The sequence below is a fragment of the Kitasatospora sp. NPDC097643 genome (assembly GCF_040302625.1).
Classification (GTDB): Bacteria; Actinomycetota; Actinomycetes; order Streptomycetales; family Streptomycetaceae; genus Kitasatospora.
This window is the reverse complement of sequence record NZ_JBEOSA010000009.1, coordinates 1-113,537: the sequence shown is the minus strand read 5'-3', so window position 1 is coordinate 113,537 and position 113,537 is coordinate 1. Positions and strand designations below refer to the sequence as shown.

Annotated in this window: 100 protein-coding genes and 2 pseudogenes (1 of these 102 running past the window's edge); 49 read left to right on the top strand and 53 right to left on the bottom strand. The window is 73.7% G+C overall.

The annotated features are described in order from the left end of the window. Together ABTY15_RS09065 and ABTY15_RS09060 are read right to left on the bottom strand one after the other, a co-directional pair. On the bottom strand, positions 1 to 529 hold the 5' portion of the coding sequence (locus tag ABTY15_RS09065; RefSeq protein ID WP_350578521.1) for a hypothetical protein. It extends 449 nt beyond the left edge of the window; only the first 529 of its 978 coding nucleotides appear in the window; the start codon lies at positions 527 to 529; its stop codon lies beyond the left edge, outside the window. Positions 530 to 574: 45 nt separating this feature from the next. Then, positions 575 to 1,276, bottom strand: a complete 702-nt coding sequence (locus ABTY15_RS09060) for an RNA polymerase sigma factor (RefSeq protein ID WP_350578518.1) — start codon at positions 1,274 to 1,276, stop codon at positions 575 to 577. Between the two features lie 254 nt (positions 1,277 to 1,530). Between ABTY15_RS09060 and ABTY15_RS09055 the strand changes: the two genes are divergently transcribed. Continuing rightward, positions 1,531 to 1,905 (top strand): hypothetical protein, encoded by a 375-nt coding sequence (locus ABTY15_RS09055; RefSeq protein ID WP_350578515.1) that lies wholly within the window; start codon positions 1,531 to 1,533, stop codon positions 1,903 to 1,905. A 132-nt stretch (positions 1,906 to 2,037) separates the two neighbouring features. Here ABTY15_RS09055 and ABTY15_RS09050 read toward each other — a convergent pair whose 3' ends face one another. From ABTY15_RS09050 to ABTY15_RS09020, 7 genes are all read right to left on the bottom strand, one after another. Then, positions 2,038 to 2,688: a GTP-binding protein gene (locus ABTY15_RS09050; protein WP_350578507.1), complete on the bottom strand. Its 651-nt coding sequence runs from the start codon at positions 2,686 to 2,688 to the stop codon at positions 2,038 to 2,040. 22 nt (positions 2,689 to 2,710) lie between these two features. Further along, the gene (locus ABTY15_RS09045; RefSeq protein WP_350578722.1) at positions 2,711 to 3,127 is read right to left on the bottom strand and encodes a DUF742 domain-containing protein; all 417 of its coding nucleotides are present in this window, start codon (positions 3,125 to 3,127) and stop codon (positions 2,711 to 2,713) included. A 5-nt stretch (positions 3,128 to 3,132) separates the two neighbouring features. Then, complete coding sequence (locus ABTY15_RS09040) at positions 3,133 to 3,543, bottom strand: roadblock/LC7 domain-containing protein (RefSeq protein WP_350578504.1); 411 nt, start codon at positions 3,541 to 3,543, stop codon at positions 3,133 to 3,135. Then, entirely contained in the window at positions 3,540 to 6,647 is a 3,108-nt protein-coding gene (locus ABTY15_RS09035; protein ID WP_350578502.1) for a sensor histidine kinase, read from the bottom strand. Before ABTY15_RS09035 ends, ABTY15_RS09040 begins: the two co-directional genes overlap by 4 nt. Before the next feature lie 54 nt (positions 6,648 to 6,701). Continuing rightward, positions 6,702 to 7,520, bottom strand: a complete 819-nt coding sequence (locus tag ABTY15_RS09030) for an MHYT domain-containing protein (RefSeq protein WP_350578499.1) — start codon at positions 7,518 to 7,520, stop codon at positions 6,702 to 6,704. Positions 7,521 to 7,864: 344 nt separating this feature from the next. Continuing rightward, on the bottom strand, positions 7,865 to 9,232 hold the full coding sequence (locus ABTY15_RS09025; RefSeq protein ID WP_350578496.1) for a cytochrome P450: 1,368 nt from the start codon (positions 9,230 to 9,232) through the stop codon (positions 7,865 to 7,867). A 148-nt stretch (positions 9,233 to 9,380) separates the two neighbouring features. After that, the gene (locus ABTY15_RS09020; protein ID WP_350578493.1) at positions 9,381 to 10,448 is read right to left on the bottom strand and encodes an RNA ligase (ATP); all 1,068 of its coding nucleotides are present in this window, start codon (positions 10,446 to 10,448) and stop codon (positions 9,381 to 9,383) included. Between the two features lie 361 nt (positions 10,449 to 10,809). Here ABTY15_RS09020 and modA point away from each other — a divergent pair, with 361 nt between their 5' ends. From modA to ABTY15_RS09005, 3 genes are all read left to right on the top strand, one after another. After that, a complete protein-coding gene (gene modA, locus ABTY15_RS09015; RefSeq protein ID WP_350578490.1) occupies positions 10,810 to 11,685 on the top strand; it encodes a molybdate ABC transporter substrate-binding protein in 876 nt (291 codons plus the stop codon). Then, entirely contained in the window at positions 11,682 to 12,587 is a 906-nt protein-coding gene (locus tag ABTY15_RS09010) for an ABC transporter permease (protein ID WP_502893454.1), read from the top strand. The genes modA and ABTY15_RS09010 overlap by 4 nt, the downstream gene beginning before the upstream one ends. A 142-nt stretch (positions 12,588 to 12,729) precedes the next feature. Beyond that, on the top strand, positions 12,730 to 13,800 hold the full coding sequence (locus tag ABTY15_RS09005; RefSeq protein WP_350578488.1) for an ABC transporter ATP-binding protein: 1,071 nt from the start codon (positions 12,730 to 12,732) through the stop codon (positions 13,798 to 13,800). Positions 13,801 to 13,945: 145 nt separating this feature from the next. Here the strand turns inward: ABTY15_RS09005 and ABTY15_RS09000 are convergent, their stop codons facing one another. Continuing rightward, positions 13,946 to 14,596 (bottom strand): response regulator transcription factor, encoded by a 651-nt coding sequence (locus tag ABTY15_RS09000; RefSeq protein ID WP_502893459.1) that lies wholly within the window; start codon positions 14,594 to 14,596, stop codon positions 13,946 to 13,948. A 46-nt stretch (positions 14,597 to 14,642) separates the two neighbouring features. Then, positions 14,643 to 15,887, bottom strand: coding sequence for a sensor histidine kinase (locus ABTY15_RS08995; RefSeq protein ID WP_350578485.1), 1,245 nt, complete (start codon positions 15,885 to 15,887; stop codon positions 14,643 to 14,645). A 199-nt stretch (positions 15,888 to 16,086) separates the two neighbouring features. On the opposite strand from ABTY15_RS08995, the gene ABTY15_RS08990 reads away from it, so the two are divergent. From ABTY15_RS08990 to ABTY15_RS08970, 5 genes are all read left to right on the top strand, one after another. After that, positions 16,087 to 17,055 carry an ATP-binding cassette domain-containing protein gene (locus tag ABTY15_RS08990; RefSeq protein ID WP_350578483.1) on the top strand — a complete coding sequence of 323 codons (969 nt, stop codon included), beginning with the start codon at positions 16,087 to 16,089 and terminating at the stop codon, positions 17,053 to 17,055. Between the two features lie 48 nt (positions 17,056 to 17,103). Further along, positions 17,104 to 17,856: a hypothetical protein gene (locus tag ABTY15_RS08985; RefSeq protein ID WP_350578480.1), complete on the top strand. Its 753-nt coding sequence runs from the start codon at positions 17,104 to 17,106 to the stop codon at positions 17,854 to 17,856. A 69-nt stretch (positions 17,857 to 17,925) separates the two neighbouring features. Then, the gene (locus ABTY15_RS08980; RefSeq protein ID WP_350578477.1) at positions 17,926 to 18,378 is read left to right on the top strand and encodes an SRPBCC family protein; all 453 of its coding nucleotides are present in this window, start codon (positions 17,926 to 17,928) and stop codon (positions 18,376 to 18,378) included. Beyond that, positions 18,375 to 18,773: an ArsR/SmtB family transcription factor gene (locus ABTY15_RS08975; protein ID WP_350578475.1), complete on the top strand. Its 399-nt coding sequence runs from the start codon at positions 18,375 to 18,377 to the stop codon at positions 18,771 to 18,773. The genes ABTY15_RS08980 and ABTY15_RS08975 overlap by 4 nt, the downstream gene beginning before the upstream one ends. Positions 18,774 to 19,169: 396 nt before the next feature. Next, positions 19,170 to 25,352, top strand: a complete 6,183-nt coding sequence (locus ABTY15_RS08970) for an RHS repeat-associated core domain-containing protein (RefSeq protein WP_350578473.1) — start codon at positions 19,170 to 19,172, stop codon at positions 25,350 to 25,352. Between the two features lie 103 nt (positions 25,353 to 25,455). Here the strand turns inward: ABTY15_RS08970 and ABTY15_RS08965 are convergent, their stop codons facing one another. The 4 genes from ABTY15_RS08965 to ABTY15_RS08950 all read right to left on the bottom strand — a co-directional run bounded on the left by ABTY15_RS08965 (position 25,456) and on the right by ABTY15_RS08950 (position 29,122). After that, the gene (locus ABTY15_RS08965; RefSeq protein WP_350578470.1) at positions 25,456 to 26,538 is read right to left on the bottom strand and encodes a HEAT repeat domain-containing protein; all 1,083 of its coding nucleotides are present in this window, start codon (positions 26,536 to 26,538) and stop codon (positions 25,456 to 25,458) included. A 130-nt stretch (positions 26,539 to 26,668) separates the two neighbouring features. Continuing rightward, positions 26,669 to 27,463 (bottom strand): peptidyl-tRNA hydrolase, encoded by a 795-nt coding sequence (locus ABTY15_RS08960; RefSeq protein WP_350578467.1) that lies wholly within the window; start codon positions 27,461 to 27,463, stop codon positions 26,669 to 26,671. Positions 27,464 to 27,534: 71 nt separating this feature from the next. Continuing rightward, positions 27,535 to 28,059, bottom strand: a complete 525-nt coding sequence (locus ABTY15_RS08955) for a hypothetical protein (protein WP_350578465.1) — start codon at positions 28,057 to 28,059, stop codon at positions 27,535 to 27,537. Positions 28,060 to 28,192: 133 nt separating this feature from the next. Beyond that, a complete protein-coding gene (locus ABTY15_RS08950; protein ID WP_350578462.1) occupies positions 28,193 to 29,122 on the bottom strand; it encodes a hypothetical protein in 930 nt (309 codons plus the stop codon). 123 nt (positions 29,123 to 29,245) lie between these two features. On the opposite strand from ABTY15_RS08950, the gene ABTY15_RS08945 reads away from it, so the two are divergent. Then, entirely contained in the window at positions 29,246 to 29,617 is a 372-nt protein-coding gene (locus ABTY15_RS08945) for a YbjQ family protein (protein ID WP_350578460.1), read from the top strand. A gap of 108 nt (positions 29,618 to 29,725) precedes the next feature. Further along, positions 29,726 to 30,922 carry a flavin-containing monooxygenase gene (locus ABTY15_RS08940; RefSeq protein WP_350578458.1) on the top strand — a complete coding sequence of 399 codons (1,197 nt, stop codon included), beginning with the start codon at positions 29,726 to 29,728 and terminating at the stop codon, positions 30,920 to 30,922. Between the two features lie 100 nt (positions 30,923 to 31,022). On the opposite strand, the gene paaE is transcribed toward ABTY15_RS08940, so the two are convergent. From paaE to ABTY15_RS08900, 8 genes are all read right to left on the bottom strand, one after another. Beyond that, on the bottom strand, positions 31,023 to 32,213 hold the full coding sequence (gene paaE / locus ABTY15_RS08935; protein WP_350578455.1) for a 1,2-phenylacetyl-CoA epoxidase subunit PaaE: 1,191 nt from the start codon (positions 32,211 to 32,213) through the stop codon (positions 31,023 to 31,025). Continuing rightward, positions 32,214 to 32,825, bottom strand: coding sequence for a 1,2-phenylacetyl-CoA epoxidase subunit PaaD (gene paaD, locus ABTY15_RS08930; protein ID WP_350578453.1), 612 nt, complete (start codon positions 32,823 to 32,825; stop codon positions 32,214 to 32,216). Then, positions 32,819 to 33,727 (bottom strand): 1,2-phenylacetyl-CoA epoxidase subunit PaaC, encoded by a 909-nt coding sequence (gene paaC / locus ABTY15_RS08925; RefSeq protein WP_350578451.1) that lies wholly within the window; start codon positions 33,725 to 33,727, stop codon positions 32,819 to 32,821. The genes paaD and paaC overlap by 7 nt, the downstream gene beginning before the upstream one ends. Before the next feature lie 13 nt (positions 33,728 to 33,740). Continuing rightward, a complete protein-coding gene (paaB, locus tag ABTY15_RS08920; RefSeq protein WP_350578449.1) occupies positions 33,741 to 34,046 on the bottom strand; it encodes a 1,2-phenylacetyl-CoA epoxidase subunit PaaB in 306 nt (101 codons plus the stop codon). Next, positions 34,043 to 35,029, bottom strand: coding sequence for a 1,2-phenylacetyl-CoA epoxidase subunit PaaA (gene paaA / locus ABTY15_RS08915; RefSeq protein ID WP_502893453.1), 987 nt, complete (start codon positions 35,027 to 35,029; stop codon positions 34,043 to 34,045). The genes paaB and paaA overlap by 4 nt, the downstream gene beginning before the upstream one ends. A 219-nt stretch (positions 35,030 to 35,248) precedes the next feature. Continuing rightward, on the bottom strand, positions 35,249 to 36,619 hold the full coding sequence (locus ABTY15_RS08910; protein WP_350578444.1) for a M20 family metallopeptidase: 1,371 nt from the start codon (positions 36,617 to 36,619) through the stop codon (positions 35,249 to 35,251). A gap of 760 nt (positions 36,620 to 37,379) precedes the next feature. After that, positions 37,380 to 38,039, bottom strand: coding sequence for a response regulator (locus ABTY15_RS08905; RefSeq protein ID WP_350578441.1), 660 nt, complete (start codon positions 38,037 to 38,039; stop codon positions 37,380 to 37,382). Next, the gene (locus tag ABTY15_RS08900; protein ID WP_350578438.1) at positions 38,036 to 39,415 is read right to left on the bottom strand and encodes a sensor histidine kinase; all 1,380 of its coding nucleotides are present in this window, start codon (positions 39,413 to 39,415) and stop codon (positions 38,036 to 38,038) included. The genes ABTY15_RS08905 and ABTY15_RS08900 overlap by 4 nt, the downstream gene beginning before the upstream one ends. Positions 39,416 to 39,687: 272 nt before the next feature. On the opposite strand from ABTY15_RS08900, the gene ABTY15_RS08895 reads away from it, so the two are divergent. The 4 genes from ABTY15_RS08895 (at position 39,688) to ABTY15_RS08880 (ending at position 43,412) form a co-directional block, all read left to right on the top strand. Beyond that, positions 39,688 to 40,416, top strand: a complete 729-nt coding sequence (locus tag ABTY15_RS08895) for a class I SAM-dependent methyltransferase (RefSeq protein WP_350578435.1) — start codon at positions 39,688 to 39,690, stop codon at positions 40,414 to 40,416. Between the two features lie 229 nt (positions 40,417 to 40,645). Continuing rightward, on the top strand, positions 40,646 to 41,581 hold the full coding sequence (locus tag ABTY15_RS08890) for an aldo/keto reductase (RefSeq protein ID WP_502893458.1): 936 nt from the start codon (positions 40,646 to 40,648) through the stop codon (positions 41,579 to 41,581). A gap of 143 nt (positions 41,582 to 41,724) precedes the next feature. Further along, positions 41,725 to 42,312, top strand: coding sequence for a TetR/AcrR family transcriptional regulator (locus ABTY15_RS08885; RefSeq protein ID WP_350578426.1), 588 nt, complete (start codon positions 41,725 to 41,727; stop codon positions 42,310 to 42,312). A gap of 182 nt (positions 42,313 to 42,494) precedes the next feature. Beyond that, positions 42,495 to 43,412, top strand: a complete 918-nt coding sequence (locus tag ABTY15_RS08880) for an ADP-ribosylglycohydrolase family protein (RefSeq protein WP_350578424.1) — start codon at positions 42,495 to 42,497, stop codon at positions 43,410 to 43,412. A gap of 188 nt (positions 43,413 to 43,600) precedes the next feature. Here ABTY15_RS08880 and ABTY15_RS08875 read toward each other — a convergent pair whose 3' ends face one another. Beyond that, positions 43,601 to 43,867, bottom strand: a complete 267-nt coding sequence (locus ABTY15_RS08875) for a GlsB/YeaQ/YmgE family stress response membrane protein (RefSeq protein ID WP_350578421.1) — start codon at positions 43,865 to 43,867, stop codon at positions 43,601 to 43,603. A gap of 223 nt (positions 43,868 to 44,090) precedes the next feature. On the opposite strand from ABTY15_RS08875, the gene ABTY15_RS08870 reads away from it, so the two are divergent. After that, entirely contained in the window at positions 44,091 to 45,335 is a 1,245-nt protein-coding gene (locus tag ABTY15_RS08870; protein WP_350578419.1) for a glycosyltransferase, read from the top strand. 86 nt (positions 45,336 to 45,421) lie between these two features. On the opposite strand, the gene ABTY15_RS08865 is transcribed toward ABTY15_RS08870, so the two are convergent. The 4 genes from ABTY15_RS08865 to ABTY15_RS08850 form a co-directional block, all read right to left on the bottom strand. Beyond that, entirely contained in the window at positions 45,422 to 46,930 is a 1,509-nt protein-coding gene (locus tag ABTY15_RS08865; RefSeq protein ID WP_350578416.1) for an NCS1 family nucleobase:cation symporter-1, read from the bottom strand. Between the two features lie 116 nt (positions 46,931 to 47,046). Beyond that, on the bottom strand, positions 47,047 to 48,060 hold the full coding sequence (locus tag ABTY15_RS08860; protein WP_350578413.1) for a TIGR03842 family LLM class F420-dependent oxidoreductase: 1,014 nt from the start codon (positions 48,058 to 48,060) through the stop codon (positions 47,047 to 47,049). A gap of 165 nt (positions 48,061 to 48,225) precedes the next feature. Beyond that, on the bottom strand, positions 48,226 to 49,656 hold the full coding sequence (hydA, locus tag ABTY15_RS08855; protein ID WP_350578410.1) for a dihydropyrimidinase: 1,431 nt from the start codon (positions 49,654 to 49,656) through the stop codon (positions 48,226 to 48,228). Between the two features lie 11 nt (positions 49,657 to 49,667). Continuing rightward, entirely contained in the window at positions 49,668 to 50,510 is an 843-nt protein-coding gene (locus ABTY15_RS08850) for a nitrilase-related carbon-nitrogen hydrolase (protein ID WP_350578407.1), read from the bottom strand. Between the two features lie 440 nt (positions 50,511 to 50,950). On the opposite strand from ABTY15_RS08850, the gene ABTY15_RS08845 reads away from it, so the two are divergent. The 10 genes from ABTY15_RS08845 (at position 50,951) to ABTY15_RS08800 (ending at position 62,484) form a co-directional block, all read left to right on the top strand. Then, the gene (locus ABTY15_RS08845; RefSeq protein ID WP_350578404.1) at positions 50,951 to 54,145 is read left to right on the top strand and encodes a hypothetical protein; all 3,195 of its coding nucleotides are present in this window, start codon (positions 50,951 to 50,953) and stop codon (positions 54,143 to 54,145) included. Between the two features lie 50 nt (positions 54,146 to 54,195). Then, positions 54,196 to 54,300, top strand: a complete 105-nt coding sequence (locus ABTY15_RS08840; protein ID WP_350578402.1) for a putative leader peptide — start codon at positions 54,196 to 54,198, stop codon at positions 54,298 to 54,300. A gap of 218 nt (positions 54,301 to 54,518) precedes the next feature. Continuing rightward, the gene (locus tag ABTY15_RS08835; RefSeq protein ID WP_350578399.1) at positions 54,519 to 55,082 is read left to right on the top strand and encodes a cysteine dioxygenase; all 564 of its coding nucleotides are present in this window, start codon (positions 54,519 to 54,521) and stop codon (positions 55,080 to 55,082) included. Continuing rightward, the gene (locus ABTY15_RS08830) at positions 55,076 to 55,462 is read left to right on the top strand and encodes a rhodanese-like domain-containing protein (RefSeq protein WP_350578397.1); all 387 of its coding nucleotides are present in this window, start codon (positions 55,076 to 55,078) and stop codon (positions 55,460 to 55,462) included. The genes ABTY15_RS08835 and ABTY15_RS08830 overlap by 7 nt, the downstream gene beginning before the upstream one ends. A gap of 432 nt (positions 55,463 to 55,894) precedes the next feature. Next, complete coding sequence (locus tag ABTY15_RS08825; protein WP_350578394.1) at positions 55,895 to 57,031, top strand: ABC transporter ATP-binding protein; 1,137 nt, start codon at positions 55,895 to 55,897, stop codon at positions 57,029 to 57,031. Further along, the gene (locus tag ABTY15_RS08820; RefSeq protein ID WP_350578392.1) at positions 57,021 to 57,689 is read left to right on the top strand and encodes an ABC transporter permease; all 669 of its coding nucleotides are present in this window, start codon (positions 57,021 to 57,023) and stop codon (positions 57,687 to 57,689) included. Before ABTY15_RS08825 ends, ABTY15_RS08820 begins: the two co-directional genes overlap by 11 nt. Beyond that, complete coding sequence (locus ABTY15_RS08815) at positions 57,686 to 58,363, top strand: ABC transporter permease (RefSeq protein WP_350578389.1); 678 nt, start codon at positions 57,686 to 57,688, stop codon at positions 58,361 to 58,363. The genes ABTY15_RS08820 and ABTY15_RS08815 overlap by 4 nt, the downstream gene beginning before the upstream one ends. Before the next feature lie 41 nt (positions 58,364 to 58,404). After that, positions 58,405 to 59,307 (top strand): ABC transporter substrate-binding protein, encoded by a 903-nt coding sequence (locus ABTY15_RS08810; protein ID WP_350578386.1) that lies wholly within the window; start codon positions 58,405 to 58,407, stop codon positions 59,305 to 59,307. Positions 59,308 to 59,545: 238 nt separating this feature from the next. Then, positions 59,546 to 60,175: a hypothetical protein gene (locus ABTY15_RS08805; protein ID WP_350578383.1), complete on the top strand. Its 630-nt coding sequence runs from the start codon at positions 59,546 to 59,548 to the stop codon at positions 60,173 to 60,175. 548 nt (positions 60,176 to 60,723) lie between these two features. Continuing rightward, positions 60,724 to 62,484, top strand: coding sequence for a glycosyl hydrolase family 18 protein (locus ABTY15_RS08800; RefSeq protein ID WP_350578380.1), 1,761 nt, complete (start codon positions 60,724 to 60,726; stop codon positions 62,482 to 62,484). A gap of 115 nt (positions 62,485 to 62,599) precedes the next feature. Here the strand turns inward: ABTY15_RS08800 and ABTY15_RS08795 are convergent, their stop codons facing one another. The 6 genes from ABTY15_RS08795 to ABTY15_RS08770 form a co-directional block, all read right to left on the bottom strand. Next, positions 62,600 to 63,976, bottom strand: coding sequence for a multidrug effflux MFS transporter (locus ABTY15_RS08795; RefSeq protein WP_350578377.1), 1,377 nt, complete (start codon positions 63,974 to 63,976; stop codon positions 62,600 to 62,602). 295 nt (positions 63,977 to 64,271) lie between these two features. Beyond that, positions 64,272 to 64,754 (bottom strand): hypothetical protein, encoded by a 483-nt coding sequence (locus ABTY15_RS08790; RefSeq protein WP_350578374.1) that lies wholly within the window; start codon positions 64,752 to 64,754, stop codon positions 64,272 to 64,274. Positions 64,755 to 65,180: 426 nt separating this feature from the next. Continuing rightward, a complete protein-coding gene (locus ABTY15_RS08785; protein WP_350578371.1) occupies positions 65,181 to 66,059 on the bottom strand; it encodes an alkaline phosphatase family protein in 879 nt (292 codons plus the stop codon). Between the two features lie 128 nt (positions 66,060 to 66,187). After that, on the bottom strand, positions 66,188 to 66,961 hold the full coding sequence (locus ABTY15_RS08780) for an ATP-grasp domain-containing protein (protein WP_502893457.1): 774 nt from the start codon (positions 66,959 to 66,961) through the stop codon (positions 66,188 to 66,190). Between the two features lie 68 nt (positions 66,962 to 67,029). Continuing rightward, positions 67,030 to 67,437, bottom strand: coding sequence for an ADP-ribosylation/crystallin J1 (locus ABTY15_RS08775; RefSeq protein WP_350578366.1), 408 nt, complete (start codon positions 67,435 to 67,437; stop codon positions 67,030 to 67,032). A gap of 93 nt (positions 67,438 to 67,530) precedes the next feature. Continuing rightward, positions 67,531 to 68,709, bottom strand: coding sequence for an acyl-CoA dehydrogenase family protein (locus ABTY15_RS08770; protein WP_350578363.1), 1,179 nt, complete (start codon positions 68,707 to 68,709; stop codon positions 67,531 to 67,533). 173 nt (positions 68,710 to 68,882) lie between these two features. On the opposite strand from ABTY15_RS08770, the gene ABTY15_RS08765 reads away from it, so the two are divergent. Next, on the top strand, positions 68,883 to 69,410 hold the full coding sequence (locus ABTY15_RS08765) for a GNAT family N-acetyltransferase (protein WP_350578360.1): 528 nt from the start codon (positions 68,883 to 68,885) through the stop codon (positions 69,408 to 69,410). Positions 69,411 to 69,557: 147 nt separating this feature from the next. Here the strand turns inward: ABTY15_RS08765 and ABTY15_RS08760 are convergent, their stop codons facing one another. Together ABTY15_RS08760 and ABTY15_RS08755 are read right to left on the bottom strand one after the other, a co-directional pair. After that, positions 69,558 to 69,866, bottom strand: coding sequence for an AzlD domain-containing protein (locus tag ABTY15_RS08760; RefSeq protein ID WP_502893456.1), 309 nt, complete (start codon positions 69,864 to 69,866; stop codon positions 69,558 to 69,560). Continuing rightward, positions 69,866 to 70,600, bottom strand: coding sequence for an AzlC family ABC transporter permease (locus ABTY15_RS08755; RefSeq protein WP_350578355.1), 735 nt, complete (start codon positions 70,598 to 70,600; stop codon positions 69,866 to 69,868). Before ABTY15_RS08755 ends, ABTY15_RS08760 begins: the two co-directional genes overlap by 1 nt. Before the next feature lie 184 nt (positions 70,601 to 70,784). On the opposite strand from ABTY15_RS08755, the gene ABTY15_RS08750 reads away from it, so the two are divergent. Continuing rightward, the gene (locus tag ABTY15_RS08750) at positions 70,785 to 71,366 is read left to right on the top strand and encodes a helix-turn-helix domain-containing protein (RefSeq protein ID WP_350578344.1); all 582 of its coding nucleotides are present in this window, start codon (positions 70,785 to 70,787) and stop codon (positions 71,364 to 71,366) included. 79 nt (positions 71,367 to 71,445) lie between these two features. Here the strand turns inward: ABTY15_RS08750 and ABTY15_RS08745 are convergent, their stop codons facing one another. Beyond that, positions 71,446 to 73,368 carry a cholesterol oxidase substrate-binding domain-containing protein gene (locus ABTY15_RS08745; protein ID WP_350578341.1) on the bottom strand — a complete coding sequence of 641 codons (1,923 nt, stop codon included), beginning with the start codon at positions 73,366 to 73,368 and terminating at the stop codon, positions 71,446 to 71,448. 298 nt (positions 73,369 to 73,666) lie between these two features. On the opposite strand from ABTY15_RS08745, the gene ABTY15_RS08740 reads away from it, so the two are divergent. Further along, positions 73,667 to 75,067 carry a class II fumarate hydratase gene (locus ABTY15_RS08740; RefSeq protein ID WP_350578338.1) on the top strand — a complete coding sequence of 467 codons (1,401 nt, stop codon included), beginning with the start codon at positions 73,667 to 73,669 and terminating at the stop codon, positions 75,065 to 75,067. Positions 75,068 to 75,164: 97 nt separating this feature from the next. Here ABTY15_RS08740 and ABTY15_RS08735 read toward each other — a convergent pair whose 3' ends face one another. Further along, positions 75,165 to 75,635 (bottom strand): SPW repeat protein, encoded by a 471-nt coding sequence (locus ABTY15_RS08735; protein ID WP_350578336.1) that lies wholly within the window; start codon positions 75,633 to 75,635, stop codon positions 75,165 to 75,167. Between the two features lie 186 nt (positions 75,636 to 75,821). Between ABTY15_RS08735 and ABTY15_RS08730 the strand changes: the two genes are divergently transcribed. Next, positions 75,822 to 76,379, top strand: a complete 558-nt coding sequence (locus tag ABTY15_RS08730) for a PadR family transcriptional regulator (RefSeq protein WP_350578334.1) — start codon at positions 75,822 to 75,824, stop codon at positions 76,377 to 76,379. Between the two features lie 168 nt (positions 76,380 to 76,547). Continuing rightward, entirely contained in the window at positions 76,548 to 78,248 is a 1,701-nt protein-coding gene (locus ABTY15_RS08725; RefSeq protein ID WP_350578717.1) for an acyl-CoA dehydrogenase family protein, read from the top strand. A gap of 90 nt (positions 78,249 to 78,338) precedes the next feature. On the opposite strand, the gene ABTY15_RS08720 is transcribed toward ABTY15_RS08725, so the two are convergent. Further along, positions 78,339 to 79,034 (bottom strand): response regulator, encoded by a 696-nt coding sequence (locus ABTY15_RS08720; RefSeq protein WP_350578327.1) that lies wholly within the window; start codon positions 79,032 to 79,034, stop codon positions 78,339 to 78,341. A 232-nt stretch (positions 79,035 to 79,266) separates the two neighbouring features. Here ABTY15_RS08720 and ABTY15_RS08715 point away from each other — a divergent pair, with 232 nt between their 5' ends. After that, complete coding sequence (locus ABTY15_RS08715; protein WP_350578324.1) at positions 79,267 to 81,588, top strand: GAF domain-containing sensor histidine kinase; 2,322 nt, start codon at positions 79,267 to 79,269, stop codon at positions 81,586 to 81,588. 176 nt (positions 81,589 to 81,764) lie between these two features. Here the strand turns inward: ABTY15_RS08715 and ABTY15_RS08710 are convergent, their stop codons facing one another. From ABTY15_RS08710 to ABTY15_RS08695, 4 genes are all read right to left on the bottom strand, one after another. Next, complete coding sequence (locus tag ABTY15_RS08710) at positions 81,765 to 81,947, bottom strand: hypothetical protein (protein WP_350578321.1); 183 nt, start codon at positions 81,945 to 81,947, stop codon at positions 81,765 to 81,767. 184 nt (positions 81,948 to 82,131) lie between these two features. Beyond that, positions 82,132 to 82,818 carry a cupin domain-containing protein gene (locus tag ABTY15_RS08705; protein WP_350578318.1) on the bottom strand — a complete coding sequence of 229 codons (687 nt, stop codon included), beginning with the start codon at positions 82,816 to 82,818 and terminating at the stop codon, positions 82,132 to 82,134. Positions 82,819 to 82,915: 97 nt separating this feature from the next. After that, the gene (locus ABTY15_RS08700) at positions 82,916 to 83,326 is read right to left on the bottom strand and encodes a pirin family protein (RefSeq protein ID WP_350578315.1); all 411 of its coding nucleotides are present in this window, start codon (positions 83,324 to 83,326) and stop codon (positions 82,916 to 82,918) included. Continuing rightward, positions 83,323 to 83,742, bottom strand: coding sequence for a hypothetical protein (locus ABTY15_RS08695; RefSeq protein ID WP_350578313.1), 420 nt, complete (start codon positions 83,740 to 83,742; stop codon positions 83,323 to 83,325). Before ABTY15_RS08695 ends, ABTY15_RS08700 begins: the two co-directional genes overlap by 4 nt. Before the next feature lie 266 nt (positions 83,743 to 84,008). Here ABTY15_RS08695 and ABTY15_RS08690 point away from each other — a divergent pair, with 266 nt between their 5' ends. The 5 genes from ABTY15_RS08690 (at position 84,009) to fahA (ending at position 90,231) form a co-directional block, all read left to right on the top strand. Further along, on the top strand, positions 84,009 to 85,400 hold the full coding sequence (locus ABTY15_RS08690; RefSeq protein ID WP_350578310.1) for a phosphoribosyltransferase family protein: 1,392 nt from the start codon (positions 84,009 to 84,011) through the stop codon (positions 85,398 to 85,400). A gap of 218 nt (positions 85,401 to 85,618) precedes the next feature. Next, a complete protein-coding gene (gene hppD / locus ABTY15_RS08685; protein WP_350578307.1) occupies positions 85,619 to 86,833 on the top strand; it encodes a 4-hydroxyphenylpyruvate dioxygenase in 1,215 nt (404 codons plus the stop codon). Positions 86,834 to 86,948: 115 nt separating this feature from the next. Further along, positions 86,949 to 88,151, top strand: coding sequence for a homogentisate 1,2-dioxygenase (locus tag ABTY15_RS08680; protein ID WP_350578304.1), 1,203 nt, complete (start codon positions 86,949 to 86,951; stop codon positions 88,149 to 88,151). After that, positions 88,148 to 89,014, top strand: coding sequence for a hypothetical protein (locus ABTY15_RS08675; protein ID WP_350578301.1), 867 nt, complete (start codon positions 88,148 to 88,150; stop codon positions 89,012 to 89,014). The genes ABTY15_RS08680 and ABTY15_RS08675 overlap by 4 nt, the downstream gene beginning before the upstream one ends. Continuing rightward, positions 89,011 to 90,231 (top strand): fumarylacetoacetase, encoded by a 1,221-nt coding sequence (gene fahA / locus ABTY15_RS08670; protein WP_350578298.1) that lies wholly within the window; start codon positions 89,011 to 89,013, stop codon positions 90,229 to 90,231. Before ABTY15_RS08675 ends, fahA begins: the two co-directional genes overlap by 4 nt. A 120-nt stretch (positions 90,232 to 90,351) precedes the next feature. On the opposite strand, the gene ABTY15_RS08665 is transcribed toward fahA, so the two are convergent. Then, positions 90,352 to 91,125, bottom strand: a complete 774-nt coding sequence (locus ABTY15_RS08665; protein WP_350578295.1) for an SDR family oxidoreductase — start codon at positions 91,123 to 91,125, stop codon at positions 90,352 to 90,354. Between the two features lie 55 nt (positions 91,126 to 91,180). Between ABTY15_RS08665 and ABTY15_RS08660 the strand changes: the two are divergent. The 3 genes and pseudogenes from ABTY15_RS08660 to ABTY15_RS08650 all read left to right on the top strand — a co-directional run. Continuing rightward, positions 91,181 to 91,462: pseudogene (locus tag ABTY15_RS08660) on the top strand (TetR family transcriptional regulator C-terminal domain-containing protein); the annotation flags it as partial. Between the two features lie 110 nt (positions 91,463 to 91,572). Further along, the gene (locus ABTY15_RS08655; RefSeq protein ID WP_350578289.1) at positions 91,573 to 92,622 is read left to right on the top strand and encodes an enoyl-CoA hydratase/isomerase family protein; all 1,050 of its coding nucleotides are present in this window, start codon (positions 91,573 to 91,575) and stop codon (positions 92,620 to 92,622) included. A gap of 158 nt (positions 92,623 to 92,780) precedes the next feature. Beyond that, on the top strand, positions 92,781 to 93,590 hold the full coding sequence (locus ABTY15_RS08650) for an enoyl-CoA hydratase (RefSeq protein ID WP_350578287.1): 810 nt from the start codon (positions 92,781 to 92,783) through the stop codon (positions 93,588 to 93,590). Between the two features lie 79 nt (positions 93,591 to 93,669). On the opposite strand, the gene ABTY15_RS08645 is transcribed toward ABTY15_RS08650, so the two are convergent. Then, positions 93,670 to 95,577 (bottom strand): NAD-binding protein, encoded by a 1,908-nt coding sequence (locus tag ABTY15_RS08645; RefSeq protein WP_350578284.1) that lies wholly within the window; start codon positions 95,575 to 95,577, stop codon positions 93,670 to 93,672. A 170-nt stretch (positions 95,578 to 95,747) separates the two neighbouring features. Between ABTY15_RS08645 and ABTY15_RS08640 the strand changes: the two genes are divergently transcribed. After that, entirely contained in the window at positions 95,748 to 96,347 is a 600-nt protein-coding gene (locus ABTY15_RS08640) for an HdeD family acid-resistance protein (RefSeq protein ID WP_350578281.1), read from the top strand. 96 nt (positions 96,348 to 96,443) lie between these two features. Here the strand turns inward: ABTY15_RS08640 and ABTY15_RS08635 are convergent, their stop codons facing one another. Further along, positions 96,444 to 97,094 (bottom strand): DUF6461 domain-containing protein, encoded by a 651-nt coding sequence (locus ABTY15_RS08635; RefSeq protein ID WP_350578278.1) that lies wholly within the window; start codon positions 97,092 to 97,094, stop codon positions 96,444 to 96,446. A 109-nt stretch (positions 97,095 to 97,203) separates the two neighbouring features. After that, positions 97,204 to 98,694 (bottom strand): CoA transferase, encoded by a 1,491-nt coding sequence (locus tag ABTY15_RS08630; RefSeq protein ID WP_350578276.1) that lies wholly within the window; start codon positions 98,692 to 98,694, stop codon positions 97,204 to 97,206. A gap of 252 nt (positions 98,695 to 98,946) precedes the next feature. On the opposite strand from ABTY15_RS08630, the gene ABTY15_RS08625 reads away from it, so the two are divergent. After that, complete coding sequence (locus ABTY15_RS08625; RefSeq protein WP_350578273.1) at positions 98,947 to 99,642, top strand: N-acyl homoserine lactonase family protein; 696 nt, start codon at positions 98,947 to 98,949, stop codon at positions 99,640 to 99,642. Positions 99,643 to 99,751: 109 nt separating this feature from the next. On the opposite strand, the gene ABTY15_RS08620 is transcribed toward ABTY15_RS08625, so the two are convergent. Continuing rightward, positions 99,752 to 101,002 carry a cytochrome P450 gene (locus ABTY15_RS08620; RefSeq protein ID WP_350578270.1) on the bottom strand — a complete coding sequence of 417 codons (1,251 nt, stop codon included), beginning with the start codon at positions 101,000 to 101,002 and terminating at the stop codon, positions 99,752 to 99,754. A 286-nt stretch (positions 101,003 to 101,288) separates the two neighbouring features. Here ABTY15_RS08620 and ABTY15_RS08615 point away from each other — a divergent pair, with 286 nt between their 5' ends. Further along, positions 101,289 to 102,167: a hypothetical protein gene (locus ABTY15_RS08615; protein WP_350578268.1), complete on the top strand. Its 879-nt coding sequence runs from the start codon at positions 101,289 to 101,291 to the stop codon at positions 102,165 to 102,167. A gap of 295 nt (positions 102,168 to 102,462) precedes the next feature. Here ABTY15_RS08615 and ABTY15_RS08610 read toward each other — a convergent pair whose 3' ends face one another. Continuing rightward, positions 102,463 to 102,825, bottom strand: coding sequence for a zf-HC2 domain-containing protein (locus tag ABTY15_RS08610; RefSeq protein WP_350578265.1), 363 nt, complete (start codon positions 102,823 to 102,825; stop codon positions 102,463 to 102,465). Positions 102,826 to 102,880: 55 nt separating this feature from the next. On the opposite strand from ABTY15_RS08610, the gene ABTY15_RS08605 reads away from it, so the two are divergent. From ABTY15_RS08605 to ABTY15_RS08590, 4 genes are all read left to right on the top strand, one after another. Further along, positions 102,881 to 103,444 (top strand): sigma-70 family RNA polymerase sigma factor, encoded by a 564-nt coding sequence (locus tag ABTY15_RS08605; RefSeq protein WP_350578259.1) that lies wholly within the window; start codon positions 102,881 to 102,883, stop codon positions 103,442 to 103,444. Positions 103,445 to 103,679: 235 nt separating this feature from the next. Next, a complete protein-coding gene (locus ABTY15_RS08600) occupies positions 103,680 to 105,053 on the top strand; it encodes an MFS transporter (RefSeq protein WP_350578256.1) in 1,374 nt (457 codons plus the stop codon). 85 nt (positions 105,054 to 105,138) lie between these two features. Further along, entirely contained in the window at positions 105,139 to 106,542 is a 1,404-nt protein-coding gene (locus tag ABTY15_RS08595; protein WP_350578253.1) for a cytochrome P450 family protein, read from the top strand. Between the two features lie 235 nt (positions 106,543 to 106,777). Further along, positions 106,778 to 107,713, top strand: a complete 936-nt coding sequence (locus ABTY15_RS08590) for an L-tyrosine/L-tryptophan isonitrile synthase family protein (protein WP_350578250.1) — start codon at positions 106,778 to 106,780, stop codon at positions 107,711 to 107,713. Here ABTY15_RS08590 and ABTY15_RS08585 read toward each other — a convergent pair. From ABTY15_RS08585 to ABTY15_RS08575, 3 genes are all read right to left on the bottom strand, one after another. Further along, entirely contained in the window at positions 107,698 to 108,561 is an 864-nt protein-coding gene (locus tag ABTY15_RS08585) for an ABC transporter ATP-binding protein (RefSeq protein ID WP_350578247.1), read from the bottom strand. The genes ABTY15_RS08590 and ABTY15_RS08585 overlap by 16 nt on opposite strands. Next, entirely contained in the window at positions 108,558 to 109,622 is a 1,065-nt protein-coding gene (locus tag ABTY15_RS08580; protein WP_350578245.1) for a FecCD family ABC transporter permease, read from the bottom strand. The genes ABTY15_RS08585 and ABTY15_RS08580 overlap by 4 nt, the downstream gene beginning before the upstream one ends. 119 nt (positions 109,623 to 109,741) lie before the next feature. Further along, positions 109,742 to 110,833 carry an ABC transporter substrate-binding protein gene (locus ABTY15_RS08575; RefSeq protein WP_350578243.1) on the bottom strand — a complete coding sequence of 364 codons (1,092 nt, stop codon included), beginning with the start codon at positions 110,831 to 110,833 and terminating at the stop codon, positions 109,742 to 109,744. A gap of 221 nt (positions 110,834 to 111,054) precedes the next feature. Between ABTY15_RS08575 and ABTY15_RS08570 the strand changes: the two genes are divergently transcribed. Both ABTY15_RS08570 and ABTY15_RS08565 read left to right on the top strand, forming a co-directional pair. Continuing rightward, positions 111,055 to 111,891, top strand: coding sequence for a helical backbone metal receptor (locus ABTY15_RS08570; protein ID WP_350578242.1), 837 nt, complete (start codon positions 111,055 to 111,057; stop codon positions 111,889 to 111,891). Between the two features lie 49 nt (positions 111,892 to 111,940). Next, entirely contained in the window at positions 111,941 to 112,993 is a 1,053-nt protein-coding gene (locus ABTY15_RS08565; RefSeq protein ID WP_350578241.1) for a transglycosylase SLT domain-containing protein, read from the top strand. Positions 112,994 to 113,113: 120 nt separating this feature from the next. On the opposite strand, the pseudogene ABTY15_RS08560 reads toward ABTY15_RS08565, so the two are convergent. Then, a pseudogene (locus ABTY15_RS08560) lies at positions 113,114 to 113,537 on the bottom strand (hypothetical protein); the annotation flags it as partial.

The window sequence follows — 113,537 nt, the reverse complement described above, 5'->3', positions numbered from 1 at the left end:
CCTCTCCCAAGCCCTCCCGGCCGGCCGGCAGGGTCAGCAGCGCGGTGCGCGCACCGCCGTGCGGCAGGTACTCGCGCACCCGCGTGCCCTCCTCCCACCCCGCCGTCTCCCACGGCTCCAGCACCAGCGGCACGCCCTCCGGGTCGGGCTCGGCCCCGTACGAGAGGTCCTCGCCGATCAGCACCCGGGTCTGGGCGACCAGTCGGCGCACCGCGGCCGGGACCAGCAGCGGGGCCAGCCGCAACCACGAGTGCCGGGTCGCCAGCACCTCCCAGAGCGGCCCGGCGTCGTGGTCGGCGACGCCGGCGACGGTGCCCGGGCCGCCGTCCCGGTCGAACAGCCGGACGGCCAGCTCGGGCGGCGCCGCGTAGGCGATGAGGTGGCCGAGCGGCGCGGTCACCGCGGCCGCGGACTCCTCGCCGGACCGCTCGACGGCGGCCGCCCGGTGCCGCCGGTAGGCGGCCAGCAGTTCGGGCCAGCGGCCGTCGGCGGCCAGGGCGCGGAGGCAGTGGTCCTCGTACGTGATCACGATTTTCAGCGTACGGGCCGGGGCAGCGCATCAGCTGACTTGCCGTCAGTTCGGTGCGTCGGGGCGCGCACGGCACCCCCGGTCGCGCCCACCGGGATCACGCCCCCGCTCGCACGCCCGCTTACCGTCGCTCGCCCGCCCACGCTCGCGCCCATGCCCGTGCTCGCGCACGTGCGTGTGGTCGCGCTCATGCCCGCGTTCGCGCTCGCGTTCGAGGGCGGCGCGCAGCCGCCCGTGGGCGCGGCGACGGGTGACGGCCAGGGTGCTGCGGTGCAGGCCGAGCAGCGCGGCGGCCTCGTCGACGGTGTAGCCGTCGAGGTCCACCAGGGCCACCGCGCGAGCCTGCTTGGCGGTCAGACACCCCAGCAGGCGGGCGACCTCCCAGCGCGCCTGCAACTCGACCAGCCCGCCGCCCAGCGGATCGGCCGCCGCCGCCCGCTCCCGTCCGGCCGACTCGGCCAGCAGCACGCGCCGGCGCTCCCGGCGCCACTGGTCGCGCAGGATGTTCGCCATCGTCGTGCAGACGTAGGCGTACGGCTGCGGATGGCCGAGGAACCGCTCGGGCCGGCGGGCGATCCGCAGGTACGCGTCGTGCAGCACGTCCCCGGCGGCGAGCGGACTCCCGGAACCTCCGGTGAGCGCGGCCGCCGCCCGATGGAGCCTGGGCAGCAGAGCCGTGAACGCCCGGTTGAAGTCCGCCGATTGGCGGCCACCCGACTCCGCACATCGACCATTGCATTCCGCCATGCCGCTCTCCCTGGAAATCGGCACCCTGGACGCCCGGTTGGGCCCGGCCACACCCCACCCGCCAGGGCTGTGACCCAAGTCACATCATAGTTCGTCGTCCCACCGTCCGCAGTCATTCGTGTGCAATACGTCACTGCCCGCGCGGGGGGCGGGAGTTCAGCACCCCCCCGGGCCCCGGGACACCGCCCCGGGCCCCGGACGGACGGGACGCACCGCAACGCCCGATGAGAACCGTTGAGCAAGGGGAAACCGCCATGCGAGGTCGCATCACCAGGAAGATCGCCACGTTCGGGATGACGGCTGCCGCCGCCCTCGGCGTGCTCGGCACCACCACCCTGCCGGCCGCCGCCGCGCCCGCCGCCGTGGACCAGAGCATCACCGCCGCGGCCGCGGCGGCCTCGCCCGCCGTCGCCGCCGCCTCCTACCACTGCGTGATCACCCACGACTACGGGTGGCGCTGGGAGGGCTACTGCAACGTCTACTCCGGCGAACTGCGCACCATCACCTACTGCGCCGACGGCTCCCACACCACCGGTCTGTGGATCGGCGCGCGGCCGCAGGCGTGGGACGTCTGGGGCAACTGCCCGGGCTCCAGCTGGACGCGCATCGTGTTCCAGAGCCGGGGCTGAGCCCTCGGGCCACCACTGCCGGGGTGCCGTCCCGCCGGGGCGGCACCCCGGCGGCCGGCCGGCTTGCGTCCGGAGGGCTCGCCGGACGCAGTGGCCTCGGCGAACGCAGCGGAGGCAGCCGACTCAGCGAGCTCAGTGGGCCGGCGCCGCCTCTGCGAGCAGCCGGGCCGCGTGCACCCGGCCGGCATGCTCGACCAGGTTCACCAGCACCTCCTTGCCCGAGGCCCGGCGGCGCGCGTCGCAGAGCACCACCGGCGTGCCGGCGTCCAGGTCCAGCGCGCGGGCGACCTCGTCCGGGCCGAACTCGCGCGTCCCGGCGAACCGGTTGACCGCCACCACGAACGGGATGCCCCGGTGCTCGAAGAAGTCCACCGCGGGGAAGCAGTCGGTCAGGCGGCGGGTGTCGGCGAGGACGACCGCGCCGAGCGCGCCCTGCGCCAACTCGTCCCACAGGAACCAGAAGCGGTCCTGCCCCGGCGTGCCGAACAGGTAGACGGACAGGCCCTCGCGGATGGTGATCCGCCCGAAGTCCATCGCCACCGTGGTGGTCGTCTTGCGCTCCACGCCGCCGAGGTCGTCCACGTCCCGCCCGGCCTCGGTCAACCGCTCCTCGGTGCGCAGCGGACGGATCTCGCTGACCGCGCCGACCAGTGTCGTCTTGCCGACCCCGAAGCCGCCCGCCACCAGGATCTTGAGCGCGAGCACCGTGCCGTCCGAATCGACGGCCGTTCCGGTCCTGATGCCGGTCCTGGTGCCGGTGCTGGTGACGGTGCTGGTGCGCATGCGGGTACCGTCGTACGGACGGTCAGAGTGCGCGGAGCCCATGGATGACCTCCTGGAGGATGCGCTCGTCGGGGAGCAGGGCGGGCGGGACGGGGCGGCTGACCCGGATGAGCCCGGCCGCCAGCAGGTCGCCGAGCAGGACGCGCACGACGCCCACTGGCAGGTCGAGTTCGGCGGCGAGTTCGGCCACGGACTGCGGCGTGCCACGGCAGAGGCCGAGGATCAGCGTCTGTTCGGGGCCGGCCGACGGTTCGGGCGTGTCCGGGGAGAGCGCCGGGTCGGGCAGGTCGCAGACCACCAGGGCGATCAGGTCGAACCGCTGCCCGCCGGGCCGGGTCCGCCCCCGGGTCATGGCGTACGGGCGCACCAGCGGGCCGGCCTCGTCGTCGTACCAGCGGGCCCGGTGGGCGGCGGCGAGCGGGTTGCGCGGACCGGACACCGCGGTCACCCGCCGTCCGCCGCGCGCGGCGGGGTGAACAGGTGCTCGCCGACCCGGCGGACCAGCCGGGCCATCTCGTACGCGATCAGGCCGAGGTCGGCCCGGGCGGTGGCGAAGACGGCCAGGCAGGTACCCTCCCCGGCCGCCGCCACGAGCAGGTAGCCGCCCTCCAACTCGACCATGGTCTGGCGGACTTCGCCCGCGCCGAAGTGTCGGCCCGCGCCCTTCGCGAGGCTGTGGAAGCCGGACGCGACGGCGGCCAGGTGCTCGCCGTCCTCGCGTTCGAGGCCCGCGGAGGTGCCCATGGCCAGGCCGTCGGCGGAGAGCATCACGGCGAAGCGGACCTCGGGGGCGCGCTGGACCAGCTCGTCGAGGAGCCAGTTCAGCTCCCCCGCGCGGTGGGTGGTGCCGATCACGGGCGCTCTCCTTCGGGTCGGTGCGGGGACAGGGGGTGGTGGAACCGCCGTTCCGTCGGCCCGCCCGGACTGTCGTTCGGACCGTCGTTCGGACCGGCGGGACGGCCGGGACCAGCGGGATCAACAGGACCAACGGGACGGCCGGGACCGTCCGGGGCCGGCCTGGTCGTCTCCGGGCGGGCGGGATCCGGGAAGGCCGGGTCGGGAAGGGCCGGGTCCGGACGGTCCCGGTCCGGTAGGGCGCCGCGTGCCCATCCGGCCTGGAAGGCGGACATCGCGGCGCGCGCCGCCTCGGGGCTGCGGCCGCCGCCGGGCACCGTGCCGGGCGTGGACCGTCGGGTGCGGGGCTCCGGACGGGCCGGGGCCTCCCGCAGCTGCGGCACCAGGCTCGCCTGCCGGACCCGGCGCGGCAACTCCTCGACGTCACCGCCGGGTTGCCGGCCGGTCGCCGGGCGCGACGGGTGTGACGGGTACGACGGGTACGACGGGTACGACGGCACCGGTGTCCCGACGACGGACGGGCCGGGCGTCGGCTCCGACGCCGGGTCCGACGTCAGGTCCGACGCCGGGTTGGGCCTCGGGACCGACCTCGGGGCCGGGCGGTACGGCCGTGTCGTCGTCGACTGCGGCGGGCCGGGCTGCGGACGGAAGGCGGCACCCGGGCCCCCGTCCGCAGCCGGTCCGCCCACCCGGGCACCGGAGGCCCGGAAGGGGGTGCGGCGCAGCGTGCCGGGGTCGCCGCCCCGGACGCCGAAGGGCAGCAGCGCCCCACCCTCCGGCGGCGGCCCACCCGCCGCCGGAAGCCTGTCGTCCTCGTCCTCCTCGCCGCCGTACTCCGAGCCCTCCTCGGCCGCCGGCGCCTCGTCCGGCAGTCCGTCGGCCAGGGTGAACGTCGGCTCGGGCCACGGCTCGGGCCACGGCGCTCGCGACGGCGCGAGCGAGGTTCCCCGGCCCGCCGGCTCCTCCTCGTCGGCCGCCCCGCCCTCCGGCATGACGTCCAACTCCGGTACGGGCTCGTAGTCTTGACCCGCAACCGCCGGGTCGACCGCCGTACCCGCCGCCGCCCCCGCCCGGTCGGCGAGCAGCGCGGTGGGCAGCAGGACGACAGCGGTCGTGCCGCCGTACGCGGAGGGCACCAGCGAGACCCGGACGCCCTGGCGGCGGGCGAGCCGGCTGACCACGAACAGGCCGAGCCGGTCGCTGTCGAAGAGATCGGTCTGTTCGGCGGCGGCGATCCGACGGTTGGCGGCGGCCAGTGCGGCCGGACCCATGCCGAGGCCGCGGTCCTCGATCTCCAGCGCGAAGCCGTTGCCGACCTGTTCGCCCCGGATGTGCACCCTGGTGTGCGGCGGGGAGAACCCGGTGGCGTTCTCGACGAGTTCGGCCACCAGGTGGGTGAGGTCGGCGACGGCCTGCCCGGTGACGGCGACGCGCGGCAACGGGTGCACCTCGATCCGGGCGTACTCCTCGACCTCGGACACGGCCGCGCGCACCACGTCCAGCAGCGGGACGGGCCGGCGCCAGGCCCGGCCGGGGGCCGCGCCGGAGAGGATGATCAGGCCTTCGGCGTGGCGGCGCATGCGGGTGGTGAGGTGGTCGAGCCGGAACAGGTCGGCCAGCTCGGACGGGTCCTCGGTGCGGCGCTCCATCGCGTCCAGCAGGGTGAGTTGGCGGTGGACCAGGACCTGGCTGCGCCGGGCGAGGTTGACGAACACCCCGGACACCCCGGACAGCACCTCGGCCCGTTCGACGGCCGCGGTCACGGCCGCCCGTTGGACGGTGCCGAGGGCCCGGTGCACCTGGCCGATCTCATCGGCCCCCTCGACCGGGCGGGGCGCCTCGGCTTCGATGTCGACCTCCTCGCCGGCCCGCAACCTGCGGATGGTGGCCGGGAGTTTGCGACCGGCGAGCTCAAGTGCCGAGTTGCGCAGGCCGATCAGCTCGGAGACCAGTCCGCGCCCGATCTGGACCGAGATCACCAGCGAGGCGACCACCCCGACGAGGCCGAGCAGCACGGCGATCCCCGCGGGGGTGAACAGGCCCAGGGCGTACGGGTCCTGGGCTTCGGAGGCGATCCGTCCGGCGCGGTCCTCGACGGCGCGCAGGTCGCGGGCGACGTTCCCGGCGGCGAGGGCCCACCGGTCCGGCGGTACCGCGGCGACGGCCGCCCGCCCGTCGGCGGCCGCCCGCAGCCGGTCCTCGTAGCCGGTCAGGTCGCGGTGGTCCTGGCCGTTCACGACGGCGAGCAGCGCCGCCCGGTCGTCGGCGGGCAGGTCGGCGGCGAAGCCCTGCTCGAACTGGCGCCGGGCGAAGGCCGATCCGGCGAACTCGCGCAGCTGCTCGTCGGTGAGCGCGCCGGAGAGCTGGGCGGAGCGCAGCAACGCGTCCTCGCGGGCGAGGAGTTCGCGGGAGCGGGCGAACTCCAGCAGCACCCGGGCGTCGGCGCCCGCCCGGTGGTCCTGCAAGGGGGTGAGCGCGCCGACGACGGCCAGCGCCCGGTCCACCGCGATCCCGTACGCGGCGTACGCCTCGGGCCAGCCGACACCCCGAGCCAGCACCCGGGCGCGCAGGTCGGGCAGCGCGCCGAGCGCGGCCCCGAGGGCGTCCAGCCGGGCGGCGGCGTCCGGGCCGAGGCCCTGGGCGTCGGCCCGGTTGTAGCCCTGGCCGGGGTGGAGCGGGTCGGGGAACAGCGGGACGAAGGCCCGGTCGGTGGCGGTCGCAGCCTCCCGCAGGGCGCTCTCCCGGGCGGCGCCGGGGGCTCCGGGAGCCGCTCCGGAAGTGACTCCCGGGGTGGCCAACAGCTCTCCGGCAGCGGCCCGTTCGGCCTGCAGTCCGCTGACGGTGGCGGCGACGGGGGTGAGCAGGGTGCGCTGGGCGTCGCGCACCCGGATGAGGTCCCAGACGTCCTGGGCGGTGGTGACGGTGGCGAACCCCCACAGTGCGAGGACCGAGACGACCGGGACCATCAGCAGGGCGACGATCCGGGCCCGTACGCTCCTCGGGCGCAGTCCGCGCAGCCGGGGGCCGGGGCGCGGTGGACGGGCGGGCGGCCCGGCGTGGGCACCCCGGCGGGCACCGGGGGCGGTACCGCGGTCTTCTCGCATGGGTGAGGAGCCTTTCGGGCGGGGGGAGTTGGCGGCTCGGTGGTCCGGGTGGCGTCAGGCGGCGCGGTCGTGGTCGCCGGGCTCGGGGCGCGCGGGCTCGGTGGGGAACTCCTCGATGGTCAGCTCGCCCGCCTCCCGGTAGCTGGCGCGCTCCTGGGCGGTCGGGGAGAGCGCGACGAAGGCGGAGGCGAGGAAGAGGAACGAGCCCAGGCCGACGGCGAGCGGGAAGACGAACTCCATCGGGCTGGCGCCGCCGAGGCCGGTCCGGGCCGGTTCCAGGTGGACGTGGACGGCGGCCATGCCGGTGTAGTGCATGCTGCTGACGGCGAGGCCCATGGCCAGCGAGGCGGCGGCCGCCGCGTACACGTTGCGGATGGTGACGGCGGCCCAGAGCGCGGCGGTGGCGGCACCGACCGCGATCAGCACGGACAGCGCGACCGTGCCGGCGTCGTACCGCAGGCCGCCGTGCATCCGCAGGGCGGCCATGCCCAGATAGTGCATCGCGGCGACGCCGAGGCCGGTGGTGACGCCGCCGGCCAGCAGGGCGAGGCCGCGATGCCGGCCGTAGCAGACCACGGTCAGCCCCAGCCCGGTGACGACGACCGCGACCACGAGGCTGAGCACGGTCAGCGGCACGTTGTAGCGCAGCTCGGTGCCGTCGACGGTGAAGCCGAACATCGCGACGAAGTGCATGGTCCAGATGCCGGAGCCGATCGCGGCGGCGGCCGTGAGCAGCCAGTTCCGGCGGGCGGCGCCGCTCGCCGCGAGGCCGCGCAGGGTGCAGCGCAGTCCGAGGGCGGCGCCGACGCAGGCCATCGCGTACGAGAGGGCGGGCGTCAGCCAGCCGAAACTCAGGTGGTTGAGGGTGCCCATCGGACCTCCGGTCGACCGGTCGGGCCCGGGGCGGGTCGGGATGCGCCCGGGCTCCCCGGACCGGGCGGACTCCGGGCGGCGGCCAACGACGATTGACAGGTCCATGGAAACTGTCGGTGTCATATGCCAGCCGCGCGTGCGCTCTCGGCCTGGGGTGCGTGGGACGCTATCGAGGGGCCTGAATCGGCCACTCGAAGATGTGAAAAGCTGCCCGCAGGGCGCGGGGGGTGTGTTCGAATGGGGCGGTCGTGTGCCGGGAGGCGGACGGCGAACAGATTTCAGCCGACAGATAACAGATTTCAAACTCTGTTATCTGTCGACTGTCAGCTGGCGGCCGCTAGCCGTCAGCTGCCGCCCCCACGCGCCGTCACCCGGATCCGCATCGGGCTGGCCGCACGGAGCGTGATGCCCTGGGCGAGAGCCACCCGCCGGTCCACCACCTCCACGTCGAAGTCCCGCAGCAGCACCCCCAGCGCCAGCACGGCCTCCAGCATCGAGAAGTGCTGCCCGATGCAGGCCCGCGGACCTCCGCCGAACGGGTACCAGGCGTAGCGGTGCCGCCCCTTCTCCTGCTCGGGGAGGAAACGGTCGGGATCGAAGCGGTCCGGGTCGTCCCAGTGGTCGGGGTGCCGGTGGGTGACCCAGGGTGCGATGACGATCTGCGCGCCGGCCGGAATCGTGTACCCGTCGATCACCGTTTCGGCGACCGCCCGCCGCCCGACCAGCGAGGCCGCCGGGTAGAGCCGCATGGCCTCCTTCAACACCCGCGTGATGTACGGGAGTTCCTCCAGGTCCGCGGCGGTCGGCGCCCGGCCGCCGAGCACCGAGTCCGCCTCCTGCTGGGCCAGCCGCCGCTGCTCGGGGTGCTTGGCGAGCAGGTGCAGCGCGAAGGCCAGCGAGGTGGCCGTGGTCTCGTGCCCTGCGAGCAGGAACACCAGTACCTGGTCGCGGAGTTCGGCCGGGTCGAGCCGCTCCCCGTCCTCGCCGCGGGCCCGGCCGAGCAGGGCCAGCAGGTCGTCCGCGTCGACGTCACCGCGCACCGCCCGCTCGGCGATGATCCGGTCGCAGATCGAGTACAGCGCCTGCTGGGCCTCGGCGCCCCGCCGGTTGGCCGGGGTGGGCCAGTGGCGCGGTATCCGGATCGGGGCGTAGCCGCGGTCCTGGACGTACGCGCCGAGCGCCGGGAAGCTCCGCTGCACGACCGCCACCGCCTCCTCGACGTCGGCGCCGAACAGGATCCGCGCGACCGTGCGCAGCGCGAAGCGCGACATCTCGTCCGCCGCGTCCACGACGCCGTCCGGCGTGCGGCGCCAGCGTTCGGTGAGCGACTGCACCTCCAGGCCGATCGCGTCCGCGTAGCCGTCCACCCGGCGGCGGGTGAACAGCGGCTGGATCAGCCGGCGTTGGCGCTGGTAGTCGCCGTCCTGACTGGTCAGCAGGCCGTTGCCGACGCTGGTCCGCAACTCGTCGTAGAAGGCGTTGTCCTTGCGGAAGTTGGCGGCCTCGCTGCCCAGGATCTGGTGGACGCCCTCCGGGGAGAAGATCGCGTAGAACTCGGCCCGCAGCCCCGGTGGTCCGGCGTGGAAGCGGACCACGTCCCCGTAGTCGCGGCGGGCGGCGAGGAAGGTGCGCAACGGGCGGTGGGTGAGGTCGAGAAACGAGCCGACCAGGGGCTTTCCGGCCGGCCCGGGTGCGGTGACGCCGGTGCTCATCGGTCCTCCTTCTGCACAACGGGAAATCCACGCTAACTGATCATGCGTCAGGACAGAAGGTGTGCGTCGGGGTGGGAGCGCTCCTCCGCGCTCCCGCCCCGACCCGGCGTCCCCGCCCGGGCCTCACCCGCTCCGGACCACCCGGGTTCTACTCGTACTCGGTGCCGCCCTTGCGGGTCAGGTAGGCGTCGCTGACCGCCTTGGCGATCGCCCGGCCGCCGACCACCGTGCTCCAGCGCTCGGTCACCGGCCGGACCACCACGCCTTCGCGCAGGTGGAGTTCACGTCCGGAGACGGTCTCGCGGCCCTGGGCGAGCGCCAGCACGGTGTCCGGGTCGAACGGCCCGCGCCACAGCTCGGGCACCAACGGCAGCTCGCCGTCGAGCAGTTCGGCGGCGGACAGCCAGCGCAGCTGCCCGTCCAGCACGGCCGACACGTCGAACGCGGCGTAGCCGGGCAGGTCGCTGCGCCCGGAGGCGCCGTAGGTCAGGTCCTGCACGCCGGCGCCGAAGACCTCGCCGAAGATGCCGACCCGTTCGGCGCCGAGCCGCTCGGCCAGCCGGGCCGCCACCGCCGGTACGCCGTGCGCGCGCACGGCCCGCCAGTAGAGGTTGCGCTCGTCCTCGACCAGCGCGAGCCCCTGCGCGCCGATCCCCTTGGAGGACACCTGCACCTCGCCGGTGGCGACGGTGTAGGTGAGCAGGCAGCAGCTGCCGTGCAGCTTCTCGGTGAGCACGACCGGCTCGCCGGGCTCGAAGATGTCGGGGTAGCGCTTGAGGTTCTCGATGTCGACCCAGGGCAGCAGGTCCGGGGCGGCGACCACCTCGCCGCTCATCGAGGTCGGCACCGGCGGCTGCCACTTGACGACGCCGAGCTGCTCGGCGAAGTCGGCGCCCTGCTCGGCGGCGGTCGCCAGGTCGGTGTCGGCCAGTGCGGCGGGTCGGCAGACGATGCCCTGGGACAGTTCGCCGCGCAGCCGGACGGCCCGGACCCGGTTCGCCGCGCTGCCGGCGAGCTTGCCGGTCAGGCCGAGCTCCGCGATCAGGCCCTCCGGGAGGACGGACTGTTCGGGGATGTAGACGGCGTGGTCGCCGGTCCGGTACACGCCCTTGGCGACCACCGCCCGGTAGAGGCCGACCTGTGCGAGCTCCAGCGCGTCGGCGTTGGGGTGCTCCAGGATGATCAGCTTCTCGGCGGTGACGCGCAGTGTGGACATGGACGGACTCCCCCCTCGGTGCGGCCGTTCGGCCGGTGTTGTCACGCGTTCGGCAGGCCCCCACTGTGGCCCGTCCGGCAGCTGCGGCGCGACGCAATTTCCACGCGCCGCCCACTCGCCCCACGCGCCCGCCCCCAAGACCGCGCGCCCGCCGGGCCGCTCCCAACCGGACCGCCACCGCTGGCGCGAACGGGCCCGTTTGCGCCTTCCCACAGCCGGGTAGCCACTCCCGTCGCGCCTCGACTGTGCAATGCGACAGCGGATTTATCGCTCGCATTTGCGGCACTATGATCACCTCAACGGCCGCACCTGCGGTCTCGTCTCCGCGCCCCTTCCGGCGCGTGCCATGGAGGGAAGCAAGATGAGCACCCGCACGAAGACCACCACCCGCAGACTCGCCGTCGCCGCCGCCGCGGCCCTCGTCCTCAGCCTCGGGGCCACCGCGTGCGGCAGCGACGGCGGCAGTTCCTCGTCCGGGTCCTCCGCCCCGGCCACCGCCGGTGCCGCCGGTTCCAGCGCCCCCGCCGCCGGCGGCGCGACCGACAGCAGCGCCCCGAAGGCCACCGGCGACATCACCGTGTTCGCCGCCGCCTCGCTCAAGGAGAGCTTCACCGAGCTCGGCAAGAAGTTCGAGGCCGCCAACCCGGGCGCCAAGGTCAAGTTCAACTTCGGCGGCAGCTCCGCCCTCGCCTCCAGCATCAACTCGGGCGCCCCGGCCGACGTGTTCGCCGCCGCCAGCCCCGCCACCATGAAGACCGTCACCGACGCGGGCGGCGCGAGCGGCGAGCCGAAGACCTTCGTCAAGAACACGCTCACCGTCGCCGTGCCCAAGGGCAACCCCAAGCACATCGCGGGCCTGGCCGACCTGGCCGGCTCCGGCGTGAAGGTCGCGCTCTGCGCGAAGGAGGTGCCGTGCGGCGCCGCCGCGCAGACCGCGCTCAAGGCCGCCAACGTCAACCTCACCCCGGTCACCCTGGAGCAGGACGTCAAGGGCGCGCTCACCAAGGTGGAGCTCGGTGAGGTCGACGCCGCCCTGGTGTACAAGACCGATGTGAAGGCCGATGCTGCGAAGATCGACGGCGTGGACTTCCCCGAGGCCGACAAGGCCGTGAACGACTACCCGATCGCCGCGCTGGCCAAGGCCCCGAACAAGGACGGCGCCGCCGCCTTCGTCGCCTACGTCCAGTCGGCCGAGGCCAAGCAGGTGCTCACCACGGCGGGCTTCCAGGCCCCGTGAGGAACCGCACCACCGGCCCGGACCCCGGCCCCGGCGACCAGCCGGGTGCCGGTCAGGGGGGCGGCCGTCCGACCGGCGCGGCAGGAGGGGGGACGATCGTCCTGCCGCGCCGGCGGCGGCGTACGCAGCGGGTTCCGGTCACGCTGCTGCTCCCGGCGCTGCTCGGGCTGGCGTTCCTGGTGCTCCCGCTGGTCGGGTTGCTGGTCCGCGCGCCGTGGAGCGCCCTGTCGGACGAGCTCACCAGCCCCGCCGTGTGGGAGGCGCTGCGCCTGTCGCTGATCTGCGCGACCGCGGCCACGGCGGTGTCGCTGGTCCTCGGGGTGCCGCTGGCCTGGCTGCTCGCCCGCACCGAGCTGCCGGGCCGACGGGTGATCCGGGCACTGGTCACCCTGCCGCTGGTGCTGCCGCCGGTGGTCGGCGGTGTCGCGCTGCTGCTGGTGCTCGGGCGGCGCGGCATCGTCGGCAGCTGGCTGGACTCGACCTTCGGCATCACGCTGCCGTTCACCACCACCGGGGTCGTGATCGCCGAGGCGTTCGTGGCGATGCCGTTCCTGGTGATCAGCGTCGAGGGGGCGCTGCGGGCCGCCGATCCCCGCTACGAGGAGGCGGCCGCGACCCTGGGCGCCTCGCGGCTGACCGCGTTCCGCCGGGTGACCCTGCCGCTGATCGCCCCGGGGATCGCCGCCGGGGCCGTGCTGGCGTGGGCGCGGGCACTCGGCGAGTTCGGCGCGACCATCACCTTCGCGGGCAACTTCCCTGGGCGCACCCAGACCATGCCGCTGGCGGTCTACCTCGCCATGGAGTCCGATCCGCAGGCGGCGATCGCGCTGTCGCTGGTCCTGCTGGTGGTTTCGGTCGCGGTCCTGGTCGGCCTGCGCGAGCGCTGGATGTCGACGCCGTGACGCCCGTCGCCCCCTCCGCCCCCGCCACATCGGCCACCGCCCCCTCCGCCACCGCCGTATCGGCCCACTGCGCGCCGATCCCCCGGATGCCGAGCCGAGGGACGCCGAGATCCTGTACGCCGAGCCGAGGGACGCCGACCGCATGAGCACCGCCCCCGCCCCCGCCCTCGACGCCCGGCTCCGGGTGGACCGCGCCGCGTTCACGCTCGACCTCGCCCTCACCGCCGCCCCCGGCGAGGTGATCGCGCTACTCGGCCCGAACGGCGCCGGCAAGTCCACCGCCCTGCGCGCCCTCGCCGGGCTGCTCCCCCTCACCGGCGGTCACCTGCGCCTGGACGGCCGCCTCGTCGAGGACCCCGCGCAGCGCCTGCACACCCCCGCCGAGGAGCGGCCCGTCGGCGTGGTCTTCCAGGACTACCTGCTCTTCCCGCACCTGAGCGCGCTCGACAACGTCGCCTTCGGCCCGCGCTGCCAGGGCCGCCCCAAGCGCGCGGCCCGCGCCGAGGCGGCCGCCTGGCTGGACCGGATGGGCCTGGCCGACCACGCCTCGGCCCGCCCCGGCAGCCTCTCCGGCGGCCAGGCGCAGCGGGTGGCGCTCGCCCGGGCGTTGGCCGTCCGCCCCCGCCTGCTGCTGCTGGACGAGCCGCTGGCGGCCCTGGATGCCCGGACGCGGCTCGACGTACGGTCGCAACTGCGGCGCCACCTGGCCGAGTTCGAGGCCGTGGCGGTGCTGGTGACGCACGACCCGCTGGACGCGATGGTGCTCGCCGACCGGCTGGTGGTGATCGAGGAGGGACGCGAGGTGCAGGCCGGTAGCCCGGCCGAGATCGCCCGGCGTCCGCGCACCGACTACATCGCCCGTCTGGTCGGGCTGAACCTGTACCAGGGCGAGGCGGACGGCCACCAGGTCACGCTCGCGGACGGCACGGTGCTGGCCACCACCGAGGACCTGTCCGGCCCGGCCTTCGTCGCCTTCCCGCCGTCCGCGGTGACCCTGCACCGGGAGCGGCCGGAGTCCAGCGCGCGCAACGTGTGGCAGGTCAAGGTCAGCGGTCTGGACCTGCACGGCGACCAGGTCCGGGTCGACCTCAGCGGCGACCTTCCGATGGCCGCCGACCTCACCCCGCCCGCCGTCGCGGAGCTGGACCTGGCCCCGGGGGCGGCCGTCTGGGCCTCGGTCAAGGCCACCCAGACGCACGCCTACCCGGCCTGACCCACCGCCCCGCACCCGGCCGCGCCGCCAACCGGCCGACCACTCCGACGAACCTCAACCGACGAACCTCAACCGACGGGGCCCAACCAGCGGCCCCCAACCGGCCGGCCACACCGACGGCCCCAGCCGACGGGCCGCCCACCCGCTACTCCGAGGGCTCGACGAAGCCGGACTCGTAGGCGGCGATCACCGCCTGGGTGCGGTCCCGCGCGCCGAGCTTCGCCAGCACGCTGCTGACATGGGTCTTCACCGTCTGCACGCCGAGGAACAGCTGCTCGGCGATCTCCCCGTTGCTCAGCCCACGGGCGACCAGCCGCAGTACCTCCGCCTCGCGCTCGGTCAGCGCCGCCCGGGCCATGGCCGCGCGCGCCGTCCGGTTGCCCTGACCGGCTGCCAGGCGGCGGATCGCGGCCGGGAACAGCAGCGACTCGCCCGCAGCCACCAGCCGGACGGCGTGCGCGATCTCGGCCGGGCGGGAACGTTTCAGCAGGAAGCCGTCGGCCCCCGCGCGCAGCGCCTGGTAGACGTAGTCGTCGTTCTCGAAGGTGGTGACGACGAGGATCTTCGGCGTCCTCTCCCCCGGCGCGCCCGGCCGCAGCAGTTCCCGGGTCGCGGCCAGCCCGTCCATCACCGGCATCCGGACGTCCATCAGCACGACGTCCGGGCGCAGCGCGCGGGCCAGCGCCACCGCGTCGGCGCCGTCGGCGGCCTCGCCGACCACCCGCAGGTCCCCCTGCGCCTCCAGCACGGCCCGCAGGCCGGCCCGGACCAGTTCCTCGTCGTCGGCGAGCAGCACATCGGTCACGGCCGCACCGCCGCGATCCCCACCCCAAGATCCATTGTCACGCTCCCAAGCGTAGGGGCAGCCGGACGGCCAGCACCCACTCGCCGGCCCGGCTCCCGTCCCGACCGCCGTCCCGGCCTTCGCCCGGCGCGGGCCCGGCCGTCGCCTCCCCGCCGAGCAGCGCCGCCCGTTCCCGGATGCCCCGCAGCCCCTTGCCCCCCTTGCGCACCCCGCCACCGCCGGCACCACCCAACGGCGTCCGGTTGACGCAGCGCAGCTCCAACTGCCCGTCCCGGACGACGATCCGAACGCCCACCTGCTCCCCCCGCGCGTACTTGAGCGCGTTGGTGACGCCCTCCTGGACGATCCGGTACGACTCGCGCGACAGCACCCCGGGCAGCCGCGCGCCCGCCAGGTCGATCGTCGCCTCGACCGGGCTGCCGGCCGCCCGCGCGGTGTCGAACAGGGCGGGCAGCTGGTCGATCCCGGGGTGTTCGGTGACGGTCGCCTCGGGGGTCTCGCGGAGCAGGACGAGGGTGCGCTCCAGGTCCTCCATGGCCTGCCGCCCGGTCTCCTCGATGACTTCGAGTGCCTTGGCCGCGAACGCCGGATCCCCGACCTCCCGCGCGGCGCCAGCCTGAAGGACCGTCACGGTCAGTGCGTGGCCGATGGAGTCGTGCAGTTCGCGGGCCAACCGGTTGCGTTCCAGCAGGCGTTCGGCCCGCAGCTCGGCCTCCGCCAGTCGCTCGGCCGGCGACGGTCCCAGCAGCCGTACAGCCATGGCGAGTTGGAGCCTCCCGGCGCCCACCATCAGCCAGCCGTAGCCGAGCATCAGCGGCACGGCGAGCGGGAGGTACCAGAGCGGGAGGTCCGGCCACGGGACGTCGAGGTCGCGCAGGAGCGGCTTCGGTCCGGCCAGCAGGTCGTAGCAGCCGCTGAGGCTGAAGAACGTGGCGAACCCGGCCGCCGAACCGAGTGCGACCCGGCCGATCAGCCAGAGCGCGGTGCGCCACCGGTCGGCCCAGCCCCGGGACGGCTCGACGGCGATGTCCTCCTCGCAGTCGGGCACCAGCAGCAGCCGCGCCTGGACCCCCTCGGCGCGCCGCACCGCGGGGACCAGGGCGACCAACGCGAGCAGGACGGTGTCCAGCGCGACGCTCGCCGTCACGATCTCGGCCAGGCTCTTGCGATACGTCCCGGGATAGACCATCAGGACGACTCCGGCGAAGATCCACCCGACCAGCAGGTGCAGCCACCGCGCGTACGTGGCGCCGTTCAGCAGCGGCGCGAGGATCCTGGGCATCCCGCCATCCTGCCAGGTCAACGACCTGCCGCAGGCCCCTCCCCGGTCCCCCGCGATCTCCCTCCCGGGAGGGAGGCGGCGCCCCGCCGCAGCGGGATCCGCCGCACCGCCCCGAACCGGTCGAATGGAGCCACCGGTCACCCACCGGCACCACAGCAGCCAGAACTGCGGCACCGCAGCACCGAGAGGAGAACCGGCCGTGATCGAGATCCAGGGCCTCACCAAGGAGTACGCCGGCAAGCGGGTCGTCGACGACCTGACCTTCCAGGTCCGGCCCGGCGTGGTGACCGGCTTCCTCGGCCCGAACGGCGCCGGCAAGAGCACCACCATGCGTCTGGTCCTCGGCCTCGACCGACCCACCGCCGGCCACGCCCTCGTCCACGGCCGCCGGTACGCCCAACTCGCCACCCCGCTACGGCAGGTGGGCGCCCTGCTGGACGCCCACGCCCTGCACGGCGGCCGGACGGCCCAGGGGCACCTGCGCTGGCTCGCCGCGAGCAACGGTCTCCCGGAGCGCCGGGTGGACGAGGTCCTCGACCAGGTCGGACTGACCGAGGCGGCCGGGCGGCGGATCCGCGGTTTCTCCCTCGGGATGCGCCAACGCCTGGGCGTGGCCGCCGCGTTGCTCGGCGACCCGCCGGTCCTGCTGCTGGACGAGCCGGTCAACGGACTCGACCCGGAGGGCATCCGCTGGATCCGCACACTGCTGCGCGGCCTGGCCGCCGAGGGCAGGGCGGTCCTGGTCTCCTCCCACCTGATGACCGAAATGGCGCTCACCGCCGACCACTTGGTGGTGATCGGCCGCGGCCGACTGCTGGCGGACACGGCCACCACCACGTTCATCGACCGGCACGGCCGCAGCCGGATCCGGGTGCGCGCCGTGGATCCGGACAAGCTGTCCGCCCTGCTCGGCGGCGGTGGCGACAACGGTAGCGACAGCGGTAGCGACGACGGCATCGGTGGCGGCGGTCACGGACTCACCGCCACCCCGGTGGGCGACGGCGCCTGGGAGGTGACCGGTGCCGAACCCGAGCGGATCGCCGCGCTCGCCGCCGCGCACGGTGTGGTGCTGTACGAGATCGCGGCCCAACAGGACTCGCTGGAGGAGGCGTTCATGCGGATGACCGCCGACAGCGTGGAGTACCGCACGCAGACGACCGCCGCATGAGCGCCCCCCTGAGCGCCAACTGACCACGAGAGAACGGGAGTACCGGAGATGACCACCAGCCTGTCCGGGGCCGTACGCGCCGAACGGATCAAGTTCACCACCCTGCCCTCACAGTGGGCGGCCCCGCTGGTCGCCCTGCTGCTGACGATCGGCATCACGGCGGCCGTCAACGCCGCCTACGGCGTGAAGGACCACTCCCTCAACGAGGACCCGGCCGGCGGGATCTTCTACGGGCTGCTGTTCGGCCACGTGGCCGTGGCCTGCCTCGGGATCCTGCTGATCGGGCAGGAGTTCAACACCCGCATGATCGACGTCTCGCTCACCGCCGTCCCCCGGCGCGGGCGGTTGTACGGCGCCAAGCTCGCGCTCGGCGCGGGCATCGGGCTGCTGCTGGGGATCGCCTCGACGGCGGGCTCCTTCCTCGCCGTCGCCACCACGGTCGGCCTGGACCTCTCGACCCCGGGCCTGACCCGCAGCTTCCTGGCCGGCGTGCTGTACCACCCGCTGCTGGTGGTGCTCTGCGTCGGACTGACCGCGATGCTGGGCAACTTCAGCGCCGCGCTCGGCCTGCTGGCCCCGATGCTGTTCCTCGGCACCACCTGGCTCGCGGCGATCCCCGGCGTGCGCGAGGTCGGCCAGTTCCTCCCCGACCGCGCCGGCCTCTACGCCACCCGCACCCAGGCCGAACCGGGCATCCACTACGGGCACTGGACCGGGCTGTTGATCATGGCGCTCTGGGCGGGCGCGGCCGCCTACGGCGGACTGCGGGCGCTGCGCCGGCGCGAGGCCTCCGGCGGATAGCAACCAATGGGTTGCACATCATTGGCCGGACGTGCAACCCTGAGGTAGCGAATCGAGGAGGTTCACGGCATGGTCGCCGACAGCATCGAACGTGAGATCGTCATCGCCGCACCGCGCGAGCGGGTCTGGGAGATCCTCACCCAGGCCGAATTCCTGGGCGCCTGGTTCGGCAACGGGACACCCGTCGAACTCGACCTGCGACCGGGCGGGCGGATTGTCTTCGACCACGGGGTGCACGGCACCCTGCCCGCCCGCATCGAGCGGGTCGAACGGCCGGACGTCTTCTCCTACCGCTGGTCCCAGGGCCCGGCCGGGGAGGAACCGGGCGAAGGCAACTCCACCCTGGTCGAGTTCACCCTGGCGCCGGTCCTCGGCGGCACCCGCCTGCGGATGGTCGAGAGCGGGTTCGCCACCCTGGCCATGCCCACCGGGGACGTCCGGGACCGCCACCGCCAGAACGGCGCCGGCTGGGACCGCAAGCTCCCCGAACTCGCCGCGGCCGCCGAGAAGTTGCCGGTATGACGACCGGGCCCGGCGTGGGCGCGGCCGACGACGGGCAGGAGGAGGAGTCGGGCGCTGCCGTCCTGGCGGCGCTCGCCGACCCGACCCGGCGCCGCATCCTCGACGCCCTGGCCTCCCGGGGTGCCGCCACCGCCACCACGCTGGCCGCCGAACTCCCGATCACCCGGCAGGCGGTGGTGAAGCACCTCGCCGTCCTCGACCAGGCGGGGCTCGTCACCGCCCACCGCATCGGCCGCGAGGTCCGGTACGAGCCCGCACCCCCGGTCCTCGCCGCCACCGCCCGCTGGATGGCCGGCCTGGCCGACGCCTGGGACCACCGCCTGCGCACCATCAAGCGGCTCGCGGAGGGCGCCGGCCCGACGGGGACGAGAGTTCAGGATTCCGACGACAGATGACAGATAACAGACGACAGCGAACAGATAACAGATGTTGAAATCTGTCATCTGTTTGCTGTTCGCTGTTTGCTGTCATCTGCCAGTCGCCCCCCCCTCACCGCACCGCACCGCGGCGTGCCGGAATCCAGCGCCCGGCTGCCCCGCCGTCAGTTATTCGCGCCCGAACAGCTCATCGAATCCTCAGATCCTCTGCACCAGACTCCGGCCCGCGTGGGACGGAGCCCTCACCGTGAGGGGTCCGCCCGGACCGAAAACGGTGATGACGCCCCGTACCGCCTCGGCCGGCTGCCGCCGGCCCGTGTTCAACGGACAGAGGAGAACGGGTAGATGTGGCCTGCAAGCAGTAGGGGGCCGGGTGCGTCCTCGGGAGGGGCGCCGCCCGGGAGGATGCGGCGTTTGTCCGCCGCCCTGGCGCTGGTTCTGGCGGCCGAGGCGGCCGTCGTGGTGGTGTCCACCGGACAGGCCGTGGCGACCGCGCCACGGCAGACGGCCGGTTCGGCGGTCGGTTCGGCGGCCAAGCCGACCGGTCCGTTGTCGGCTCCTGACCTCGCGTCGGCGATCGCGACGGCGCGGTTGCGCAACGTCCAGGTGGAGGTGCTCGGTGAGGCCACCGAGCAGACCAAGACGTGGGTGAATCCGGACGGTTCGCTGACCACGGACTCCTATGCGGTGCCGTTCCGGTTCAAGCGGGACGGCCAGTGGGTCGAGGTGGACACCACCCTCCGGGCCGGCCCGGACGGGACGGTGGCGCCCAAGGGGCACGCCGAAGGCCTGAAGCTGGCCGGCGGCGGCAAGGACGTGACGCTGGCGGCCGAGGGCGAGGGCGCGCAGCAGGTCGCGGTGGGCTGGCGCGGTGAGCTGCCGAAGCCGTCGCTGGAGGGGGACACCGCGACGTATGCGGACGTCAGCCCGGGCACGGATGTGACCGTGCAGGCGACGCGGAACGGCTTCGAGGAGAACGTGGTCCTCAAGTCGCGCCCCTCGGCGGGCTATCAGGTGACGGTCCCGGTCTCCGCCAAGGGGTTGGTCGCGGAGCGGACCAAGGACGGGTCGGTGGTGTTGAAGGACGCCGCCGGCAAGGCGGCCGCCTCGATTCCGGCGCCGCTGATGTGGGACGCGACGGTCGACGCGAAGTCGCTGGAGCACCCGCACCAGGCGCCGGTGTCGATGGAGGTCTCGCAGTCCGGGGACACCGTGCTGCTGACCCTGACACCGGACGAGAGCTTCCTGGCCGACCCGGCCACGAAGTACCCGGTCACGGTGGATCCGTCCACCAGCCTGGCGCCGGTGTTCAGCACCTTCGCGCAGACCAGCCTCGGCACGCCGCAGTACGCGAGCACCGACCTGAAGGTCGGCACGTACAACGGCGGCGGCGACGTGGCGCGCTCGTACCTGCAGTTCCCGGTGCAGAAGCTGTACAACACCAGGATCCAGTCGGCCTCGCTGAAGCTCTGGGAGTACTGGTCCGCCAACTGCACCCAGAGCTCCTGGGAGCTGTGGCAGACCCAGCCGGCCGACAACACCACCGTCTGGTCCAACCAGCCGACCTGGAACACCAAGTACGCGGCGACCACGCAGACGGCCGGCTACCCGGCCAACTGCGGCGGCTCGATCCCGGCGGGCTGGGTGTCCATCGACCCGTCCGCGTTCCTCCAGGCCGCGGGCGACAACGGCTACTCCTACGCCAACATCGGGCTGCGGGCCACGGACGAGACCGACTCCAACAGCTGGAAGCGGTTCAACTCGCCCAACGCGGCCGCCAATGTGCCGGTGCTGAGCGTGACGTACACCGCGTACCCGATGTCCTCCGTTCCCACGGTCGCACCCGGCGTCGCCGCGGTGTCGGGCGCGACCACGACGCTCTTCACCAACACGGCCACCCCGCAGCTCCAGGCGACCGTCACCAACGCCGACGGCGGCAACGTGATGGCGCAGTGGAACGTCTTCGACACGACCGGCGGCGGCAACACCCAGGTCATCGCCAACCTGAACGGCTCCTGGACCGCCTCCGGCGGCATCTCCGCCGCCACCGTCCCGGCCGGAAAGCTCCAGGACGGCCACACCTACACCGCCTGGCCCTGGGGCTACAACGGCACCCTGTGGTCACGCCAGACCGTCCCGAACGGCCTGGTGTTCACCGTCAGCACCGCCAAGCCCGCCTCCCCGGCCCTCGCCTCCACGGACTACCCGTCCGGTGGCTGGGCCCTCGGCGCGGGCCAGAGCGGCACCATCACCGTCACCCCGCCGTCCGGCACCGGCACGGCCGGCATCGTCTGGCAGCTCGACTCCGGCACCCAGACCACCGTGCCGACCACCGGTTCGCCGGTGGCGGTGCCGGTCACGCCGGCGACCGACGGCCCGCACACCCTGACCGCCTTCACGCAGAACCTCGCGGGGAGCCTCTCCGACCCGGTCGGTTACACCTTCAACTCCGGTGGCGGCTCGGTCACCTCGCCGAGGCTCGGCGACCGCAGCTCGCGCCGGTTCACCCTGGCCGCGGCCGGACCGTCGAGCTCGACCGCGGTGAAGTTCCAGTTCAGGCGCGCCGGCGCGGACGCCTGGGCGGACATCCCGGTCGCGCACGTCACCAACGGCGGCACGGCGCTGGCGGCCTGGCCGGTGACCATGACCGGCGGCGCCTCGCCCGCGCTGGTCTGGGACGCCGCCTCGACCCTGACCGACGACGGAGCGGTCCAGATCCGCGGCGAGTTCACCACCGCGAGCGCGCCGTACGACTCCTCGGCCGTCACCGCCACCCTGGACCGCAGGTCCTCCGGTGCGGCCACCGCGCCCGTCGGCCCGGGGACGCTCAACCTCTCCACCGGCGACTACCAGCTCCCGGTCACCGACACCTCCGAGTTCGGCCTGATCGTGACCCGCACCGCCTCCTCGCGCAACCCGTCCGGTGGCGCGGCCTCCGGACAGGTCGCGCCGTTCGGCCCGCAGTGGTCGATCGGCGGGGTGTCCGAGCAGGCCGCGACCGACTATCTGCAGATCCGGCCGGTCACGGCGACCGCCGTCCAGTTGGTGCGCTCCGACGCCGCCGAGGTCGCGTTCACCAAGAACCCCGACGCCACCTGGTCGCCCGAGCCGGGCGCCAAGGCGCTCGCCCTGTCCTACGACGCCGCGGCCGACCAGTACACGCTGACCGACACCGGCGGAACCGTCACGGTGTTCGCCAAGTCCGGTGCCACCGCGGGAGTCTGGACGGTCGCCTCGACCACTCCGTCCGGGTCCGGAAACACCATCCGGTACCGGTTCGACACCGTGGCCACCGGCTCGACCACCTCCGTCCGGCCGGTCCGGATGGCGGCACCGACCTCGGCGGTCGGCGATCCGACCGCGTCGTGCCTGAGCCCCGCCACCCCGGCGGTGGGCTGCCGCGTCCTCGAACTCGGCTACGCCACTGCCACCACCGCGACCCCCGCCCTGTTCGGCGACTACGCCGGGCAGGTCGCGAAGGTCACCCTGTGGGCGACGGACCCGGCCACCGGCACCGAGACCGCCACCGTCGTCGCCCAGTACAGCTACGACACCAACGGCCTGCTCCGCACGGTGTGGGACCCCAGGATCACCCCGAACCTGGTCACGTCCTACGGCTACGACGCGGCCGGCCGGGTCACCACCGTCACCCCGCCCGGCCAGCTGGCCTGGAACCTCGCCTACGGAACCGCGGGCACCGACGGCGACACCAACGCCGGACGGCTGCTGAACGCCTCCCGCCCGACCCTCACCCCGGGCTCGGCCGCGCAGACCAACGGCACCGCGACCACCACGGTGGTCTACGGCGTCCCGCTCACCACTGCCGCCGCCGGGCCGTACGCCATGGGGACGACCGACGTCGCCGCGTGGGGCCAGACCGACGTGCCCACCGACGCGACCGCCGTCTTCCCGGCCGACCAGGTCCCCGCCGGCAACACGGGGACGGGGAGCCTGACCTCGGCCTCGTACGGCCGTGCCTCCGTCCACTACCTCGACGTGACGGGGCGGCAGGTCGACACGGCGGTGCCCGGCGCGCACATCACCACCACCGAGTACGACTCGTACGGCAACACGGTCCGCACACTGACCGCGGCCAACCGCGAACTCGCCCTCGCGGACGCCGGCAACGCCGAGTTGAACGCCCTCGGCGTGGCCGGCATGACCACCGCCCAGCGGTCCGTCCTGCTGTCGACCCAGCACGTGTACGACACCACCGGTCTGCGCCGTACCGACACCTACGGGCCCCTGCACAAGGTCACCCTGGAGCGGGCCCTCGCCGCGTCCGGCACCTCGGCCGCGCTGAACGCGGGCACCGTGGTCAACGCCCGCAACCACACCCAGAACACCTTCGACGAGGGCCGCCCCACCGACGGCTCCGCCAAGGCCGCCAACCTGGTCACCAGCACGGTGACCGGGGCCGCGGTGAGCGGCTACCCCGGCGACGCGGACACCCGCACCACCCAGGCCGCCTACGACTGGGCGCTCGGCAAGCAGGTCAGGACCGTGGTCGACCCGGCCGGGCTGGCGCTCACCACGGCGACCACGTACAACGCCATGGGCGAGGTCACCTCCAGCTCCCAGCCCGCCTCCACCGGGGCGGACGCCGGCACCACCACCACCGTCTACTACACCGCCACCGGCGCCGCCCCGTGCGGCGGCCACCCGGAGTGGGCCGACCTGGTCTGCCGAACCGCACCCGCGGCGGCGGCCACCGGCGGTGGCACCAACCCCACCCAGCTGGTCACCGCCACGACCACCTACAACCTCTACGGCGCCGCCGCGACCCTGACGGAGACCGCCAACAACACCACCCGCACCACCACCAGCACCTTCGACGCGGCGGGCCGCAGGACCCAGGCCGCGGTCTCCGGCGGTGTCGGCCAGGCGGTGCAGACGAGCACCACCGGCTACGACCCGGCCACCGGCCTGCTCGCCTCCACCTCCACCCCGGACGGTAGGAAGATCACCCAGGCCTACGACCAGCTCGGCCGCCCGACGACCTACGCCGACGCCGACGGCAACACCTCGACCACCCAGTACGACGCGCTCAACCGGCCCACCCAGGTCACCGACTCGGCGCCCTCCACCACCGCCTACACCTACGACACCACCAAGGACCCCCGGGGCCTTCCCACCTCCAAGACCGACTCCAACGCCGGCACCTACGCCGTCACCTACGACGGAGACGGCACGCCGGCCACCCAGGCCCTGCCCGGCTCGGTGACCCTGACCGAGACCGTGGACGAGACCGGCCGGAGCACCGCGCGCGTCTACACCAACGCCACCGGCAGCGTCCTGGTCTCCGACCAGGCCGGCTACTCCGCCAACGGACAGAAGCTCACCGGCGCCCTGTCCACCTCCGGCGGACTCGGCCTCAACGACACGTACGGCTACGACGCCCGCGGTCGCCTCACCGCCACCGGCGAGACGGTGATCCAGGGCCAGTCCAAGGCCTGCACCGTGCGGACCTACGGCTTCGACAAGAACACCAACCGCACCAGCCAGACCACCGCCACCGGCACCACCACCCTCAACGGCTCCACCCCGGCCTGCCCCACCGGCGGCGGCACCACCCTCACCCACTCCTACGACAGCGCCGACCGGCTCACCGACACCGGTTACAGCTACGACGCCCTCGGCCGCACCACCAACGAACCGGGCGGCACCACCACCGCCTACTACACCAACGACCTCGCCTACCAGCAGACCTCCGGCACCACCCGCACCACCTGGCAACTCGACCCGGCCGGGCGCTTCCGCGCCCACACCACGGAGACCAACTCCGGCGGCGCCTGGAACCAGACCGCATCCCGGGTCAACCACTACAACGGCCCCGGCGACTCGCCGTCCTGGACCGTCGAGAACACCACCACCAACGCCTACACCCGCAACATCGCCGACCTCCGCGGAGAGCTCGGCACCGTCTACAGCTCCGCCACCGGCGACGTCACCCTGCAACTCACCAACCTGCACGGCGACGTCACCATGACCCTCCCCACCAACAACCCCAACGCAGCCGTCACGGTGATGGCCGCCGACGAGTTCGGCAACCCGCTCACCGGCACCTCCACCGCGCGCTACAACTGGCTCGGCAGCAGGCTGCGCTCCACCGAGACGCCCACCGGCGACCTCCTCATGGGCGTCCGCCTCTACAGCCCGGCCCTCGGCCGTTTCCTCTCCGTCGACCCGGTGCGCGGCGGCAGCGCGACTGCCTACGACTACGTCGACCAGGATCCGCTGAACGACTTCGACTTCGACGGACGGGCGAAGGGCGGCAAGCAGAACAAGTCGAGCTCCGAATTCCTGGGCGTGGGCGACGACGAGCTGAAGGCGATGGAGAAGACCGCCACCGGCGAGCAGAAGCGGAAGATCCAGACGGAGCTGAAGTCGCGGAGGCTGAAGCACAGCAGCCTCAGCGGCAACCAGAAGAAGCCCAAGAGCGCCAGGGCCCAGATGCACCCGCCGCTGAACATCCGGGGCGGCTCGGGGCTGGGCTGGGGAGCGGCCTTCGCCGGCGGAGGCCTCCTCTGGTGGCTCGGCAAGGCCGCCTCTCCCGCGTGCGGCCCCGCCCTGCCCGTCTGTGCGGTCGTGCTGTGAGCCGCCCGCTGACGGACAGTCGCGTCCGGTAGAAGCCGGAAGCCGGTGGGGTGTCTCGGCCGAGACACCCCACCGGCTTCATCGCGCGGTCCACGCGGTCCGCTCAGTCCGCTCGGTCCGCTCGGTCCGCTCGGTCCGCTGTGTCCGATCGGTCCGATCGGTCCGACGTCGCATCGGCGACCACCAGGGCGGCGGCCCGCCCCGGATCGCCGCCGCTCCGTTCCAGCAGGGCACCGACGGACCAGCTGAAGGCATCTCCGGCGGTGGCCAGGTCCAAGGTGAGGCCGGCGTCGAAGCGGGGCGCGCACAGGGAGACCTTCGCCTCCGGCAGCCGCTGCTGGACGGTGCCGAGCAGCTCCCAGGCGGCCTCGTCCTGGCGGGCGCGCAGGACCGGGTCGCAGGCCGTCAGCGCCTCGGCGACCCAGGGACTCTGCGGATCGTAGTTCTCCAGGTGCGGCAGCAGCTCCCGGGCGCCCAGGACCGCCGCCGCCTCGAAGGTGTGAAGGTCGGCGCCCTCGTCGTCGTCCAGGAGCTCCGCCAGCGGCCCGACGGCTCGTTCGTCATGGCGCCTGGCCAGTCCTCGGATGCCCTCCTCGCGGGCATCGCGGCAGTCGTCGCCGAGCCGCTCCCACAGGGCGGCCCTGACCGCGGGCGTGTCGACATCGACGAGGAAGCCCAGCCCGAACGTCGCCCAGTTCCGGACGTCCGGGTCAGGATCCCCGGTCAACCGGATGAGGACCGGGATGCCGGGATCCTCCGGAGACGGGGTCACCACCGACGGCAGCGACGAGGCGACCTGGAACCGCACGTCGGGATCGTCGTGCTCCGACAACGACACCAGGACCGGCAGCGCCCGCTCGTCCTGGGTGGCACCGAGGGCACGGGCGATGGACCACTGCACGTCGTCGTCGCTCTCGCCCGCGGCGAGCGACACCATGGCGCTCGCCGCGTCCCCCCGAACCGATTCGTCGCGGTCACTCGCCAGACCCAGCAGATCGCAGCCCGTCGCCCGGGCAGCGGGATCGGCCGAACCGAGCAGTCCGGTACCGAGCCGCAGCGACAGCGCGGCATCCGCGGCGAGCGGCTCCAGGAGCGCCCAGACCGCCTGGTACTCCTCGGGACAGGTGACCGTACGGGCCACCTCGACGGCTTGCACGAGCACAGCCGCCGCATCGTTCGGTGTCATGTCCGCATTCTCCCAGTTCAGGCACTCGACGTTCCGGTACCTGCGCTCTCCCAACTCCACGACAGACCTGGAGACTTCCCGAACGAACCTGAGGATTCGGTGAGGGCGGTCGCCGGCCGGCGTGGTGCGGCTACGGGTGTCGCAGGCGCGGAAGCGGGCAGTAGCGCTCGCCGCCTTCCACCGCAACGGTCGGCCCGGGGGCGATCTCCGTGAAGCCCGCGTCACGGACCACCGGCAGACCACTGGCCACCAGCTCCTCCCACAGCTGCGGGGTGGCGGTCCGGACGGCGAGGGCGAAACCGGCCTCGGCCCACTCCTTGCGCTGCGCCTCGTCCAGCCGCCACCAGGCGAGCTGGGCGGCGTGGCCGGTCTGCGCCATGGTCTTGCCGGCGGTCATCTCCAGCTCCGGGTTGAGCCACAGCACGGGGACACCCGGCTCGGGCGCGCCGGGCTCGGCCGTGTCCTCCAGGTCCGTCCCGGACACCTGGAGCTTGGCGAGCTCCTTCGGCCAGCCGTCCAGCGGAACCGGCGGGAACACCCGCACCTCCGCCTCCCGGCCGTCGACCGTGATCCCCGGCAGCTCACTCGCCCGGCGCCACTCCCCGCCCCGGGCCCGCCGGACCACCTTGCGGATCCGGGCGTCCTCCCAGGCCGCGACCCGCTCCGCCCACTCGCCGTCCGCGTCGGTGACCCGCGGATCGGCCAGCAGCGTGAGCACCGCCCGGGCCGAGGTCTCCAGCGCGTCGGTCCGCCCGGGCGGCGTGGCCCGCTCCAGCCGGACGACCAGCGGCAACACATACTGCGGCCGGGCGTCCCGGTCCTCGGGGTCGGGTACGGCCTCGGGGTCGGGTACGGCCCCGGAGGCGGGTACGGCCCCGGAGGGGGAGTCGGAAGCGGGGGCCGGGGCATCGAACGGAGAAGTCACCCGCCCAGCATGCCAGCCCCACCGAACCGGTGATCACACGAGCCCCGGCCTCCCCCGCCCGCGGGCCCGGCTCAGCGCAGCCGCTGCCGCAGTTCGTCGACGGCCGTCCGGATGCCCGCGCTGTACGCGTCCTCGGGCAGCGCGTCCAGACTGCGGGCGGCCCGCTCCAGCTGCTCGCGCGCGAGGGCGGGTTCGCCGAGCTTGAGGTAGTCGGACGCCAGGTTGAGGTGGAGCGACGGGTAGAAGGCGCGCACCTGGAGGGCGGAGCGGTAGGTCTCGGCGCGTTCGGCGGTCAGCGAGTCGGCGGCGGCCAGCGCCCTCCGGTCCCACTCCAGCTCGGCCACCGGATCGTCCTGGAGGTCGGCGAGGTAGTGCGCGAGGACGCACCGATGGAAGACGTCACCGCGCTCGCCCAGCGCCTTCCAGAGCGCCTCGAAGCTGGCCCGCGCCTCGGCCGTCCGACCGCGCTGCGCCGCCTGGACGCCGTCCAGCCCGAGCGCGATCCGGGCCAGCACGGGATCGTCCCGGCCCGCCGGCGAGCCGCCCGCACCGCCCCAATCCCCGGACGTACCACGCGCATCAGACACATCGGACATGTCCGCAGCCTAGCCGCCGAGCCGCCGCCGCACCCGTCGAGACGCCTGCCGGGACACCTGCCGAGACACCTGCGGAGACTGCCGCCGAGCCCGCGGGTGCGCGGGCCCGCGGACCCGCGCACCCGACAACCGGTCAGCGCCGGTAGCCCCGCTGCGCGTCCCGCTCCTCCGCGTCCTCGTACACGAGGAACCAGCCCTCCGGGTGGGTGGCCGCCAGCAGCAGCTCGGTGCGCTGTTCGGCGCCGAGCTCGGGGTCGCCGTCGTCCGGCCCGAAGACGCCGAACAGTTCGTCGTGGCAGCCCTCCCAGTCGTAGTCGTAGAGGTCGGCGGGCAGGTCGCCCATCATGTCGGCCACCGACTCGGGCTGGGCGCCGAGCAGGGCGCGGGCGTCGACGAGCGCCATCCGCAGCGCGATCTCCTCGGCGAGGCAGCGCGGCAGCGGCCACTCGCCGAGCGCGAGGTCGTCGGCCAGGTCGTCGAAGGCCCGGGCCATCGCGCGGCGCCAGCCCCGGTGCAGCCGCCAGGTGCGCTGCGGCAGCCTGGCGAAGACCGTCCAGTCGGTGTCCTCGCCCTCGACGACGGGTTCGTCCCCGTGCTCGTCCAGGTCGTCGTAGGCCGCGTCGGCCAGGCCGATCAGCTGGGCGTGGAGGAGGCACGCGGTGCGCGGGGTGAGCGTCCAGTCCACGCCCGCGCCGGCGTCGTCCTCGTCGCCCTCCAGCGGGAACAGTTCGGCGAAGTCCGGCGCGAAGTCCTCGGTGACGCTGATCTCCAGCGTCCCGCCGATCGCCTCGACACCGGGGATCGCGGCGACCAGCCGGTCGGGGTGGAGCAGCGCGCCGAGCGCCGCGTTGGCGTCCTCGGCCACCTCGCGCAACAGTTCGCGGCGCTGGCCGGCCGGGTCGATGCCCTCGAAGACCAGGTCCTCGACCGCCGCGATCGCGGCGGCGCGCAGCGCCGGCCAGTCGGTGATCCGCAGGCCCAACACCACCGTCGCCTCGATCTCCTGCGCGCCGGAGTCCTCCGCCGCGCCCGGCCCCTGTGGATGATCGCTTCGCTCGCCCATGGGGCTACGGTACGGCTTTTCGGCCGCCCGATCACAGGTCTGAACCGGCTTCCGATCGCCTTCTCCACCGCCGTCCGGCCGTGCCTCTGTCACCAGGACGCGTGACACCGGCAGGATGGGCGCATGGCTGACATCAACGAGTACGGCGGCGGGCAGGGCCCGAACGCCGACGTCCTGGTCGTGACCACCAACGACATCCCCGGCTTCCGGGTCGACCACGTGATCGGCGAGGTCTTCGGGCTGACCGTGCGCAGCCGCCACGTCGGCAGCCAGATCGGTGCCGGGCTGAAGTCGCTGGTCGGCGGCGAGCTCCGGGGGCTGACGAAGACCCTGGTGGAGAGCCGCAACGAGGCGATGCAGCGGCTGATCGAGCAGACCAAGGCGCGCGGCGGCAACGCTGTCCTGATGATGCGCTTCGACGTGACCTCGGCGGCGGACGTCGGCACCGAGGTGTGCGCCTACGGCACGGCCGTGGTGATCTCCCCGGCCGCCTGACGAGGATCCGGGCGCGGCCTGCGCGCTCGGCCCGCTCGGGCGGGCCGGCCGGCCCGCGCGCCGTGCTGCGGCGGGGAACACCCGGCGCACCCCTGATGTTTCACGAGCATGACTGTTTACGGTGCAACCAACGGTGGGCAGCGGCGGGTGGACGTCCTGGTGGTGGGCGCCGGGCAGGCGGGCCTCTCCGCCGCGTACCACCTGCGCCGCCGGGGCTTCGCCCCGTACCGGGAGGACGCCGACGGGAGGGGAACGGGCGGGGCGGGTACCGAAGGGGCGGGCCGCTTCGTCGTGCTGGACGCCAACGCCGCGCCGGGTGGCGCCTGGGCGCACCGTTCGCCGTCGCTGCGCATGGCCACCGTGCACGGCTTCCACGACCTGCCGGACGCCGAGCTCCCGGCGCCCGATCCGCGGTCCCCCGCTCGCAAGGTGGTGCCGGGGTACTTCGAGGCGTACGAGTCCCGGCACGCGCTCCCCGTCGTGCGCCCCGTCACGGTTCGCGCGGTGCGCGCCGAGTCACCCAGCCCGGACTCCCGGCTGCTGGTCGAGACCGACCGCGGCACCTGGTCCACCCGCGCGCTGATCAACGCCACCGGCACCTGGACCCGCCCGTTCCTGCCGCACTACCCGGGCCACTTCGCCGGCCGCCAGCTGCACTACGCCGAGTACCGCGGGCCCGAGGAGTTCGCGGGCAGGCGCGTCCTGGTGGTGGGCGGCGGCGCCTCGGCGATCCAGGTGCTGTCGGAGGTCGCGGCGGTCGGCGAGACGGTCTGGGTGACCCGGACCCCGCCCGTCTACCACGACGGACCGTTCACCCCCGAGTACGGGCGCGCGGTGGTCGCCCAGGTCGAGGAGCGGGTCCGGCAGGGCCTGCCGGTGCGCAGCGTGGTGAGCGTCACCGGCCTCGGACCGTCCGTCGCCTACCGGCGCGCCGAGGAGCTGGGCGCGCTGCACCGGCGTCCGATGTTCGACCGCCTCACCGAGCACGGCGTCGCCTGGGGCGAGGAGGAGCTGGCCGTGGACGCGATCGTCTGGGCCACCGGCTTCCGCCCAGAGGTCGGCCACCTCGCCCCGCTCGGGCTGCGCTCCCCCGGCGGCGGCATCGCGCTCACCGGGACCAGGGCCACCGCCGACCCGCGGGTCCACCTGGTCGGTTTCGGCCCGTCCGCGAGCACCATCGGCGCCAACCGGGCCGGGCGCGCCGCCGTCAACGACCTCGTCCGTCTGCTCGGCGAGCCGGCTCGGGCTGCGCATCCGGTCCTGCTCCCGGCGCCTGCCTCGGCCCCGGCCCCGGTCGGGGCGTAGCCGCCCGAACCGGCCGTCGGACGCCGGCCGCGTGGCGCCAGGCGTCGGGCGTCAGGCGTCAGGCGTCGGGCCTCAGGCGTCAGGCGTCGGGCCTCAGGCGTCAGCGATCGAAGTCGACCGTGACCCGGTCGGTGAGCGGGCGGGCCTGGCAGGTCAGGACGTAGCCGGCCGCCAGCTCCTTCTCCTCCAGCGCGAAGTTGCGGCGCATCTCCACCTCGCCCTCCGTCACCAGGGCGCGGCAGGTGCCACAGACGCCGCCCTTGCAGGCGAACGGCAGGTCGGGGCGGGAGCGCTGGGCGCCGTCCAGGATCGAACGGTCGCGGGGCAGGGCCAGCGTGCTGCCGCGGCCGTCCAGGACGACGGTGACCTCGCTGTGCGCGCCGTCGGCCGCGGCGTCCGCCGAGTCCAGGTCCTCGTCCCGCTCGGCGAGCGGTTCGTCCTCGGCGTGGAACAGCTCCTGGTGGACGCGCTCGCCCGGCACGCCCAGTCCGACGAGCAGTTCCTTGGCCCCGGCGACCATGCCGAACGGGCCGCAGAGCCACCAGTGGCCGACCGCCTGGACATCCACCAGCGCCTTCAGCAGGGCCTCCACGCGTTCCGGGTCCAGGCGTCCGCTGAGCAGTTCGGCGTCCCGGGTCTCCCGGGAGAGGACGTGGACCAGCTGGAACCGGCCGAGGTAGCGGTCCTTCAGGTCGGCCAGCTCGTCGGCGAACATGACGGTGTCGCTGCGCCGGTTGCCGTAGAGCAGGGTGACGGTGGAGCGGCGGTCGGCGGCCAGGACGGACCCGGCGATCGACAGCATCGGGGTGATGCCGGAGCCCGCCGCGAGCAGCACGTGGTCGGCGGGGACGCCGAGCTCGGGGCTGAACAGGCCCGTCGGCGTCAGGACGTCCACCTCCTCGCCGGGCTGCGCGTCCCGGACCAGCCAGCGCGAGAACAGCCCGCCGGGCACCTCCCGGACGGCGATCCGCAGCGGACCGCCGACGGGGGCGCAGATCGAGTACGAGCGGCGCTCGTCGGTCCCGTCCACCACCTTGCGCAGCGTCAGGGTCTGCCCCGGGCGGAAGGCGAACTCCGCGCTCAGCCCGTCCGGCACCGCGAAGGTCACCGCCACGGCGTCCTCGCACAGGCGCTCCACCCGCTCGATCCGCAGCCGGTGGAAGGTCGGCCGACGGGCGGCCCGCACGGCGGGCTCGACGGCCCCGACGGACTCGACGGGCTCGGTGCCGGGCGCGGCGGCCACGGGCTCGGCCGTGGGGGCGGTGGAGGCCTCGGGGCGGACGGCGGACATTCAGATCTCCTTGACGCGTTCGAAGGGCTCCCGGCAGGCGCGGCAACGCCAGAGCGCCTTGCAGGCGGTGGAACCGAAGCGGGACAGCTCCTCCGTGTCCGCGCCACCGCAGCGCGGGCAGACGACGGGTGCGGCGGCCGTGGCGGGACCGGGGCCGCGGGTGGGGCCGAGGGTGAGCAGGACCGGCCCGGGCGCGGCGACGGCCGAGGTGGGGCGCGGCGGGGCGATGCCCGCCTCGGCGAGCTTGCGGCGGCCCTCGGCGGTGATCAGGTCGGTGGACCACGGCGGGTCCAGCCGCAGCCGGACCCGGACGTCCTGGAACCCGGCCGCGCGCAGCCGCCGGTCCACGTCCGCGGCCATCTCGGCGACGGCGGGGCAGCCCGAGTAGGTGGGGGTGAGCCAGGCGGTCACCACGTCCCCGGGGCCCTCCCCCTCCGGCGCCGTCACCTCGACCCCGGCGAGCACGCCGAGGTCGGCGAGGGTGAGCATCGGCAGCTCCGGATCCGGAACGGCCGCAGCGACCTCCCAGGCCCGCTCGCGGACGGCGGCGGCCTGGTCGGCCGGGGCCGTGCCGGTCGGGACGGTGCCCGCCGTCGCCGTGCCGGTCACCACGTCGCCCCCGGGTGTGCGCGGGCCACCACCTGGAACTCGGCCAGCAGCGGCCCGAGGGCCTCGGTGTGCACGCCGTCCCGGCCGGCCCGGCCCAGGACGGTGGCCAGCGGCGGCACCTCCGGTACGGTCAGCCCGGCCTCGGCGATCACCGCGGTGAGCGAGCGCAGCACCGGTTCGCGCAGGGACGCCGGGTCGACGCCCGCCCGCAGCTCCACCGGGTGGGCGGTGAACAGCTCGTCCAGCAGCGGCCACACCGCCACCAGTCCGGCCTGCATCCGGGCGGAGGAGTACGGCGTGCCGTCGCCCAGCCGCAGCGTCCAGGCGGTGGCGTACTCGCGGTGGTACGCCAGTTCCTTGACGCCCCGGGTGGCGACCGCCGCCAGCACCGGGTCCGGGTGCGTGCTCAGCGCCTCGTACAGGGCGCCGCGCGCGGTCGCGAACAGCAGCAGCCGGGCGACCGAGTACGCGAAGTCGCCGTTCGGCGTCTCGACCAGGCGGACGTTGCGGAAGTCGTGCTCCTCCCGCCAGTACGCCAGGTCGTCCTCGGTGCGGCCGGAACCGTCCACCTGGCCGGCCCGGGTGAGCAGCAGGCGGGCCTGGCCGAGCAGGTCGAGGCCGAGGTTGGCGAGCGCGACCTCCTCCTCCAGTTCGGGCGCCCGGGTGCACCACTCGATCAGCCGCTGGGCGAGGATCAGGGCGTCGTCGCCGAGCATCAGGCAGTAGGCGGCGAGGTCGGCGGCGTCCAGGCCGGCGGGCAGCGCGGTGTCCACGCCGAGCAGCGGGTCGGCGAAGCCCGTCCCGTACGCCCAGCGGCCCTCGCCCTCGGGGCCGGGGGTGGCCTCGGCGAGGCTGAGGTACACGTGGTCGTCGGCGGTGTCGGCCGGTGCGGTGTGGTCGTGCATGGCGGTTCCCCCGTCAGATGTGCGGGACATCCTCGGGGATGTCGTAGAAGGTCGGGTGGCGGTAGACCTTGTCCCCGCTGGGCTCGAAGAACGGGTCGCGCTCGTCCGGGGTGGAGGCGGTGATCGCGTCCGAGCGGACCACCCAGAGGCTGACGCCCTCGTTGCGCCGGGTGTAGAGGTCGCGGGCGGCGAGCAGGGCCATCCGGTCGTCGGCGGCGTGCAGCGAGCCGACGTGGACGTGGTTCAGCCCGCGCCGGGGGCGCACGAACACCTCGTACAGCGGCCAGCCGGCCTTGGACCCGGCCTTGGACTCAGTCACTTTCCGTTCTCCTGTTCCGCGTGTGCACGCTGTTCCGCGTCTCGCTTGGCCGCGTAGGCGACGGCCGCCTCGCGGACCCAGGCGCCGTTCTCGTGGGCGGCGCGGCGGCGGTCGATCCGCTGGGCGTTGCACGGGCCCTGGCCCTGGATGACCCTGGTCAGCTCGGACCAGTCCGGCTCGCCGAAGTCCCAGCCGCCGCGCTCCTCGTTCCAGCGCAGCTCGGGGTCGGGGAGGGTGACGCCCAGGTGCTCGGCCTGCGGCACGGTCATGTCGACGAAGCGCTGGCGCAGCTCGTCGTTGGTGTGCCGCTTGATCCGCCAGGCCATCGAGCGGGCGGTGTTCGGCGAGTCGGCGTCGGAGGGGCCGAACATCATCAGCGACGGCCACCACCAGCGGTCCACCGCGTCCTGCACCATCCGGCGCTGCGCCTCGGTGCCGCGCATCAGCGTCATCAGGAGCTCGTAGCCCTGGCGCTGGTGGAACGACTCCTCCTTGCAGATCCGCACCATGGCGCGGGCGTACGGGCCGTAGCTGCAACGGCAGAGCGGGACCTGGTTGCAGATCGCAGCGCCGTCGACCAGCCAGCCGATCACGCCGACGTCGGCGAAGGTGAGGGTCGGGTAGTTGAAGATCGAGGAGTACTTCTGGCGGCCGGAGATCAGCTTCTCGGTGAGCTCGGCGCGGTCGACGCCGAGGGTCTCGGCGGCGGCGTAGAGGTAGAGGCCGTGGCCGGCCTCGTCCTGGGCCTTGGCGAGCAGGATCGCCTTGCGGCGCAGCGACGGGGCGCGGGTGAGCCAGTTGCCCTCGGGCTGCATGCCGATGATCTCGGAGTGGGCGTGCTGGGCGATCTGGCGGATCAGGGTGGCCCGGTAGGCGTCGGGCATCCAGTCCCTGGGTTCGATCCGCTGCTCGGCGGCGATGACCGCCTCGAAGCGGTCCTGCTGCTCCTGCGCGGGGACCGCCTCGGCCACCTCTGTTGTCACCACGGTCCCCTCTCGTGTCCTGCTCTGGCGCTCGTGTCCCGCTCTGGCGTCCGGGCGCCAACCGACTGACCGTTCGGTCGGTACCATTCTGCGCGGCGAGGTGGAGGGATGGCAAGGGAGGGGCGCGGGGAGGGTGGCGCGAGGGACCGCCGACGAACAGATAACAGCTGACAGATTTCAGAATCTGTCAGCTGTTATCTGTCGGCTGTCATCTGTTGCTCATCCCTCCGTACGGTCCCGCAGCCGCGGCAGCGGAACGGCGAAGAGCGCGGCCAGCAGAGCGATCCGGGGGGCCAGCTGGTCGAGACGGATGTGCTCGTGCCGGGCATGGGCGCCGGCGCCGACCGCACCGAAGCCGTCCAGCGTCGGAAGCCCGCGCGAGCCCGGCAGATTGGTGTCCCCGGCGCCGCCCGCCGGGCCGCCGTCCAGCTGCTGCCCGAGCACCGCGGCGAGTGAACGGACGTGCCGCAGCAGCGGGTTGCCGGTCCGCTCCGGCCACGCCGGACGACTGGACAGCACCTCGGTGCGCACCCGGGCACCCGGGCGCAGCGCGGTGAGCCGGGCCAGGTGGTCGAGCGTGCGGCGCTGCGCCTCGGCGGTGGCGAACCGCAGGCCCAGCTCGGCCTCGGCCCGACCCGCGACCACGTTGGCGCGCGAACCCCCGCTGATCCGACCGGCGTTGAGCTCGGTGCCGGGCTGGCCGGCGAGCCCGCGGACGAGCACGAGCTGGTCGACCAGCTCGTCGACCGCGGACACCCCGTCGTGGGCGTCGTTGCCTGCGTGGGCCTCGCGGCCGGTGACGGTGAGCCGGACCCGGGTGCTGCCGCGCCGGGCGGTCTTCAACCGGCCGTCCGGGTGCGGCGGTTCGAGGCCCAGCACCGCGGCCGCACCGCGCAGTTGGCGCTCGACCAGGCGGCGCCCGTCCGGGCTGCCGACCTCCTCGTCGGAGACGACGACCAGGCGGACGGTGCGGTGCGGTCGTTGTCCGAGGTCCGCGAGCAGGGCGAACGCGCCTTCCAGGATGGCGAGTCCGCCCTTCATGTCGACGACGCCGGGGCCGCTGAGGGTGCCGTCCTGCTCGGTGACCGGCCAGTCCGCGAGGGTGCCGGCCGGCCAGACCGTGTCGTGGTGGCCGACGATCAGCAGGTGGGGCAGGGTTTCGTCCTGGCCCACCCACTCCAGGACGAGGTGGTCGCCGGCCGGGCCGGCTTCGCGCCTGGCGGTGGCACCGGTGGCACGGAAGCCTGCGGCCAACTCCTCGGCGAGGGCGTCGAGTCGGGGAGCATCCCCGGTGGGCGACTCGATCCGGGCGAGGTCGGCGCAGCGGCGCCGGACGGCTCCGGCGAGGGTACGGGCGCGGGCGCTGAGGGCCTGCGGGAGACCGGGGAGCGCGGCGGTGGCACTGGCCGTGGCACTGGCCGCGGCGGCAGCGGTGGCAGCGGTGGCACTGGCGGTAGCAGCAGCGGTGGCGGCCGGGGCGTCGCCGTCCGGTCCGGCGGCCGTGGCCCGCTCGGCGGTCTGCGTGGTGGTCTGGGCGGCGGTCTGGGCGGCGGTCTGCGCGGCGGGCGACCCGACGATCTGGGGACTCAACGCTCGCCTCCGCGGCCGCCGCCGGTATTCAGCGGCCGCACCGGCCGACCGGTCCAACCCGGGTGCCAGACCCGGCCGACCCCGACCCGTCGACCGGGATGAGGTGCCATACGTCGGGACGGGCCGTCTGGCCCAAGTGCGGTGGAACGGCTGGGCGGCGTGCTTGGCATTGCGTCCTCCTCGCTCGATCCGGTGGCCCCGGTCCGCCCGGAGCCCCGTGGACGGCGGCTTCCTGGCGGCGGGCGCAGTGGCCGGACCGCCGCAGGGAAGCCGAGATGTGAGCCTAGAAGAACCGTTCGGTTTCCTGCGAGGTGGCCCTGCTCTCAGCGTGCCGGGACCGGGCCCAGCCTCGGGCACCCGCCTGCGATCGGCGATGGGCGCTCGGCGCGCGGGCCTGGATCGGCGCGCGGGCGCGGTCGCCGGATCGCGCCCAACTCCACGATGGACCCGCCGCCCGGGTTCGGCAGCGCAAACGGCCAAGGCACGGGAATTCCACGCCGGATGGGTGACAGCAGCTCAGCACACGGTACGAACCGGGGGCACGGACCGGCTCAGGGGAGCCCGGTCCGACGAGGCGGGAACGCCCACGTGAACTCCTTCCGAAGTTTCGCCGTCGCCACCACCGGAGACGCCGTCCACCGCCCCGGCCCCGCACGCATCTCGGGTCCTTCGCACACCGCCGGCCCGGCCGGCACCGTCCCGTAGCGTCCCCGTCCTGTCGCTGTCCCGTACCCGTCCCTGCCCGGACACGGCCCGCGGCTCAGGCGCCGTCCTCGAGCAGCCCCGCGTCGCGGGCGAGCAGCGCGGCCTGCACCCGGTTCCCGACACCGAGTGCCGTCAGGATGCGGCTGACGTGTGCCTTGACGGTGCTCTCGCGCATCCCGAGGACGCCCGCGATCTCGGCGTTGGAGAGCCCGTCGGCGAGTTCGCGCAGCACGTCGGTCTCGCGCGGGGTGAGCCCGGCGACCCGGTTGCGGGCCGCGATGGACCGGGGCGCGCCGGTGCGGTGGTAGCGGTCGATGAGGCGACGCGCGGCCGCCGGGTGCAGCATGCCCTGGCCGCCGGCGACGACGTGGACGGCCCGGGCGATCTCGGCGGGCGGGGTGTCCTTGAGCAGGAAGCCGTCGGCGCCGGCGGCCAGGGCCTGGTACACGTACTCGTCGAGGTCGAAGGTGGTGAGCGCGATGACGCGCGGGGCGTCGGGCAGTTCGCGCAGCCGTCTGGTGGCGGCGATGCCGTCGAGCCGGGGCATCCGGATGTCCATCAGCGCGACGTCGATCCGCCGCTCGCGGGCGAGTTCGACGGCCTGCATGCCGTCGGCGGCCTCGGCGACGACGGTGAGGGCCGGGTCCTGGGTGAGGAGGTCGACGAGGCCGAGCCGCACCAGCGCGTCGTCGTCGACCACCATCGTGCGGATCATGCGGCGTCCTTCGGCTGCGGGGGCTGGGTAGGTGCCGGGGTTCCGGGTGGTGGACCGGCTGGGGCAGGGGGTTGAGGTTGGGCAGGGGCCGGGGTCCGGCCCGGTCCGGCCACCGTCTGCGGCGGGCGCTCCGGCGCAGGCAGGCGGGCGGAGAGCCGGAATCCGCCGCCTCCGTCGGGGCCCGCGTCGAGGTGGCCGCCGAGCGCGCCGACCCGTTCGGTGAGCCCGACCAGGCCGTAACCGCCGCCGCTGCCCGGGCCGTTGAGTGCGGCCTCGCCCGGCCCGTTGCGCACTTCGACGGTGGTCGCCGGCGTGCCGTAGCTGACCCGGACGGTGACCGGTGCGGCGTGCGCGTACTTGCGGGCGTTGGTGAGCGCCTCCTGGACCAGACGGTGCACGGCCAGCCGGTGGGTGGTGGGGACGGTCTCCGGGTCACCGACGAGGGCCAGTTCGACCCGCTGACCGGCCTGGGTGGCCTCGCCGACGAGTTCGGTGAGGTCGCGCAGGGCGGGCGCGGGGACACGCGTGGTCCCGTCCGGTACGGGCGGCCCGGCCGCGCCGGCCACGCGCGCCACACTCGCCGCACCCGCCAGGCCGCCCGCGCCGCCCGCGTCGGTCGAATGGGGCGGCGGGTCGGCCCGCAGCGCGCCCAGGACGTCGCGCAGGTCGTCGAGCGAGCGGGCGGCGGTCGTGCGGAGCAGTTCCAGCCGGTGGGTGAGCCGGTCCGGATCGGCGGCGACGGTGCCGGCTCGGGCCTGGTCGCGCAACACCCCGGCGTGCAGCACCAGGAGGCTGAGGCGGTGGGCGAGCACGTCGTGCATCTCCCGTGCGATGCGGGCGCGTTCGGCCGCCCTGGTCTGTTCGACGCGCAGTTCGCGCTCGCGGCGCAGCGCGTCGACCTGCTCGTGCAGGGTCCGGATCAGCACCCGACGGCCGTGCAGCCACAGTCCGACGGACAACGTGGCGGCCTGGACGAGGAGTTCGGATCCGGTGGTACCGGCCCAGCCGACCAGCGAGTCGGCGCGGGTGGCGCTGAGCAGGGCGAGGACGGTGCCGGCGGCCACGGCCTGGCCGGTGCGGCCGAGAGAGGCGAGGTGGTAGACGCTGAACAGGCCGGGGAAGGCTCGGTTGAACAGGCCGCCGGTGAGCACGGGCAGCACGGCGGCGGCCACCGGGTGGCGGCGGGCGAGGAGCAGGGAGAGCGAGGTGAGGGCCGCGACGGCGGTCCGCGGCAGGCGCAGCGGCTCGTCGGCGCGGGTCCACTGGACGACGGTCTCCTCGGCGGTCAGGGCGAGGATGCCGAGGAGCAGCAGCGTGTCGGTCCACGGGCGGCGGTCCGGGCCGTACCAGCCGAGCAGGTCCGTGCGCGTGAACACCGCTCCCTCCCCTCCCCCGCCCTGTGACCGCTCACCCGTCCGTTCATCAAACCGTTCGTCGGGCCGTTCACCACGCCGTTCACCACGCCGTTCATCGAGCGGCTCATCAAGCCGTTCATCGAGCCGCCCTGGGCCCGTTGGGCTCGATGCTACGGGCGGGGCGCGGCGCGGCGCCCCCTTCTCCCGGGCGGGCCCGTCCTCGACTTTCGTCGGGGGTCGGCGGGGCTCGTCGGCCGATCCGTGGCGCGGACGGCCTGCCTAGCGTCGACGGCATGACGACCGAACAGCTCCGCCCCCGCCCCGACTCCCTTGTCCCGCACAGCACTTCGCCCTTCGGCGGGGACCGTCTGCTGTTCCTCGCCGAGGCCCTGCGCACCTTCCACGACACGGGCGCGCTGGCGCCGAGCAGCGCGGACCTGGTGAACGCGCTGGTGGTCCCGGTCACCAGCCGTCCGAACCGGCCGCTCTCGGTGCTGGAGGTCGGCGCCGGCACGGGCGTGGTGACCCGCCGGCTGGCCCAGGTCCTGCGCCCCGGCGACCGGTTGCACGTCGTCGAGGCGAACCCGCGCTTCGCCGACCGGCTCCGGGAGGACCCGGCGCTGGCCGCGCGCCGTCCGGGGATCGGGCTGCGGCTGTCGGCCTGCCGGGTCGAGGACCTGCCGCGGCGCGAGGGCGAGGACGGTACCGCGGGCGAGCGCTACGACGTGATCGTGTCGGGGCTGCCGTTCACCAACTTCGCGCCGGCTCGGGTGCGGCTCCTGCTCGACCTGTACCTGCGGCTGCTGGTGCCCGGGGGCGAGCTCACGTACTTCGGGTACCTGGGCACGAGCACCGCCCGCACCCTGGCATCGGGCCCGCGCCGGGGCGCCCGCCACCGGGCGGTCGTGCGGCTGCTGCGCAGCTTCGAGGCCGCGTACGGGCTGGGCGAGCGGACGGTATGGCGAAACGTTCCGCCGGCCCGCGCCTACCTGCTGCGCTCGCCGGGCGGACGTGATCAGTAACAACTAACAGATGACAGCCGACAGATTTCAGATAACAGACGACAGCGAACAGATTTTGAAATCTGTTCGCTGCCGTGCCATAGTGGCATCCGGAGCACCCCACTCCCCGCCACCTCTCCGGCGGGCCCGCACCCCACCCCCTGGAGCCCCTGTGTCCACCACCTCGCGCCCCGCCCAGCGCCCGCTCGGCACCTCCGGCCCGGTGACCTCCGCCCTCGGCCTCGGCTGCATGGGCATGTCCGACCTCTACGGCCCGGCCGACGAGGCCGAGAGCATCGCCACCATCCACGCCGCGCTCGATGCCGGGGTCACCCTCCTCGACACCGGCGACTTCTACGGCATGGGCCACAACGAGCTGCTGATCCACGACGCGCTGCGCGGCCGTGACCGCGAGAGCGTGCAGATCAGCGTGAAGTTCGGCGCCCAGCGCGGCCCGGACGGCCAGTGGCTCGGCTACAACGCCAGCCCCGCCGCCACCAAGACCGCGCTCGCGTACACCCTGCGCCGCCTGCGCACCGACTACATCGACGTCTATCGCCCGGCCCGCCTGGACCCGAACGTCCCGATCGAGGAGACCGTCGGCGCCATCGCGGACCTGGTGAAGGCCGGCCACGTCCGCCACATCGGCCTGTCCGAGGTCGGCGCCGACACCCTGCGCCGGGCCGCCGCCGTCCACCCGATCAGCGACCTCCAGATCGAGTACTCGCTGATCTCCCGCTCGATCGAGGAGGCCGTCCTCCCCGCCGCCCGCGAGCTCGGCATCGGCATCACCGCCTACGGCGTGCTCTCCCGCGGCCTGCTCAGCGGCCACTGGAGCAATGAGCGCACGCTCAGCGGCACGGACTTCCGCGGCCACAGCCCGCGCTTCCAGGGCGACAACCTGACCCACAACCTCGCCCTGGTCGAGGCGCTGCGCGAGGTCGCCGCCGCGAAGGGCGCGAGCGTCGCCCAGGTCGCCATCGCCTGGGTCGTGTCGCGCGGCGCGGACATCGTGCCGCTGGTCGGCGCCCGCCGGCGCGACCGCCTCGCCGAGGCCCTCGGCGCGCTCGACGTCACCCTCACCCCGGCCGACCTCGCGGCCATCGAGGCGGCCGTCCCCGCCGGTGCCGCCGCGGGCGACCGGTACGCTGCCGCTCAGATGGCCCACCTGGACAGCGAACACTGACCGACCGGGCCGACGCCGTACCCTCCCGACGGCACGCACCACCCCTGGCCGCACGCACACCCCGACCGACCGCACCACCCCGACCGCACCAACCGCCCGCCGCCCCCCTCGGCGGACGCACCCCTGTAAGGACGGACCTCCCCGTGACCACGGAAACCACCCTCACCGCCGAGCAGATCCTGATCGCGGCGGAGGACGTCCTCCGACGGTTCGGCCCGACCAAGGCCACCGTCGTGGACGTCGCCCGCATCCTCGGCGTCAGCCACAGCAGCGTCTACCGCCACTTCCCGAGCAAGGCCGCGCTGCGCGAGGCGGTCACCCAGCGCTGGCTCGACCAGGCGCACCACCAGCTCGCGTTCATCTCGACCGAGCCGGGCCCCGCCGAGGAGCGGCTGCACCGCTGGCTGGTGACGCTGTTCGCGGCCAAGCGCAAGAAGGCCCTGGACGACCCGGAGCTGTTCGCGACGTACATGGTGCTGGTCGAGGAGAACAGCGCCACCGTCGACGCGCACATCGAGACCCTGGTCGGCCAGATCTCCCAGATCGTCCAGGACGGCATGGACGCCAAGGACTTCAGGCTCGCCCACATCCAGAACACCGCCCGCGCCGTGTTCGACGCCACCGCGCACTTCCACGACCCCGCCTACGCGGGCGAGTGGTCCACCCCGGGTACGGACGACCGCTTCGAGGCCCTCTGGAAGCTCATCGTCGGCGGCCTGCGCGCCAAGTGACCCGCCGCGGCGAGATACGACCGCCCGTGTGACCACCCGCCGGAGGCCCTTCGGGGCGAGGAGTGCTGAGAAGCGCCCCTCGCCCCGGAGGGCCTCCGGCCTTCCCGGCGATATCCCCTCGCGGACCGGCCGGGTCACCGGGCAGACTGCGCACACACGGTTGATCTCACTCGGAGGATGACATGCGTGCGGCCGCCCCGGTCCTGGACAGCCTTCAAGGCCTCGCCCTCGGCGACGCCTTCGGCGACCGCTGGTTCCAGGTCCCGCTCGACGAGGCCTCCGCGGCCGTCGCCGGGCGCCAAACCCGACTGGCGCCCTGGCACTGGACCGACGACACCGCGATGGCACTGGTGCTGCTGCGCCACCTGACCACCCACGGCGAGGTCCGACCGGACGCGCTGGCACGGGAGTTCGCCGAGGAGTACGCCCGGGACCACGCACGCAAGTACGGCCCGTCGATGCACCGGGTGCTGCGCGGGATCGGCGCCGGCGGGGACTGGCGGGCCATCACAGCGGACCAGTTCGAGGGCCAGGGTTCGCACGGCAACGGCGCCGCGATGCGGGTCGCCCCGCTGGGCGCGTGGTTCGCGGACGACCTGGACGAGGTCGCCCGGCAGGCCGAACTCCAGGCGCTCACCACACACTTCCACCCGGAGGCCGTCGCCGGCGCGGTCGCGGTCGCGCTGGCCGCCGCCCTCGCGGTCCGGCACCGGGGCCAGACCCCGCCCGGGCGCGGCGAGTTGCTGACCGAGGTCGCCGGACGGCTGCCGGACTGCGACGTCCGCTCCGGCCTGCGGATCGCCGCCCGGCTGCCCGGGCACACCAGTGTCCGGCACGCCGCCCACGTGCTCGGGTCGGGGCTGATGATCTCCGCCCCGGACACCGTCCCGTTCGCCCTCTGGTCCGCCACCGGGCACCTGGACTCACTGCCGGACGCGCTCTGGTACACCTTGGAGGGCTGCGGCGACATGGACACCACCTGCGCCATCGCGGCCGGGGTGGTCGCCGCCCGTACCGGACTCGCCGACGTTCCGGCCGGCTGGCTCACCGCCCGCGAGGAACTCCCCGGCTGGGTGGACGACTTGGCAACGGCCACCTGAACCACGCACCCGGGCGGCGCCGCACGAATCGGACCTGCGACGCCGCTCCCCCGCGACTCCGGACTCGCCCGGGGCGAGCAATCGCCTCAGGGGGCACTCGTCCCGGGGGTCGGCTCCGGTCCGGCCCCTCGCCACCCGGGGCCACCCTCAGCGATGGGATCCCCCGGCCTCCGCGGCGAACTCCGGTGTCAGCGCCGGGAGTTGCCGAACAGCAGCCGGTAGGCGATCAGCAGCACCAGCGCACCGCCGATCGCCGACACCCAGGTGGCCAGGTCGAAGAAGTGCGTCGTCACCGACTTGTGCAGGAAGTGCGAGGCGATCCAGCCGCCGACGAAGGAGCCGGCGATGCCGATCAGGGTCGTCACGATCAGGCCGCCCGGGTCCCTCCCCGGCAGCAGCAGCTTGGCCAGGGCTCCCGCGATCAGGCCCAGCACGATCCACGCGATGATGCTCATTCGTCCTCCCGTCAACGGCGTGACGGCCCCGTTCCGCCCGCTCTGCCCCGAAGGACGCCACCGTCCGGCCCACGGTTCCGGCGTGCGACTCCAGCGCGCGATTCCGGCTGACGGTTCCGGCGCATCCGGCGGCGCCACGGGCAGGCCCTCCGCCCCCACGGCCCCACCCATCGGGCGGCGCGGCGCCCTCCTCACGGGCCGCCCGCACCGCGATACTGCGGCCATGCGCATCCTGATCGCCACCGCCGGCTCCCGGGGCGATGTGGCCCCCTTCACCGGCCTCGGCGTACGCCTGCGGGCCGCCGGCCACCAGGTGGCGGTCGCCACCCACACCACCTTCGCCGACCCGGTCCGGGCGGCCGGGCTCGAGTTCCGCCCGCTCCCCGTCGACCCGCGCGCCGAACTCGCCTCCGCCGAGGGCCGCCGCCTCCTCCAGGCCGGGACCGGGCCGCAGGCGATCCTGCAACTGCTGCGCCTGGGCAGGAAGTTCATGCCGGCACTCGGCGACGGCATCGCCGATGCCACCGCCCTCGGCACCGACCTGCTGCTGACCACCAGCACCACCAGCGCACTCGGCCAGGTCGCCGCCGAGGCCGCCGGCGTCCCCAGCATCGGGCTGTACCTGCAACCCCTCTCCCCCACCCGCGAGTTCGCCCCGGCCGTCACCGGCACCCGGTCACTCGGCGGACCGGGCAACCTGCTCGCGGGGCACGCCGTCCAGGCCGCGACCGACCAGCTGTTCGCCCCGGCCGTACGCGGGCTGCGCCGGCGCCTCGGCCTGCCGCCACTGCGGATCGCCCGGGCGCGGCGGGCCCACCCCGTCCTGCACGGGTTCTCGCCATGCGTCGTCCCCCGACCGGCGGACTGGCACCCCGGGCTGGACGTGGCCGGTTACTGGTGGCCGGTTTCCGAGCCGCTCTGGCGACCCCCGGACCGGCTGCTCGACTTCCTCGCCGCCGGGCCGCCGCCGGTCTTCGTCGGGTTCGGCAGCCTGGTCGTCCCGGAGCCCGAACGGCTCACGGCCACCGTGCTGGCCGCCGTACGCGCCGCGCGGGTACGCGTGGTGATCCAGTCGGGCTGGAGCGGCCTCGCGGCCGAGGACGCGGAGGACGTCCTGACGATCGGCGAGGCCCCGCACGAGTGGCTGTTCCCGCGCACCGCCGCCGTGATCCACCACGCGGGCGCCGGCACGACCGCCGCCGCCCTGCGCTCGGGCGTACCGACCGTGCCGGTGCCCGCCCAGCTCGACGCCCCGTTCTGGTCCGCGCGGGTCGCCCGGCTCGGCACCTCCCCCGGGCCGGTGCCCCTGCGGACCCTCACCGCCGCCCGCCTCGCCGCCGCCATCCGCCAGACGCTCGACGACCCCGGGTACCGCGACCGCGCCCGGGCGGTGGCCGCCGCCCTGGCCGCCGAGGACGGCACCGCGAAGGTCCTGGCGGCCATCGACCGGGCGATGGCCGCCAGCTGACGAAGAACGGCTGACGGCTGACGGATGACAGACGACTGGCGACTGGCGACGGCGAACAGATAACAGCTGACAGATTTCAAAATCTGTCAGCTGCTCGCCGTCGTCCGCCCGAGCACCAGGTACAGCACGAACGCGGCCCCGAACCCGACCGCCCAGCCGTAGTCGGCCAGCGGCTTGAGCACGGGCAGCAGCCCGTCCGCCGGGAACGGCCCGCCGTACGAGCCGCCCACCGCCAGGACGCCCCCGACCCCCAGCGCCGTCACGGCCCGCCAGTTCCATCCGCCCGCGTACCAGTAGGCCCCGCCGGGCCGGTACAGCTCGGCGAGCTGGAGCCGGGTCCCGCGCAGCACCCAGTAGTCGGCGATCAGGACCCCGGCGACCGTGCCGAGCAGTCCGCCGACCACGCCCAGCCAGACGAAGATGTACACGTGCGGGTCCTCGATCAGCTTCCACGGGAAGATCGCGATCCCGACCACCCCCGTGATCAGCGCCCCGGTGCGGAAGTTGATGAACCGGGGCAGCAGGTTGGCGAGGTCGTAGGCGGGCGAGACCACGTTGGCGGCGATGTTCACGGACAGCGTCGCGACCAGGACGGTCAGCAGCGCGAACAGGATGCCGACCGGGTTCTCCATCTTCGCCGCGAGCTTGATCGGGTCCCACACCGGCTCGCCGTAGACGGCCTGGGAGCCCGAGGTGACCAGCACCGACAGCAGCGCGAAGAGCGTCATCGTGGTCGGCAGCCCGAGTGCCTGCCCGCGGATCTGGGCCCGCTGGCTTCCGCCGAAGCGGGTGAAGTCGGGGATGTTCAACGCCAGCGTGGACCAGAACCCGATCATGCCCATCAGCGCCGGGAAGAAGACCTTCCAGAAGCTGCCGCCCCAGCCGAGCTTGGACGGCTGGTCGAGCAGCGGCCCGAGCCCGCCCGCCTTGACGGTGATCCACACCAGCAGGGCGAGCGCGCCGACGATGACGAACGGTGCCGCCCAGTTCTCGAAGCGCCGCAGGGTCTCCATCCCCCGCGCGATGATCGCCATCTCGATCAGCCAGAACAGCAGGAACGCGAGCCACTGCGTCCACGGGTAGCCGCCGAACTCCTCGGCCTTGAGCCAGGATTCACCGAACAGCTTGCCGGCGAGCAGGAAGATGCCCTCGCCGCCGATCCAGGTCTGGATGCCGAACCAGGCGCAGGCCACCGCCGCCCGGACGAGGGCGGGCAGGTTGGCCCCGCGCAGTCCGAACGAGGCCCGGGCGAACACCGGGAACGGGATGCCGTACTTCGTCCCGGCGTGGCCGGTGAGCAGCATCGGCACCAGCACGATCAGGTTGGCGAGGGCGATGGTCAGGACGGCCTGCTTCCAGTCCATGCCGAGCGCGACCAGGCCCGAGGCGAGCGTCCAGGACGGGATGTTGTGGGCCATGCCGACCCAGAGCGCGAGGAAGTTGTAGGTGGTCCAGGTGCGCCGTGCCACCGGGACCGGCCGCAGGTCGTCGTTGGTGAAGCCGTTGGATGGCAACTCCCCCGAGGCCGGGTCGAGTTCGACCCGGCCGTCGGGGTGCTGCCACTGTCTTGCGCCGCTGGTCGCGGTGTCGGCCATGGGCACGCTCCCGTCCGTCACAACTGGACTTCACAACCGGATTCACACGTGGGGTCGAGCCCCGGAAGCACGCCCCGGAAGCACGCCCCGGATCACGCCCCGCGATCACGCCCGAGTCACAACTGCGGGATGACGTCGGTCCCGTAGGCGTCGATGGTGGTCTCGACGGCGTCGTGCATGGCGTAGACGGCGAACTGGTCGACGCCGAGGGAGCGGAGCTGTTCGAGGCGGGCGCGCTGGGTCTCGACCGGTCCGATGAGACAGAAGCGGTCGACGATCTCGTCCGGCACGAAGGCGGTGTCCGGGTTCCCGGCCCGGCCGTGGTGGCTGTAGTCGTAGCCCTGGCGGCCCTTGATGTAGTCGGTGAGGGCCTCCGGGACGAGGTCGGAGTGTTCGCCGTAGTGCGTGACCAGGTCTGCGACGTGGTTGCCGACCATGCCGCCGAACCAGCGGCACTGCTCGCGGGCATGGGCGAGCGCGGCGGGCGAGTCGTCGGCGGTGACGTAGGCGGGGGCGGCGACGCAGATGGTGAGCGTGTCCGGGTCCCGGCCGGCCTCGGTGGCAGCGTTGCGCACCGCCTTGATCATGTACTCGGTGAGGTACGGGTCGGCCAACTGGAGGATGAACCCGTCGGCCTGACGACCAGTCAGGGCGAGTGCCTTCGGCCCGTAGGCCCCCATCCAGACCGGGAGTTCGGCGCCGGGGCGGACCCACGGCAGGTGCATCTCGGTGCCGTCCACCTCGATGGTGCGTCCTTCGGCCAACTCCTTGATGGCGTGCATGGCCTGGGAGAGCCGGGCGAGGGTGGCGGGGTGGCGGCCGGCGACGCGCATGGCGGAGTCGCCGCGGCCGATGCCGCAGACGGTGCGGTTGCCGTACATGTCGTTGAGGGTGGCGAACAGGGAGGCGGTGACCTCCCAGGTGCGGGTGGAGGGATTGGTGACCATCGGGCCGACGGTCAGACGCTCGGTCTCGGCGAGGATCCTGCTGTAGATGACGAACGGTTCCTGCCACAGGACGCAGGAGTCGAAGGTCCAGCCGTGGCTGAACCCGGCCTGTTCGGCGCGGATCATCCGGTCGATGAGCAGGCGCGCGGGCGGGTCGGTCTGGAGGACGAGGCCGATGTCCATGGGTGGCTCCGGGAGAGGTCGGGCCGCCGCCCGGCGACCGGTTGGCGGGTCCGGGCGGCGGCACATGGAAGCGGGAGAGAAACTGGAGAGAGCCGGGAGAAAAGCAGGAGAGAAGCGGGAGAGCAGCCGGAGAGTCGACCGGAGGGGCAGCCCCTCAAGCGGTTCTCAGGTCAGGTACTGGCAGGTGTCGCGCCGCAGGAAGGCGCCGTGGCCGGCCCGGCCGAGCCAGTTGCCGTCGTCGAGCACGACGGTGCCGCGTGACAGCACCGTCCGCACCCGGCCGGTGAGTTGGCGCCCTTCGTAGGCCGAGTAGTCCACGTTCATGTGGTGGGTGGCGGCGGAGACGGTCTGCACGGCGTTCGGGTCGTAGACGACGAGGTCGGCGTCGCAGCCCGGCGCGATGGTGCCCTTGCGCGGGTGCAGGCCGAACATCCGGGCGGGGGTGGTGCAGGCGATCTCGATCCAGCGCCGGCGGGTGATGTGCCCGTCGACGACGGCCTGGTGGAGCAGGTCCATCCGGTTCTCCACGCCGGGAAGGCCGTTGGGGATCTTCGAGAAGTCGCCGCGGCCGAGTTCCTTCTGCCCGACGAAGCAGAACGGGCAGTGGTCGGTGGAGACCACCTGGAGGTCGTTGGCGCGCAGTCCGCGCCAGAGCGCCTCCTGGTGCTCGCGCGGCCGAAGTGGCGTGCTGCACACGTACTTGGCGCCCTCGAAGCCGTCGGCGCCGGGCTCAGCGAGGTTGTCGGTGGAGAGGAACAGGTACTGCGGGCAGGTCTCGCCGAAGACGTTCAGCCCGGCCTCGCGGGCCTGGGCGATCTCGGCGAGGGCGGAGGCGGCGGAGACGTGGACGACGTAGAGCGGGCTGCCGGCGACCTGGGCGAGCTTGACGGCCCGGTGGGTGGCCTCGGCCTCCAGCAGTTCGCGGCGGACCTCGCCGTGGTAGCGGGGGGCGGTGTGTCCGGCGGCGAGGGCCTGTTCGACGAGGACGTCGATGGCGATGCCGTTCTCGGCGTGCATCATGATCAGCCCGCCGTTGCCGGCGCCGCGCTGCATGGCGCGCAGGATGCGGCCGTCGTCGCTGTAGAAAACGCCGGGGTAGGCCATGAAGAGCTTGAAGGAGGTGGACTCGCCGGAGTCGACGAGGGCGTCCATCTCCTTGAGGACGCCGTCGTTGACGTCGGAGACGATGGTGTGGAAGGCGTAGTCGATGGCGCAGTTGCCGTCGGCCTTGGCGTGCCAGGCGTCGAGGCCCTCGCGCAGGGCGCCGCCGACGGGCTGGACGGCGAAGTCGACGATGGTGGTGGTGCCGCCCCAGGCGGCGGCGCGGGTGCCGGTCTCGAAGGTGTCGGCGGCCGCGGTACCGCCGAAGGGCAGTTCCATGTGGGTGTGCGCGTCGACGCCGCCCGGGATGACGTAGTGGCCGGTGGCGTCGATGACGGTGTCGGCGGTCCAGGCCTCGGCGGCGGCGCTGCCGGTGGTGGCGAGGGCGACGACGCGTTCGCCCTCGACGAGGACGTCGGCGTGGAGTTCGTCGGCGGCGGTGATGACGAGGCCGCCGCGGACGATCGTGCGCTGCTGCGGGTCGCGGGTGGTCATCGGGGTGCTCCTCACGCCTCGGCGAGCGGTCCGTAGGCTTCCGGGCGGCGGTCGCGGTAGAACGCCCACTGCTGGCGGACCTGTTCGATCAGATCGAGGTCGAGGTCGCGGACGACGAGTTCCTCCTCCTTGTCGGAGGCGACGTCGCCGACGAACTGGCCGCGCGGGTCCACGAAGTAGGAGGTGCCGTAGAAGTCGTTGTCGCCGTACTCCTCGGTGCCGACGCGGTTGATGGCGGCGACGAAGTACTCGTTGGCGACGGCGGCGGCGGGCTGTTCGAGCTGCCACAGGTAGGCGGACAGGCCGCGGCTGGTGGCGGAGGGGTTGTAGACGATCTGCGCACCGGCGAGGCCGAGGGCGCGCCAGCCCTCGGGGAAGTGCCGGTCGTAGCAGATGTAGACGCCGACCTTGCCGACGGCGGTGTCGAAGACGGGCCAGCCGAGGTTGCCGGGCTTGAAGTAGTACTTCTCCCAGAAGCCCTTCACCTGCGGGATGTGGTGCTTGCGGTACTTGCCGAGGTAGCTGCCATCCGCGTCGATGACGGCGGCGGTGTTGTAGTAGACGCCGGTCTGCTCCTCCTCGTAGACCGGGACCACGATGACGAGGCCGAGCTCGCGGGCGAGGTCCTGCATGCGGCGGACGGTGGGGCCGTCGGGCACGGCCTCGGCCCAGCGGTAGTGCTCGGGTTCCTGGACCTGACAGAAGTACGGGGCGTTGAAGACCTCCTGGAAGCCGATGATCTTCGCGCCCTGGGCGGCGGCCTCGCGGGCGTACCGCTCGTGGAGGGCGATCATGCTCTCCTGGTCGCCGGTCCAGCGGGTCTGGACGAGGGCGGCACGGACGATCTGCGACATGGGTACCTCCGCAACTCCGCGGTCCGGCCGTGGGGTCGGGCCTGCGGTCTGAGGGTTGACGGGGCGGCGGGTCTCGCCTGCGGGTCCACGGCGGACCCACAGGGGTCTACGTGCGTAGAAAGCGATCTGTAGACCGTAGGCCGGGCTTCGGTGGCCTGACAATACGTTGGCGGTAACGCGTCTGGGGCGATCTTGTTACGCGGACACGCGGTCGGTCCTGGGTGGGATGAAACGGTCATCTACCCCGCAGGTGCGCTCCTTACTCATTCGAGTGAATACGGCTGCTCCGGGTGCGACATTGGCCATGCCGGGGTAAAACGCGCCTGAACGCCGCTGCGGACCGTCACCCGACGGCGGCTCAGCGCAACAACGGGGACTGCGGGACAGCGGGACTGCGGTCCGGGATTCGGTACGAGGGGATGCGGGGGGAGGTGTGGCGGATGACGACGACGCCGCCGGAGCGCGGCCTCGGCCGGCTGCTCGGGTGGGCCCGGCGCGACGCCCGGGCAGGTGGGCCACCTACCGTGCCCGCCTGGGCCGGCCTGCTGCTCGCGCTCGGCGCGCTGCTGCCGCTCACGCTCGGCGGGCTGCTGTTCCGCCACTGGGCGCCCCCGGTGCGGGACGTCGCCCTCCAGCTGGCCGGCTCCCGGACGGCCGCCGGGGCCGTGGTCGGCGGCCGGGCCGAGGAGTACCTGGCCGCGCTGCGGGCCGACGGCTGGCTGATCGGCGGCTACGCACTCACCCTGACGGCCGCCGCCCTGCTCGGCGGGTACGTGTTCGGGCGGCCGCGCTGGCGGCTCACCGCGCTCGCGGCGGGCGGCGCCGCGCTGCTCGCCGCCGGGTGCGACATCGGCGAGGACGTCCTGCTCGCCACCGGTCTGGACGGCGGCGCGACCGGCTCCGACGCGCCCTTCGCCACGGCCACCGCGCTGGCCACCGTCAAGTGGCTGTTACTTCTGCCCGCCGGGGTGATCGGGGCCGGCGTGCTCCTGGTGGCCGGCACCCGGGCGGTGCGCGGGCTGCGCGCACCGGCTGCCAAAGCCACGGCCCCGGACTCGGCTGCGGACGCGGCCGACGACGACCCCGACCGTCCCGCGCTCATCCCGCCCTGGCCGGTGGCCGCCCCGCGCACCGGCCCTCCGCCGTCCGGCCCGTACCCACCCGACCACCCCACCGTCACCTCCGGCCCGCACCCGCCCGACCGCCACACCCGCTGGCGCGACGGCGCCCGGGTACCACCGGGCCGCGAGCCCGCCGAGCTCGGCTTCTGCGCCTCGGGCGGCGGCGTCCGCTCGGCCTGCGTCACGCTCGGCGCCCTCCAGGCACTGCGGCCGTGGCTGAAACGGGCCCGCTACCTGGTCTCCGTCTCCGGCGGCGGGTACACCGTCGGCGCGTTGCAGCTCGCGCTCACCGACTCCGAGCCCGGCACCCCCGTGCACGCCGTGTCGGGGCTGACCGCCGACACCGTGCTGGAGCCCGGCTCCCCGGAGGAGGACCACCTGCGCCGCCACGGCAAGTACGTCGCCGACGGCGCCGGTGAGTGGCTGGTCGCCCTCGGGACGCTGCTGCGCGGTCTGGTCTCGGCGTTCACCCTGCTGCTCGCCGCCGTCCTGGTGCTCGGCCTCGGGCTCAGCCGCTTCTACCACCACGTCCCGCTCACCGACCTGAACGCCCTGGCGGCGGCCGGTCTGCGCACCGCCGGCGCCGTACCGGGCCCACTGGAGTTCCGCGCGCCCGCGCTCGCCGCCCTGGCGCTGCTGCTGGCGACGGCCGCCGCGTGCTGGCTGCTCTGGCTGCTGGCCTTCCCGTCGCTCGGCTGGGGCGCCGCGCTCCCGCGCACACTGCGCCGGCTCTACTCCGCGGCACTGGCGCTGGCCGGGCTGCTGGCCGTCGGGGTGCTGGCGGTGCCGGGCCTGGCCTGGGGCGCGATACGGCTCCAGCAGGCGCTGTCGGCGGGCCCGCAGCTGACCGGCGCCGGGCTCAGCCTCACCGTGGTGCTCAGCTACCTGGCGCTGCTGCTCGGCATACTCTGGCGCGACCGCCGCACGATCCGCCGGGGCGCGGCCGCAGTGGGCGGGGCGCTGCGCGGCGTCGGCCGGCTCGGCGGCGGCCTGCTCGCCAACCTCCCGCAGTACGTCGTGGTGTGGGCCGCGCTGACGGCGCTGTCGGCGGGTGCGCTGCTCGCCCTCGGCTGGGCGGTCGCCACCGGGTACGCGTGGCCGACGGCCGTCCAGGTGCTGCTGCCGCTGGTGCTGGGCACGGTCGGGCTCAACCTCGACCAGACCTGGATGGGGCTGCACCCGTTCTACCGGCTACGGCTGGCCTCGGCGTTCGCGGTCCGCCGGGTGACGGAGGGAGGGCACGCGTTCGCCCGGCCGTACGACTTCTTCCGGGAACAGACCTGGCTCAGCCACTACGGCGCCCGGCACCCCGACTTCCCGCAGGTGATCTTCGCCGCGGCGGCCAACCTGTCCGGCAACTCCCGTACGCCGCCGGGCCGTCGGGCGGCCTCCTTCTCGCTCTCGTACGACTACGTGGGCGGTCCGGACGTCGGGTACGCGCGGACCGACCTGCTGGAGCGGCGCACCCGGCGGCACATCGCCCGGGACCTCACCGTGCAGTCGGCGATGGCCGTCTCCGGCGCCGCGTTCTCCTCGGCGATGGGCAGTCAGTCCCGGGTTTACCAGGGGCTGTTCGCGGTCACCAACGCACGGCTCGGCACCTGGCTGCCCAACCCGGCCGCGCTCGGCCCGGCCTGGTTCGGCGCCCCGGACTGGCGCCGCCCGGCGGAGCCGGCCGTCCGCCGCCTCCCGTACCAACTGCGGGAGCTGACCGGGCGGTTCCCGGCGGACGACCGCTTCCTGCTGACCACCGACGGCGGGCACTACGAGAACCTCGGGCTGGTGGAGCTGCTGCGGCACGGGGTGCGGACGGCGGTCTGCATCGACGCCAGCGGCGACTCCGGTTACGCCGTCAACCTCGCCGCGGCGATCACCCTGGCGCGCGAGGAGCTCGGCATCGTCATCACCCTGCACGAGCCGGAGCTGTTGATCCCGGGCAGCGGCGCGGACGGTTCGGACGGTTCGGACGGTTCGGACGGTTCCGGCGGCGGGCGCACCCCGTTGCGCGGGCTGGCGGCGCAGCTGTCCGGCCGGCTCTCGGCCCGGGCGGTGATCACCGGGTCCATCCGCTATCCGGAACCGTTCGGCACCGGGCCGTCCGGCGGTACCGAGGGTGGTGGTGAGGGTGGCGAGGGCGGTGGGGGCGGCTCGGTCGACGGGACGCTGATCGTCCTCCAGGCGGTCCTCACCGCCGGGCTGCCGTACGAGCTGCACTCGTACGCGGTGGCCAATCCGGCGTTCCCGAACGACACCACCAGCGACCAGTGGTTCGACCACCGCCAGTTCGACGCGTACCAGACCCTCGGCCGGTACCTGGGCGAGCAGGCCGCGCCGGTGATCGAGGCGGCCCTGGTCGCCGCGGGCGCCATGGGCGGCCCGGTGCCCGCGCAGCCGCCGGGCGACACCCCAGCGGACCGGCCGACGTCGGCCACCGCACGAGCCACGGCACCGGCCCCGCTGCCCGCCGTGCCGCCCGCCACACCACCCGCGCCGCGCCGGCCCGCCGAGGGGTAGCCCGCGTGCGGCAGGACGACCGGCCGGGGCCGGCCCAGGCTTGACTCGGCATGGTTCGGTCGGGAAGGATCCGGAACATGGACTCCGGCACCACTCTGGTCTGCCGCCTGCACGTCGATCTGCGACGCCAGGCGAGTTCCATCTGTGCCCGCTGACCTGGTCTCTTAGCGCCTGACCCGCCCTGTGACGCCTGCCAGGGCCGGTACCGCGCACCCGCATCCGCAGTTCTGACCCCGCCCCGCCCGGCGCACCCGGGTGTGCGTGTCGTGTCGTCCGTGCCGCTCCCGTCGGCCCGCGCCGCGCCCGCACCCGCACGCGCCGTCAGGTCCGGGCGCACCCACCGACGTTCCCGCCGCAACCGAGGACGCCTTTCATGAGCCTGCACCTCGTCCCCGACCACCCGACCACGAGCGCCACCAGTGCCACCAGTGCCGCAAGCACCACGAGCACCTCGACCGCACCTGAGAGCAGGGCCTCCGTCGCGCCGCTCACGCCGAGCGCCCTGCGCACGATCGTCCGCGACCTGGCCGAGCGCCCCGACCAGTGGATCCACCACGTCCGCCTCAGCACCAAGGAGCGCTGGTTCCGCCGGCTGGTGGCCGAGGACGACCACGAGGTGTGGCTGATCAGCTGGTTGCCCGGCCAGTCGACCGGTTTCCACGACCACGGCGGCTCGCGCGGCGCGTTCACCGTCGCCCTCGGCGAGTTGGAGGAGCTCTCGCTGGGCGGGCCGGACCAGCGCCTGCTGATCCGCCGGGTCCCGGCGGGTACGGCGCGCGCCTTCGGCCCCGAGTACGTGCACGACGTGCGCAACACCGCGTCCGGTCCGGCCGTCACCCTGCACGCCTACTCGCCGCCGCTGAGCTCGATGGCGCACTACGACCTGCGGGCCGGCGGGCTCGTTCGCACCTCGGTGGAAGGACCGGAGCAATGGTGACCACGATCGACGACCTGTTGGAGCGGGCGCGCGAGGGCGTGTACCGTCCGCGCGCCCGGGAGGCGTACCAGGCCCAGCTGGACGGCGCGTTGCTGGTGGACATCCGTCCGGCGGCGCAGCGGGCGGCGGAGGGTGAGATCCCCGGGGCGCTGATCATCGAGCGCAACGTGCTGGAGTGGCGGTTGGATCCGACGGGTGGTCACCGGATTCCGGAGGCCTCGGGTTATGACGTCGAGGTGATCGTGGTCTGCTCGGAGGGGTACGCCTCCAGCCTGGCCGCGGCCTCGCTGCGCGAGCTGGGTCTGCACCGGGCGACCGATCTGGACGGCGGTTTCGTCGGCTGGGCGGCCGACGGACTGCCGACCCGTCAGGCGGACTGAACCGGCCGAACTTCCTCCCCGGTAGGGCATCTGACCTGCCGGAACGTCCGGCGGTCGGGGGTGCTCGGCCGCCGGGCGACCGGCCCGGCGAGGAGGCGGGCGAGCCGGTGGCCGAGCCCGAACCCGTGGCCGTGACCGTGGCCGTGGCCGTGCCTGTGGCCGGGTCGGCGGGCACGCGGGCTCAGCCGGCCCGGCGGTAACCATGAGACAGGAGATGACGCAGGTCATAGTCTGATCTGAGTTTCCGCCGGTCCGAAGCTGGGCAGCCACGCGGGCGGAAGAACGCCCGGGCGGTTGGTCCGACCGAGGTCGTCGCGGCCCACGCGACGACCCTTTGTCGACAAACCGCCACCGACCCAACCCGTCGAACCACCGAACGACCGACCGACACAGGCGCCGCCTCCCCGGGGCGCCCTGACGAGGAAACACCCCGTGATCAGATTCGAGGGCGCCGGCAAGCGCCATCCCGACGGCACCATCGCCGTCGAGGGCCTGGACCTGGACGTCCCCACCGGTCGGATAACCGTCCTGGTCGGACCGTCCGGGTGCGGCAAGACCACCCTGCTGCGCATGGTCAACCGGATGGTCGAACCGACCTCGGGCCGGGTGCTGCTGGACGGCACGGACGTCGCCGCGCTGGAGCCCGCCGGGCTGCGCCGGGGCATCGGGTACGTGATCCAGCAGGCCGGGCTCTTCCCGCACCGCAAGGTGATCGACAACATCGCCACCGTCCCCTACCTGCTCGGCTGGGACCGGAAGAAGGCCCGCGCCCGGGCCGCCGAACTGCTCGAACTGGTCGGGCTCGCACCGGAGACCGGGCGGCGGTACCCGTTCCAGCTGTCCGGCGGCCAGCAGCAGCGGGTCGGCGTGGCGCGCGCCCTGGCCGCGGACCCGCCGGTGCTACTGATGGACGAACCGTTCAGCGCGGTCGACCCGGTGGTGCGGGCCGGGCTCCAGGACGAACTGCTGCGGCTCCAGTCCGAGCTGCACAAGACGGTGCTGTTCGTCACCCACGACATCGAGGAGGCCGTCCGGCTCGGCGACCAGGTGGTGGTGCTGCGCGAGCAGGGCCGGATCGCCCAGCTGGCCGACCCGCACACCCTCCTCACCGCCCCCGCCGACGACGGCGTGGCCGCCTTCCTCGGCCGCGACCGCGGCCTGCGCGGACTCGGCCTGCGCCCGGCGAGCGTCGTCGCCGCCCGCCCGGTGGCCGACGGACTCCGCTACGGCGGCTGGGAGTTGGCCCTGGACGACGAGCGCCGCCCGATCGGCTGGATCGACCGCGACGCCCCCGCCGCAGAACTGCACCCGGCGCCCGGCTACCGGCCGGACACCGACACCCTGCGCACCGCGCTGGACGCCGCCGTCCTCTCCCCCGCAGGGGTCGCCGTCGCGCTCGACGCCGACGGCCGGGCCACCGGCACCGCGAGCCGCGAGGCCGTCCTCGCCGCCCTGTCCACGCCGCCCTCCCCGGTGGCGCCGCCCGTACCGGGCGCGTCGGGGTACCCAGCCCTGTCAAAGAAGGACGCCGACGGCAGGCAGAAGGACGGAGCCACCGGTGGACGATGAACCGATCGTCCGCTGGTACTGGATCGGCGACCACCTCGGCTACCTCGGCGACCTGCTCGCCGACCACGCGGTGATCGCCCTCCTCCCCGTCCTGATCGGCCTGCTGCTGGCCGTCCCGCTGGGCCTGGCCTGCACCCGCTTCCCCCGGCTCTACCAGCCGCTCGCCGCCGTCTTCAACATCGTCTACGCGCTGCCCTCGCTGGCCGTGTTCGTGGTGCTGATCCCGTACACCGGCCTGGCCACCCAGGCGACCGTGATGATCCCGCTCACCTTCTACGCGCTCGCCGTCCTGCTGCCGACCACCGTGGACGGCCTGCGCGCCGTCCCGGACGCCGTCCGGCAGGCCGCCACCGCGATGGGGTACGGGCCGTGGCACCGGCTGACCTCCGTCGAGCTGCCCGCCGCCGTGCCCTACCTGATCGCCGGGCTGCGGGTGGCCGCGGTGTCCAGCATCTCGCTGGCGAGCGTGGGCGCGCTGGTCGGGCGCGGCGGTCTCGGCTACCTGTTCATCGACGGCTTCCAGCGGACCTTCCCGACCCCGATCGTGGCCGGCATCGCGCTGATCGCCGCGCTCGCGCTGGCCGTCGACCTGCTGCTGGTGGGCGCCCGGCGGGTGCTGGCGCCGTGGGCCGTCCGGGAGAAGGGGGCGGGTCGGTGAACTGGCTCTCCTGGCTGGGCGACTTCTTCTCCGCCCCGGACCGCCGCAGCGGCCCGGGCTCGATCGCGCACCGGATCGCCGAGCACCTGCTGCTCTCCGGCGAGGCCCTGCTGTACGCGGCGCTACTGGCCGTGCCGCTCGGGCTGCTGATCGGCTACACCGGGCGCGGCGTCACGGTCGTCACCTCCTTCGCGGGTGCCGCCCGCGCCCTGCCGACGCTCGGACTGGTGACGCTGGCGGTGCTGCTCGCCGGGGTCGGCGACACGGCCGTGCTGGTGCCGCTGGTCGCGCTCGCCGCGCCGCCGCTGCTGGTCGCGGCAGTCGAGGGGGTGCGCGGCACCGACCCGGACGTCCGGGACGCGGCCCGCGGCATCGGGCTGACCCACCCCCAGGTGCTGTGGCAGGTCTGCCTGCCGTCCGCGGCGCCGACCCTGCTCGCGGGCCTCCGCACCGCGACCGTCCAGGTGATCGCGACCGCCACGGTGGCCGCGTACGTCGGACTGGGCGGCCTCGGGCGCTACGTCATCGACGGGCTGGCCACCCGCAAGTACGCGGTCACCGTGGGCGGCGCGCTGCTGGTGGTGCTGCTCGCCGTCGGCGCCCAGCTGTTCTTCGCCCTGATCGCCCGGTTCCTGCTCCCGCCCGGGGTCCGCGCCCGGCGCCAGGGCCGCTGAATCCCGGTTTTCCCATCATCCCCGGAAGGACACCTGTCACCATGTCGACAATCCCCAGAACCCGGCGCGCCGTCCTCCTCGGCACCCTCGCCGCGCTCGCCCTCGGCGCCACCGCCTGCGGCTCCTCCGGCGGCGACCCGCTCGGCGGCGGCGCCGGCTCGACGGTGGTCGTCGGCTCGGCGAACTTCCCGGAGAACGTCCTGCTCGGCTCGATCTACTCACAGGCGCTCAAGGCCAAGGGTGTCAAGGTCCAGGAGAAGTTCAACATCGGCAGCCGCGAGGTGCTCTACGGGCAGTTGCAGAGCGGCAGCCTGACCGTCCTGCCCGAGTACAACGGCGCGCTGCTCGCCTACCTGGACGCCAAGTCCACGGCCGTCAGCAAGGAGGACGTGAACGCGGCGCTGGCCAAGACACTGCCCGCCTCGCTGGCGGTGCTGGACTCCTCCCCCGCCGAGGACAAGGACTCGCTCAGCGTCACCCAGGAGACCGCCGACAAGTTCGGCCTCAAGACCGTCTCCGACCTCGCCGCCAAGGCCGGCGAGCTCACCATCGGCGGTCCGCCGGAGTTCGAGTCCCGCCGCGAGCAGCAGTTCAAGGACGTCTACGGGCTGACGTTCAAGGAGTGGAAGCCCACCGGTGACACGACCGCGAACGCGCTCAAGGACGGCACCGTGCAGGTGGGCAACGTGTTCACCACCGACCCGAAGATCGTCCAGCTGAAGCTCGTACCGCTGGCCGACCCGAAGAACGTGTTCGGCGCGCAGAACGTCACCCCGCTGGTCAACAAGGCCGGGGTGGACGCCACGGCGACGGCGGCGCTCAACGCGGTGTCGGCCAAGCTCGACACGGCGGGGCTGACGGCGCTGATGAAGCGCGTCGCGGTCGACAAGGAGGACCCGTCGGCGGTGGCCAAGGACTGGCTGAAGGCCAACGGCCTCGGCTGACGGCCTCGGCTGACGCCCCCGCGCGCAACCGGGCGCGGCCCGGGAGGAACCTCCCTCCCGGGCCGGCCCTCCGCGGGCGCCGGGAGGCGTCCGCGGGCGTCTGCGGGCGTCTGCGGGCGGCGCCGGGTGTCCGCGGGCGTTTCGCAGACCTCCACGGCGTCCGCAGGCATCGGTGGGTGTCCGTAGGGCCCGCGGCGGGACCTTCCCTTCCGCGCCGCGGACATGACAGTGTGGCGCAATGCGTACTCGACTCCTCGCCGCCACCCTCACGGCCTTCGCCGCGGTGAGCCTCGCTGCCTGCTCCAGCTCCGGATCGGGCTCCAGCGCGTCCACCGCCGCGGCCGGCTCCCCCACCACCCCGGCCGCCGCCTCCGCGCCCTCCACGGCATCCGCCGGCGCGTCCGCCTCCGCCGCCGCGTCCGGGCCCGGTACGGCCGCCCCCTCGGCCGCCGGCGCCGCCAGCCCGGCGGCGTCCGCACCCGCCAGCCCGGCGCCCACCGCCCCGGACGCCGGCTCCCCCGACGGCTCCGGCACCTCCGCCTCGCCGGGGGCACCCGCGCCCGCCAAACCCGCGCCGCCCGCCGACGCCGGGCTGCCCACCAAGCCGGGTACCGACCTGACGGCCAAGCTGGTCGCCGCACTCGACGCGATCGACCCGGCCATCGTCGGCGGCAAGCCCGACCAGGCCGTGGACCGCGCCCGCAACCAGTGCCAGGCGATGTACCAGTTCCCCAAGGACAAGTCGAAGCTGGTCGAGCTGGCCAACCAGCGGTTCACCACCCCAGACCACCCGCAGGGTTTCGGCCTGGACACCGCCGCGAAGATCAACGACGTGCTGCGCGCCACGCTCTGCCCGCCGGCGGCGTGATCCACCGCCCCACCCCCGGACGCCCGGTGTCCTGAGCGCCGGGCCGCCGTGGCCGCGCCCCGCACGCCGGGTGCGCGGCCACGGCACCTGCCGAGCAGCCCCCCATGAGCCGATCCCGGTGACGCCCCCCGGTGACGACCCCCCGGCCCCGGCCGCTCCCTCCGCTGCCGTCCGCTCCCGTTGACTCCCCCGCCGACCAGGGCGGTGTGCTGACGAACTGTTAGGACCCTTGACAGACAAGTGGTCTAGTCCAACCATATGCATGTCGATCCGACCGGGATGCACTGTGGGGGTGTGACCACCGGCGGCTGAGGCACTGCCCTGCCCTGTTCCGCTCCGCCCCCGCTCCGCGCGGCGTACACGCACCCGCACCGCCACGCGCCGCCGTGCGAGTCGTGGGCTTCCACATGCCCCACCACCGCCCCCAGCCACACTTCCGCGCAGCCACACCCCCACCCGCCCGGACGTCCGCACACCTGCACGTCCACCGCGTCCGGATCGTCCGCACCTCCCCAACGTCCTGCCCCACCACGTCTGTTGGAGAATCCATGCGCGCACTGCGCCCACTGCGCCTACGCAGAGCCGTCCAGGCGACCCTGACGGCCTGCGCCACGCTGGCCGCCTCGGCCGGCCTGGTCGCCGTCGGCACGGGCCCCGCCCAGGCCGCGACGCCGCTGCCCAGCCGGGTCTTCGCCCCCTACTTCGAGTCCTGGACCGGCCAGAGCCCCGCCACGCTGGCCGCCCAGTCCGGCGCCAAGCACCTCACGATGGCGTTCCTACAGGCCGCCACCAAGGGCTCCTGCACCCCGTACTGGAACGGCGACACCTCCAAGCCGGTCTCCTCCGCCACCTTCGGTGCCGACATCGCCACCATTCGGGCCAACGGCGGGGACGTGATCCCCTCCTTCGGCGGCTACACCGCCGACAACACAGGCACCGAACTGGCCGACAGCTGCACCGACGTCAACCAGATCGCCGCCGCCTTCGAGAACCTCGTCACCACCTACGACGTCAGCCGGATCGACCTCGACATCGAGGACAACTCGCTGACCAACGCCGGCGGGATCGACCGCCGCAACAAGGCGATCAAGCTCGTGCAGGACTGGGCCGTCGCCAACGGGCGGAACGTCCAGTTCTCGTACACGCTGCCGACCACGACCAGCGGACTGGCCGACAACGGGCTCGCCGTCCTGCGGAACGCGATCAGCAACAACGCCCGGATCGACGTCGTCAACATGATGACCTTCGACTACTACGACGGCGCCAGCCACGACATGGCCGCCGACACCCAGACCTCCGCGCAGGGCCTGTACAACCAGCTCGCCCGGCTCTACCCGGCCAAGTCCCCCGCCCAGCTGTGGGGTTCGATCGGGATCACCGAGATGGTCGGCATCGACGACTACGGCGCGGCCGAGACCTTCACCGTGGCCAACGCGACCACCGTGTACAACTGGGCGGTGTCGAAGGGCATCAACACGCTGTCCTTCTGGGCGTTGCAGCGCGACAACGGCGGCTGCCCGGGCAAGGCCGGGGACGACTCGTGCTCCGGGATCAGCCAGAACGCCTGGGACTTCACCCACATCTTCGCGCCGTTCACCAGCGGCTCCACGGTGACCAACGACTTCTCCGTGGCGGTGAACCCCAACTCGGCCACGGTCACTGCCGGTTCGTCCACCACCGCGACCATCGCGACGGCGGTGACGGCCGGTTCGGCGCAGAACGTGAACCTCTCCGTGAGCGGCGCCCCGGCCGGAGTCACCGCCACCGTCACCCCGGGCAGCGTCACCGCCGGCAGCAACGCCACCCTCACCATCACCACCACCACGGCCGTGACACCGGGCACCTACCCGCTGACCGTGACCGCCACCGCGCCGTCCGGCACCCACACCGCCGGCTACGCGCTGACCGTCACCGGGACCACCCCGCCGTCCGGCCTGGTCAACGGCGGCCTGGAGAGCGGAAGTCTGGCCCCGTGGACCTGCCAGAGCGGTGGCGCCGTGGTCTCCACCCCGGTCCACTCCGGCTCCCACGCGCTCCAGGCCGCACCGACCGCCGGCCAGACCGGCGAGTGCTCGCAGACCGTCACCCTGAAGCCCAACACGAGCTACACGCTGACCGGTTGGGTGCAGGGCAACTACGCCTACGTCGGCGTCACTGGCGGCGCCACCGCCAGCACCTGGGCCAACTCCTCCGGTTGGACCAAGCTGACCGTCCCCTTCACCACCGGCGCCTCCGGCACCGTCACCGTGTACCTGCACGGCTGGTACGGCCAGGGCAACGTCTACGGGGACGACTTCGCGATCGCCTGACCCCCGCCCGGGCCCGGAGCGGCCGACCGGCGGGCGGCCGCTCCGGGTGACGGCCGACAGGTGACAGCCGACGGAAAACAGAAAACAGATAACAGCTGACAGATTTCAATATCTGTCAGCTGTTATCTGTTACCACGCCCTTCGCGGCTGCGCCCGCCTCCACGGCTGATGCCTCCGCCGCCGCTCTCGCCTGCCCGAGCCGCGACAGCGTCACGTACGCCACCGTCGCCAGCACCCCGCACACCAGGACCACCACCGCCAGCAGCGTCGCGGACGGCCGCCCGCCGAGGCTGCTCAGCGGGGCGACAACCGCGCCGACCAGGAAGTTGCCGGTGCCGAGCAGCGCCGAGGCCGAACCGGCCACCTTCGGCTCGACCAGGCTGAGGGCCTGCGCCGAGGAGTTCGGGAGCACCACGCCCATGCTCCCCATCATCACGAACAGCGGCGGGCAGAACCCGAGCAGCCCGAGGTCCCAGACCGCCGTCGTCAGCACCAGCACCACCCCGGCGGCCACCGCCGTCCCGAGCCCGGCCAGCATCAGCGCCCGCGCCGTGAAACGACGTGCCAGCACCCGCCCGTTCAGCTGGGTCATCACGACGATGGCCAGCGAGTTCGCCCCGAACAGCAGGCTGTAGGTCTGCGGCGAGACCCGGTACACGTGCTGGAGCACCGTGGACGAGCCGCTGATGTAGCCGAACAGCGCGCCGAAGGCGAACGCGCTGGTCAGCGCCAGCCCGAGGAACGGCAGGTTGCGCATCAGCCGGCCCATCGTCCGCAGGGTCGCGACCACCCCGCCGCCGTCCCGGGCCTGCGGCGGCAGCGTCTCGCGCAGCGCGCCGAACGCGGCCAGGGTGAGCAGCAGCCCGAGCGCGGTCAGCGCGCCGAAGGTGCCGCGCCACGAGGTGAAGCGCATGATCTGCGCGCCGAGGATCGGCGCCAGGATCGGCGCCAGCCCGGATATCAGGCTGATCGAGGCGAGGAAGCGCAGCATGGCCACGCCCTGGAAGCGGTCCCGGGCGACGGCCCGGCCGATCACCAGTCCGGAGGATCCCGCCGCGCCCTGGACGAAGCGGGCGGCGATCAGCACCGGCAGGGTCGGCGCGATCGCGCACACCACGCTGGCCAGGGTGAAGAGGACGAGCCCGGCGAGCAGCGGCGGGCGGCGCCCGAACCGGTCGCTGAGCGGTCCGAAGAGCAGCTGGCCGGCCGCGACCCCGAACATCGAGAAGGTGAGGGTGAGCTGGACGGCGGCCGGTTCGGCGAGCAGTTCGTCGGCGATCTCGGGCAGCCCGGGCAGGTAGAGGTCCGTGGTGAGCGGGCCGAGTGCGACGAGGCCGCCGAGGACGGCGATGGTGGCCCGTCCGATGCCGGCCCGGCCCGTCGGGGCGGCGGACGCGGCGGAAACGGCGGACGGGGTGGAGGAGGACGGGGTGGTCGGATCGTTCGGGGCGGTCGACGTCTCGCCGGCGGGGCCGACGGTCGGGCCGGGCATGGGGCTCCTCACGGGACGGGGACGGACAGGAACGGCGCGCCCCTGCCCACGCTCCGTCCTATCGCGGCCCGGCCTGCTACCGACAGCGGGGGTCCACCGCGCGGATCACCCGCCGTACCCGAACCGGCCGGAATTGCCGCGCCCCGAGCGACACCCGACGCCCAGCCCCGCCTGGCGGCACCCGGCAGCCGGCACCCGCCCACGACGACGGCCCGCCACGCGCCGAGCGGCGCGTGGCGGGCCGTGTCAGCCGGTCCCGGCCCTGGGCGGCCACCCCCGCGGGCGACCGGTGAGGTCAGTGCTTGGCGGGCCGTTCCGCGCGCAGCGCCGCCTGCACGGCCGCGCCGTCCTGCCACGCGTAGAGCTGGTTGCCGGTGAGCGAGACGTTGTAGTGGCCGCAGGTGCCGCTGGCCTTGGTGGCGACGCCCTCCGGGAACCAGCCGACCTTGAGGTTCTGCGGCACCGGGTGGGTGGCCTTGCCGGGCAGGCCGGTGGTGCAGCCGAGGGGCAGCCGTCCGTCCGGGAGGGTGGCGCGCAGCAGGCGGTCGTCGCCGGTGGTGGACATCAGGTACTTCACCGAGGAGGCGTTGTCGGGCAGCCAGGTGGGCATCGAGCGGCGGTCGGCCTTGGCCTGGCTGCCGCTCTCGTAGGAGGCCTGTTCCTGGTGGCGTCCGTCGTACCACTCGGACACCCGCGGGCCGACCGCCACGGCGGCCACGGCGACGGCCATGCCGGTGCCCGCGACTCCCAGCGCGACCTTGCTCACGATGCCCTTCATGCCCGTCTGCCCTCTCCCTGTGCGTGCCTGCGTCGATGTCCCGCGTCCGGGTCCGTCCCGGAACTCGTGCCCGTCACCGGACCCGTCCCCGTCCCCGTCTCCGGGTCCGTCCCCGTCCCGGTCGGCGGGGACCGCCGTCCGGGTGTATCCATCGTGGCCTGCCCCGCCCCGCCGGATCGTCACCACGAGGTCGCGATCTTGTCTCCATCCCACGGGGTACCTTCTCCACCTTCAGAGGTATGTCCCGCCGGCCGGCCCCGGGCCGCGAGCCGTTCCGGCGCTCAGCGTGGCACGCCGTCTTCGAGTGCCGTCCGAGTCCCGATCGAGCGTCGCTCAAGCGGGGCTCCGGCGCAGCCCGGCCTGCTGCACCCGGGCGCATCGGCGCACGCCTTCCGCCGTCGGCGGTTGTGCTGAGGCTTCGCCAGGTCAGACGGTGGCGGGCACCGGCCGGGCGACCGGGAAGGGGCGGCCGTCGAGCGTCCAGTGCGGGTCGATCGGGCGCAGCAGCGAGGCGTACACCTGGGCGGCGACGTCCGGGTGGCGGATCTCCCCGGTGGGCGGGCCGGCCGGGATGTCGTGCCCGGCGCAGGCGACCCAGGCGGTGCGCTCCTCGGCGGTGCGGCCGCCGTGGCCGCCCGCGTCGACGTGGCCGTGGTCGGTGACGACGATGACGGTCCACTGCTCGTCGGCGTAGCCGGCGCGGCCGCGGACGGCGTCGAGGAGTCGGCCGAGCCGTTCGTCGGCGGTGCGCATGGACGCCCGGTACTCCTCGCCGCAGCCGAGGAAGTGGGCGGTCTCGTCAACGGCGCCGAGGTAGACGAAGGAGGCCTCCGGGTCGGCGGTGCCGAGGACGTGGACGGCCTCCCGGGTCACCTCCTCGTCGACGGTCTCCCAGGCCTCGGGGGTGTCCTCGGCCGGGGCTACGTAGGAGAGCCGGCCGGGGGCGCGGAACAGCGGGCCGCCGGCCTCGTTGATCACCAGCGGGTCCCAGCCGGCGGCGACGAAGGTGCGGCGGCGGTCGCCGCGGTTGAGCCGGGTGGCGAAGTCGGGGAAGACGTCGAGCCGGTTGCCGCTGAGGTGGTTGCCCCAGACGCCGTGCTTGGCGGGCTCGACGCCGGTCACGATGGTGGCCCAGCACGGTCCGGACATGGTGGGCGTGCCGTCGTCCACGGTCACCGGCACCAGGAACCCGGCCTCGGCGACCTCCTGGAGCCGGGGCATCGGCACGTGCTCCAGGTAGTCGTGGCGGACGCCGTCGATCCCGACGACGAGGACCCGGGGGCGGGGCCACTGGGCAGTGGACATGGCGGTGGTTCCTTTCGGTCGTGCGCACCCGGCCGCGCCCTGCCGAGGGCGCCGCCGACCGCGCCATGTTTCACCGCCCGCCGTACCATTCGGCGTCCACCCGCCGAACGCCAGGTGTCTCCGGGGTGTCAGGCAGTCGACCTGACGAACCGCCGGTCCGCGGTGGCCAGCTCGGCGGCCGGGCCGGCGGAGCCCAGTACGACGTCGAGGACGCGGTCCGGGTCCGCGGCGTAGCAGTGCGCGAACCACGGCAGGTTGGCCTCGACGACGGCCCAGTGCTCGGCCGGGTCGTACGGGTCGGCGATCGGGCCGACGTCCAGGGCGACGGCGCTGGGCAGGGTGTCGCCGACGGCGGTCAGCAGGCGCCGGGCGAAGGCGGTGGCGTCGGCGGTCAGCGGCGCCGGGTCGAGCCGGCCGAAGCGGGCGTAACGGCTGCCGGTGAGTACGTCTCCGTCGCGGACGAACAGCCGGTACTCGGCGGTGAAGGTGACCGGTTCGCTGACGAGTACGGGCGTGTCGGGGCCGATCCGCTCGCCGGTGCGCGGCAGCCGGGTGCCGTCCGGGTAGACGGCGGGCGGCAGGGACTTGTCGGCGGGCGGTTTGACGAAGGCCGGGTGGCGCAGCGTCCACGCCTCGGCGAGGGTGGTGAGTTCGATGCGGCGGCGGGTGAACTCCCGGGGCAGCCGGGCGAGCCAGTCGTCGTCGGGTTCGAGCAGGGCGAGGCCGAGCGGTCCGGCGATCCGGGCGGCGGTGAGCGGTCCGCCGTACCAGTGGACGGGCCGCCCGGCGAGCCGCTCGACCGTGCCGGGGCCGCCGAGGACGGCGGTGGCGAGCCCGCGCCGGGCGGCGGCTTCGGCGAGCAGGGTGGTGGTGCTGGTCTGCTGGGCGGAGACGAGCAGCACCCGGTCGGGCTCCGGCGCCGGGCGCGCCGCCGCCGGCGCACCCGTCGTGGGCTTGCGCACGGTCGTGCTCACGGCTGTGACTGCGGCTGGGGCGGCGGCTGCGGAGCGCGGAACTCGTGGACGACTTCGATGCGTCCGACGATGTGGCGGTTGAACTCCGCCAGTTCCTCGGCCGGGACCCACAGTTCGAGGATGGTTCGGCCGCCGGCCTGCCGTACGGGGTAGCGGGCGAGGAAGGCGGTGTCGACCTCGAACCGGGTGACGTAGCCGACGCCGGAGGCGGGGACGTTCCAGTCGCGTGCGATGCGAATCGCGTAGTCCTCGTTGAGGACGGGGTAGAAGATCGGCTGGTCGGGCAGGCGGGGTGGCCAGGCGCGCCGGTCGGCCGCCTCGACCAGGGCCAGTTCCTCGGGGCCGGTGGGGCGCCAGAGGGTGGTGGTCGGGGCGGGGTGCACGGGGACGGGCCTGCTGGTCATGGCAAGGGACGGTAGCCGGGCCGCCGCGGGCCCGGCCACCGGATTTCCCTTGCGTTCCGGGCTTCCCCGGGCCTCCCCGAGGTTGGGGGCCCGTCAGCGGTAGGCGGACTCGCCGGTGATGGCCTCGCCGAGGACGAGGGTGTGGATCTCGCTGGTGCCCTCGTAGGTGAGGACCGACTCCAGGTTGTTGGCGTGCCGCAGCACCGGGTACTCGGTGGTGATGCCGTTGGCACCGAGGACGGTACGGGCGCTGCGGGCGATCTCCAGCGCGGTGCGGACGTTGTTGAGCTTGCCGAAGCTGATGTGTGCCGGGCGGGCCGCGCCCTCGTCCTTGAGCCGGCCGATCCGCAGGGCGACCAGATAGGCCTTCTCGACCTCCAGCATCATCTCGACGAGCTTCTGCTGGGTCAGTTGGAAGCCCGCGATCGGGCGGTCGAACTGGATGCGGCTCTTCGCGTAGTCGAGGGCGGCGGTGTAGCAGTCGCGGCCGGCGCCGACGGTGCCCCAGAGGATGCCGTAGCGGGCCTCGTTGAGGGAGGAGAGCGGTCCGCGCAGGCCGGTGACCCCGGGGAGGACGGCGTCGGCGGGCAGGACCACCTCGTCGAAGGCGAGTTCGCTGGTGACGGAGGCGCGCAGGGAGAGCTTGCCGTGCACGTCGGTGGCGGTCAGGCCGCGGGTGCCGCGCTCGACGAGGAAGCCGCGCACGCCCTCCTCGGTCTGCGCCCAGACGACGGCGACATCGGAGATGCTGCCATTGGTGATCCACATCTTGCTGCCGGAGAGCACCCAGTCGCCGCCCTTGCGCACCGCCCTGGTGCGCATGTTGGCGGGGTCGGAGCCGAAGTCGGGCTCGGTGAGGCCGAAGCAGCCGATCAGCTCGCCGGCGGCCATGCCGGGCAGCCAGCGCTGCTTCTGCTCCTCGGAGCCGAACGCGTGGATCGAGCGCATCGCGAGCGAGCCCTGCACGGAGACGAAGCTGCGTAGGCCGGAGTCGGCCGCCTCCAGCTCCATGCAGGCGACCCCGTACGCGACGGCGCTGGAGCCGGTGCAGCCGTAGCCGTCCAGATGCATGCCGAGCACGCCGAGGGCGCCGAGTTCGGGGGCGAGTTCGCGGGCGGGGAAGACTCCGCGCTCGAACCAGTCGCCGATGTGCGGGCGGATCCGCTCGTCGGTGAACTTCCGGACGGTGTCGCGGATCAGCCGCTCCTCGTCGGAGAGGAGGTCGCCGACGGCGAGCAGGTCGGACGGGTCGATCCGGGTCGGCTTCGTCATTGAAGCTCCTTGTAGTCTCGGCGGAACACCGACGATCGGTGGCCGCGGCCGGTGGCCGGCGGTCGTAGCTGGTGGCCGATGGTCGGTGAGCAGTGGTCAGGGACGTTCGACGGGCTACCGGGGAGTATTCCGCACGCGGCCGGGCCGTGGGCGAGTGGGAGCGGGGAAGCGGGATGTACGCGGTCAGCAGGGTGACGGCCGAGGAGCTGCACGGCGCGGCGGAGGAGCTGGCGGGGCTGCTGGTGGACACCGTCCACGGCGGTGCCTCGCTCGGCTTCCTGGCCCCGCTGGACCGGGCCGAGGCGGCCGGGTGGTGGCGGGCGCTCGCCCCGGACGTCGAGGCCGGGCGGCTGCTGCTGTGGACGGCCCGAGCAGCGGCCGACGGCCGGCTCGCCGGGACGGTGCAGCTGCGCCCGGCCGTACCCGCGAACGGCCGGCACCGGGGCGAGGTGGCGAAGCTGATGGTGCACCCGGCGGACCGGGGGCACCGGCTGGCCGGGCGGCTGTTGACGGAGCTGGAGGCGGGCGCGGCGGGGCTGGGGCTGCGGCTGCTGGTGCTGGACACCGAGACGGACAGTCCGGCGGAGCGGATGTACGAGGCGGCGGGCTGGACCCGGGTCGGCTCGGTGCCGGACTACGCGACCGACCCGGCGGGCGTCCCGCACCCGACCACGATCTTCTTCAAGGCGCTGACGGGGTGACCACGGGCGGCGGCGAACAACAGACAGCGAACAGATAACAGATTTCGAAATCTGTTATCTGTTCGCTGAAAGTTGTCATCTGTCAGCTGTCAGCCGTCGACGGTCGAGCGCCAGCCCGGCCGACGGCCCGCCGCCCATATCCCACCCTCACCCCACCCCGCACAGCCGCAGCACCGCCGTCGTGGCCGCCCCGGCGACCACCACCACCGGGAACGGCGCACGGCGCAGCGCGAGGACACCTGCGACCAGCACGCCGGCCGGGCGGGCCCAGCCGGCGAAGTCGTGGCCCTGGGTGAGGGCGCCGGTGGCGACCAGCGCGACCAGCAGGACGGCCGCGGCGACGGCGAGCAGGTGGCGCACCCGCTCGGAGAGGGCGAGCCGGTGCCCGAGGAGCGGCCCGGCGAGCCGGAAGGCGTACGTCCCGCCGGCCAGCAGCAGGACGGCGTACAGCGGCATCATCGGGCCTCCTCCTTCAGCACTCCCCCGGTCACCAACTCGCCGTCCCGGTGCGGCACTTCCTCCGGTCGCGGCCGGCCCGCGAACAGCAGCCCGACGAGGGCGAGCAGCACGGGGAGCCCGGCCGGGACGTACGGCGTGGCCGCGACGGCGACGACGGCACCGACCAGGGCGGCGACGCGGGTCCGCCGGTCGGCGAGCGCGGGCAGGACGAGCGCGAGCAGGACGGCCGGGAAGGCCGCGTCGAGGCCCAGCACGTCCGTGTCACCGATCAGCCCGCCCGCGGCGGCGCCGAGCAGCACCGAGACGTTCCAGACCGCGAACAGCGCGACCCCGCAGAGCCAGAACGCGGCCCGGCGGCGCCGTCCGTCGTTCTGCTGCAGGGCGAAGGCGGCGGTCTCGTCCGTGATCAGCTGCGCGCCGAGGAGGCGCCGCCACCACGGCCCGTCGAGCACGTCGGCCACGGTGAAGCCGAACGGCAGCAGCCGGGCGTTGAGCACCAGCCCGGTGGCGACGGCCGCGAGCGCCCCGCCGCCGGAGAGCACCACGCCGACGGCGGCGAACTGGGAGCCGCCCGCGAAGACCAGGACGGACATGGCGACCGGCACCCACAGGGGCAGGCCGCCGGAGACGCTGATCGCGCCGAAGGAGGCGCCGACCAGGGCGTCGGCGAGGCAGACCAGAGCGATGTCACGGAGGGTGGCATGCTCCAGTGTTCGAAGGAGCGAACGCATGTCCAACAGAGTGAACCCGCCACCCGCAGTTCGTCAAGCCGAACGGACGGTCCGGCAGAGCGAACGACCGAGGCGCGGGCGGTCGACGGCAGGAGTGGCAGCATGAACGGCACGAGCAGTGCAGGACCGGGAACCAGCAGAAGGGGCCGGGAGAGAGCGTGAGTGGCAAGAACGGACGGCCGGCATGAGCGAGCGCACCACCCCGCCGGCGGCCTCCGGCGGTGAGCTGATCGGCCTGATCGCCGCCTCCATCCGCCGTGAGCGGGAGCGCAGCGGGCTGTCGATGGCCGAGCTGGCCCGACGAGCGGGCATCGCCAAGTCGACGCTCTCCCAACTGGAGTCGGGGGCCGGCAACCCCAGCGTCGAGACGCTCTGGGCGCTCGGCGTCGCGCTGAACGTGCCGTTCAGCCGACTGGTCGACCCGCCGCGACCGGCGGTGCGGGTGATCCGGGTCGGCGAGGGTCCGGTGACCCACTCCGAACGCGCCGACTACGCGGCGACGGTGCTGTCCTCCTGCCCGCCGAACGCCCGTCGCGACATCTACCGGATCGAGGCGCAGCCGGGCGAGACCCGGGCCTCCGACCCGCACATGCCCGGCACCGTCGAGCACGTGCTGATCGGCGCGGGCCGGGCCCTGGTCGGCCCGACGGAGGCGCCGGTCGAGCTCGGCCCGGGCGACTACGTGAGCTACCCGGGCGACGCCCCGCACGTGTTCCGCGCTCTGGCCCCGGACACCCTGGCCGTCATCGTGATGGAGCACATCTGAGAACACACCCGAGAGCGCATTCGAGAGCACGTCCGGCGGCCTGACGGACCGCCGGACGCCCGGCCCGAACCTCCGGGGACTACTTCAACAGCCCGTCCAGGAAGGGGTTTCCGAACACCCGGTGCGGGTCGTGCCGGTCCAGGACGGCGACCGCCTCGTCCCAGCCGGGACCACCGCCGTCACGCAGGCTCGCCGGAATGACCCGGCCGAGCAGGTCCGGGTCGGCCCAGGCGGCGTCGGCGGTGTAGGCCCAGCCCTTGGACCACTCGACGCGCAGACCGGCCCGGGTGCCGTCGAAGGTCCGCAGCAGCCACTGCTCCAGGTCGCGGGCGAAGCGTTCCAGGCCGGGGGTGCCGGGGAAGGCTAGGACGTCGAGCCAGACGGCGGTGTCCCAGTCGGGGCGGTCCGGGCGCGGGCGCAGCGCGGACAGCAGCGGCGGCCGGGCGCCGGGGACCCCGACGTAGCCGGGGTCGTCCAGTCCGGTGACCCGGATCTCCACCGCGCCGTTCACCGGGTACTCGCCCCGGGCCTGGTAGTCCGCGAGCAACTGCCGGTAGTAGGCGGCGAATTCGCCGACCACCCACTGGAGGTCGGCGCGCCGGGTGAGGACGGCGTAGCCGTTCGCGGTGACCCGCAGGGTGGTGGGGCGGACGTACTGGAGCAGGGTGCGCGAGGGGCCCCAGAGGTCGGAGCGCAGGCCGCCGGCGAGGAGGTGGGTGATCAGGTCGCCGGAGAGAAGGTCGCGCAGGAGTCCGCCGGAGAGCAGGACGTCCGTGAGGTCTCCGGTGAGCGCCACTTTCGCGATGAGATACTGGAGTTGGCCGAACAGCGGGGCCGATCCCCAGGCGCCGGCGACGATTTGGCCGGCGAGCCGGGCGACCGGTTCCGGAACGCTGTCCGAGAAGGGGTAGTTGTAGGGCTGGTCGACGGCCCGGGAGGCGAGCGGCTTGGCCGGGGTGACGCTCCAGGTCTTGAGCCAGGGGTAGTCGGTGTAGGCGAACCAGATCGCCTCGGCGCGGCCGTCCCGGTCGACGAACTCGGCGAAGGTGCGCGGGCCGCCGCCGCCCGTCAGCACGCCCGTCACGCCGCCCAGGATGCCACCGAGGAGTCCGCCGCCGTCGGTGCCGCTCGTCCCGCCCGTGCCGCTGCCGGGGCGGGCGAAGAGTTCGCTCGCCGGGATGTCGAGGCGGCTGACGCAGCGCAGCGGCCGGTCGGCGCCCGCCCGCAGGACGACCTCGGTGAGGAACGCCCGGCCCAGGTGCACCAGGAAGGCGGCGCTGTCGGCCTCGGCCCGGTCGAAGGTGCGCAGCGTGTACCGACCGGTGGCCGGGTCGAGGACGACGGCGGTGAGCCGGACGACCTGGTTGCTGACCGAGCCGTAGCCGTCGCCGTCCGGCCGCAGTTCGCCGGTGGCGGGTACCGCGGTGCCGTGGCCGCCGATCGCGAGCACCCCGCCGACGGTGAGCTCGCCGGGGGCCGGGCAGGCGGTCAGGCCGAGGCCCCGACCGGCCAGGTGGGCGAGCAGATCCTCCATGGTGGCGCCGGTCTGGACCCGGACGGTGGTCGGCGAGTCGGCGGCGATCGCGGTGAGGTACCGGCTGGTGTCGACGAGGAGGACGCGGGCACTGTCCGGGGTCCCGTTGGCGACGGTGAGCGGCGCCCAGGTGTGCCGGTAGCCGGTGGCGCGCAGTCGCCAGCCGTTGGCGTGGGCCCAGTCGGCGAGCGCGGGGACCTCCTCGGCGGTGCGCGGTGCGCAGGTCCACAGCTGGTCGGTGCGGATCTCGCCGGACCAGTTCTGGAACACCCGCTGGTACAGCTCGGTGCCGGCGGGCAGGCCGGGCGGTACGGGGGTGGTGGCCTCGGCGCTGTCCGGGCCGATGGTGCCGCGCAGCAGCCAGGCCGCGCCGCCGAGGGCCGCCGACGCGCCGAGCAGTTGCCGCCTGGTGAGTCCGCCCGCAGGGTCCTGCCGGCCGGTTCCGGCCGCGCCGCGTCCTGTGGTCATCTGTCCGCCCCCTTGGTCATGTGTCCGCCCCCCGTGGTGATCGTCCGGGCAGGAGCGTACGAAGCGGCGTACGGCCGTTTGAAGCGCCCCCGCGATTTCTCACCCGTTCGAGTGATCAAGGTCGACGGAATGAACCTCCCCGGAATGAACGCTCGACGGAACGAACCGCGCCGGAACGAACCGAAGCGTGACCGGACCGGAGGCCGGCGGAAATACCCGGGGCCTCCGCGCGGCTGTGGTGATCGAAGACCGCTCGGAGCCGGGGCCGTCCCGGCCCGTTCAGGAGGTGCAGCGCGCGATGGGTGACGTGCAGGAGCAGGAGTACCGGATCGAGCACGACTCGATGGGCGAGGTCCGGGTGCCGGCCGCCGCGAAGTGGCAGGCGCAGACGCAGCGCGCCGTGGAGAACTTCCCGGTGTCCGGGCAGCGGCTGGAGCGCGCACACATCGCCGCGCTGGCCCGGATCAAGGCGGCGGCGGCCCGGGTGAACGCCCGGCTGGGCGTGCTGGACGAGGAGACCGCGGCGGCGGTCGCGGCGGCGGCCGAGGAGGTCGCCGAGGGGCGCTGGGACGGGGAGTTCCCGGTGGACGTGTTCCAGACCGGCTCGGGCACCTCGTCGAACATGAACACCAACGAGGTGATCGCCACCCTGGCCACCGAGCGGCTGGGCCGGCCGGTGCACCCGAACGACCACGTCAACGCCAGTCAGTCGTCCAACGACGTGTTCCCGTCCTCGATCCACATCGCGGCCACCGCCGCCGTCACGCACGACCTGATCCCGGCGCTGGAGCACCTGGCGGAGGCGTTGGAGCGCAAGGCCGCCGAGTTCGCGCAGGTGGTCAAGTCGGGCCGGACGCACCTGATGGACGCCACCCCGGTCACCCTCGGCCAGGAGTTCGGCGGGTACGCGGCGCAGGTGCGGCACGGGCGGGAGCGGCTGCTGGCGACGCTCCCCCGGGTCGCCGAACTGCCGCTCGGCGGTACGGCGGTGGGCACCGGCATCAACACGCCGCCCGGGTTCCCGGCGGCGGTGATCGAGGAGGTGGCGCGCACCACCGGCCTGCCGCTGACCGAGGCCCGGGACCACTTCGAGGCGCAGGGCGCGCGGGACGCCCTGGTCGAGCTGAGCGGCCAACTGCGGACGGTGGCGGTCGGGTTCACGAAGATCGCGAACGACCTGCGGTGGATGGGCTCTGGCCCGCGCACCGGTCTGGGCGAGATCAACCTGCCGGATCTGCAGCCCGGTTCGTCGATCATGCCGGGCAAGGTGAACCCGGTGCTGCCCGAGGTGGTGCTGATGGTCGCCGCCCAGGTGGTCGGCAACGACGCGACGGTCACGCTGGCCGGCGCGAGCGGCAACTTCGAGCTGAACGTGATGCTCCCGGTGATCGCCCGCAACGTGCTGGAGTCGGTGCGCCTGCTCGCCAACAGCGCCCGGCTGCTCGCGGACCGGACGGTGGACGGCATCACCGCCAATGTCGAACGGGCCCGGGAGTACGCCGAGTCCTCGCCGTCTGTGGTCACCCCGCTGAACCGGTACATCGGGTACGAGGAGGCCGCGAAGGTCGCCAAGCAGGCGCTGGCCGAGCGCAAGACGATCCGCCAGGTCGTGCTGGAACGCGGCTACCTGGAGCAGGGCCTGCTCACGAGTGCGCAGTTGGACGAGGCGCTGGACGTGCTGCGGATGACCCACCCGTAACGCCCGCAAGTCCCCGGGGGCGGTGCGCGGGGGCCGTGCGCCGGGGCGCGGAGGGTGGTTGGGCCCTCCACGCCCCGGGCTCGGGCTGCGGGGAAGATCAGCCCTTCGCTCGGCCGGCCCGGCCGAGCCGCATCGCTGCTCCGTTCGACGTGATCGTGGCCATCGAGATCGCCGCGAGTCCGAGCAGGAACATCACGGCACCGGTGATGACGCAGGTGGTGATGTTCTTGCCCTTCGCGGGCAGTCCGGAGACGGCCCAGGGGGAGATGATCGTCCAGAGGCCGAGCGCTGCTGCCGCCCAGGCCCTCGCGTGTGTGCGTTCGTAGGCCGATCCGTATCCCGCCATCAGCAGGCAGTAGGCCAGACCCACGATCAGGCAGGTCACGGTCAGCGTGGTGAAGGCGAAGAAGCCGACGATCCATGGCGATGCCGCCAGGAAGAGACCGGCCAGTACGGCCAGGGCTTCGACGCCCTGGGCGCGGGGGGTCGAGGTGACCCGCTCGTAGTGCTCCCGGAGTTCGACGATGTCCGGGTGGTGCTCCATGCCGGTGGGCATATGGGTTGCCACCGATACCACCTCCTGTGGTCCGGAACATGGAAGGCGGTTGCCCCGTACCCATTCTGGCGCTTATCTAACGCTTCGCACTCAATTGTCCGAAATGATCGATAACCATCCGATCACGCCGGTGACCTGCGTCTCACCGTTCCCGGGGCCCATTGCCTATGCAACTCGTTGCATAGCAGGATGCCGGACATGGCACTGGAGCACGCGATCCTCGTCTCACTGCTGGAGCAACCCGGTTCCGGCTACGAGCTGGCCCGGCGCTTCGACCGCTCCATCGGCCGCTTCTGGACCGCCACCCACCAGCAGATCTACCGGGTGCTGCGGCGGATGGAGGCGGACGGCTGGATCGCCGCCGAGCCGGTCGCCCAGGACGGCCGGCCGGACAAGAAGGTGTACTCGGCCGCGGAGGCCGGCCGGGTCGCGCTGGCCGGATGGCTGCGCGAACCGGTCGAACCGGAGACCGTCCGACACGAACTCGCGGTCAAGATCCGCGCCGCCGCCTTCGACGACCCGGCCGCGCTGATCTCCGAGGTCGAACGCCACCGGGACGGACACGCCGCCCTGCTCTCCCGCTACCTGCACGGCGAGCAGCGCGACTTCCCCGACCTCACCTCGCTGGACACCCGGCAGGAGCTCCAGCACGTGGTGCTGCGCGGCGGCATCGAGTACGAGCGGATGACCCTCGCCTGGCTCGAAGACGTGCTCGCCACCCTGCGCCGCCTCGCCGCCGACACCCGGCGGCCCTGACGGGCCGACAAGTGGCGGATGACGGATAACAGATGACAGGTAACAGACTCTGAAATCTGTTATCTGTTATCTGTCGGCCGTCATCCGTCACCCGTCAGCCGCCACCCCCGCTCGGCCCCACCCGTGCCCAGCCGCCGACCCACCACCCTCGACCCCCGGGAGCCCGTGATGCTCTTCAACCCGCGTTCGTACGACCCCGCGCAGTTCGACGAGCCGACCCGTCGGCTGCTGCGCGCGACCGTGGACTGGTTCGAGTCCCGCGGCAAGAAGGCGCTCCTCGACACCTACATCGACCGCACCTGGTACGCCGACTTCCTCGAATTCGCCGCCAAGGAAGGCCTGTTCGCCGAGTTCCTGACCCCCTCGTCGGCCGACGCCGACAAGCGCTGGGACACCGCGCGGATCGCCGAGCTGAACGAGATCCTGGGCTTCTACGGCCTCGGCTACTGGTACACCTGGCAGGTCACCATCCTCGGCCTCGGGCCGGTGTGGCAGAGCGACAACGAGGCCGTCCGGGCCCGCGCCGCCCGCCTCCTGACGGAGGGTCACGTGATGGCGTTCGGCCTCTCCGAGCGCACGCACGGCGCCGACATCTACTCCACCGACATGATCCTCACCCCGGACGGCGAGGGCGGCTTCACCGCAACCGGCTCCAAGTACTACATCGGCAACGGCAACGTGGCCGGCCTGGTCTCGGTGTTCGGCCGCCGCTCGGACGTCGAGGGCCCCGAGGGCTACGTCTTCTTCGCCGCCGACAGCCGTCACGAGGCGTACCACCTGGTGAAGAACGTGGTCAACGCCCAGATGTACGTCAGCGAGTTCCGCCTGGAGGACTACCCGGTGCGCGCCGAGGACGTGCTGCACACCGGCCAGGCCGCCTTCGACGCCGCGCTGAACACCGTCAACGTCGGCAAGTTCAACCTCTGCACGGCTTCGGTCGGCATCTGCGAGCACGCGATGTACGAGGCGGTCACGCACGCCCAGAACCGGGTGCTGTACGGCAAGCGGGTCACCGACTTCCCGCACGTGCGGCGCGAGTTGACCGACGCGTACGCCCGCCTCGTGGCGATGAAGCTGTTCAGCGCGCGGGCCGTGGACTACTTCCGCAGCGCCTCCCCCGAGGACCGCCGCTACCTGCTGTTCAACCCGATGACCAAGATGAAGGTCACCACCGAGGGCGAGAAGGTCATCGACCTCATGTGGGACGTCATCGCGGCCAAGGGCTTCGAGGCGGACACCTACTTCGACAAGGCGGCGAAGGACATCCGCGGCCTGCCGAAGCTGGAGGGCACCGTCCACGTCAACCTGGCGCTGATCCTCAAGTTCATGGGCAACTACCTGTTCGCCCCGGCGGACTACGCCCCGGTGCCGAGCCGGCTGGACGCCGCCGACGACGCCTTCCTGTTCCGTCAGGGCCCGGCCCGCGGCCTCGGCGCGATCCGCTTCCACGACTGGCGCGCCGCGTACGACCGCCACGCGCAGCTGCCGAACGTCGCCCGCTTCCGCGAACAGGCCGACGGCTTCTGCGAGTTGCTGCTCACGCACGCGCCGAGCAAGGAGCAGCAGGCGGACCTGGACTTCCTGCTGGAGATCGGCCAGCTGTTCGCCCTGATCGTCTACGGCCAGCTGGTGCTGGAGCAGGCGGAGCTCACCGGTCTGGACGCGGACGTGCTGGACCAGATCTTCGACGCGCTGGTCCGGGACTTCTCCGCGCACGCGACCGAGCTGCACGGCAAGGCCTCGACGACCGAGGAGCAGGCCGCCTGGGCGCTGGCGAACGTCCGCCGGCCGGTCGCGGACGCGGAGCGCGCGGCGAAGGTGTGGGCGCGGGTCGAGGCGCTGTCCGGCGCGTACGAGATGCAGCCGTAGCCGCGGCGACGCGGAGCAGGACCCCCGGGGGTGCCGGTCGGCGGACCGGCACCCCCGGGTGCGTCGGGCGGCGGCGGGCCGGGCGGCGCGTCAGCCGTCGCCGAGGCCCATGTCGCGCGCCCGGGCGACCGCCTCGGCGCGCGTGGCGACGTGCAGCTTCTCGAAGATGTGGGTGACGTGGTTGCGGACCGTCTTCTCCGCGACCACCAGCTCGCGGGCGATCCGCCGGTTGTCCAGGCCGCGCGCGACGAGGTCCAGCACCTCGGCCTCGCGGGCGGTGAGCTCGGGGAAGAGCTGCCCGGCCTCGCGCATCCGGGCGCCCGCCAGCAGTGCGGTGATCCGGCCCGCCACCTCGCCGCCGAAGACGGCGCCGCCGGCCGCGACCGTCCGTACCGCGTGCAGCACCTCCTCCCGCCCGGCGCCCTTGACCAGGTAGCCGCGCGCGCCGGCCTGGAGCGCCGCGAGCAGGTTGCCGTCGTCGTCCGACATGGTCAGCATCAGCACCGGCGGCGCGTGCTCCCGCGTGGAGAGCCGGCGCACGGCCTCCAGCCCGGAGCCGTCGGGCAGCGAGAGGTCCATGACCACCACGCTCGGCAGGCACCGGGCGACCACCTCCGGCACGTCCGAGACCCGCTCGGCCTCGGCCACCACGGTGACGCCCTCGGCGCTCTCCAGCGCCGCCTTGAGCCCCTCCCGGAAGAGGGGGTGATCGTCGACGATCAGTACACGGACGGGCGAGGCGTCGTCGGCCCGGTCCGGGGGTGCCTCCGGCAGCTGTTCATCCACCCGGCCGACACTACCAGCGATGATCTCGTGACTTTCCGTGACATGCTCGGGGAGTCGCGGTCCTGGATCGGGCAGGCCACGGACCGGGTGGTCCCGGCCGGGATGCGAGACCCGTGCCTCATGCGTCCGGGACATCCGGCCGTCGAGACTGGGTCAAAGCGCCCGGCGTACCCCCTCGGCCGGTCGGCCGATCGGGATCCGTTCCGCCGGCTTCGTCCTGCTGCGAGGTGCCATGATCACGGTGACGTCCCTCCGCCCCGGCGTGCCCGCCCGGCCTGCACCGGTCCGTTCGTACGCCCAGCGCCAGCTCGCGGCCGCCGCGACCGTCACCTCGGTCTGCCTGGTCGTCTCCGTGCTGTGGGCCTGCTACGTGCTGGTCCACCTCGGCGACCCCACCGTGACGTACGCGCGCAACGAACTCAGCGTCCTGATCTACGCGCTGCCCAGCGCCGGTGCCGGGATGCTGCTGCACGCCCACCGGCCGGGCAGTCCGCTCGGCTGGGTGATGCTGCTGTACGGGCTCACGCTGATCCTGCCCAACGCGGCCTCCGCGCCGGTGTGGGTGGAGGTGTCCGCCCCCGGCATCGTGGCCGCGACGGTGGTGCTGCGCGCGGTGTGCGACGTGGTCAGCGCGACGCTGTTCTACGTCCTGCCGCTCTGGCTCCCCTCCGGGCGGCTGACCGGGCGCCGCTGGTGGTGGTACATCGGCGCGGTCGCGCTCTGGGAACTCCCCGACAACCTCTGGTTCCTGAACCGCGTCAACGCCTTCGGCCACCCGAACCCGCTGGCCGGCGCCGCACCGGGATCCTTCTTCTGGCACCTCGCCGCCCGGCTGCACGACGTGTACCCGCCGGTCAACTACCTGCTGATCGCCGTCCCGGCGACGGTCCTGCTGGTGCGCCTGGTACGGCTGCCGCACCAGCCGGCACCCGACACGGGCACGGGCCCGAGCACGGGCACGGGCCCGAGCACTGGCGCGGGCACCAGCGCGACGCCGCGACGCCGGGCTCACCTGGCCGGGCTGCTGGGCGCGTACCTGTTCCTCGCCGGGATGCAGGACTTCTACACCCGCAACTACCAGGACTCGTACTGGCTGAGCCTCGCGCTCTTCTCCACCGCCGGCGCGGTCTGGGCCGTCGCCGTCGCCTACCTGGTGATCCGCGACGGCGGCTGGCGGCTCGACCGGGCGGCCCGCAACGCGCTGGTCGGGCTGCTGCTGGCCACCGGCTTCCTCACGATCTTCGTGCTGCTCGCGACCGTACTGTCCGACTGGCTGGTGCCCGGGCACAGCGGAGCGGCCCTGCTGCTGATCGGGCTGGTCTTCGTGCTCGGCGCCGGCCTGCCCACGGCCACCCGCTGGGCGGTCTCCCTGATCGACCGGCTCTACTACGGCGAGCGCGCCCACCCCTACCAAGTGCTGCGAACCCTGGCAGGCCAGGTCCGGCAGGTCGCCGACCCGCAGCGGCTGCCGGCCGAGCTGTGTGCGACGGTCGCGGAGGAACTGCGACTGCCCGGCGTCGCCCTCACCGTCAGCACCCGGGCCGGACAGCGCCCGCTGGCCACCGTGGGCCGACTGGACGGGCAGCGCCGGGACTTCCCGCTCGTCCACCACGGCTCGCCGATCGGCGAACTGACGGTCGGGCTGCGGGAAGGCGAGACGGAGCTGGACGCCAGTGACGTCGACATCCTGCGCTCGCTGGCCGACCAGGCCTCGCCCGCAGTCGCGTCCCTGCGGCTCCAGGAGGACCTCCAGGCCAGCCGGGAACAGATCGTCGCCGCCCGCGAGGAGGAGCGGCGCTGGCTGCGCCGGGACATCCACGACGGACTCGGGCCCGCCCTGGCCGGGCTGCGGCTGCGGGTCGACAACGCCGCCTCCGTCGCCGGCTCCGACTCCGGCTCCGGGGGCGGGGGCGGGGGCGGGGGCAGGGGCAGGGGCGGGGGCGAGGAACTGGGCGACACGCTGCGCGGGATCTCGGGCGACCTCGCGATGGCGATCAAGGAGGTCCGCCGGATCACCGACCGGCTGGGACCGGCCCCGCTGCGCGAGTTCGGGCTGACCAGGGCGCTCCAGCAGCTGGCCACCGCCTTCGGCGGCAGCGAACTCACCGTCACCGCCGACCTGGACCCCGACCCGCTGCCCGAACTGCCGGCGGCGGTGGAAGTGGCCACCTACCGGATCACCGCCGAGGCGCTGAACAACGTCCTGCGCCACGCCCAGGCCCGTACCGCACGCGTGACGGTGCGGGTCGACGCGCAGGCGCTCACGCTGACCGTGCGCGACGACGGGGTGGGGGTGGGCGGCGAGGGGCCGACGGGGGAGGGCACGGAACGGCGGACTCCCGATGCGGACGGCGCACGCGGAAACGGCGGGGTCGCAAACGACGGGTTCGGAAACGGCGGCGTCGGTCTGCGCTCGATGGCGGACCGGGCGGCGGAGATCGGTGGACGCTGCACGGTGGAGCCGCTCCGGAGCGCGCACGGCACCCAGGTGGTGGCCGTGCTGCCGCGCACACCCGCTGCCGGTGCGGCCACCGACGGGCGCGCCGTCGGGTGAACCGGCTACGGGTGAACCGTCCGCGAGTGAACCGGCTACGGGTGAACCGGCCGCAGATATACCCGCTGCGAGTGAACCGGCCGAGCATGCCGAAGGCCCCCGGCACTGGCGGTACCGGGGGCCTGAGGGGAATCGGTGACGGGTTCGCCGCCACGGGCTTCACTTCTCGGTGAGGGTCACGGCCCGCCGCAGTCCGGTTGGCCGCTGGTGCAGCGGGTCGGCTCCGGCGACTTGGCGGCCGGCTTGCCGGGCTTGGGCGCCGCGGCGGCACAAGCGTTCTTGAAGGCGACGGCTGAGGCGATCGCGCCGGCCAGAGCCGAGGCCAGGCAGAGCGCCTTGGTCGCGGTGTTCGTTGCCATGGGGTGGTTCTCCTGAATCTTTCGAGCGACCGATCCGGTCGATCGCCTTGCATCCACCATGCGTACCGGTACGCCCCGGATGCATGGGCCCGCCGTCCCATTCCGGTCCCAGAAACGGTGTCGGCCGGATGGAACGGCGAGTCGTCGGTGCACGTCGGTGCAGGTCAGTGCAGGTCAGTGCGGGTCAGTGCAGTTCGTTGCGGGCCAGTACGGACCGAACGGTGTCGGCGGTGTCGGCGGTGTCGGCGGTGTCGGCGGTGGCCACGATCCGGCCCAGGACGGCGGTGACCGGTCCACGCGGACCGGCCCGGAAGCCGTGCCGCTCGCCCGCCCGGACGTAGACCAGGTCGCCGGGGAAGAGAGACCTCGCGCCGTCCTCACCGAGGACCGTGGCGGCGCCCGAGAGGAGCACCAGGAAGACGTCCGCACCCGGGTCCGCGGGCGGCTCGTAGCCGTCGCCCGGGGCGAAGGTGACGGTGTCCACGCTCACCCGCGCGCCACTGTCGACCGCGAGCGAACCGGCGCGCTGGGAGGGGATGTTGGCGCCCGCGGCGACCGGTGAGACCGTCGCGACCGGTCGGACGGTGAGCAGCGCGGTCGGTGCCCCGCGCACGGCGGTGAACCGGCAGTCACTGCCGGGCCGGTGGTGCAGCACCTCGCCCGGGGAGAGGATCCGACCGTCGGCACGCAGGCGCCCCGAGAGCACCACGGTGACGAACTCGGCTTCCTCGCAGGGTCGTTGCTCGACGTGGACGCCGGGCGGCAGGACTTCGACGGTCAGTGCGCCGAGGACGGACGGGCGCTGCCCGGGGTCGATGAGCCGTTGGAACGCGGGCGCGGTGCGGGGGACGGCAGCAGGGACGAGGATCACGCCGGATCCCCTCCGTTCGGTTGGTAACAGGCTTGTTGTTGCGGCCAGTTGATCACGATGACTGAGTGATCGCGGCCGGCCGGTCGCGGCTGGGGGGTCACGGCCGGTTGCGGCGCTCGGCGCGGCGCCGGGCCAGGGCGGCCCGGGTGCCGGCGGTGCGGTGGGGCGCCGCGAGGGTGAGGCAGAGCAGTTCCACGCCGAGCGGTCCGGCCTCCAGGTGGAGCGCATGGCCCCTGCGGGCCAGCAGGAGGTCGCCGTCCGAGGCCAAGTAGTCCGGTTTGCCGGAGAGTTGGCCGACGACGGCGGCTCCGCGCAGGACGTGCAGGACGGTCTCGGTATCGGGCCGGCCGGTCAGGACGTGGTGGGCTCCGGGGCTCAGCCGCAGGTGGTCGAAGGACTCGCAGGCGCTCGCGAGCATGGAGCGCCTGGCGAGGGAACGGACCCGTACGCGTTCGCTGTTCGGGCCGAGGAGGACCATGGCGGAGCCGCTGTCGGTGGTGACGATCACCTGGGTTCACCTCCGTTCGGGGATTCCGGAGAGTCCGGGGAGTTCGGGGCCTCGGTGCTGTCCGGGTCCCCGGCCACCGCGCCCGCCGGGACGGCGAGGACGGCGTGGAAGTACTCCAGCCCGGCCGTACCGGCCGTGAGGACGGTGCGGGAGCCGAGCGGGAGGACGACGGCGGTGTCCTGGACCAGCGGGATGCCGCTGTCGTCGGCGCCGTCCCGGAGGGCCTCCTCGGGGGCGGAGGCCAGGCCGGAGCCGGCGGTGACGTAGAGCGCGTGCTCGACGCCGTCGGAGGTCACCTCGGCGCTGTGGCCGGGTTCGAGCCACTGGAGTCCGACGACGCGCAGCGGGCCCGAGAGCAGGCGGCCGGGGTCGACCGCGCCGCGTTGCCGCAGGTCGGTGATGACGGTGCCCGGCATTTCGGGGTTCCTTCCGGTCGCGGGCGGGCCCGGCGGTCCGCCTCTGCGACCAACCGTGCGCCGCCCGTTGTCCCGGCCACACGGGGGCCTCGTCCCCTCCCCTTCCCGACCCGTTCCCGGCCTTGTCCCTGCCGGCTCCCGGCCCGGTCCCGGCCCCGTCCCAGCCCCGTCCCGGCCCACTCCCGACCGCTCGCCCGACCGCTCCCCCGCATACGGCACAACGGCCCACCCCGCAACGGCGTACGGTGGAACGCGGAGGCCGTGTCATGCACGTCACCGGTACCCACTTCACCGATCGCACCGACGCGGGCCGCCGTCTGGCCGCCCACCTGGGACATCTGGCCGGACCCGGCACCGTGGTGGTGGCGCTGCCCCGCGGCGGGGTGCCGGTGGCGGCCGAGGTGGCGGCGGCGCTCGGCGCGCCGCTGGACATCTGCGTGATCCGCAAGCTGGGCGTGCCGTACCAGCCGGAGCTGGGCATGGGCGCGATCGGCGAGGACGGCGTACGCGTGCTCAACGACGACGTGATGCGTCTGGCCGGGATCACCGACCAGCAGCTGGCCGAGGTGGAGCGGCAGGAGCGGGCCGAGCTGGCGCGGCGGGCGCGCCGCTACCGGGGTGACCGTCCGGCGGCCGATCTGCGCGGCCGCACCGTGCTCGTGGTGGACGACGGCATCGCGACCGGTTCGACGGCGCGGGCCGCCTGCCTGATCGCCCGGGCCCGGGGCGCGGCCCGGGTGGTGCTGGCGGTGCCGGTGGCGCCGAGGGACTGGACGGAGCGGCTGTCGGAGGTCGCGGACGAGCTGATCTGCGTCGGCATGCCGTCGCCGTTCTTCGCGATCGGCGAGTTCTACGACGACTTCTCGCAGACCGGGGACGACGAGGTGCTGCGGCTGCTGGCCGAGGCCCGGGGCGGGCGGCCGCCCGCCCCGGTCGCCGTGGACCGTGAGCTGGCGCTGGCGGCCGCCGGGGTCCGGCTGGCGGGGCACCTGACCGTCCCGGCGGGTGCGCGGGGCCTGGTGGTGTTCGCGCACGACAGCGGCAGCGGCCGGCACAGCCCGCGCAACCGGCACGTCGCCCGGTACCTGAACCGGGCCGGGCTGGCGACGCTGCTGTTCGACCTGCTCACCGAGGCCGAGGAGGAGGACCGGCGGAACGTCTTCGACGTGGAGCTGCTCGGCTCCCGGTTGACCGCGGTCTGCGGGCGGCCGGGCGCCCTGGCGGAGACCGGCGCGCTGCCGCTCGGCCTGTTCGGCGCCAGTACCGGCGCGGCCGCCGCGCTGCACACCGCCGCGGAGCTGGGCCGGGCCGTCGGCGCGGTGGTGTCCCGGGGCGGGCGGCCCGACCTGGCCGGGCCGGACGCCCTGGCCCGGGTGATCGCGCCGACGCTGCTCGTGGTCGGCGGCCTGGACGGCACGGTGATCGAGCTCAACCGGCGGGCGCGGACGCGGCTGCGCTGCGAGAGTGAACTGGCGGTGGTGCCGCACGCGGGCCACCTGTTCGAGGAGCCCGGCACCCTGGACCGGGTCTCCGAGCTGGCCGGGGACTGGTTCCTGCGCCACCTCGCCGGCCCGGACGGCACCGGCACCGGCACCCGCCCAGACGGCTCCGGCACCCGCTCGGACGGCACCGGCAGCGACGACGGCGGCATGGGCTGACCGGTTATGCACACATCGTGAATCAACCCCGGAGTGCAGCGCATTTTGCCCAGCCGGACCCCTGATTTCCTGGTCGGCTTGTACACATTGAACAGCGAAATCCCGACCTGTTGCCCAACCATCCCGACAGGAGCAAGCTCTGCGCTCAGCCGCACCGTCCCACCCATCCACGGCGAGCGGATGCCTCAGAGCCGAGGCCCAACATGGAGGAACGACCGATGACCACGCAGTCCCACGCCCTTGAGCTGACCCCCGAGGAGCGCGCGGCCGGTCTCGACGCCGACCAGCTCCGCCGCCTCGTCGGCCTCGTCGAGCACGACCCGGCCACCGACCCGTTCCCGGTGACCGCCCAGGACGCGGTCGTGTTCGTGGTCGGCAACGCCACCCAGACGGCCCAGTTCTACCAGGCCGTGTTCGGCATGGAGCTGGTCGCCTACTCCGGCCCGGAGACCGGCCGCCGGGACCGCAAGGCCTTCGTGCTCCGTTCCGGCTCCTGCCGCTTCGTGATCAAGGGCGGTGTGCTGCCGGACAGCCCGCTGCTGGACCACCACCGCCGCCACGGCGACGGCGTCGTCGACCTGGCGCTGGAGGTGCCGGACGTCGACAAGTGCATCGAGCACGCCCGCGCGACCGGCGCCACCGTCCTGGAGGAGCCGAACGACGTCTCGGACGAGCACGGCACCGTGCGCCGCGCCGCCATCGCCACCTACGGCGAGACCCGCCACACCCTGATCGACCGCTCCCGCTACAGCGGCCCGTACCTGCCGGGCTACATCGCCGCGGAGAGCCGGGTCAAGCACCCGGAGGGCTCGCCGAAGCGCCTGTTCCAGGCCCTCGACCACGCGGTCGGCAACGTCGAGCTGGGCAAGATGGACGAGTGGGTCTCGTTCTACAACCGCGTCATGGGCTTCGTGAACATGGCCGAGTTCGTCGGCGACGACATCGCCACCGACTACTCCGCGCTGATGTCCAAGGTCGTCGCCAGCGGCAACCACCGGGTGAAGTTCCCGCTCAACGAGCCGGCGATCGCCAAGAAGAAGTCCCAGATCGACGAGTACCTGGAGTTCTACACCGGCCCCGGCTGCCAGCACATGGCGCTTGCCACCAACGACATCCTCACCACCGTGGACGTGCTGCGTTCGCGCGGCGTGGAGTTCCTCAACACCCCGGACTCGTACTACGACGACCCGGAGCTGCGCGCCCGGATCGGCAAGGTGCGGGTGGACATCGACGAGCTGAAGAAGCGCGGCATCCTGGTCGACCGGGACGAGGACGGTTACCTGCTGCAGATCTTCACCAAGCCGATCGGCGACCGTCCGACCGTCTTCTACGAGTTCATCGAGCGGCACGGTTCGCTGGGCTTCGGCAAGGGCAACTTCAAGGCGCTGTTCGAGGCGATCGAGCGCGAGCAGGACGCCCGCGGCAACCTGTGACCGCCGGGGAAGTCTGAGCGGGACACCGCGGGAAACAGCGGGACACTCTGGGTACGGTCGAACCGCACGGGCCACCGGCGCGGTCGGCCGTACCCGGTCGAGGAGGAGCAGGGAGATGGCGTACTACCGGCAGCTGGGCAGCATCCCGCCCAAGCGGCACACCCAGCACCGCACACCCGAAGGCGGGCTGTACTACGAGGAGTTGATGGGTGAGGAGGGGTTCTCCTCGGACTCCTCGCTGCTCTACCACCGGGGCATCCCGTCGGCCGTGGTGAACGCGGTGCCGTGGGAGCTGCCGGACCAGTCGACGGTGCCCAACCACCCCCTGCTCCCCCGCCACCTCAAGCTGCACGAGCTGTTCGCGGGCCAGGAGTGGAAGTCCGCGGACGTCGTGGCGAGCCGCCGCCTGGTCCTCGGCAACGCGGACGTGCGGATCTCGTACGTCGCCGCCGGGGCGCCGAGCGAGCTGTACCGCAACGGGCTCGGCGACGAGTGCGTGTACATCGAGTCCGGTACGGGCACGGTCGAGACGGTCTTCGGCTCGATCGAGGTCGGCCAGGGCGACTACGTGATCATCCCGCGGGCCACCACCCACCGCTGGGTGCCGTCCGGGGACGAGCCGCTGCGCGCGTACTGCATCGAGGCGAACAGCCACATCACCCCGGTCAAGCGCTTCCTCTCCAAGTACGGCCAGCTGCTGGAGCACGCGCCGTACTGCGAGCGGGACTTCCGCGGCCCGGTCGGCCCGCTGCTCGTCGACACCCCCGGGGACGTCGACGTGCTGGTCAAGCACCGTGGCCCGAACGGGATTTCGGGCACCCGCTACACCGTGCCGCACCACCCCTTCGACGTGGTCGGGTGGGACGGCTGCCTGTACCCGTACGCCTTCAACATCAAGGACTACGAGCCGATCACCGGCCGGATCCACCAGCCGCCGCCGGCCCACCAGGTGTTCGAGGGGCAGAACTTCGTGATCTGCAACTTCGTGCCGCGCAAGGTGGACTACCACCCGCTGTCGATCCCGGTGCCGTACTACCACGCCAACGTGGACAGCGACGAGGTCATGTTCTACTGCGGCGGCGACTACGCGGCCCGCAAGGGCTCGGGCATCGGCCAGGGTTCGATCTCGCTGCACCCCGGCGGGCACACCCACGGGCCGCAGCCGGGCGCGTACGAGCGCAGCATCGGCGTGGACTTCTTCGACGAACTCGCCGTCATGGTGGACACGTTCCGCCCGCTGGAGCTCGGCGAGGGCGGCCGGGCCAGCGAGGACGGCAACTACGCGTGGACCTGGGCCGGTCGGGGGCCCGGTCGATGAGCGTGATCACCGGGGCCTGGCACGGCCTGTTCGCCGGGCTCTTCGACGACGCGGCGGTGTTCCCGCCGGGGAACCTGCCGCTCGCCGAGGCGGTGCCCGCGCACCGCGCCCACCGCACTGCCTGGTACGCCGACGCGGTCGGGCCGCTCCTCTGCGGGGCGGGCCGGCTGGGCGAGTTGGCCGCCGCGACCGCCTCTTCGGCGGCCGACGGCGCGCCGCTGCGGGTCGGGCTCGTGCTGCCGGGGGGCAGCGCGGAGCTCGCCCCGGCCCTCGCCGCCGCCGCGCCGTTCGAGGTGGCCGGTGTCGAGCTGGCCACCCGGGACGCCCGCGAGGCCGTCGCCGAACTGGACCGGCTGCTGCCGCCGGACGTGCCGGCCGCCGTCGAGCTGCCGCGTGAACTCCTGCGCGGCGACGGGCTGGACGAGACGCTGGACGTCCTGGTCGACAGCGCGTACCGGGCGAAGTTCCGCACCGGCGGGCTGGCCGCGGACGCCTTCCCGGGCGAGGAGGAGCTGGCCGGCTTCCTCACCGGCTGCGCGCAGCGCGGCCTGCCGTACAAGTGCACGGCCGGGCTGCACCACGCCGTCCGACACACCGATCCGGTCACCGGCTTCGAGCACCACGGCTTCCTGAACGTGCTGCTCGCCGCGCAGGAGACCGACCGGTCCGCCGCCGCAGCGGTGCTGGCGGAACGCGACGGCGAGGTCCTCGCCAAGGCCGTCCGCGCGCTGGACGACCGTCAGGTTACGGTGATCCGCAACTCGTTCACCGCGTTCGGCACCTGCAGCATCGCCGAACCCCTGGACGACCTGGCCGCGCTCGGCCTGCTGTCGCCCAGTCCACTGCCCCAGGAGGACCGTTGAGCACCCCCCGCAGCTGGCTCGCCAGCGCCCAGGACTCGCCGTTCGGCGTGCACAACCTGCCGTACGGCGTCTTCACCGCCGACGACCAGCCCGGGCGGCGCCGGATCGGCGTGCGCATCGGGGACTTCGTGCTGGACGCCGGTGCGGCCGCCCGCGCGGCCGGGGCGCCGTCCGTCCTGCTGGACGCGGACTCGCTCAACCCCCTGATGGCGGCGGGGCGTTCGGTCTGGACGCAGGTGCGGGCCGACCTGACCGACTGGCTGACGGACGAGTCCTTCCGGGCGGCGCTCTCCCCGGCGCTGCTGCCGGTCGGCGAGGTCCGGCTGCACCTGCCGTTCGAGGTCGCCGACTACGTCGACTTCTACGCCTCCGAGCACCACGCCACCAACCTGGGCCGGATCTTCCGCCCGGGCGGCGAGGCGCTCACACCCAACTGGAAGCACCTGCCGATCGGTTACCACGGCCGGTCCGGCACCGTCGTCGTGTCGGGCACGCCGGTGGTGCGCCCGCACGGGCAGCGCAAGGCGCCCGCCGACGCTGTGCCGACCTTCGGCCCGACCCGCCGGCTGGACATCGAGGCCGAGGTCGGCTTCGTCGTCGGCACGCCGTCGGAGCTGGGGCGCCCGGTCGTGCTGGACGACTTCCGCGAGCACGTGTTCGGCGTCTGCCTGGTCAACGACTGGTCGGCGCGCGACATCCAGGCCTGGGAGTACGTGCCGCTCGGCCCGTTCCTCGGCAAGTCGTTCGCGACTTCGGTCTCGCCGTGGATCGTCCCGCTGGACGCACTGCAACACGCCCGGGTCAGCCCGCCGGAGCGGGACGTCGAGCCGCTGGCGTACCTGGACGACCGCGGCGGCGAGCCGTGGGGCCTGGACCTGGCGATGGAGATCCGGCTCAACGGCCACCTGGTCTCCCGCCCGCCGTTCGCCTCCATGTACTGGACGGCGCAGCAGCAGCTCACCCACATGACCGTCAACGGCGCCTCGCTGCGCACCGGCGACCTGTTCGCCTCGGGCACCGTCAGCGGGCCCGAGCCGGACACCCGGGGCGCGCTGATCGAGCTGACCTGGAACGGCGAGGAGCCGCTGAAGCTCCCGGACGGGACGACGCGCACCTTCCTGGAGGACGGCGACGAGGTCGTCATCACCGCCACCGCGCCGGGCCCGGACGGGACCGTCGTGGGCTTCGGCGAGGTCGCGGGCCGGGTCGGGGCGTAGCGCGGAGCCGGCGGCGGGGGCGCAGGGCCGCCGCGAGCAGCGTCGGCGAGTAACAGATGACAGCCGACAGATGACAGCTGACAGATTTCATCATCTGTCAGCTGCCATCTGTTTTCCCACCTACAGCCCCGCGCCCCCCGTGGCGTCGACGACCCGCCCGGTCACCCAGCGCGCGTCGTCGGAGGCGAGGAAGGCGACGATGTCCGCGATGTCCGTCGGCTGCCCGACCCGGCCGAGCGCGGCGACCGAGGCCGCGTAGGCCTGCGCCTCCTCGTTGCCGCGCAGCCACCCGGCGTTGACGTCGGTGTCCACGATGCCGGGCGCGACCGAGTTCACGGTGATCCCGCGCGGCCCGAGCTGCTTGGCGAGGTTGAGTGTGAAGGTGTCCAGCGCCCCCTTGGTCGCGCCGTAGGCGATGATCTCCGGCATGGCGAGCCGGGCGGCACCGCTGGAGATGTTGACGATCCGGCCGCCGTCCCGTAGCCGTTTCAGCCCGTGCTGCACCACGAAGAACGGCGCGCGGACGTTGACGGCGAAGACCTGGTCGAAGTCCTCCTCGGTCAGCGACTCGAGGTCCGAACTGCGCCCGATCCCGGCGTTGTTCACGATGATGTCCACTCCGCCGTCCGGCGCGTGCGCCCCGATCCCGGCGTCGAAGGCCGCCCACAGCGCGGCCGCGTCGCCGTGCCGGCCGAGTTCGGCCCGCACCGCGAACGCCCGTCCACCGTCGGCGCGGATGCCCGCCACCACCTCACCGGCCGCCGCCTCGTCGCGGACGTAGCCGATCGCCACGGTGGCGCCGTCCCGCCCGAGCCGGCGCGCGATGGCCCGACCGATCCCCCTGCTGCCGCCCGTGACCAGCGCGGTCTTGCCCCGAAGCCCGTACGCACCCATGGCAGGGCCCCCTTCTGTCAACATGCCCGATTATTTTTGAGCCGACCCGTCCCACCCGGCCGGCTGCCTGGTGATCTCCGCCGCCACCAACGTCTCCGCCCAGGACGCCGGCATCCAGGCCCACCTGCGCGAGCTGCGCAACGGGAACACGCTGGTCTTCGAGGCGCGGCTGCGCCGGGCCCGCGAGGAGGGCGAACTGCCGCCCGAGGCCGACCCGAAGGCACTGGCCGGCTACCTCGCCACCGTCATCCAGGGCATGTCGCAGCAGGCCCGGGACGGTGCCACCGCCGCCGACCTGTCCCACGTCGCCGAACTCGCCCTGCGCGCCTGGCCGTGACCGGCGGAGCCCCGGGCCTCCGGGCACCCTCCCAGTGATCAGGACGGCCGACCCACCCCGGTACGGTGGACTGCGGAAGTCCACGTCGCCGAGGAACGGGAGCGGGCCCGATGAGCGCAGAGCTGGCAGAGGTCCAGGTGCACCTGGACGGCGGGGTCGGACGGATCGTGCTGAACCGGCCGCGGGCGCTCAACTCGCTGACCCACGGCATGATCACGGCCGTCCGGGCCGCGCTGGACGACTGGGCCGCGGACGAGCGTGTGCACGCCGTCGTCCTGACCGGGGCGGGCGAGCGCGGCCTCTGCGCCGGGGCGGACATCCGCGCGATGCACGACGACGCCAAGGCAGGCGGGGCCGGCTTCCGGGCGTTCTTCCGCGACGAGTACCGGCTGAACGCCCTGATCGCCCGCTACCCGAAGCCGTACGTCGCGGTGATGGACGGCATCACCATGGGCGGCGGCGTCGGGCTGTCCGCGCACGGCGCGGTGCGGATCGTCACCGAGCGCTCCGTCGTCGCGATGCCCGAGACCCGGATCGGCCTGGTGCCGGACGTCGGCGGCAGCCGTCTGCTCGCCCACGCCCCAGGCGAGTTGGGCACCCACCTCGGGCTCACCTCCGGCTCGATGGGCCCCGGCGACGCCCTGCTGTGCGGGTTCGCCGACCACTTCGTCCCCTCGGAGCGGATCCCGGCACTGCTCGACGCCCTCACCCGCACCCCGGACGCGGCCGCCGCCGTCGTCGCGGCACACGCCGAGCCCGCGCCGCCGGCCGCCCTGGCCCGGCAGCGCGAGTGGATCGACGCCTGTTATGCCGCCGACACCGTGGAGGAGATCGTCGAGCGGCTGCTCGATTCCGGCGTGCCGGAGGCGAAGGAGGCCGCCGAGCTGGTACTCGGCAACTCCCCGACCGCCGTCAAGGCCACCCTCGCCGCGCTGCGCCGCGCCCGGACGCTTCCCTCGCTGGAGGCGGTGCTGGACCAGGAGTACCGCATCTCCTGTGCGGCGCTGGAGGGTCACGACCTGGTGGAGGGCATCCGGGCCCAGGTGATCGACAAGGACCGCAACCCGCGGTGGTCCCCGGCCTCGCTCGCCGAGGTCACGGAGGCCGACGTCGCGCGCCTCCTCGCCCCGCGCGAGGGCGACGAGCTCGGCCTGGCCTGAGCGGACGGTCCCGCGCGCGGTTGCGCCCGTGCCCGTGCTTGTGCCCGTGACGACCGTCTCGCATGCCAAGACTGGCGCGAGGCGGGGCGCGTCGTAGATCGTTGGGTGGTCAGGGCGCGCCCGCGCGGCGCCGAGCAGCGGAATGGGAGTCAACGGCGATGACCGAGACCAAGAGCGGGACCGAGACCGGACCCGAGGCCTACGAGACGATCCTGGTCGAGCGCAAGGGCCGGGTCGGGCTGATCACGCTCAACCGGCCCAAGGCACTCAACGCGCTGAACACCCAGCTGATGAACGAGGTCGTGGCGGCCGCCACCGCCTTCGACCGGGACCCGGAGATCGGCTGTCTGGTGATCACCGGCTCGGAGAAGGCCTTCGCGGCCGGCGCCGACATCAAGGAGATGCAGGGCAACCAGTTCCCCGACGTCTACCTGGACGACTGGCTGGGCCCGTGGGACCGGATCGGCTCGCTGCGCAAGCCGGTGGTCGCGGCGGTGGCCGGGTTCGCGCTGGGCGGCGGCTGTGAGCTGGCGATGATGTGCGACATCCTGCTCGCCGCGGACACCGCGAAGTTCGGCCAGCCCGAGATCAAGCTGGGCGTCCTGCCGGGCATCGGCGGCTCGCAGCGGCTGACCCGGGCGGTCGGCAAGGCCAAGGCGATGGAGCTGTGCCTGACCGGTCGCATGATGGGCGCCGAGGAGGCCGAGCGGGCCGGCCTGGTCTCCCGGATCGTCCCGGCCGACCAGCTGCTCGCCGAGGCGCTGGCCACCGCCGAGACCGTCGCGGCGATGTCCACCCCGGCCGCGATCATGCTGAAGGAGAGCGTCAACCGCTCTTTCGAGACCACCCTGGCGGAGGGCGTGCGGTTCGAGCGCCGGCTGTTCCACTCGGTGTTCGCCACGGCGGACCAGAAGGAGGGCATGGCGGCCTTCGCCGAGAAGCGCCCGGCGTCCTTCACCCACCGCTGACCGATGACAGATAACAGCTGACAGATTTCATCATCTGAAATCTGTCAGCTGTTATCTGTTACCTGTTCGCTGTTCCCCGTCAGTCCTCTCCCGCCAGCGTCGTGTTGAGCCGGGCCAGTCCGCTGCGGGTGGCGGCGACCACGATCTGGTCGCCCGGGGCCAGCCGCCGCGTGCGGTCGGGGAAGTTCCACTGGAGCTGCGAGCTGTGGGCGGACCTGACGGCGATCACCCGGACCCCTCCCGGGTCCTCCAGGTCGTGCCGGTTCATGCCGATCAGCCCGCCGCCGTCCTCCGCCGTCAGCTCGGCGATCAGCAGCACGTGCCGGAACACCGAGAGCATCCCGCGCACCTCACGCCCCATCAGGGCGGCGGCGAAGGCGGGCGCGGCCAGGTAGGAGACCGACCGCGAGGCCGCGTTGTCGAGCGTGGCGTAGAAGTGACCGGCGAAGTTGTCGTCGAACAGCCGCACCACCACCCGGACTTCGGGATTGCCGTGGCGCGCCTCCAGGGCCGCCTCCAGGTTGGTGGCGTCGTCGCCGCTGACCGCGACCAGCGCCCGGCTGTGCTTCAGCCGGGCCCGGCGCAGCTGCTCCTCGAACGGCCCGTCCCCCAGGACGACCGGGATGCCGAGCGCCCGGACGGCGGCGATGCCGCGCGCCTGCGGGTCGCGTTCCATGCAGACCACCGGCACGCCCAGGTCGTGCAGTTGGGTCGCGACGCGCGTACCCACGTTGCCGAGCCCGACCACGATCACGTGGTCGCGGGTGCCGGCCCCGGGGTTGCGGGGCTGTCCGCGCCGTCCGGAGGCGAGCACCTCGACCGCGATGGCGGTGGCGACCGGCGCGAAGGTGATGCCGCAGATGGTGATGACCACCTGGGCGACCCGCTGCCACAGTCCGCCGGTGCCCGTGCCGGCGGCGATGTCGGCGGGCTGGTCGGGCTGCGCGGCGCCCGCCAGGTCGAGCAGCGAGATGTAGAGGGTCCAGCCGAAGTCCCGGTTCAGGTACCAGAGCACGCCGAAGGACATGAGCACCGCCGCGAGGGCGGTGAGCAGCGCCAGCCGCATCCGGGCGCTGGTGAAGAAGCGCATGGTGTCGAGCAGCCGCCAGCGCATCCGGCGCGCCCAGCCGGTGGCCTCACGCGGTTCGATCGGCAGCGTCTGGAGCGCGGCGACCCCGCCCGGCTCCTCGGCCCCGGCCTCCGCCGACGCCGCCGCCCCGGCCGCCTCCGCCAGAACCGCATTGGTCTCCACGTCCGGCTCCGCGTCCGGCTCCGGCTCCTCGACGGAATCGGCCCCGGGCGTCGGGTCGCGGCGGACGCCGCCGGGGCGGACCGGCCCGTCGTCGCCGAACTCGGCGGCGAGCCGGACGAACTCGGCCGCCTCCGCCTGCTGTTCGGGCAGCAGGCGGATCCGGCTGAGGTCCTGCCGGTCGATCTGGTCGGCGACGATGCAGAGCCGGTCGGAGGTGATGGCGTCGTCGAAGGCGATGTGCAGGAAGCGGCCGCCGATCTCGACCGAGTTGGGTCTCCCGAGCGCGGCGGCGGCGAAGGCCGGGGCGGCGGTGGCGGAGCCGGAGAGTGCGGCACCGTTCTTGAGCAGCCGTTCGATGTTCTCGCCGAGCCGCTGGTTGAACATCCGGAGCACGATGCGCAGCTTCGGGTTGTGGCCCTGGGCACTGAGTGCGGCGTGGATGTTCTCCTGGTCGCTGCCTTCGACGAGGGCGAGGCCGCGCGCGGTCTCGATGGACACCGCGCGCAGGGCCTCGTCGGTGATGCTGCCGTATTCGACGACGGCGGCGACGCCGGGCAGTTGCTCGATGTGCGGTGCGTGGTCGCGGGTGCGGTCGGCGACCAGGACGACGACCGGGACCTCGTAGTGTTCGACGAGTTCCAGGACCAGCCGGTGGGCCAGCGCGTTGCCCCCGCAGACGATGTAGTGCTGGCTGATCGGCTCGACCGGAGGGGTCCCCCACCCTTCAGAAGTCATACCGCCGGATGATATCGACGGCGATCGACCGGAAGGTGTCGTTCCGGCGACCGGGAGGGATCATTCCCTTCCCCGGACAGCCGAATCCGACGTGCCGTCCACCGCCGGCAGCGCGAGGCTGGGGTCCGTCCTTCACCCGTCGCCCGCCCCGGCCCGAGGAGTCCGCCACCGTGGTCCCCCCGATCATCACCCCCGACGGTTCCCCGGTCCAGGGACCGCTCGGACAGCTCGCCAAGGCCGCCTGGCAGGTCCTGCTGGTCGCCGGGCTCGCGTCGCTCGCCCTCGGGATCGTCGTCTTCGCCTGGCCGGAGCAGACCCTGCTGGTGGTGGGCGTGCTGTTCGGCCTCTACCTGCTGGTCATCGGCATCGTGCAGCTGGTCGCCGCGTTCGGCACGCACGCGACCACCGCGCTGCGGGTGCTGGCCTTCATCAGCGGCACCATCTGCGTGCTGCTCGGGCTGCTCTGCTTCCGCAGCGCGGCGCGGTCGCTGCTGCTGCTCGCGCTCTGGATCGGCATCGGCTGGCTGTTCCGCGGCATCACCCAGCTCGCCGCCGCGATCTCCGACCCCGCCATGCCGGCCCGCGGCCTGCAGATTTTCGCGGGAGTGGCCAACACGGTGGCCGGGGTGCTGCTGATGGTCTGGCCGGTCGGTTCGATCACCGCCCTGACCGTCCTGGCCGGGTGCTGGCTGGTGATCCTGGGGCTGATCGAGATCGCCACGGCCTTCAAGGTACGCAGCCAGGCCAAACGGATCCCGTCGGGCGTCTGACGGAGGAGCGCGCAGCCGGCGCGCACCTGCGGCCGACGCGCACCCGCGGCCGGTCGGCCGACCAGCCGACCGGCCGACCAGCCGGCATTCGGACGGTCACGGCCTCGGCGCGTAGCCGATCCGGAAGGTCGCGGCCTCCAGCCGTTCCGCGTCGAGCCGGACGTCCGTCAGCCGCTCGGCCAGCGCGAACGCGGCCTCGGTGTGCAGGCGCGGGTCCTCGTCCTCCTCGTCGAGCCGGAAGCCGCAGGCCGCCAGCAGCTCCGGGATGCCGGGGGCCTCGGCGTCCGAGCCGTGCCGTTGGGTCGGGAAGAGCGGTTCGAAGGTGAGCCGGCAGGCGCCCTGCTCCCACCAGTTGAAGTGGTCCACCGCGGCGAAGTTCCGGAAGTGCGAGACCACCCGGGTGCCGTCGCCGAGGCCGGGAAGCAGCTCGTGGAGGCTGCCGAGGTAGCCGAAGGGCTCGACGGCGACGGCCCAGCCGCCGAGCTCCGTCACACCGACGAGCAGTCGGTCGTCGGCGTCCTCGTGCTCCGCAAGCAGGGCCTCGGCCTCCTCGTCCTCCCCGTCGTCGAACGTCTCCCAGGCGGACACGACCGCGTCCAGGCCGACGGCCTCGCGGCCGGGGACGGCGTCGAAGCGGCGCAGCAGCTCGTCGGCGGTGATCCCCTCGACCAGGGTCAGGCAGTAGGCCTCACCGAGGACGGGATAGCGCTTCTCGAACCAGGTGTAGTCGGTGGCGTGTGCGGTCATGCGCCGATGCTGCCAGACGGCTGTGACACCGTCGGCGCGGGGGCTCGGGCAGCGGCCCCCGGCGCCGAGGTCGTCACCGCCGAACGGGTCGTCCCCGTCGGACGGGTCGTCAGCGCCAGGCCGCCGGGTCCGTGCCCCAACGTCCGGGCGGCCTGGACCAGTTGGTGGGCGCGCCGGCGTAGGCGATCGGCGGGAGGGCGTGCCGCAGCCGCCCGTACGCCGAGTCGGTCTCGGCGAGGTAGCGGGCCGGGTCGTACGGCGCGGTGACGGTGGGTGTCGCGCCGGCCGGTGCGGTGCCCTCCGCTGCCTCGGGGTGCGGGTGGGCCGGGGCGGGTGCCTCGGGTCCGATGCCGTGCATGAGCCAGGAGGCCGTGCCGGCGAGGGAGAAGCGCAGGTGGCGGGCGCCGGGCCGGCCGGTGCGCTGCTCGGTGAGGGCGCGCAGGACGACGGCGGCGACGAGGTAGCCGGTGCCGTGGTCGAGGGCCTGGGCGGGGAGCACGCCGGGTCGGCCGTCGGGACCGGCCTCGTGCGCGGCGATGCCGACGCCGGCCTGGACGAGGCTGTCGAAGCCGCGGCGCCCGGCCCAGGGGCCGCTCCAGCCCCAGGCGCAGAGCTGGACGTGGATCAGGCCGGGGTGTCGGGCCAGCAGTGCGTCGGGGGCGAGGCCGTGGGCGTCGAGGGCGCCGGGGCGGTAGCCGGTGATGACGACGTCGGCGGTGGCGAGCAGGCCCTCGAAGACGGCGCGGTCGGCCGGGTCGCCGAGGTCGAGGCGGGTGGAGCGCTTGCCGAAGCCGGTGTCGGCGTGGGCGTCGTCGGCCTCGGGGAGCCCGGGCGAGTCGACGCGCAGGACGTCCGCGCCGAGCAGCGCGAGCGTGCGGGTGGCGACCGGGCCGGCGATCACCCGGGTGAGGTCGAGGACGCGGACGCCCGCGGCGGGCTGCGAGACCTCGGCTCCGCCGAGCGGGCGGGCGGGGTCGGCGCCGACCACCCGGGCCTCGATCAGCGGGTGCACGGTCGTGCTGACCGGCGCGACGGCGACGGCGAGCGCCCCCGCCTCGTACGCGCGCTCCTGGATCCGTTCGGCCTGCTGCCCGGCCAGGACCTCGGCGAGCCGGTCGGGACCGGCGTCGGCGGGCAGGTCGAGGGCGGCGAGCAGCCGGGCGCGGTGGTGCGGGTAGTTGGCGTGGGTGCGGACCCAGCCGTCCGCGGTGCGCCAGAAGCCGGAGTGCGGGGCGAAGCTGACGGGCGTGCGGCCGTCGACGGTCAGGTGGCGCTCGCTGACGAAGGCGGTGGCGACGGCCCCCTGGTCGATCCGGACGGCGGGGACGGGGCCGCCGGCGCGGAGGGCGGCGAGTTCGGCGGCCGCCAGCGAGCAGGCCGCCACGGTGGCGCGGGCGAGCCGGCGCACCTGCAGACCGGAGGGCAGGACGTCGTCGGGGCCGTGGAAGCCGACCCGCTCCAGCAGCTCGGCCGGCCCGCCGAGGGCGGCCCAGGCGTGGGCGGTGGGTTGATCCACGGACCGGCCCCCCGACTGGTCGGCGGGCTGGTTGATCGGCTGCCCGGTGGCGCGGGCGTCGGAGGACGTCGAACGCTCTGTCATGTCCCGCATTGTGCTCCCGTCCTCGCCCACTCGCCGTGACCCCCGTCACCAGCGTCGGCGCAACCGGCCTGACGGTCCATGAGAGGGATGAAGAGGTGGACGTGAGCCGTCCCCGGCCGCCGCCAGCCCTCGCCGACCGGGTCGACCGGTCGGTGGAACGGACGGATAGGGTTCGAACCGGGGGCCGCCCGGCACCCGTACGGCGCCGTGACGTGACCCGGCACGGCGTGAAGTCGGCGACCAGGAGGCCCCGTGTACGCGATCCGACGCCTTGATCTGGGGTACTTCGTCCGGCCGGCGTCGGAGGTCGGCGGGCCGGAGCCGCGCGTGGAGCCGGTGCTGGCGTACCTGGTGCGGCGTCCGGAGGGGCTGCTGCTGTTCGACACCGGGATCGGCGGCGGCGATCCGGAGACCGAGGCGCACTACCGCCCGGTCCGGCGTCCGCTGCCGGAGGCGCTCGCGGCCTGCGGGGTCTCGATCGCCGACATCGACCTCGTGGTCAACTGCCACCTGCACTTCGACCACTGCGGCGGCAACCCGTTGCTGGCCGGCACGCCGGTGCTCGTCCAGGCCACCGAGCTGGCGACGGCGCAGCGCGGCGACTACACCATCGACGCGCTGGTCGACTTCCCCGGTGCCGCGTACCGCGCCCTCGACGGCGAGGCGGAGGTGTGGCCGGGGGTGCGGGTGCTGCCGACGCCCGGGCACACCGACGGGCACCAGTCGCTGGTGGTCGAACGCCCGGACGGCGGCGCGGTGGTGCTCGCCGGACAGGCGTACGACTTCGCCTCCGAGTTCGGGCAGGCCGTACTGGCCCGGCGGGCGGCGCACGAAGGCGTGGCGGCGCCGCTGCCCGGCTACCGGGCGTGGCTGGACCGGCTGGCCGAGTACGGGCCGCACCGGGTGCTGTTCGCGCACGACTACGCGCTCTGGGAGCCGGTCGGATGATCCGCCCGGCAGACCGGCGGCTCAGCGATCAGGCGATCAGGCGATCAGGTGGTCTGACCGGCCGATGGGCTGACGGTCCAGCGATGGGAAAGACCGCAGGTCGGAGGAGTCAGAAGGTAAAGCGCAGACCACGGATCCGGTGGTCGAAGCTGGACGGCACGAGATCCGGCTCACCCACCGACCGCACCTCGGGCAGCCGGGTGAACAGCTCGCGGAACAGCACGCTCATCTCCTGCCGGGCCAGGTGCGCGCCGAGGCAGTAGTGCGGCCCGCCGCCACCGAAGCCCAGGTGAGGGTTGGGCGTGCGGGTGATGTCGAAGGCGTCCGGGTCGGGGAAGACCGTCTCGTCCTGGTTGGCCGAGCCGAAGAACAGTGCCACCTTCTCCCCCGCGCGCAGCAGCGGGCCGCCCGGTCCGCCGAGCTCGTGGTCGACTGCGAGCGTCCGGCGGAACTGGATGATCGGCGTGGCGTGCCGGATGATCTCGTCGACCGCGCCGCCGAGGCGTCCGTCGAGGTCGGCGAGGAGCAGGGCACGCTGCTCCGGGTGGACGGTCAGCAGGTGCAGGCCGTGGGCGAGCGCGTTGCGGGTGGTCTCGACTCCGGCGACGAGCAGCAGGGAGAAGAAGGCGCCGAGTTCGCGGCCGGTGAGCCGACGCCCGTCCACGTCGGCGGTGACCAGGGCGGTGATCAGGTCGTCCGCGGGCGTTCGGCGGCGTTCACGGCCGATCGCGGCGACCATGCCCTGCATCCGCGCGAGCGCCAGCAGTCCACGCCCGGGCATCCGGACCCGGCGGCGCAACGGGCGGGCCACGCCGGTGTGCTCGGAGGCGTGGTTGACCTGGTCGAGGATGGCGCGGCGCGGACGTTCCGGAATGCCCATCATGGTGCAGATCACCTGGAAGGGGAGTTCGGCGGCGACGGCGGCGACGAAGTCCTCCGGCCGCCTCCGTTCGACCTCGTCGACCAGGCGGGCGGCGGTGCGGCGGATGTCCTCCTCGGCCCGGGCGAGCAGACGCGGGGTGAAGGCCCGGGAGACGATCCGGCGCAGCTGGGCGTGCCGGGGGTCGTCCAGGTTGACCATGGAGTCACCGAAGAGCAGTCGGACCCAGCGGGCCGGTTCGGGGGTGGTGACCCCGGGACCGCTGAGGAAGACGGCGGGGGTGCGACTGGCCTCGACGACGTCGGCGTGGCGCACCAGGGCGTGGAAGCCGCGGCCGGTGGCGCGATCGCCGAAGTAGACCGGGGCGGGCCGTCGGCGCAGCTCGGCGAAGGCGGCGGCGCGGGCGGGGGCGGGCAGCCGCCAGAAGTGGGGGTCGGCGAGGTCGGTGGTGGCGGGCACCTGGCTCGTCATGGCGTCCATGGCCGGACCTCCTGCTCCTGTGCGACGCGCACCGTCGGTGGATGGGTGTGCACATTTAGTGAGCAAGTGGTGGGAGGTGTCAAACCACTCCGATGATCAGATCAGCGACTTTTCCGACCTGCGCGACTGCTTCCGGGGGCGGGCCGGCGCGACGGCCGGGCGGGCGCGACAAGCGCCACGGGCCGAGGATCTCAACGGACGTGCGCGAGGGCCGGGCATGGTCTCACGGCACGGAACCAGCCAATACCGGAGGGTGCGGTACGGGCCGGGCGGGGCGAGTGCGACGATGAGTGCCATCGTGATGACCGACCGGATCCGCCTGCTGCGCGCCGTGGTCTTCGCCGCGCTGTGCGTGGCGCTGGCCGCCGCGGCGCACGTCGCCATGGCCGGGCCCGGGGTCTCACCGCCGGTGCTGGTCGGCGCCTTCGCGGGTGTGCTCGGACTCGCCTGGCTGCTCGCCGGGAAGCGGCGCGGGCTCGGTGCGATCAGCGTGTGGATGGTCGCGGCACAGAGCGCGCTGCACCTGCTGTTCGAACAGGCCGGGGCGCTCGGACGGGACGGCGGCGGTCTCGGCCGCCTCGCCACCACGGACTGGGCCGCCCTGCTGCTCTGCAACCCGAACCGGACGCCCGGCGGGCCGTCGCCCGCCGACCTGGCCCGGATGGCGGGCCTCGATCCGGACCTCCCGCCGCCCTCCGGCCTGCGCCCCATGACGGGCATGCACCACTGGACGGGCGTGGGCGCAGGGTCGGACACGGCCACGGCCTCACTCTCCGGCTCGACCCCCTCCGCTACCGACGGCATGACGATGGACATGGCCGGGATGACCGACCTGCCCGCCGGGCACGGGATGTCCCAGGGCATGGCGCACGGCATGTCGGCCGGAATGATCGCGGCCCACCTGCTCGCCGCGCTGGCCTGCGCCCTGCTGCTCTGGCGCGGTGACGCCGCGCTGGTCCGGGTCTTCGAACTGCTCGGTGCGCTCGGCACGGCGGTCGCGGGTGCGTTGCTGCTCCCGCTACTGGCGCTGTTCGGGCGCCCCTTCGGCTACCGCGCGCCGGCTCCCTCCCGGCCCACCGACCGTCGGACCCGGCCCCTGCGGCCGGTGCTGCTCACCCACGCCGTGGTGCGGCGTGGACCGCCGGTGCCCGTACTCGCCTGCTGACGCGCCCGTCGCCCCGCTCCGCCCACCGCTCCCGCCGCCCGGCCATGCCCACCGCCGCCGGAGCGCCGTGGCTTCGGAGCCGCCGCGACGGGCAGGTCGCCCTGTCGCCCGGCCGCGCCCGACGCCGCCGTACCGACAGGGCCCGGGCCCGCGTCCGCCCCTACTGCGGGGTGCGCTGCGCGGTTGTCCCACCGTCGCCGACGGCGCCGCCCAGGGCGGTGCCGCCTCCTGCCCACCCTCAGGACCTTCCATGCCTGACCACGACGGCGCACCGGCCCCGGCCGGCGCCCTCGTCCTACCGCTCCGCGCCCGTCGCCTCGTCCGGAGCCTGTCCAACCGGAGCCTGCTCCACCGCAGCCTGTTCGACCGGAGCCCGTTCGACCGGGACCCGCTCTCCGGGCGTCCGCTCTCCCCGGGCCTGGCCACCCGGGTCCGACACGCCCAGGCCGGCCAGCAGGCGGGCCGACCAGTCCGCCGACGGACCGTCGGTGGCCGCCACGGCCAGTCGCGTCCGGTCGCGCAGACGCTCCGCCCGTTCCAGCCACTCCCGGCAGCCGGCGCAGCGCGCGATGTGCTTGTCCAGGCGGCCGCCCGGCAAACCGGTCGGTTCGCCGTCGAGCCGGGCGGACAGAGCGGTACGGAACTGCGCGCATCTCATGTGACCATCGTCGCGCACCCGCACGGCGCCGGGACCGGCCGGGTGGGAGGCCGCCGTGGATGACGAGCAGCTCACCGCCCTCGCCCTGACCGCCCGGGCGGGCCGGTCCTCGGACGTCGAGGCCTTCGTCCGCGCCACCCAGCGGGACGTCTGGCGGTTCGTCGCCCACCTCACGGACGTCCAGTCCGCCGACGACCTCGCCCAGGAGACCTTCCTCCGGGCGCTGCGCAGCCTGCCCGCGTTCGCCGGCCGCTCCTCGGCCCGCACCTGGCTGCTGTCGATCGCCCGGCGTACCGTCATCGACCGGTACCGGACGGCCGCCGCGCGACCGCGCCTCGCACCGCTGCCGGACTGGCAGGAGGCGGCGGAGCGGCAGGGTGCCGAACCGGCGGCCGGGTTCGAGGACGGCATCGCGCTCGGCGACCTGCTCGACCGGGTGCCGGCCCAGCGCCGGGAGGCGTTCGTGCTGACCCAGGTGGTCGGCCTGAGCTACGCCGAGGCGGCCGCGGTCGCGGGCTGCCCCGTCGGCACCGTCCGCTCCCGGGTCGCCCGGGCCCGGGAGGAGCTGATAGCGCGGCTGAGGGCCGCGGAGAGCGGGGAGCTCGCGGCGGCCTGCTGAGCGCCGGGCGGCGGCGGACACCCGACGACGAACAGATAACAGCAAACAGATGACAGATTTCGAAATCTGTCATCTGTTACCTGTTTGCTGTTCGTCGTCAGCCGCCAAAAATTCCCCCACTTGTTCGGAACTGGAGCCGCCGCGCACCCGACTGCTGTACCGGACCCCGCCGCCGAGGCGGTGTCCGGCACAGCGACGGGGAATGCAGAGGGACTTCATGGGAACGCAACAGCCCTTGACTGCACCACAGCTGACGAATGATCAGATCGAACCTGCGGACCGCTGGATCCTGGTCGTGGCCGCCGGCCTGCTCTCCTTCGTCGCGATGCTCGACATGAACGTGGTCAACCTGGCGCTCACCGACATCTCGGCCAGCCTGCACGTCTCCGCCGGGGTCGCCCAGTGGGCCGTCCTCGGGTACCAACTCCCTCTCGTCGCACTGCTGTTGCCCGCCGGAAGGTGGCTGGACCAGGTCGGTACCCGGTCCGCGCTGCTGCTCGCCGTCAGCTGCTTCGCCGCGTGCAGCGTGCTGGCCTCCCTCGCCCCGTGGGCGAGTTGGCTGGTGGCCGCCCGGCTCGCGCAGGGCACGTTCGGCGCAGTGCTGTTCGTCCTGATGCCGGTGCTCGCCGCGACCTCCGTCCGGCCCGAACTGCGCGGGCGGGCGATGAGCGTACCCGCCACGCTCGGCCCGCTCGGCGCCGTCACCGGCCCGGTCATCTGCGGTCTGCTGCTGGACCACATCGGCTGGCGGGCGGTCTTCCTGGTCAAGCTGCCGGTCTGCCTGGCCGCCGTGCTGATCGTGCGCCGGTACGCCCCGCGCCGTGGTCGGCTGCGCCTGCCCGACCGGGGCTCGCTCGGCGACGCGGCCCTGATCGGCGCCGCAGTCACCGCCGTCCTGCTCGCGCTGACGCTGGCGCCGCACGCGCCGCTGTGGCTGCTGCTCGCCCTGCCCGCCGCCCCGCTGGTGCTGCTCTGGCTGCGCCGCCCCGGCGGCAAGCCGGTCGCCGAGGTGCTGCGGGCCGCCGGCACCACCGGGGTCAACGCCTCGGTGCTCGCCCTGGCCGCCGGCTTCGCAGCCTGCCACTACCTGCTCGCCCAGCACCTGCGCGGGCCCGGGGGCCAGAGCGCCACCGCGACCGCGCTCACCATGCTGGCCTTCCCGCTCGGCATGGTGTTGGCCGGGCGGGTCGGCGGGCGGCTGGCCGACCGCTGGGGTGCCCGACCGACCGCACTCACCGGCGCCGCCGTCACCACCCTCGGCCTGGCCCTGCTCGTCCCGCTGGAGGCCGGCTGGCCGCCCGTCGACATCGCCTGGCGGCTCGCTCTCGCCGGTGCCGGGATGGGCCTCAACGGCGGCCCCACCCAGGCCCTGGTGATGACCGCCTCGCCGCCTGGGAAACTCGCCACCGCAGGCTCCGCCGTCCAGCTGTCCCGCAGCCTGGGCTTCGCCCTCGGCCCGGCCCTCGCCACCGCCGCCGCGCTGGCCGGCGACCGCGCCACCACCGGCACCCGGGCCGGCATCGCACTGGCCACCCTGGTCGCGGCGTCCGCCGTGGCCCTCCTCGCCCTGCACCACCGCGCGCACCGCCCCCGGCGCGCCCCGGCCTGACCGTCGGCCACCGGGCCTCCCCGCCCGAAGCGCGACCGGAACCAGGCCGCCCCCGCCACACCGCACGACTGGAGGAAGACCACAGATGACCGACACCGACACCGGGGTCGACACCGGGACCGTTCCCGACACCGGTACCGTTCACGAGAGCAGGACCGTCGACGACCCGACGCCGGCCGGCGCTCCCGACCCGGCCGACGCCCCACGCTGCCCGTTCGGACCCGGCCAACTGCCCGACCCCGTACCGCTGTACGGCCCGGAGTACAAGAGCGACCCATACCCGCTGTACCGGCGGATGCGCGAGGCCGGTCCGATCCACCGGGTGGAGTTTCCGAGCGGCATCCACGCCTGGCTGGTCACCGGCTACCAGGCCGCCCACGAGACCCTCAACGACCCGCGGCTCGGCAAGAACCACGCCCTGGGCAACGCGAACTGGCGGGCCCTCGCCTCGATCATGCCCGAGCCGCAGCACTCGCAGCTCCAGGTCCACCTGCTCCACCAGGACCCGCCCAAGCACACCACGATGCGCCGGCTCGTCCTGGACGCCTTCGCGCCGCGCCGGGTGGAGTCCCTGCGGCCGCGCCTCCAGGAGCTCGCCGACGCGCTCGTCGACGAGCTGCCCACGACCGGCGGCGCCGACCTGGTGGCCGGCTTCGCGGCCCACTACCCGTTCCGCGTGCTCGCCGAAGTCATAGGACTGCCTCAGGAGTTGGCGGTTCGCTTCGACCGCGACTGGGGCAAGGTCGTCCAGCCCGTCGGCCCGCACGACCCGGGCCGCCCGGCGTACGAAGCGCGGCTGCGCGGCCTGCAGACGTACATCGCCGACGTGGTCGCCCACAAGCGCGCCCACCACGACCCGGACGCCACGGACAGCGACCTGCTGGGCCGACTCGTCGCCGCCCACGACGCGGGCGAGTTGAGCCGCGAGGAGCTCGACTCCATGGTGTTCCAGCTGCTGGTCGCCGGTCAGGAGCCGGTCACCAACCAGATCACCACCATGCTGATCACGCTGCTGCGCCACCCCGAGCAACTCACCCGACTGCGCGAGGGGCACGCCGGGGACCCCGGCCTGCTCGCCCGTGCGGTGGAGGAACTGCTGCGCCACGACGCCGCGTTCGAGCTCACCACCTGGCGGTTCTTCGCCGCGGACAGCGACCTGTTCGGGACCACCGTCCCGGCCGGCGACTCGGTGATCGTCTCGCTCTGCGCCGCCAACCGCGACGACGAGCAGTTCCCACAGGCCGACCGCCTCGACCTCGACCGCACCCCCAACGCCCACCTCGCCTTCGGCCACGGCATCCACTACTGCCCAGGCGCCGCCCTGGCCCGAGCCGAACTCCAGGTCGCCATCGCCACCTTGCTCACCCGACTGCCCGGACTGCGTCCGGCCGAGGCCCCCGGCGACGGACTGGACGAACTCGGCTGGATCCCCGCCGTCCTGGCACGCGGGGTCAACCGGCTGCCCGTCGCCTACGACCGGCGCGCCTGAGGACGCTGCCGTCCCGCCACGCCACTCCCGAGCGCGCCACCGCTCCTGAAGCGCACCACCACTCCCCAGCGCACCCACCCCCCCCAGCGCCCCGACGGCCCGAAGCCGGGGCGTGGCTCCGCCTGCCCGAAGCCCGTACGACGTTCCGTGGAGGATCACCATGCCGCCCGCCGGCGCCGTTTCCACCCGCCACCAGAGCCAGCCCAAACCCCAGCCCCAGCCTGAGCCCCAGCCCATGCCCGGGGGTGTCACGGACCCGCAGTCCGTGGCCCGGCTCGCCGCCCGGATCCTCGGCCTCCTGCTGCCGCACCGCCGCGCCTCCGACCCGGAGCTCGACGCGACACCCGACCACTTCCCGCTCCAGCTGGCGCAGTTGGCCGACTTCATCACCTCCGGTGACCCGATCCTGTTCACCCTGCCCGGCTTCCCCTGTAAGTCGCCGAACACGGCGAAGGTGCTCGGCCACCTGCCCGACGAGGGCGAGCGGCTCTCCCTCACCTTCCTCAACGGGCTCTGCGCGGAGATCGCCGGCTTCTACGAGCCCGGCGCCCGGATCCTGATCTGCTCGGACGGTCACATCTTCGGCGATCTGATCAACGTCCCCGACGACCACATCGACGACTACTCCGACGAGTTGACCGCGATGATCGAGCGCGAGGGTCTGACCCACCTGGCCACGTTCGACCTGCGGGCCGTCCTCGGCGACCTGCCGTACGACGAGAAGCGCGCCCGGGTACACGCCCGGTACGCGCCGAGCCAGGAGGAGCTGCGGGAGCAGGTGCTGACCGACGAGGAGACCCTGCGGCTCTACCGCGGCATCACCCGCTTCCTCACCGACGACACCGTCGGCTTCACCGGCACCCGGTCCGCCCTGCAACGCGAGTGCCGTCGCCGCGCCTACGGGGTGATCCAACGAAGCCGTGCCTGGGGCGAGTTGATCGCCGAGCAGCACCCCCGTTCGGTCCGGCTGTCCATCCACCCGCAGCGGGCCGGCGTGCTGAAGTTCGGCATCCGGCTGCTGGAGGCCTCGGACGCCTGGACGACGCCCTGGCACTCCTCGGTACTCCACCGTCCGGACGGGAAGTGGGAGTTGCTGCGCAGCGAGGACGCGGCGCAGCTCGGCCGACTCGTCGAACGCAACGGCCGGCCGAGCCACTACGAGAGCGTCTGAGGCTCGACCTGAGCGAGGCCGGCGGCCGGCGGCACGGTGGTGGTCGGCGACACGACGGTGGCCGGCGACACGGCGACGACCGGCGTGCGGTGGTCGAAGGCGATCAACGGGTCGCCGGTGAGCGGGTGTTCGACCACCGCCGCCCGGACCCCGAACACCTCGGCCAGCAGCTCGGCGGTCAGCACCTCGTGCGGTTCCCCGGACGCGACCAGCGCCCCGCGGTGCAGGACGTGCAGCCGGTCGCAGACCGAGGCGGCAGCGTTGAGGTCGTGCAGCGCGACCAGAGTGGTGCGGCGCTGTTCCCGCAGCAGGGCGAGCAGTTCGACCTGGTGCCGGACGTCCAGGTGGTTGGTCGGTTCGTCCAGCACCAGGACGTCCGGCTGCTGGGCGAGCGCGCGGGCCAGCAGCACCCGTTGGCGTTCGCCGCCGGACAGCTGGGCGAACCGGCGGTCGGCGGCGTTCGTCATGCCGACCCGCGCGAGTGCGTCGGCGGTGATCCGGTGGTCCTCGGCGTCGTCGGCGGCGAACGCCCGCTTGTACGGGGTGCGCCCCATCGCGACCACCTCGCGGACGGTCAACTCGAAGTCCCCGCCACGTTCCTGCGGCAGTGCGGCGATGTGTCGGGCGGACTCCGCGGGGCGCAGCTGCGCCAGGTCGCGGCCGGCCAGCAGCACCCGCCCGGCGCTGGGCCGCAGGTGCCGGTAGACGGTGCGCAGCAGGCTGGACTTGCCGCTGCCGTTGGGTCCCACCAGCCCGGCGATCTCCCCCTCCTTGGCGACGAGGTGGACGCCGGCCACCACCGTGCGGCCGGAGAGGGTGACGCTCAGGTCCTCGACGGCGATCCTCACGCGCGCTCCAGTCGTCGGTCCAGCAGGTAGAGCAGGGTGGGGGCGCCGAGTACGGCGGTGACGACGCCGATCGGCAGTTCCTGGCCGTCGAGCGCGGTGCGGGCGACGGTGTCGACGACGACCAGCAGCAGTGCCCCGGTGAGCGCGGACAGCGGCAGCAGGCGCCGGTGGTCGCCGCCGACGAGCAGTCGGCAGACGTGCGGGACCATCAGTCCGACGAAGCCGATGGCGCCGGAGACGGCGACCAGGACTCCGGTGAGCACGCTGGTGACGACGAAGACCTCGCGGCGCAGCCGGGCGACGTCCACGCCGAGGCCGGCGGCCGTCTCGTCGCCCATCAGCATCGCGTTGAGTCCCCGGGCGCGGGCCTGGAGCAGGGCGATGCCGAGTGCCACCGCGATCGCGGGGACGGCGAGTTGGGCCCAGACGGCGCCGCCGAGGCTGCCCATGAGCCAGAACAGCACGCCGCGGGTCTGCTGTTCGTCGCTGGTCTGCAGGACGAGGTAGCTGGTGAGGCCGCCGAGGAACTGGGCGATGCCGATGCCGGCGAGGACGAGGCGCAGTGGCGAGAATCCGCCGCCGCGCCGGGCCATCAGCCAGACGAGGGAGAACGCGGCGAGCGCGCCGGCGAAGGCCGCCAGGGAGACGGTGAGGCCGAGCGCGCTGCCGAAGGAGATCCCCAGGCCGAACGTGGTGCCGAGGACGATGGTGGCGACCGCCCCGAGGGAGGCGCCGGAGGAGATGCCGAGCAGGTAGGGGTCGGCGAGCGGGTTGCGGACCAGGGCCTGGACGGCGGTGCCGACCAGGCCGAGCCCGGCGCCGACCGTCGCCGCGAGCAGGGCGCGCGGGACGCGCAGTTGCCACACGATGAGGTCGCGGGTGCCGGGCTCGGGGGTTCGTCCGGTGAGGTGGCGGGCGACGACCGACCAGACCTCGCCGGGCGGGATGTCCACCGAGCCGAACGACACGGCGGCGGTCAGCGCGAGCACCAGGGCGGCGGCGAGGACGGCGGCCAGCGGCACGGCCCGCAGGGCGCCGGCCCGCACCGCTCGAGCCCGCACCGCTCCGGCCTGTACCGCTCCGGCCTGTACCGCTCCGGCCCGTCCCGCTCCGGCCCGTCCGCGGTTGCGTTCCGGGGCCGGTGCGGCTTCGTCGGCGGGGGTGGTCGGGGTCATCGGGTCTACTGCCCGTTCTTGACGAGGGTCGGGTGGATGGTGGCGGCGATCTGCCGGACGGCGTCGGCGTTGCGCACGCCCGCGATGGTGGTGACCTCCGAGCCGACCCGCACGAAGTGGCCCTCCTGGACGGCCTTCAGGCCCTGGGTGGCGGGGAATCCCTTGAGGAACGCCTCCGCGTCGTCGAAGGCCTTGCGGGTGGCCTCCTCGCTGCCGCGGTTGCGGACGGCGAGCTGGATCCAGTCGGGGTTCTTGGCGACGACGTCCTCCCAGGAGCCGGGCTTGAAGTCGGCGTCGCAGTCGGCGAACACGTTGCGGGCGCCGGCCTGGGTGATCACCGCGTTGGCGATCTGCCGGCCGCAGACCGAGACGGGCTGCTTGGTGCCGGCGTCGAAGTCGAACACGAAGTAGCTGGGCCGCTGCGCGTCCGGAACGCCGGCGAGGGCGGTACGCACCTCGCCGATCTGCTTCTCCATCCCGGTGACGAGTTCCTCGGCGCGGGCGGCGGTGCCGGTGACGGCGCCGAGCCGACGGATGTCGTTCTCGATCTCGGCGAGGTCGGTGCGCGGGGCCTTGGCGGCCTTCGGGGTGCCGGCGCAGGCGGTGGAGAGGAGGAAGACGTGCTGGATGCCGGCGGCCGCGAACTCCTGCTCGCTGGGGCCGGTCGCGCCGCCACCCATGATCGGCATGGCGGAGAAGGTGTCGAGGTAGAGGTCGGCGCCGGAGCCGAGCAGCTTCTCCTTGGGGATGGTCTTGTCGCCGAGGACCGGCACCTTGGCGCCCTGGTCGGCGAGGTCGGCCGGCAGCGTGCCCTTGCCGGGCGGGAAGCCGGTGCCGATCACCCGGTCGCCCGCGCCGAGGCGCAGCAGCAGCTCCAGGCTGGCGGCGTTGCTGGTGACGATCTTCGTGGGGGCCTTGGTGACGGTGGTCTCCTTGCCCATACAGTCGGCGACCTTGACGGGGTAGGCGGCGGCCGGCGCAGCGGTTCCGGCGGCGGCGGGCGTGCCCTGGTCGCTGCTCCCCCCGCCGCCGCTTCCGCAGGCCGTGGCGAACAGGGCGACGGCGGCCGCGATTCCGCAGACAACGCGAGGGCGCATGACAACTCTCCTGGTGGGTGATCGTGCTCGGGGTCCGTCCTGCGAACCCGGACCAGGTAGTCGGCCGGATGCCCCGGCGGGTTCCCGCGGATTTCCACGCCGGTGGCCGTAGGGCCGGGGACGCTGTACGGCCCTGCGGTGCTGGACGGCTGGGGCCCACCGCACGGTCTTGGGGCCCTACGTGTCCGGAGCCCGGTGGCTCCCGGCGTTAGGGTGGCCGGATGGCCGACCCCACCGTCCTGCGGGATGATCTCGACCTGCCCGTCCGGCTCGGTCCTCGCCCGCCCCGGCGGGTGGTGTCGCTGGTGCCGTCGCTGACCGAGGCGGTCGCCGTCTCCGCCCCCGGGCTGCTGGTCGGCGCCACCGACTGGTGCAGCCACCCGGCCGAACTGTCCGTCACCCGGGTCGGCGGCACCAAGAATCCGGACGTACCGCGGATCCTCGCGCTCGCCCCGGACCTCGTCCTCGCCAACGACGAGGAGAACCGGCGACCCGACCTGGACGCGCTGCGGGAGGCGGGGGTACCGGTCTGGGTGACCGACATCCGCACGGTGGACGACGCGTTCCGCTCGCTGGACCGGCTGCTGACCGCCGCCTGCGGCCTGGCCCGCCCGGCCTGGCTGGACGAGGCCGAGGCGGCGTGGCGGGAGCCGACCGCCTGCCGGGGCGACTCCCCATGCAGCGATACCCCGCGCGGCGGTCCGAGGGCGGTCGTGCCGATCTGGCGTCGGCCGTGGATGGTGCTCGGCCGCGACACCTTCGCCGGGGACGTCCTGCGCCGCCTCGGCGTACGACTCGTCCACGCCGGCCACGCCGAGCGCTACCCGGCCGTTCCGCTGCCCGAACTGCTCGCCTGCCGACCGGATTTGGTGGTCCTGCCGGACGAGCCGTACCGGTTCACGGCGGATGACGGCCCGGAGGCGTTCCCCGGTGTCCCGGTGGCCCTGGTCAGCGGGCGTCACCTGACCTGGTACGGTCCCTCTCTCGTGGCGGCCCCGGCGGTCCTCGCAGAAGCGTTGGACCACCCGTTCGTACAAGGCGCAACGGGCACATCGTAGGATGACCGCCACTCACCGGGCCCGCCGGTGACGAGTGGGGGAAACCTTCATGGCAGTGAGCACATCCCGGCGCGCGCTGGTGATGGTGTCGGCCGCCGCCGTCTCGACGGCCGTCCTGGTCGGCTGCGGCAGCAAGCACGCCGACGCCACCCATCAGGACGCGGCACCCAACACCACGGCGGTGGCCGCGACCGCCTCGCCGACCGAGACGCCGAGCACCGGCCCGTCCGCGAGCTCCAGCGCGACCCCGACGCCGACCGCGTCGACGACGGCCGGCCCCAGCGCCTCGCGCAGCCCCGGTGCCACCGCGAGCAAGTCCGCGAAGCCGAGCCCGAGCGCCACGCCGAGCGGCACCAAGCCCAGCACGGCCGACACGCCCGCCGCGGCCAACCCGCCCGCCGCGCCCGCCACGCAGCCGCCGGTCGCCAAGCCCGTCGTCGCAGCACCCGTGCCGACCCCCAAGCCCGGCCCCACCGCGCCCCCGCCGCCCGCGCCGGCGACGCCGCACGTGCCCCCGCTGCAGAGCGGCTGCCAGCCCTCCAAGCCCCAGCCCGACGAGCCCAAGGATGCCGTCAGCGCGGCCCTCACCTCGGCGGCCGGCCAGTCGCGCACGCTCAACCTCAGCAACGGCGGCACCGACAAGCTCCCGCCGCTGCCCGTCAACCTGGTCAAGGCCATCGCCTGGCAGGAGAGCGGCTGGCAGTCCGGCATCCTCGCCTGCGACGGCGGTATCGGCACCATGCAGGTCATGCCGAACACGGTCAGCTGGATGAACACCAAGTTCGGCACGGTCTCCGACCCGAAGACCCTCCCCGGGAACGTCCAGCTCGGCACCCAGCTGCTCGACTGGCTGGTCGCCTACTACGGCGACTCCTCCTTCGGCGGCAAGTACGACCTCTCCCCCGACCCGACCACCGGCAAGACGCCGCTGCTCGACCTGGTCATCTCGGCCTACAACGCGGGCGCGGGCAACGTGCACTACAACACCGTCACCGACCCGACCACCAACCAGGTCGTCGGCAGCCTGGTCATCCCCAACCCGTCCTACGTGGCCAACGTGAAGGCGCTGATGTCCAGCCAGCCCTGGACCAAGACGGGCTGACCGTCGCCGGACACCGGCGGACCACCGGCAGACGACCGGCAGACGACGAAGGGCCCGGGAACGCGAGATCGCGTTCCCGGGCCCTCCTCGTCGGTCCTGTCGGTGAGCCTGCCGCAGACGTCAGCCGCGTGCGGCGGTGACGGCGGCGCCCAGCGCCTCCTTGATACGGGGGCCGAGACGGGCGAAGCCCAGCTCCTTCATCGCCGCCCGCAGCAGCTCCTCGTCCGTCCGCACCACACCGTCGCCGTCCAGCCAGCGGACCACCGCGAGCAGCTCGTCCGCCGAGTACGCGGTCACCGGCCGACCGGGCGTGAAGTCCGGCTTCGCCGGCCGACCATCGGCCGCAGGCTCAACGGCCGGCTCCTCGGCCTCGACGACAGGCGTCTCCTCGACGGCTTCGACGACCTCGGCCTCGACGACGGGCGCCTCGTCGGCAACCTCGATGTCGGTCACCAGCTCGGGCTCCCCAGCGGGCTCCGCCTCCAGGACGGGCTCCACGGGCTTCTCCAGGAGAACCGGCGTCTCCTCCACAGCCTCGGCCTCA

Bases quoted from the DNA above. Each gene is read 5' to 3' on its own strand.
- ABTY15_RS08940 (WP_350578458.1), top strand. From the start codon at position 29,726: ATGACTGTTTACGGTGCAACCAACGGTGGGCAGCGGCGGGTGGACGTC.
- ABTY15_RS08795 (WP_350578377.1), bottom strand. From the start codon at position 63,976: ATGCCCGGCCCGACCGTCGGCCCCGCCGGCGAGACGTCGACCGCCCCG.
- ABTY15_RS08965 (WP_350578470.1), bottom strand. From the start codon at position 26,538: ATGACACCGAACGATGCGGCGGCTGTGCTCGTGCAAGCCGTCGAGGTG.
- ABTY15_RS08760 (WP_502893456.1), bottom strand. From the start codon at position 69,866: ATGCCGCTGTACGCCGTCCTGCTGCTGGCCGGCGGGACGTACGCCTTC.
- ABTY15_RS08895 (WP_350578435.1), top strand. From the start codon at position 39,688: ATGACGACCGAACAGCTCCGCCCCCGCCCCGACTCCCTTGTCCCGCAC.
- ABTY15_RS08975 (WP_350578475.1), top strand. From the start codon at position 18,375: ATGACGACCGGGCCCGGCGTGGGCGCGGCCGACGACGGGCAGGAGGAG.
- ABTY15_RS08995 (WP_350578485.1), bottom strand. From the start codon at position 15,887: ATGCCCAGGATCCTCGCGCCGCTGCTGAACGGCGCCACGTACGCGCGG.
- ABTY15_RS09025 (WP_350578496.1), bottom strand. From the start codon at position 9,232: ATGAGCACCGGCGTCACCGCACCCGGGCCGGCCGGAAAGCCCCTGGTC.
- ABTY15_RS08710 (WP_350578321.1), bottom strand. From the start codon at position 81,947: ATGGCAACGAACACCGCGACCAAGGCGCTCTGCCTGGCCTCGGCTCTG.
- ABTY15_RS08645 (WP_350578284.1), bottom strand. From the start codon at position 95,577: ATGACTTCTGAAGGGTGGGGGACCCCTCCGGTCGAGCCGATCAGCCAG.
- ABTY15_RS08690 (WP_350578310.1), top strand. From the start codon at position 84,009: ATGCACGTCACCGGTACCCACTTCACCGATCGCACCGACGCGGGCCGC.
- paaC (WP_350578451.1), bottom strand. From the start codon at position 33,727: ATGCACGACCACACCGCACCGGCCGACACCGCCGACGACCACGTGTAC.
- ABTY15_RS08630 (WP_350578276.1), bottom strand. From the start codon at position 98,694: ATGACAGAGCGTTCGACGTCCTCCGACGCCCGCGCCACCGGGCAGCCG.
- ABTY15_RS08870 (WP_350578419.1), top strand. From the start codon at position 44,091: ATGCGCATCCTGATCGCCACCGCCGGCTCCCGGGGCGATGTGGCCCCC.
- paaE (WP_350578455.1), bottom strand. From the start codon at position 32,213: ATGTCCGCCGTCCGCCCCGAGGCCTCCACCGCCCCCACGGCCGAGCCC.
- ABTY15_RS08830 (WP_350578397.1), top strand. From the start codon at position 55,076: ATGGTGACCACGATCGACGACCTGTTGGAGCGGGCGCGCGAGGGCGTG.
- ABTY15_RS08565 (WP_350578241.1), top strand. From the start codon at position 111,941: ATGGCAGTGAGCACATCCCGGCGCGCGCTGGTGATGGTGTCGGCCGCC.
- ABTY15_RS08835 (WP_350578399.1), top strand. From the start codon at position 54,519: ATGAGCCTGCACCTCGTCCCCGACCACCCGACCACGAGCGCCACCAGT.
- ABTY15_RS08790 (WP_350578374.1), bottom strand. From the start codon at position 64,754: ATGAAGGGCATCGTGAGCAAGGTCGCGCTGGGAGTCGCGGGCACCGGC.
- ABTY15_RS08980 (WP_350578477.1), top strand. From the start codon at position 17,926: ATGGTCGCCGACAGCATCGAACGTGAGATCGTCATCGCCGCACCGCGC.
- ABTY15_RS08810 (WP_350578386.1), top strand. From the start codon at position 58,405: ATGTCGACAATCCCCAGAACCCGGCGCGCCGTCCTCCTCGGCACCCTC.
- ABTY15_RS08695 (WP_350578313.1), bottom strand. From the start codon at position 83,742: ATGCCGGGCACCGTCATCACCGACCTGCGGCAACGCGGCGCGGTCGAC.
- ABTY15_RS08715 (WP_350578324.1), top strand. From the start codon at position 79,267: ATGATCACGGTGACGTCCCTCCGCCCCGGCGTGCCCGCCCGGCCTGCA.
- ABTY15_RS08595 (WP_350578253.1), top strand. From the start codon at position 105,139: ATGACCGACACCGACACCGGGGTCGACACCGGGACCGTTCCCGACACC.
- ABTY15_RS08655 (WP_350578289.1), top strand. From the start codon at position 91,573: ATGAGCGCAGAGCTGGCAGAGGTCCAGGTGCACCTGGACGGCGGGGTC.
- ABTY15_RS08950 (WP_350578462.1), bottom strand. From the start codon at position 29,122: ATGGGCGAGCGAAGCGATCATCCACAGGGGCCGGGCGCGGCGGAGGAC.
- ABTY15_RS08805 (WP_350578383.1), top strand. From the start codon at position 59,546: ATGCGTACTCGACTCCTCGCCGCCACCCTCACGGCCTTCGCCGCGGTG.
- ABTY15_RS08775 (WP_350578366.1), bottom strand. From the start codon at position 67,437: ATGACCAGCAGGCCCGTCCCCGTGCACCCCGCCCCGACCACCACCCTC.
- ABTY15_RS08785 (WP_350578371.1), bottom strand. From the start codon at position 66,059: ATGTCCACTGCCCAGTGGCCCCGCCCCCGGGTCCTCGTCGTCGGGATC.
- ABTY15_RS08840 (WP_350578402.1), top strand. From the start codon at position 54,196: ATGGTTCGGTCGGGAAGGATCCGGAACATGGACTCCGGCACCACTCTG.
- ABTY15_RS08615 (WP_350578268.1), top strand. From the start codon at position 101,289: ATGAGTGCCATCGTGATGACCGACCGGATCCGCCTGCTGCGCGCCGTG.
- ABTY15_RS08570 (WP_350578242.1), top strand. From the start codon at position 111,055: ATGGCCGACCCCACCGTCCTGCGGGATGATCTCGACCTGCCCGTCCGG.
- hppD (WP_350578307.1), top strand. From the start codon at position 85,619: ATGACCACGCAGTCCCACGCCCTTGAGCTGACCCCCGAGGAGCGCGCG.
- ABTY15_RS08675 (WP_350578301.1), top strand. From the start codon at position 88,148: ATGAGCGTGATCACCGGGGCCTGGCACGGCCTGTTCGCCGGGCTCTTC.
- ABTY15_RS09035 (WP_350578502.1), bottom strand. From the start codon at position 6,647: ATGCGAGAAGACCGCGGTACCGCCCCCGGTGCCCGCCGGGGTGCCCAC.
- ABTY15_RS08865 (WP_350578416.1), bottom strand. From the start codon at position 46,930: ATGGCCGACACCGCGACCAGCGGCGCAAGACAGTGGCAGCACCCCGAC.
- ABTY15_RS08955 (WP_350578465.1), bottom strand. From the start codon at position 28,059: ATGTCCGATGTGTCTGATGCGCGTGGTACGTCCGGGGATTGGGGCGGT.
- ABTY15_RS08650 (WP_350578287.1), top strand. From the start codon at position 92,781: ATGACCGAGACCAAGAGCGGGACCGAGACCGGACCCGAGGCCTACGAG.
- ABTY15_RS08610 (WP_350578265.1), bottom strand. From the start codon at position 102,825: ATGAGATGCGCGCAGTTCCGTACCGCTCTGTCCGCCCGGCTCGACGGC.
- ABTY15_RS08740 (WP_350578338.1), top strand. From the start codon at position 73,667: ATGGGTGACGTGCAGGAGCAGGAGTACCGGATCGAGCACGACTCGATG.
- ABTY15_RS08620 (WP_350578270.1), bottom strand. From the start codon at position 101,002: ATGGACGCCATGACGAGCCAGGTGCCCGCCACCACCGACCTCGCCGAC.
- ABTY15_RS08725 (WP_350578717.1), top strand. From the start codon at position 76,548: ATGCTCTTCAACCCGCGTTCGTACGACCCCGCGCAGTTCGACGAGCCG.
- ABTY15_RS08880 (WP_350578424.1), top strand. From the start codon at position 42,495: ATGCGTGCGGCCGCCCCGGTCCTGGACAGCCTTCAAGGCCTCGCCCTC.
- ABTY15_RS08845 (WP_350578404.1), top strand. From the start codon at position 50,951: ATGACGACGACGCCGCCGGAGCGCGGCCTCGGCCGGCTGCTCGGGTGG.
- hydA (WP_350578410.1), bottom strand. From the start codon at position 49,656: ATGACCACCCGCGACCCGCAGCAGCGCACGATCGTCCGCGGCGGCCTC.
- ABTY15_RS08755 (WP_350578355.1), bottom strand. From the start codon at position 70,600: ATGCGTTCGCTCCTTCGAACACTGGAGCATGCCACCCTCCGTGACATC.
- ABTY15_RS08680 (WP_350578304.1), top strand. From the start codon at position 86,949: ATGGCGTACTACCGGCAGCTGGGCAGCATCCCGCCCAAGCGGCACACC.
- ABTY15_RS08575 (WP_350578243.1), bottom strand. From the start codon at position 110,833: ATGCGCCCTCGCGTTGTCTGCGGAATCGCGGCCGCCGTCGCCCTGTTC.
- ABTY15_RS08590 (WP_350578250.1), top strand. From the start codon at position 106,778: ATGCCCGGGGGTGTCACGGACCCGCAGTCCGTGGCCCGGCTCGCCGCC.
- ABTY15_RS08850 (WP_350578407.1), bottom strand. From the start codon at position 50,510: ATGTCGCAGATCGTCCGTGCCGCCCTCGTCCAGACCCGCTGGACCGGC.
- ABTY15_RS08800 (WP_350578380.1), top strand. From the start codon at position 60,724: ATGCGCGCACTGCGCCCACTGCGCCTACGCAGAGCCGTCCAGGCGACC.
- ABTY15_RS08770 (WP_350578363.1), bottom strand. From the start codon at position 68,709: ATGACGAAGCCGACCCGGATCGACCCGTCCGACCTGCTCGCCGTCGGC.
- ABTY15_RS08750 (WP_350578344.1), top strand. From the start codon at position 70,785: ATGAGCGAGCGCACCACCCCGCCGGCGGCCTCCGGCGGTGAGCTGATC.
- ABTY15_RS08875 (WP_350578421.1), bottom strand. From the start codon at position 43,867: ATGAGCATCATCGCGTGGATCGTGCTGGGCCTGATCGCGGGAGCCCTG.
- ABTY15_RS08730 (WP_350578334.1), top strand. From the start codon at position 75,822: ATGGCACTGGAGCACGCGATCCTCGTCTCACTGCTGGAGCAACCCGGT.
- ABTY15_RS08635 (WP_350578278.1), bottom strand. From the start codon at position 97,094: ATGACCGCACACGCCACCGACTACACCTGGTTCGAGAAGCGCTATCCC.
- modA (WP_350578490.1), top strand. From the start codon at position 10,810: ATGAGCACCCGCACGAAGACCACCACCCGCAGACTCGCCGTCGCCGCC.
- ABTY15_RS09005 (WP_350578488.1), top strand. From the start codon at position 12,730: ATGAGCACCGCCCCCGCCCCCGCCCTCGACGCCCGGCTCCGGGTGGAC.
- ABTY15_RS08985 (WP_350578480.1), top strand. From the start codon at position 17,104: ATGACCACCAGCCTGTCCGGGGCCGTACGCGCCGAACGGATCAAGTTC.
- ABTY15_RS08765 (WP_350578360.1), top strand. From the start codon at position 68,883: ATGTACGCGGTCAGCAGGGTGACGGCCGAGGAGCTGCACGGCGCGGCG.
- ABTY15_RS09020 (WP_350578493.1), bottom strand. From the start codon at position 10,448: ATGTCCACACTGCGCGTCACCGCCGAGAAGCTGATCATCCTGGAGCAC.
- ABTY15_RS08665 (WP_350578295.1), bottom strand. From the start codon at position 91,125: ATGGGTGCGTACGGGCTTCGGGGCAAGACCGCGCTGGTCACGGGCGGC.
- ABTY15_RS08905 (WP_350578441.1), bottom strand. From the start codon at position 38,039: ATGATCCGCACGATGGTGGTCGACGACGACGCGCTGGTGCGGCTCGGC.
- ABTY15_RS09055 (WP_350578515.1), top strand. From the start codon at position 1,531: ATGCGAGGTCGCATCACCAGGAAGATCGCCACGTTCGGGATGACGGCT.
- ABTY15_RS08745 (WP_350578341.1), bottom strand. From the start codon at position 73,368: ATGACCACAGGACGCGGCGCGGCCGGAACCGGCCGGCAGGACCCTGCG.
- ABTY15_RS08890 (WP_502893458.1), top strand. From the start codon at position 40,646: ATGGGCATGTCCGACCTCTACGGCCCGGCCGACGAGGCCGAGAGCATC.
- ABTY15_RS09050 (WP_350578507.1), bottom strand. From the start codon at position 2,688: ATGCGCACCAGCACCGTCACCAGCACCGGCACCAGGACCGGCATCAGG.
- ABTY15_RS08945 (WP_350578460.1), top strand. From the start codon at position 29,246: ATGGCTGACATCAACGAGTACGGCGGCGGGCAGGGCCCGAACGCCGAC.
- ABTY15_RS08860 (WP_350578413.1), bottom strand. From the start codon at position 48,060: ATGGACATCGGCCTCGTCCTCCAGACCGACCCGCCCGCGCGCCTGCTC.
- ABTY15_RS09060 (WP_350578518.1), bottom strand. From the start codon at position 1,276: ATGGCGGAATGCAATGGTCGATGTGCGGAGTCGGGTGGCCGCCAATCG.
- ABTY15_RS09030 (WP_350578499.1), bottom strand. From the start codon at position 7,520: ATGGGCACCCTCAACCACCTGAGTTTCGGCTGGCTGACGCCCGCCCTC.